General features: G+C 62.2%; 92 protein-coding genes and 6 pseudogenes (2 of these 98 cut by a window edge). 26 read left to right on the top strand and 72 right to left on the bottom strand.

Features of this window, described 5'->3' with window-relative positions:
• The 3 genes from D3874_RS31080 to D3874_RS05070 all read left to right on the top strand — a co-directional run.
• A protein-coding gene (locus tag D3874_RS31080; protein WP_408899980.1) for a cadherin domain-containing protein crosses the window boundary here: on the top strand, positions 1-8,104 show its 3' portion. Its footprint begins 2,615 nt before the window's first position; the window shows 8,104 of its 10,719 coding nt (coding positions 2,616-10,719); the start codon falls outside the window, past its left edge; it ends in the stop codon at positions 8,102-8,104.
• 20 nt (positions 8,105-8,124) lie between these two features.
• On the top strand, positions 8,125-8,424 hold the full coding sequence (locus D3874_RS27855; RefSeq protein ID WP_147385533.1) for a hypothetical protein: 300 nt from the start codon (positions 8,125-8,127) through the stop codon (positions 8,422-8,424).
• Between the two features lie 88 nt (positions 8,425-8,512).
• Positions 8,513-9,628, top strand: coding sequence for a calcium-binding protein (locus tag D3874_RS05070; protein ID WP_119777110.1), 1,116 nt, complete (start codon positions 8,513-8,515; stop codon positions 9,626-9,628).
• A gap of 437 nt (positions 9,629-10,065) precedes the next feature.
• On the opposite strand, the gene D3874_RS05065 is transcribed toward D3874_RS05070, so the two are convergent.
• The 5 genes from D3874_RS05065 to D3874_RS05045 all read right to left on the bottom strand — a co-directional run bounded on the left by D3874_RS05065 (position 10,066) and on the right by D3874_RS05045 (position 14,089).
• The gene (locus tag D3874_RS05065) at positions 10,066-10,314 is read right to left on the bottom strand and encodes a hypothetical protein (protein ID WP_119782131.1); all 249 of its coding nucleotides are present in this window, start codon (positions 10,312-10,314) and stop codon (positions 10,066-10,068) included.
• Between the two features lie 2 nt (positions 10,315-10,316).
• Positions 10,317-11,975 carry an IS66 family transposase gene (tnpC, locus tag D3874_RS05060; RefSeq protein ID WP_119777097.1) on the bottom strand — a complete coding sequence of 553 codons (1,659 nt, stop codon included), beginning with the start codon at positions 11,973-11,975 and terminating at the stop codon, positions 10,317-10,319.
• Positions 11,976-12,037: 62 nt separating this feature from the next.
• Positions 12,038-12,364 (bottom strand): IS66 family insertion sequence element accessory protein TnpB, encoded by a 327-nt coding sequence (gene tnpB / locus D3874_RS05055; protein WP_408899960.1) that lies wholly within the window; start codon positions 12,362-12,364, stop codon positions 12,038-12,040.
• A 17-nt stretch (positions 12,365-12,381) separates the two neighbouring features.
• Positions 12,382-12,759, bottom strand: a complete 378-nt coding sequence (gene tnpA / locus D3874_RS05050; RefSeq protein WP_119777096.1) for an IS66-like element accessory protein TnpA — start codon at positions 12,757-12,759, stop codon at positions 12,382-12,384.
• Between the two features lie 241 nt (positions 12,760-13,000).
• Positions 13,001-14,089 carry a helix-turn-helix transcriptional regulator gene (locus D3874_RS05045; RefSeq protein WP_119777109.1) on the bottom strand — a complete coding sequence of 363 codons (1,089 nt, stop codon included), beginning with the start codon at positions 14,087-14,089 and terminating at the stop codon, positions 13,001-13,003.
• Between the two features lie 172 nt (positions 14,090-14,261).
• Here D3874_RS05045 and D3874_RS05040 point away from each other — a divergent pair, with 172 nt between their 5' ends.
• Positions 14,262-15,014, top strand: a complete 753-nt coding sequence (locus D3874_RS05040; protein ID WP_119777108.1) for a Crp/Fnr family transcriptional regulator — start codon at positions 14,262-14,264, stop codon at positions 15,012-15,014.
• 8 nt (positions 15,015-15,022) lie between these two features.
• Here the strand turns inward: D3874_RS05040 and D3874_RS05035 are convergent, their stop codons facing one another.
• The 9 genes and pseudogenes from D3874_RS05035 to D3874_RS29965 all read right to left on the bottom strand — a co-directional run.
• The gene (locus D3874_RS05035) at positions 15,023-16,003 is read right to left on the bottom strand and encodes an acetoacetate decarboxylase family protein (RefSeq protein ID WP_147385532.1); all 981 of its coding nucleotides are present in this window, start codon (positions 16,001-16,003) and stop codon (positions 15,023-15,025) included.
• Complete coding sequence (locus D3874_RS05030) at positions 15,996-19,562, bottom strand: AAA family ATPase (protein WP_119777106.1); 3,567 nt, start codon at positions 19,560-19,562, stop codon at positions 15,996-15,998. Before D3874_RS05030 ends, D3874_RS05035 begins: the two co-directional genes overlap by 8 nt.
• A gap of 33 nt (positions 19,563-19,595) precedes the next feature.
• Positions 19,596-21,638, bottom strand: a complete 2,043-nt coding sequence (locus tag D3874_RS05025) for an NAD(P)-binding protein (RefSeq protein WP_158595840.1) — start codon at positions 21,636-21,638, stop codon at positions 19,596-19,598.
• Between the two features lie 183 nt (positions 21,639-21,821).
• Positions 21,822-22,921 (bottom strand): annotated as a pseudogene (gene rfbB / locus D3874_RS05020) (dTDP-glucose 4,6-dehydratase).
• A gap of 29 nt (positions 22,922-22,950) precedes the next feature.
• Positions 22,951-23,388 carry a hypothetical protein gene (locus tag D3874_RS05015; protein WP_119782133.1) on the bottom strand — a complete coding sequence of 146 codons (438 nt, stop codon included), beginning with the start codon at positions 23,386-23,388 and terminating at the stop codon, positions 22,951-22,953.
• Between the two features lie 63 nt (positions 23,389-23,451).
• The gene (tnpC, locus tag D3874_RS05010; RefSeq protein WP_119777104.1) at positions 23,452-25,128 is read right to left on the bottom strand and encodes an IS66 family transposase; all 1,677 of its coding nucleotides are present in this window, start codon (positions 25,126-25,128) and stop codon (positions 23,452-23,454) included.
• Positions 25,129-25,197: 69 nt separating this feature from the next.
• Positions 25,198-25,545 carry an IS66 family insertion sequence element accessory protein TnpB gene (gene tnpB, locus D3874_RS05005; protein ID WP_119777103.1) on the bottom strand — a complete coding sequence of 116 codons (348 nt, stop codon included), beginning with the start codon at positions 25,543-25,545 and terminating at the stop codon, positions 25,198-25,200.
• Positions 25,542-25,892, bottom strand: a complete 351-nt coding sequence (gene tnpA / locus D3874_RS05000) for an IS66-like element accessory protein TnpA (protein ID WP_119777102.1) — start codon at positions 25,890-25,892, stop codon at positions 25,542-25,544. Before tnpA (D3874_RS05000) ends, tnpB (D3874_RS05005) begins: the two co-directional genes overlap by 4 nt.
• 96 nt (positions 25,893-25,988) lie before the next feature.
• Positions 25,989-26,203 (bottom strand): annotated as a pseudogene (locus D3874_RS29965) (transposase); the annotation flags it as partial.
• 508 nt (positions 26,204-26,711) lie between these two features.
• Here D3874_RS29965 and D3874_RS04990 point away from each other — a divergent pair.
• On the top strand, positions 26,712-27,125 hold the full coding sequence (locus tag D3874_RS04990; RefSeq protein ID WP_119777101.1) for a phosphomannose isomerase type II C-terminal cupin domain: 414 nt from the start codon (positions 26,712-26,714) through the stop codon (positions 27,123-27,125).
• On the opposite strand, the gene D3874_RS04985 is transcribed toward D3874_RS04990, so the two are convergent.
• The 11 genes from D3874_RS04985 to D3874_RS04940 all read right to left on the bottom strand — a co-directional run bounded on the left by D3874_RS04985 (position 27,122) and on the right by D3874_RS04940 (position 34,663).
• Positions 27,122-28,240, bottom strand: a complete 1,119-nt coding sequence (locus D3874_RS04985; RefSeq protein ID WP_119777100.1) for a glycosyltransferase — start codon at positions 28,238-28,240, stop codon at positions 27,122-27,124. The genes D3874_RS04990 and D3874_RS04985 overlap by 4 nt on opposite strands.
• 81 nt (positions 28,241-28,321) lie before the next feature.
• Positions 28,322-28,624, bottom strand: coding sequence for a hypothetical protein (locus D3874_RS27850; protein ID WP_147385531.1), 303 nt, complete (start codon positions 28,622-28,624; stop codon positions 28,322-28,324).
• 447 nt (positions 28,625-29,071) lie between these two features.
• Entirely contained in the window at positions 29,072-29,974 is a 903-nt protein-coding gene (locus D3874_RS04980; protein WP_119777099.1) for an IS3 family transposase, read from the bottom strand.
• On the bottom strand, positions 29,971-30,381 hold the full coding sequence (locus tag D3874_RS04975) for a helix-turn-helix domain-containing protein (protein ID WP_119775657.1): 411 nt from the start codon (positions 30,379-30,381) through the stop codon (positions 29,971-29,973). Before D3874_RS04975 ends, D3874_RS04980 begins: the two co-directional genes overlap by 4 nt.
• Before the next feature lie 147 nt (positions 30,382-30,528).
• Positions 30,529-31,167 carry an IS3 family transposase gene (locus tag D3874_RS04970; protein ID WP_119777098.1) on the bottom strand — a complete coding sequence of 213 codons (639 nt, stop codon included), beginning with the start codon at positions 31,165-31,167 and terminating at the stop codon, positions 30,529-30,531.
• A gap of 60 nt (positions 31,168-31,227) precedes the next feature.
• Positions 31,228-31,476 (bottom strand): hypothetical protein, encoded by a 249-nt coding sequence (locus D3874_RS04965; RefSeq protein WP_119782131.1) that lies wholly within the window; start codon positions 31,474-31,476, stop codon positions 31,228-31,230.
• A gap of 2 nt (positions 31,477-31,478) precedes the next feature.
• Positions 31,479-33,137 carry an IS66 family transposase gene (tnpC, locus tag D3874_RS04960; protein ID WP_119777097.1) on the bottom strand — a complete coding sequence of 553 codons (1,659 nt, stop codon included), beginning with the start codon at positions 33,135-33,137 and terminating at the stop codon, positions 31,479-31,481.
• Positions 33,138-33,199: 62 nt separating this feature from the next.
• Positions 33,200-33,526 (bottom strand): IS66 family insertion sequence element accessory protein TnpB, encoded by a 327-nt coding sequence (gene tnpB, locus D3874_RS04955; RefSeq protein WP_408899960.1) that lies wholly within the window; start codon positions 33,524-33,526, stop codon positions 33,200-33,202.
• Between the two features lie 17 nt (positions 33,527-33,543).
• Positions 33,544-33,921, bottom strand: coding sequence for an IS66-like element accessory protein TnpA (gene tnpA, locus D3874_RS04950; protein WP_119777096.1), 378 nt, complete (start codon positions 33,919-33,921; stop codon positions 33,544-33,546).
• A gap of 80 nt (positions 33,922-34,001) precedes the next feature.
• Positions 34,002-34,256 carry an IS3 family transposase gene (locus D3874_RS04945; protein WP_119777095.1) on the bottom strand — a complete coding sequence of 85 codons (255 nt, stop codon included), beginning with the start codon at positions 34,254-34,256 and terminating at the stop codon, positions 34,002-34,004.
• Entirely contained in the window at positions 34,253-34,663 is a 411-nt protein-coding gene (locus tag D3874_RS04940; protein WP_119777094.1) for a transposase, read from the bottom strand. The genes D3874_RS04945 and D3874_RS04940 overlap by 4 nt, the downstream gene beginning before the upstream one ends.
• 273 nt (positions 34,664-34,936) lie before the next feature.
• Here D3874_RS04940 and D3874_RS04935 point away from each other — a divergent pair, with 273 nt between their 5' ends.
• Together D3874_RS04935 and D3874_RS27845 are read left to right on the top strand one after the other, a co-directional pair.
• The gene (locus D3874_RS04935; RefSeq protein WP_119777093.1) at positions 34,937-35,545 is read left to right on the top strand and encodes a class I SAM-dependent methyltransferase; all 609 of its coding nucleotides are present in this window, start codon (positions 34,937-34,939) and stop codon (positions 35,543-35,545) included.
• 29 nt (positions 35,546-35,574) lie between these two features.
• Positions 35,575-36,444 carry a WcbI family polysaccharide biosynthesis putative acetyltransferase gene (locus D3874_RS27845; RefSeq protein WP_147385530.1) on the top strand — a complete coding sequence of 290 codons (870 nt, stop codon included), beginning with the start codon at positions 35,575-35,577 and terminating at the stop codon, positions 36,442-36,444.
• Positions 36,445-36,490: 46 nt separating this feature from the next.
• On the opposite strand, the gene D3874_RS04925 is transcribed toward D3874_RS27845, so the two are convergent.
• From D3874_RS04925 to D3874_RS04860, 13 genes are all read right to left on the bottom strand, one after another.
• The gene (locus D3874_RS04925; protein WP_119777091.1) at positions 36,491-37,669 is read right to left on the bottom strand and encodes a hypothetical protein; all 1,179 of its coding nucleotides are present in this window, start codon (positions 37,667-37,669) and stop codon (positions 36,491-36,493) included.
• Positions 37,670-38,021: 352 nt separating this feature from the next.
• Positions 38,022-38,792 (bottom strand): glycosyltransferase, encoded by a 771-nt coding sequence (locus D3874_RS04920; protein ID WP_147385529.1) that lies wholly within the window; start codon positions 38,790-38,792, stop codon positions 38,022-38,024.
• Positions 38,747-39,094 carry a hypothetical protein gene (locus tag D3874_RS04915; RefSeq protein WP_119777089.1) on the bottom strand — a complete coding sequence of 116 codons (348 nt, stop codon included), beginning with the start codon at positions 39,092-39,094 and terminating at the stop codon, positions 38,747-38,749. The genes D3874_RS04920 and D3874_RS04915 overlap by 46 nt, the downstream gene beginning before the upstream one ends.
• Before the next feature lie 71 nt (positions 39,095-39,165).
• Positions 39,166-40,065 carry a hypothetical protein gene (locus D3874_RS27840; RefSeq protein ID WP_147385528.1) on the bottom strand — a complete coding sequence of 300 codons (900 nt, stop codon included), beginning with the start codon at positions 40,063-40,065 and terminating at the stop codon, positions 39,166-39,168.
• The gene (locus D3874_RS04905) at positions 40,058-41,212 is read right to left on the bottom strand and encodes a glycosyltransferase (RefSeq protein ID WP_119777087.1); all 1,155 of its coding nucleotides are present in this window, start codon (positions 41,210-41,212) and stop codon (positions 40,058-40,060) included. The genes D3874_RS27840 and D3874_RS04905 overlap by 8 nt, the downstream gene beginning before the upstream one ends.
• A 5-nt stretch (positions 41,213-41,217) precedes the next feature.
• Positions 41,218-42,510, bottom strand: a complete 1,293-nt coding sequence (locus tag D3874_RS04900) for a hypothetical protein (RefSeq protein ID WP_147385527.1) — start codon at positions 42,508-42,510, stop codon at positions 41,218-41,220.
• Between the two features lie 283 nt (positions 42,511-42,793).
• Positions 42,794-44,077 carry a glycosyltransferase gene (locus D3874_RS04890; RefSeq protein ID WP_119777084.1) on the bottom strand — a complete coding sequence of 428 codons (1,284 nt, stop codon included), beginning with the start codon at positions 44,075-44,077 and terminating at the stop codon, positions 42,794-42,796.
• A 23-nt stretch (positions 44,078-44,100) separates the two neighbouring features.
• Positions 44,101-44,376, bottom strand: a complete 276-nt coding sequence (locus D3874_RS04885) for a hypothetical protein (RefSeq protein ID WP_119777083.1) — start codon at positions 44,374-44,376, stop codon at positions 44,101-44,103.
• On the bottom strand, positions 44,377-45,708 hold the full coding sequence (locus tag D3874_RS04880; protein ID WP_119777082.1) for an HlyD family type I secretion periplasmic adaptor subunit: 1,332 nt from the start codon (positions 45,706-45,708) through the stop codon (positions 44,377-44,379).
• Positions 45,708-46,028 (bottom strand): hypothetical protein, encoded by a 321-nt coding sequence (locus D3874_RS31075; RefSeq protein WP_158595839.1) that lies wholly within the window; start codon positions 46,026-46,028, stop codon positions 45,708-45,710. Before D3874_RS31075 ends, D3874_RS04880 begins: the two co-directional genes overlap by 1 nt.
• The gene (locus tag D3874_RS04870; protein ID WP_119777080.1) at positions 46,025-47,467 is read right to left on the bottom strand and encodes a type I secretion system permease/ATPase; all 1,443 of its coding nucleotides are present in this window, start codon (positions 47,465-47,467) and stop codon (positions 46,025-46,027) included. The genes D3874_RS31075 and D3874_RS04870 overlap by 4 nt, the downstream gene beginning before the upstream one ends.
• On the bottom strand, positions 47,464-49,518 hold the full coding sequence (locus D3874_RS27835; protein WP_147385526.1) for a hypothetical protein: 2,055 nt from the start codon (positions 49,516-49,518) through the stop codon (positions 47,464-47,466). Before D3874_RS27835 ends, D3874_RS04870 begins: the two co-directional genes overlap by 4 nt.
• Positions 49,519-49,590: 72 nt before the next feature.
• A complete protein-coding gene (locus tag D3874_RS04860; RefSeq protein WP_119777078.1) occupies positions 49,591-50,727 on the bottom strand; it encodes a calcium-binding protein in 1,137 nt (378 codons plus the stop codon).
• Between the two features lie 692 nt (positions 50,728-51,419).
• Here D3874_RS04860 and D3874_RS04855 point away from each other — a divergent pair.
• A complete protein-coding gene (locus tag D3874_RS04855) occupies positions 51,420-52,547 on the top strand; it encodes a helix-turn-helix transcriptional regulator (protein ID WP_147385525.1) in 1,128 nt (375 codons plus the stop codon).
• 18 nt (positions 52,548-52,565) lie between these two features.
• Positions 52,566-52,826 carry a hypothetical protein gene (locus tag D3874_RS27830; protein WP_147385524.1) on the top strand — a complete coding sequence of 87 codons (261 nt, stop codon included), beginning with the start codon at positions 52,566-52,568 and terminating at the stop codon, positions 52,824-52,826.
• 359 nt (positions 52,827-53,185) lie between these two features.
• On the opposite strand, the gene D3874_RS04850 is transcribed toward D3874_RS27830, so the two are convergent.
• Entirely contained in the window at positions 53,186-54,730 is a 1,545-nt protein-coding gene (locus tag D3874_RS04850) for a TolC family outer membrane protein (RefSeq protein WP_119777076.1), read from the bottom strand.
• An 816-nt stretch (positions 54,731-55,546) separates the two neighbouring features.
• Between D3874_RS04850 and D3874_RS04845 the strand changes: the two genes are divergently transcribed.
• On the top strand, positions 55,547-56,638 hold the full coding sequence (locus tag D3874_RS04845) for a helix-turn-helix transcriptional regulator (RefSeq protein ID WP_119777075.1): 1,092 nt from the start codon (positions 55,547-55,549) through the stop codon (positions 56,636-56,638).
• On the opposite strand, the pseudogene D3874_RS29960 reads toward D3874_RS04845, so the two are convergent.
• From D3874_RS29960 to D3874_RS04820, 5 genes and pseudogenes are all read right to left on the bottom strand, one after another.
• Positions 56,635-57,423 (bottom strand): annotated as a pseudogene (locus D3874_RS29960) (IS5 family transposase); the annotation flags it as partial. The gene D3874_RS04845 and the pseudogene D3874_RS29960 overlap by 4 nt on opposite strands.
• Before the next feature lie 18 nt (positions 57,424-57,441).
• The gene (gene tnpC / locus D3874_RS04835; protein ID WP_119777074.1) at positions 57,442-58,968 is read right to left on the bottom strand and encodes an IS66 family transposase; all 1,527 of its coding nucleotides are present in this window, start codon (positions 58,966-58,968) and stop codon (positions 57,442-57,444) included.
• A 56-nt stretch (positions 58,969-59,024) separates the two neighbouring features.
• Positions 59,025-59,381, bottom strand: a complete 357-nt coding sequence (gene tnpB / locus D3874_RS04830; RefSeq protein WP_233559839.1) for an IS66 family insertion sequence element accessory protein TnpB — start codon at positions 59,379-59,381, stop codon at positions 59,025-59,027.
• Positions 59,378-59,845 carry an IS66-like element accessory protein TnpA gene (tnpA, locus tag D3874_RS04825; RefSeq protein WP_119777073.1) on the bottom strand — a complete coding sequence of 156 codons (468 nt, stop codon included), beginning with the start codon at positions 59,843-59,845 and terminating at the stop codon, positions 59,378-59,380. The genes tnpB (D3874_RS04830) and tnpA (D3874_RS04825) overlap by 4 nt, the downstream gene beginning before the upstream one ends.
• A gap of 248 nt (positions 59,846-60,093) precedes the next feature.
• On the bottom strand, positions 60,094-61,266 hold the full coding sequence (locus tag D3874_RS04820) for a recombinase family protein (RefSeq protein ID WP_119777072.1): 1,173 nt from the start codon (positions 61,264-61,266) through the stop codon (positions 60,094-60,096).
• 764 nt (positions 61,267-62,030) lie between these two features.
• On the opposite strand from D3874_RS04820, the gene D3874_RS04815 reads away from it, so the two are divergent.
• The 8 genes and pseudogenes from D3874_RS04815 to D3874_RS04785 all read left to right on the top strand — a co-directional run bounded on the left by D3874_RS04815 (position 62,031) and on the right by D3874_RS04785 (position 70,152).
• Positions 62,031-62,372 (top strand): hypothetical protein, encoded by a 342-nt coding sequence (locus D3874_RS04815; protein ID WP_119777071.1) that lies wholly within the window; start codon positions 62,031-62,033, stop codon positions 62,370-62,372.
• Positions 62,373-62,535: 163 nt separating this feature from the next.
• Positions 62,536-62,943 carry a hypothetical protein gene (locus tag D3874_RS04810; RefSeq protein WP_119777070.1) on the top strand — a complete coding sequence of 136 codons (408 nt, stop codon included), beginning with the start codon at positions 62,536-62,538 and terminating at the stop codon, positions 62,941-62,943.
• A gap of 4 nt (positions 62,944-62,947) precedes the next feature.
• Positions 62,948-63,708, top strand: a pseudogene (gene mobF, locus D3874_RS04805) (MobF family relaxase); the annotation flags it as partial.
• A 111-nt stretch (positions 63,709-63,819) separates the two neighbouring features.
• Complete coding sequence (locus D3874_RS04800; RefSeq protein WP_408899979.1) at positions 63,820-65,703, top strand: ATP-dependent DNA helicase; 1,884 nt, start codon at positions 63,820-63,822, stop codon at positions 65,701-65,703.
• Between the two features lie 141 nt (positions 65,704-65,844).
• The gene (locus D3874_RS04795; protein ID WP_119777067.1) at positions 65,845-66,654 is read left to right on the top strand and encodes a metallophosphoesterase; all 810 of its coding nucleotides are present in this window, start codon (positions 65,845-65,847) and stop codon (positions 66,652-66,654) included.
• Between the two features lie 13 nt (positions 66,655-66,667).
• Positions 66,668-67,162: a hypothetical protein gene (locus D3874_RS04790; RefSeq protein WP_119777066.1), complete on the top strand. Its 495-nt coding sequence runs from the start codon at positions 66,668-66,670 to the stop codon at positions 67,160-67,162.
• Between the two features lie 539 nt (positions 67,163-67,701).
• A complete protein-coding gene (locus D3874_RS27825) occupies positions 67,702-68,238 on the top strand; it encodes a hypothetical protein (RefSeq protein WP_147385523.1) in 537 nt (178 codons plus the stop codon).
• Between the two features lie 198 nt (positions 68,239-68,436).
• Positions 68,437-70,152, top strand: a complete 1,716-nt coding sequence (locus tag D3874_RS04785; protein ID WP_119777065.1) for a recombinase family protein — start codon at positions 68,437-68,439, stop codon at positions 70,150-70,152.
• Between the two features lie 594 nt (positions 70,153-70,746).
• Here the strand turns inward: D3874_RS04785 and D3874_RS04780 are convergent.
• From D3874_RS04780 to D3874_RS04750, 7 genes are all read right to left on the bottom strand, one after another.
• A complete protein-coding gene (locus tag D3874_RS04780; protein WP_119777064.1) occupies positions 70,747-72,123 on the bottom strand; it encodes a DUF1329 domain-containing protein in 1,377 nt (458 codons plus the stop codon).
• An 18-nt stretch (positions 72,124-72,141) separates the two neighbouring features.
• A complete protein-coding gene (locus D3874_RS04775) occupies positions 72,142-73,509 on the bottom strand; it encodes a hypothetical protein (RefSeq protein ID WP_119777063.1) in 1,368 nt (455 codons plus the stop codon).
• A 236-nt stretch (positions 73,510-73,745) separates the two neighbouring features.
• Entirely contained in the window at positions 73,746-76,385 is a 2,640-nt protein-coding gene (locus D3874_RS04770) for a LuxR C-terminal-related transcriptional regulator (protein WP_119777062.1), read from the bottom strand.
• 159 nt (positions 76,386-76,544) lie between these two features.
• Positions 76,545-78,515 (bottom strand): DUF1302 family protein, encoded by a 1,971-nt coding sequence (locus D3874_RS04765; protein WP_119777061.1) that lies wholly within the window; start codon positions 78,513-78,515, stop codon positions 76,545-76,547.
• On the bottom strand, positions 78,464-79,438 hold the full coding sequence (locus D3874_RS04760; RefSeq protein WP_119777060.1) for a WD40/YVTN/BNR-like repeat-containing protein: 975 nt from the start codon (positions 79,436-79,438) through the stop codon (positions 78,464-78,466). Before D3874_RS04760 ends, D3874_RS04765 begins: the two co-directional genes overlap by 52 nt.
• 81 nt (positions 79,439-79,519) lie before the next feature.
• On the bottom strand, positions 79,520-80,899 hold the full coding sequence (locus tag D3874_RS04755) for a DUF1329 domain-containing protein (RefSeq protein ID WP_119777059.1): 1,380 nt from the start codon (positions 80,897-80,899) through the stop codon (positions 79,520-79,522).
• A gap of 50 nt (positions 80,900-80,949) precedes the next feature.
• The gene (locus tag D3874_RS04750) at positions 80,950-83,349 is read right to left on the bottom strand and encodes an efflux RND transporter permease subunit (protein ID WP_199698942.1); all 2,400 of its coding nucleotides are present in this window, start codon (positions 83,347-83,349) and stop codon (positions 80,950-80,952) included.
• Between the two features lie 488 nt (positions 83,350-83,837).
• Here D3874_RS04750 and D3874_RS04745 point away from each other — a divergent pair, with 488 nt between their 5' ends.
• Both D3874_RS04745 and D3874_RS04740 read left to right on the top strand, forming a co-directional pair.
• Positions 83,838-85,097, top strand: a complete 1,260-nt coding sequence (locus tag D3874_RS04745; RefSeq protein WP_119777057.1) for a cytochrome P450 — start codon at positions 83,838-83,840, stop codon at positions 85,095-85,097.
• A 13-nt stretch (positions 85,098-85,110) separates the two neighbouring features.
• A complete protein-coding gene (locus tag D3874_RS04740; protein WP_119777056.1) occupies positions 85,111-85,431 on the top strand; it encodes a 2Fe-2S iron-sulfur cluster-binding protein in 321 nt (106 codons plus the stop codon).
• A gap of 66 nt (positions 85,432-85,497) precedes the next feature.
• On the opposite strand, the gene D3874_RS04735 is transcribed toward D3874_RS04740, so the two are convergent.
• Complete coding sequence (locus tag D3874_RS04735; RefSeq protein ID WP_119777055.1) at positions 85,498-87,129, bottom strand: GMC family oxidoreductase; 1,632 nt, start codon at positions 87,127-87,129, stop codon at positions 85,498-85,500.
• 127 nt (positions 87,130-87,256) lie between these two features.
• Between D3874_RS04735 and D3874_RS04730 the strand changes: the two genes are divergently transcribed.
• Together D3874_RS04730 and D3874_RS04725 are read left to right on the top strand one after the other, a co-directional pair.
• Positions 87,257-89,098, top strand: a complete 1,842-nt coding sequence (locus D3874_RS04730) for a fatty acid desaturase (RefSeq protein ID WP_119777054.1) — start codon at positions 87,257-87,259, stop codon at positions 89,096-89,098.
• Between the two features lie 31 nt (positions 89,099-89,129).
• Positions 89,130-90,557: an aldehyde dehydrogenase family protein gene (locus tag D3874_RS04725; protein ID WP_119777053.1), complete on the top strand. Its 1,428-nt coding sequence runs from the start codon at positions 89,130-89,132 to the stop codon at positions 90,555-90,557.
• A 293-nt stretch (positions 90,558-90,850) separates the two neighbouring features.
• On the opposite strand, the gene D3874_RS04720 is transcribed toward D3874_RS04725, so the two are convergent.
• Complete coding sequence (locus D3874_RS04720; RefSeq protein WP_147385522.1) at positions 90,851-92,410, bottom strand: methyl-accepting chemotaxis protein; 1,560 nt, start codon at positions 92,408-92,410, stop codon at positions 90,851-90,853.
• Positions 92,411-92,417: 7 nt separating this feature from the next.
• Positions 92,418-92,753: a hypothetical protein gene (locus D3874_RS04715; RefSeq protein ID WP_119777051.1), complete on the bottom strand. Its 336-nt coding sequence runs from the start codon at positions 92,751-92,753 to the stop codon at positions 92,418-92,420.
• Positions 92,754-93,288: 535 nt separating this feature from the next.
• Here D3874_RS04715 and D3874_RS04705 point away from each other — a divergent pair.
• A pseudogene (locus tag D3874_RS04705) lies at positions 93,289-93,731 on the top strand (DDE-type integrase/transposase/recombinase); the annotation flags it as partial.
• Positions 93,732-93,797: 66 nt separating this feature from the next.
• On the opposite strand, the gene pyc reads toward D3874_RS04705, so the two are convergent.
• Complete coding sequence (gene pyc, locus D3874_RS04700; RefSeq protein ID WP_119777050.1) at positions 93,798-97,244, bottom strand: pyruvate carboxylase; 3,447 nt, start codon at positions 97,242-97,244, stop codon at positions 93,798-93,800.
• A gap of 513 nt (positions 97,245-97,757) precedes the next feature.
• On the opposite strand from pyc, the gene D3874_RS04695 reads away from it, so the two are divergent.
• Entirely contained in the window at positions 97,758-97,988 is a 231-nt protein-coding gene (locus tag D3874_RS04695; RefSeq protein WP_233559838.1) for a hypothetical protein, read from the top strand.
• 2,006 nt (positions 97,989-99,994) lie between these two features.
• The gene (locus tag D3874_RS04690; protein ID WP_119777048.1) at positions 99,995-100,408 is read left to right on the top strand and encodes a helix-turn-helix transcriptional regulator; all 414 of its coding nucleotides are present in this window, start codon (positions 99,995-99,997) and stop codon (positions 100,406-100,408) included.
• Here the strand turns inward: D3874_RS04690 and D3874_RS04685 are convergent.
• The 3 genes from D3874_RS04685 to gap form a co-directional block, all read right to left on the bottom strand.
• The gene (locus D3874_RS04685; protein WP_119777047.1) at positions 100,405-100,596 is read right to left on the bottom strand and encodes a hypothetical protein; all 192 of its coding nucleotides are present in this window, start codon (positions 100,594-100,596) and stop codon (positions 100,405-100,407) included. The genes D3874_RS04690 and D3874_RS04685 overlap by 4 nt on opposite strands.
• Positions 100,597-101,099: 503 nt before the next feature.
• A complete protein-coding gene (locus tag D3874_RS04680; protein WP_119777046.1) occupies positions 101,100-101,723 on the bottom strand; it encodes an OmpW/AlkL family protein in 624 nt (207 codons plus the stop codon).
• A 110-nt stretch (positions 101,724-101,833) separates the two neighbouring features.
• The gene (gene gap, locus D3874_RS04675; RefSeq protein WP_119777045.1) at positions 101,834-102,841 is read right to left on the bottom strand and encodes a type I glyceraldehyde-3-phosphate dehydrogenase; all 1,008 of its coding nucleotides are present in this window, start codon (positions 102,839-102,841) and stop codon (positions 101,834-101,836) included.
• A gap of 874 nt (positions 102,842-103,715) precedes the next feature.
• On the opposite strand from gap, the gene D3874_RS04670 reads away from it, so the two are divergent.
• Positions 103,716-104,678, top strand: coding sequence for a LysR family transcriptional regulator (locus D3874_RS04670; RefSeq protein WP_119777044.1), 963 nt, complete (start codon positions 103,716-103,718; stop codon positions 104,676-104,678).
• 22 nt (positions 104,679-104,700) lie between these two features.
• Here the strand turns inward: D3874_RS04670 and D3874_RS04665 are convergent, their stop codons facing one another.
• From D3874_RS04665 to D3874_RS04605, 14 genes and pseudogenes are all read right to left on the bottom strand, one after another.
• Entirely contained in the window at positions 104,701-105,300 is a 600-nt protein-coding gene (locus tag D3874_RS04665) for a HupE/UreJ family protein (protein WP_119777043.1), read from the bottom strand.
• Positions 105,297-106,193, bottom strand: coding sequence for a hydrogenase nickel incorporation protein HypB (gene hypB / locus D3874_RS04660; protein ID WP_119777042.1), 897 nt, complete (start codon positions 106,191-106,193; stop codon positions 105,297-105,299). The genes D3874_RS04665 and hypB overlap by 4 nt, the downstream gene beginning before the upstream one ends.
• A complete protein-coding gene (hypA, locus tag D3874_RS04655; protein ID WP_119777041.1) occupies positions 106,193-106,531 on the bottom strand; it encodes a hydrogenase maturation nickel metallochaperone HypA in 339 nt (112 codons plus the stop codon). Before hypA ends, hypB begins: the two co-directional genes overlap by 1 nt.
• A 94-nt stretch (positions 106,532-106,625) precedes the next feature.
• Positions 106,626-107,057: pseudogene (locus D3874_RS31495) on the bottom strand (AIR synthase-related protein); the annotation flags it as partial.
• 32 nt (positions 107,058-107,089) lie between these two features.
• A complete protein-coding gene (locus D3874_RS31490; RefSeq protein WP_338016683.1) occupies positions 107,090-107,608 on the bottom strand; it encodes an AIR synthase related protein in 519 nt (172 codons plus the stop codon).
• On the bottom strand, positions 107,605-108,735 hold the full coding sequence (gene hypD / locus D3874_RS04645; RefSeq protein ID WP_119777040.1) for a hydrogenase formation protein HypD: 1,131 nt from the start codon (positions 108,733-108,735) through the stop codon (positions 107,605-107,607). Before hypD ends, D3874_RS31490 begins: the two co-directional genes overlap by 4 nt.
• Entirely contained in the window at positions 108,732-109,421 is a 690-nt protein-coding gene (locus D3874_RS04640) for a D-sedoheptulose-7-phosphate isomerase (protein WP_119777039.1), read from the bottom strand. Before D3874_RS04640 ends, hypD begins: the two co-directional genes overlap by 4 nt.
• 12 nt (positions 109,422-109,433) lie before the next feature.
• Complete coding sequence (locus D3874_RS04635) at positions 109,434-109,715, bottom strand: HypC/HybG/HupF family hydrogenase formation chaperone (RefSeq protein ID WP_119777038.1); 282 nt, start codon at positions 109,713-109,715, stop codon at positions 109,434-109,436.
• Positions 109,706-112,108 carry a carbamoyltransferase HypF gene (gene hypF, locus D3874_RS04630; protein WP_119777037.1) on the bottom strand — a complete coding sequence of 801 codons (2,403 nt, stop codon included), beginning with the start codon at positions 112,106-112,108 and terminating at the stop codon, positions 109,706-109,708. The genes D3874_RS04635 and hypF overlap by 10 nt, the downstream gene beginning before the upstream one ends.
• A complete protein-coding gene (locus D3874_RS04625; protein WP_233559837.1) occupies positions 112,105-113,208 on the bottom strand; it encodes an NHL repeat-containing protein in 1,104 nt (367 codons plus the stop codon). The genes hypF and D3874_RS04625 overlap by 4 nt, the downstream gene beginning before the upstream one ends.
• Positions 113,209-113,297: 89 nt before the next feature.
• Positions 113,298-114,173 (bottom strand): NifU family protein, encoded by an 876-nt coding sequence (locus D3874_RS04620; protein WP_119777035.1) that lies wholly within the window; start codon positions 114,171-114,173, stop codon positions 113,298-113,300.
• A 7-nt stretch (positions 114,174-114,180) separates the two neighbouring features.
• Entirely contained in the window at positions 114,181-114,405 is a 225-nt protein-coding gene (locus D3874_RS04615; protein ID WP_119777034.1) for a hypothetical protein, read from the bottom strand.
• An 11-nt stretch (positions 114,406-114,416) separates the two neighbouring features.
• Positions 114,417-114,623, bottom strand: coding sequence for a hypothetical protein (locus D3874_RS04610; RefSeq protein WP_119777033.1), 207 nt, complete (start codon positions 114,621-114,623; stop codon positions 114,417-114,419).
• Positions 114,624-114,647: 24 nt separating this feature from the next.
• Positions 114,648-115,343, bottom strand: the 3' portion of a protein-coding gene (locus tag D3874_RS04605) for a tetratricopeptide repeat protein (RefSeq protein ID WP_199698941.1). It continues 321 nt past the right edge of the window; 696 of the gene's 1,017 nt are visible here — the last part of the coding sequence; its start codon lies beyond the right edge, outside the window; its stop codon occupies positions 114,648-114,650.

Here is a 115,343-nt window from a genome sequence, read left to right as displayed (position 1 = left end):
CGACTTCGTCGATGGCAACTTCCGTGTGCTGTTTGGGACGCCTGGCGCGGATACGGTGATCGGCCTGCCGCCGACGGAATACAACGACACGATCTATGGTGTCGGTGGTGACGATGTGTTGTCGGGCCTTGGCGGCGACGACACGCTGCACGGCGGTGATGGCAACGACAATCTCGATGGCGGCGAAGGCAACGACACGGCTCGCGGCGATTCTGGTGACGATGTTCTGTCTGGCGGGGATGGTGGGGACCAGCTCTATGGCGGCTCTGGCGATGACACGCTGAGCGGCGGGAACGATGGGGACACGCTCTATGCTGGCACGGCGGAGTACTGGGGCGGCGACGACGCTGGCTCGCAGAACACGCTGAACGGCGAGGCGGGGAATGACAGCCTCAATGGTGGCGGGGGCCGGGACACGCTGAACGGCGGAGCGGATGACGACTACCTCACGGGCCGCGACAACGACGACACGCTGCGGGGCGAATCCGGCAATGACACGCTTTACGGCGACAATGGCGAAGACCGGCTTGACGGCGGCGTGGGCGACGACGGCCTGGATGGCGGGGATCAGAACGACATCCTGGTCGGTGGCAGCGGCAATGACGGGCTGACGGGTGACGATGGCGACGACGTGATCTCCGGCGGTGATGGTGACGATTACATCATCGGCGATATCTCGTATGGCGGTAGTGGCCAGGATCAATTGACCGGCGGGGCGGGCGGCGATGTCTTCCGGTTCGTGGGATCGGCCTCGGTAGCGGCGGCGCCGGATGTGATCACGGACTTCCGGCGGGGTGACGGCGACAAGCTTTTCCTGTGGGGCGACTATTATTGGAGCGATACCGACGGCCGCCTGGACAACAAGCCGCTGGTGTTCCGGGGCGAGATCACAGGGGTTTCGTCGCTGGCGCTGGGCGACGCGCTGCCGGGCGAAGATATTGGTGCCGGCTTCTCGCAGGTCTGGTGGTGGCGCGACCCGTCGGAGGCTGGCCGCATTCTGGTGGTGATCGACCGCAACGACGACTTCGTGCTGTCGGGCGACGACTTCATGCTGGAGCTGCGGACCGATCCCGCGGACCTGCCGTCACTGGAGCTCACCGACTTCGTCGATGGCAACTTCCGTGTGCTGTTTGGGACGCCTGGCGCGGATACGGTGATCGGCCTGCCGCCGACGGAATACAACGACACGATCTATGGTGTCGGTGGTGACGATGTGTTGTCGGGCCTTGGCGGCGACGACACGCTGCACGGCGGTGATGGCAACGACAATCTCGATGGCGGCGAAGGCAACGACACGGCTCGCGGCGATTCTGGTGACGATGTTCTGTCTGGCGGGGATGGTGGGGACCAGCTCTATGGCGGCTCTGGCGATGACACGCTGAGCGGCGGGAACGATGGGGACACGCTCTATGCTGGCACGGCGGAGTACTGGGGCGGCGACGACGCTGGCTCGCAGAACACGCTGAACGGCGAGGCGGGGAATGACAGCCTCAATGGTGGCGGGGGCCGGGACACGCTGAACGGCGGAGCGGATGACGACTACCTCACGGGCCGCGACAACGACGACACGCTGCGGGGCGAATCCGGCAATGACACGCTTTACGGCGACAATGGCGAAGACCGGCTTGACGGCGGCGTGGGCGACGACGGCCTGGATGGCGGGGATCAGAACGACATCCTGGTCGGTGGCAGCGGCAATGACGGGCTGACGGGTGACGATGGCGACGACGTGATCTCCGGCGGTGATGGTGACGATTACATCATCGGCGATATCTCGTATGGCGGTAGTGGCCAGGATCAATTGACCGGCGGGGCGGGCGGCGATGTCTTCCGGTTCGTGGGATCGGCCTCGGTAGCGGCGGCGCCGGATGTGATCACGGACTTCCGGCGGGGTGACGGCGACAAGCTTTTCCTGTGGGGCGACTATTATTGGAGCGATACCGACGGCCGCCTGGACAACAAGCCGCTGGTGTTCCGGGGCGAGATCACAGGGGTTTCGTCGCTGGCGCTGGGCGACGCGCTGCCGGGCGAAGATATTGGTGCCGGCTTCTCGCAGGTCTGGTGGTGGCGCGACCCGTCGGAGGCTGGCCGCATTCTGGTGGTGATCGACCGCAACGACGACTTCGTGCTGTCGGGCGACGACTTCATGCTGGAGCTGCGGACCGATCCCGCGGACCTGCCGTCACTGGAGCTCACCGACTTCGTCGATGGCAACTTCCGTGCGATCGTCGATGTGGCGGGGGCGAACTCTCTTGAGGGCAGCCCCTATGACGATTTGCTTTATGGCGTCGGCGGCAATGACATCCTGGCCGGCCATGCCGGGAACGACACACAGTTCGGCGGGATTGGCAATGATCAACTGCTGGGCGGTGATGGGTACGATTCGCTATATGGCGAGAGCGGCGATGATGTGCTCAACGGTGGTTCTGATGGGGACACGCTCCGTGGCGGCTCTGGCGATGACACGCTGAGCGGTGGGAACGACGGCGATGCGCTCTACGCCGGCACGGACTACTGGGGCGGTGGCGACGCTGGTTCGCAGAACACGCTGAACGGCGACGCCGGGAATGACACGCTCGTCGGTGCCGAGGGCCGCGACACGCTGAACGGCGGGGCGGATGACGACTACCTCACGGGCCGCGACAACGACGACACGCTGCGGGGCGAGTCCGGCAACGACACGCTTTACGGCGAGGCTGGCAACGACACGTTGATGGGTGGCAAGGGTGACGACGGGATCGACGGCGGCAGCGGTGTCGACGTCGCGGTGTTCTCAGGCGATCTGGGGGACTACGCCATCGCGGCGAATGGCGACGGCAGCTTCACGGTAACCGACCAGCGCGCGGGCGGCGACGGCAGCGATCGGCTGCTGAGCGTGGAGCGCCTGCAGTTCGCCGACCAAGTGTACCAGCTTGACGAGGCTCCGGTGGATCTGGCGCTGTCGGGCACGACAATCGTGGACGATGCGGACGCCTGGACCGAGGTCGGCGTGCTGTCGGCGCAGGATCCCGAAGGCGAGGCAGTGACCTTCGAGATCGTGTCGGCGAGCGTGGACGCGTTCTGGATCAACGGCGACCGGCTGCTATTGCAGGACGGCGTGACACTGGACCATGCGACGACGCCGGCGATCACGGTGTCGATCCGGGCGGTTGACCCGGCGGGCCTGGAGACGGTCGAGGACTTCATGATCAGCGTGCTGGACGGCAACGAGGCGCCGGAAGCGCCGGTGCTGTTCGGCGACCAGATCGACGAGAACGCGGACACCGGCACGGTGGTGGGCTGGGTGAACGCCAGCGATCCGGATGATGACCCGCTGACCTATGTGCTGCTGGACGATGCGGACGGGCGCTTCGCGATCGACGGCGACAGCCTGGTGGTGGCCGGGGCGATCGACTACGAGGCGACGCCGACCCTGTCGGTGACGGTGGCGGCGGTCGATCCCGACGGCGTGCAGACACAGTCCACCGTCACCATCCAGGTCGGCGATGTCCAGGAAGACTTCGTGGGGACGGCGGGCGACGACACCCTGGTCGGCGGTCTCGGCAGCGATCGCCTGTATGGCGAGGCTGGCAACGACACGTTGACGGGTGGCAAGGGGGACGACGAGGTCGACGGCGGCAGCGGTGTCGATGTCGCGGTGTTCTCCGGTAACCTGGCCGACTACGCCATCACGGCGAATGGCGACGGCAGCTTCGCGATTACGGACCAGCGCCAGGGCGGAGACGGCAGTGACTGGCTCGGGAGCGTGGAGCGCTTGCAGTTCGCTGACCAAGTGTACCAGCTTGACGAGGCGCCGGTGGATCTGGCGCTGTCGGGCACGACGATCGTGGACGATGCGGCAGGCTGGACCGAGGTCGGTGTGCTGTCGGCGCAGGATCCAGAAGGCGAGGCAGTGACCTTCGAGATCGTGTCGTCGAGCGTGGACGCGTTCTGGATCAACGGCGACCGCCTACTATTGCGGGACGGCGTGACGCTGGACCATGCGACGACGCCGGCGATCACGGTGTCGATCCGGGCAGTCGACCCGGCGGGCCTGGAGACGGTCGAGGACTTCACGATCAGCGTGCTGGACGGCAACGAGGCGCCGGAAGCGCCGGTGCTGTTCGGCGACCAGGTCGACGAGAATGCAGACGCCGGCACGGTGGTGGGCTGGGTGAATGCCAGCGATCCCGACGACGACCTGCTGACCTACGTGCTGCTCGACGATGCGGACGGCCGCTTCGCGATCGACGGCGACAGCCTGGTGGTGGCCGGGGCGATCGACTACGAGGCGACGCCGACACTGTCGGTGACGGTGGCCGCGGTCGATCCCGACGGCGTGCAGACACAGTCCACCTTCACCATCCAGGTCGGTGACGTCAACGAGGCGCCGGAAGCGCCGGTGCTGTTCGGCGACCAGGTCGACGAGAATGCAGAGGTCGGTGCTGTTGTCGGCTCGCTGAATGCCAGCGACCCCGACGACGACCCGCTGACCTATGTGCTGCTCGACGATGCGGACGGCCGCTTCGCGATCGACGGCGACAGCCTGGTGGTGGCCGGGGCGATCGACTACGAGGCCACGCCGGCCCTGTCGGTGACGGTGGCCGCCGTCGATCCCGACGGCGTGCAGACGCAGTCGACCTTCACTATCCAGGTCGGTGACGTCAACGAGGCGCCGGAAGCGCCGGTGCTGCTCGGCGACCAGGTCGACGAGAATGCGGGCGCCGGCACGGTGGTGGGCTGGGTGAATGCCAGCGATCCCGACGACGACCCGTTGACCTATGTGCTGCTCGACGATGCGGACGGGCGCTTCGCGATCGACGGCGACAGCCTGGTGGTGGCCGGGGCGATCGACTACGAGGCGACGCCGACACTGTCGGTGACGGTGGCCGCGGTCGATCCCGACGGCGTGCAGACACAGTCGACCTTCACCATCCAGGTCGGTGACGTCAACGAGGCGCCGGAAGCGCCGGTGCTGTTCGGCGACCAGGTCGACGAGAATGCAGAGGTCGGTGCTGTTGTCGGCTCGCTGAATGCCAGCGACCCCGACGACGACCCGCTGACCTATGTGCTGCTCGACGATGCGGACGGCCGCTTCGCGATCGACGGCGACAGCCTGGTGGTGGCCGGGGCGATCGACTACGAGGCCACGCCGGCCCTGTCGGTGACGGTGGCCGCCGTCGATCCCGACGGCGTGCAGACGCAGTCGACCTTCACTATCCAGGTCGGTGACGTCAACGAGGCGCCGGAAGCGCCGGTGCTGTTCGGCGACCAGGTCGACGAGAATGCGGACGCCGGCACGGTGGTGGGTTGGGTGAATGCCAGCGATCCCGACGACGACCCGCTGACCTATGTGCTGCTCGACGATGCGGACGGCCGCTTCGCGATCGACGGCGACAGCCTGGTGGTGGCCGGGGCGATCGACTACGAGGCCACGCCGGCCCTGTCGGTGACGGTGGCCGCCGTCGATCCCGACGGCGTGCAGACGCAGTCGACCTTCACTATCCAGGTCGGTGACGTCAACGAGGCGCCGGAAGCGCCGGTGCTGTTCGGCGACCAGGTCGACGAGAATGCGGACGCCGGCACGGTGGTGGGTTGGGTGAATGCCAGCGATCCCGACGACGACCCGCTGACCTATGTGCTGCTCGACGATGCGGACGGCCGCTTCGCGATCGACGGCGACAGCCTGGTGGTGGCCGGGGCGATCGACTACGAGGCGACGCCGACGCTGTCGGTGACGGTGGCCGCGGTCGATCCCGACGGCGTGCAGACACAGTCCACCTTCACCATCCAGGTCGGGGATCTCGGTGACGAGATCGTGGGTACGGATGGTGACGACATTCTGATCGGTACCGAGCAAGGTGACACCATCCGAGGTTTGGCCGGCGATGATGTGCTCGACGGCCGCGAGGGCAACGACACATTGATCGGTGGCACGGGCGATGATGATTACATCGTCGGCGGCGCCTTCGATGTGGTGGTCGAGGCTGCTGGTGAGGGGACGGATACGGTCGAGAGCCGCGTGACTCATGTGTTGGCGGCCAATGTGGAAAACCTGACTTTGACAGGGTCAGCGGCGATTGGCGGCACGGGCAATGCTCTTGCTAATACCCTCACCGGCAATGCCGCGGCGAACCGTCTGGATGGCGGTGCTGGTGAGGACGTGCTGCGGGGCGGTGCAGGCAATGACACCTATGTCGTCGACAACGCCGGGGACTCTGTAGTCGAAGCCGTGGGCAAGGGTCGTGACAGGGTTGAAAGCAGCGTGAGCTATGTGCTCGCCGACAATGTGGAGACCCTGGCCTTGACCGGTGTGCTCGCGATCGACGGAACGGGCAATGCACTGGCGAATACGATCTCAGGCAATGCTGCGGCGAATCGGTTGGACGGCGGCGGAGGGGCCGACACGCTATCGGGTGGCCTTGGCGACGATACTTATGTTGTCGATGCGACCGATACAGTTGCCGAGGCGGCGGAGGCCGGTATCGACACGGTGCAGGCAGGCTTCAGCTACAGTCTGGGCGCCAATCTCGAGAACCTGATACTCGCAGGTTCGGCGGCCATCAACGGCCAGGGCAACGACCTCGCCAACGCGATCACGGGCAATGATGCTGCCAATATCCTGAATGGCGGCGGTGGCGGCGATCTACTCTCGGGTGGTGGTGGAGCCGATACGCTGTCGGGTGACCTTGGCGACGATACCTATGTCGTCGATGCGAGCGATACGATCGTCGAGGCGGCGGACGCCGGAACTGACACGGTAAAATCAGGCATCAGCCACATCCTAGGCGCTAATTTTGAGGATTTGGTCCTGACCGGAACGGAGGCCATCGACGGGACTGGCAACGAATTGAACAACCAGCTCACGGGTAATGCCGCAGCCAACGTACTGAATGGTGGCGATGGGAATGACACGCTGGCAGGTGGGGACGGTACCGATACCCTCGTGGGCGGCCTGGGTGACGACAGCTATATCGCCGACGGGACTGACACGCTTGTCGAGCGCAAGGGCGAGGGTGCGGACACGGTGCTGACGGCGTTGGCGAGATTTACCCTAGCCAACAACTTCGAGAATCTGACCTATATCGGGATCGAAGATTTCACCGGCAGCGGCAACAGCGCGGTGAATGTTATTCGAGGTGATGCCGGCAACGACCAGCTGTCGGGCGGGCGTGGAGCGGACACGCTGGTTGGCGGTTTAGGCAATGATACATATGTCATCGATAATCTTGGCGACACGGTGGACGAGACAGGCGGTGACGGTATCGACTTGGTCGAAACTGCGGCGACCCACACCCTCTCGGCCGGGGTGGAGAATCTCGTACAGCTGGGCGGTGCAACGACTACCGGCACCGGCAATGATCTGGCCAACACCATGACCGGCAACAATGCCGACAATCGCCTTTACGGGATGGGCGGTGACGACACGATCGCGGGTGGAAATGGAAATGATACGTTGAAGGGTGGCGACGGCAACGACGATCTGCGGGGTGGCGCGGGCGACGACACACTGCAGGGCGAGTTGGGCAATGATATCCTCGACGGTGGCGCTGGTAGCGACAGTCTGCGTGGCGGCGGCGGCGACGATGTCTACATCCTTGACAGCACGCTCGACACTGTCAGCGAGGCCGGCGGCGGCGGCATTGATACGGTGCGCACTGCCTTTTCCTATACCCTCGCCAATGGGTTTGAGAACCTTGTGATTACCACAAGCCAGGCAGTGTCTGGTACGGGTAATGCGGCGGACAACGGCCTGACAGGCGGCAACGGGGCCAACGTCCTGCTGGGTCTGGGTGGGTCGGATCTGATCAGTGGTGGCGGTGGCGCGGATACGATCGACGGCGGTATCGGCTCGGATATCCTTGCGGGCGGAACGAGCAACGACCTGTTTGTCTTCAGCGCTTCTCAGGCCAATGGCGATATGGTGTTGGATTTCCTCGGCAACGGGGCCTCGGTGGGTGACACCATTCGCTTTACGGGGTATGGCGCGGCAGCGGATGGTGCAACCTTCGTACAGGTCGATGCCAGCCACTGGCAGGTGAACTCAGCTGATGGCTTAGTTCACGACACAATTACCTTCGCCAATGCAGCTGCCATCCACTCAACCGACTATGTCTTCGTGTAACCTTTCTTGGGCCACAACCCATGTTCACCGTAAAAAAGGTGAGCATGGGTTGGCGTCATGAGAATTGGAGCGATCAACTCGATGTGCGTTCATTGCGCCCGCACTTGACCTTGGCAACCACGGCGTTCATCGGTGACGGTCCCATTGTTCACTGGGCCTTTCATAATAACCCGACATACGCTGATCCTGTTGAAGATCAACGGGAAACCACCATCACCTGCCTCACGTCCCAGGGCACGATCAACCCCAAGCCGAAGAAAAAGCTCCGGCCGGTCACCCGATCGGATGAGGATCGACCTTCGAAAGGCTCCCTAAAATAGTGCCGCATACCAAATTGGTTTGCGGCATCGCTGCGCTGCTGACAGTTACGTCGAAGGCGTGCCAGGCAGCTATTTGGAGGGGGATCCTATGGCGACTTTCACCGGAACATCAGGTGCCGACAATTTCATCGGCACCAACACCGCTGCGGATACTTTCAGGTTCGCGGCGAGTTTTCTAACCAATACCGACACCGTAACCGGCGGGCTGGGCACCGTCAGCGACATCTTGGAGCTAACATCTGCCGGCGATGTCTCAGCAGCAGATCTTGCCCATGTCTCGGGGATTGAGACAGTGCGGATGTTCGCTGGTGCCGCCATCGATTTGACAGCCCTGATGGCGACGACCTCGCGCACCGGCACGATCACCGTCGCTGGAAGCTCCGGCGATGACACCGTATATGGTTACAACATATCCGATCCATCCAACCGCCTCAGCTTCACCGCAAACTCCGGCGACGACATCTTCGTTGGAGGCAGTGGCGGCGATGTCGTGAACATCTCCGCCAATCAGCTCAATGCTCGCGACATCTTCTCAGGCGGCGCCGGCACCGATACGCTGAAGCTGTCGAGCGCCAGCATCCTGGACGCGACTGATCTGTTGAATGTCTTTAGCTTCGAGCGCATCCAGCTTGCGGACGGCAGCAACTCAATTGCCCTTAGCCAGGCGATGGTGGGCTCTACCACCACTGGCTCCCTGACCGTGATTGGCGGCACGGGCAACGATACCGTTGACGCATCCGCCGTGACGGCTACGGGTTCGCGCGTGTCCTTCGACGGCGGCGCCGGCGACGATACTTTCGTCGGTGGTTCTGGCAACGATGTAATCGATGCGGGCACGGGAGACAACGAGATCATTGGCGGCGCGGGCACCGACTCGATCACCCTCTCTACCGACGGCGTCGACACGATCCACTACAACTTTCTGTCCGAAAGCGGGTCGCGCGCTGGCGACACGATCCGAGGGGCCACGGGCCTCCTTGATGAGACAGACTTCTTCCTGGCCTTCAACGAAACCGAGTTCTCTGTGAACGGCGCCTTGGACACAATCGTAACCGATGATGGCTCCTCGCCGATCGGGCCGGGGGGCCGATCGATGGTGCCGACTTCGTTCTCTATGATGCGACCGCCACCGGCGACTACCTACGCACCTCGGCGCAGGTCGACGACTACTTCTTTGATCGTTACTATGAAGCATCGGGCGTAGGCGCCTTCCTTGCCACGCTCAACGCCGATAGCTCGATCACAGTCTACTACGATGCCGACGCTTTCGATTCTGGCGGTGTCGTGATGTTGGCCAAGATCGAGAACTACGCCGGCGCGTTCGCGGATTTCGTCTCGGACAACGTCTTGCTGGTCTGAACTGCCAAGGCATCTCTCCGCTTCGGCGGGGAGATGCCCTCATCGCCAGACCCAAAGGCGGTTCGATGCCGTCGCCCGGGTCGGAGGTTCTCGACGTCAACAATTGGATCAAGATTATTGGGGCCTGCCAGCAAAGCGTGTTGGGCGGAATCGGCCCACGCAATAGCCGTGGATGGGCAGGTTTCCGCCATTTCCTCCGGATTCTTTTACTCGATTTTTGGCAGTAGCTTGTCCGGCTGCCGCAGGGCATAGCTAAAGCTCAGGTTCATCGTAACCGGCCGCTCAAGGCCCCTGAGGGGTTTCGTTTGAGCGAGCGCTTTGTTCGTTCTCCCGGTGGATTTCTATGATTTGCCGGAGGTTTTCGATGCCGAAATCGGTGAAGGCTGGCGTGCAGTCGTCGCCCAGGCCGTAGACGGAGATGATCCCGTCCTCGGGTTCCATCTCAAGGCAGATATCATGCAGCCAGTCCTCGTCCTCACCCAGCATTTCAGCGACCCGGGCAAGCGTGTGGAGATGGGTGATCGCCGCCATGGTCAGGCGGCCTGGCGCTGCGCGGTCAAGGGCGTCCAATTCCATGGCAGGAGTTCGGAGAGGCGAGTGACGATGTGGTCGTTGATGCGCGCCAGAACATCGGCGAGATAGGCCTCGGGATTGAGCCCCGCGAGCTTGGCGGTCTCGATGATCGTCATGGCGTCGGCGATGGTCTCTCCTCCGGCATCGGATCCGGCGAACAAAAAATTCTTCCGTCCGATTGCGATCGGCCTGATCGCCCGTTCGGCGGCGTTATTGTCAATGGCGACGCGGCCATCCTCCAGGAAGAGAGTGAAGGCGGACCAACGCTTGAGGGCGTAGCGCATGGCCATTGCCAGGTCGCCCTTGATCGAACCGCCCTTGCCCGGTATCTGCGCCAACTGGGCTTCACACCATGTCCGGAAGTGCTCGGCCCGAGGCCGGCTGTGGTCCCGGCGAACTTGATGACGGACCTCGGCGGCGCGACCGGCAATGTCACGTTCGATATCATAGAGGGCACCGATACGGTCGAGCGCCTCCTTGGCAATCGAGGAGCCCGTCATCTTCCACACGTCATGGAAGTCACGGCGTAAGTGCGCCCAGCATGCGGCCTCCCGGATCCGCGATGCCCCGTCTTCTCCAGGGGCGTAGAGCTTCTTGAATCCGCCATAGGCGTCGGCCTGCAGGATCCCATTGAAGCTGCCGAGGTGGCGCTGGGGGTGTTCGCCCTTGCGGTCGGGCGAGAAAAAGTAGGCGGCACCAGGTGGATCCCCGCCGCCCCATGGCCGGTCGTCACGCACATAGACCCAGATACGGCCCTCCTTGACACCACGAACCATTGGATCGGCGGTACGACGCGACGGGTCCAGCACTTTGATCGGCGTGTCGTCCACGTGCAGCCGATCGGCGCCCAGGACCTCGGTCTTGATCAGGTTGATTACTGGCCGGAGTGTCGCCACCCCTGCACCACAGCCGTCGATAAGGGTCGATCGCGGAATCTCCGCCCCAAGGCGGGCAAAGATCTCAGCCTGCCGATACAACGGCAGCTGATCGTCGAACTTCGAGACGATGATATGAGCAAGAAGGTTCGCCCCCATCATGCCACGCCGGAGCGGCCGCGTCGGGGCAGCCGGCTGAACGATCTTCTCACAGCACCGGCAGGACTTCTTGAGGCGGGCGGTCTCGACCACCTTCAGCTTGGCGGCAATGTAGTCGAGGATCTCCGATACATCCTCACCGACCAGGCGCAGGGCGCCGCCGCAATCGGGGCAGTGTTCACCGGGGTCGAGCACGATGCGCTCACGTGGTGTATCGGCGACGACCCGGGGCTTGCCGCGCCGGCGTGGCGCAGGCCGGCCATCTGATAGCTGATCACCATCAGGCACCAACGCGCTGTCATCTGGGGCATTGTCATCGGGCATGGCAAGCGTGCCGGCCGCGGCCATGGCAACTTCGAGATCCTCAAGGGCGAGTTGGAGTTGCTCGATCTCCCGTTCGATCTTCTCCGAGCTGACCCCGAACTTCTGTCGTTTTAGCCGCGCAATGCGGATCTTGAGTGCCTGCACCAAGGCTTCGTAGGCGCGCGCCGAGGCGGTTAACCGCGCCACTTCTTCGCGCTGCGCGGCAATGATTGCCTTCAGCGCGGCGGGATCGTCGGGGAGAATGTCGGGGACTAGCGACATGGCTGATGGTACCGCGAAGTGGCGCCCCACAAAAGCCTTATGTCATTGAATCATATCAATAATCAACCAACCCTGTCGGGTGGCGAGGTCCAAGTCGGACGGCGCCAGTCGATGCCTTCCCACAACATCGCCAACTGCGCCGAAGTCAGGTTCGCCGCCCCTTCGGCCGGCGACGGCCAGGGGAAGCGACCCTTCTCCAGGATCTTGTAGTAGAGGCAGAAGCCTTGCCCATCCCAGTGCAGAAGCTTGATCCGGTCTCCCCTGCCGCCACGGAACGCGAAGACCGCTCCCGATCGGGTGTCCTGCTTCAGCACGTCCTGCGCCTTGGCCACCAAGCCGCCTATGCCTTTGCGCATGTCGGTCACGCCGCAGGCCAGGTAGACCCGCACGCCAGTGCCCGGCCCGATCACGGCGCCTCGGCAAGGCGGATCATGCGCTGTACGATAACATCTGGAACGTCAGAGGCGACACGCACGCTGCGGCCATTCCGCACCACGATCTCGACTTGGTATCCATGCACCAAGTCGGCATCGCCGCCACGCTCGGTACGACCATCGTCGCTGGATATCTCGACCGGGAGAAACACCGTTGCCACGGTCGGCAGGTCACCCTTGGCCTGAAGCTCTCTTCGCCATTGATAGATGTGCTGGCGGGTGAGGTCGTGCCGACGCGCCACTTCCGCCACGGACACTCCTTCGGCTCCTGCCTCGTCGACAATCCGCCGCTTCTCCGCGATCGCCCATCGCCGGCGCCGCTCTGGCCCGGTCAGGATATCCTGCCGCATCGTTCACCCCGCTGACGACGTCACTAACGACGTCGTTAACGACGTAATCTAAACCGCTACAGTCAGCCACTGAAGGCGGCCTAAATCGGCCGATTACGGTTCATCGGCGACTTCTTCGTTATCGCCGAGCGCCAAGGCCGTGGCTTGGAGCGAACAGGGCGGGGAACCGGTAACAAACTTCGGCACCATGCCCCTGATTAATTAGCAACCCATGATTCGTGAAAAAATTTCAAATATTTGGTTACACCGTTAAATTTATTTGCGCACGCGCGAGCAACCCCACAAGCTCGGCCTGTCTTGTTGTTCCAGTCTTCGAGAATATTGAACGTAACTGCGATCGGATCGTTTCCCGGGATTTCCCATGAGTCCTGGCGATGGTCTCGATCGTACCGCCGGAGGCGATGCCTCCGGCAACCTTTGCCTCCATCGGGGAGAGATCGAACAGTCCTTGGAGGATCGGTGCGGGCGGCGGCGCACCACATTCGAGTGGCGTTACCACTAGGATAGCCACGGCCCGAGCAAAAATATCGCCGGCTTCACGCCTCACCGGGACGAGTCTCAAAACCAGAGCTGGGCCTTCCTCGCTCACGGGCACAGGAATGGCTACCGGCACGGCAACCGCGGTCGACACAAGTCGTGATACCTCTTGGTCCAGCAGCTTCGCCGCGGGGCGATATGATACGCCAACGCGACCGAATGCGCGTGCGACAAGGCGGCCGCGCAGGTCTTCGAACAAGGAATTGACCGCCATAACACGCCCGTCATCCCCGATAACTGCCGCTGGCAAGCCCAACACCTTGAGGATCCGCGAAGCTGTTTGTGCCTGCTCGGTGCCGAGCCGCTCAGAAATCTGTACCGCCTGAGCAAAATGGAACCGATAGGGATCCAGCACCCTAACCAGTGATGGATCGACAGGGCCCGCTTCAAGTAGCCGCTCTACGCTGAGGATCATCGCCCCCTGATCGCGTGAAGGGATGGCCGAAACCAGTGACCAGCCCAGCCCGAACTTACGCAGAAAATCGACGTAAAAGGTGTCATGCTCAAGCTCTTCTGGACTATAGAGCTCATTGTCGGCGACAAAGCCAGGATAAAGCAGCGCCGCCGCGCGTGCCGCCCTGGTATCACAGGTCCACCAACCGCCATCCATATACGCCTTTATCACCGGTTCGACGCTCGGCGTCCCGATCCAGCGCGTCGAATTCTTGCGAGAAACCAAGGCGGCACCGAAGCTTCCAGACAGCCGTGCCAGCCCCTTCAAAGCCTCTGGCCAGAGGCTTGGTAGCCACGCTGCGGCGTAAATTTCGTCAGCCAAGCGCTCTCGCTCGCTCATGGGGGACCGCCATCAGAAACGCTGCCAACTCGTTCAGATAGTTGGTCGAGGGGGCAGCAGCGTTATTGTCGGTACGAACATGGTCTGCTTACGCGGAACACAATGTGGTAAAACCCACAAAGAGCCATTTGTCGGCGGATGATCGATAACATCGGATGCAGGGGAGCGAGTCATGCATGCCGGTCGCGTACTGGAAACGACCACGCATCTTTCAGATGGCGATAGCAAAAAAATAATGAAGATAAAACTCTTCGACGCGATAGACGTCGAGGCGAACCGCATTGTTGGAAACACCACCGTCTGGACCAAATACGACCCCGGCAATTACATCGTCATGCAGGGCGATTCATCGACTCACGTCTACTTCATCGCAGAAGGCCGCGTCAGGGCTAATTTTCTCTCAAGCGACGGCAAGGAGGTCAGCTTCTCCGACTTTGGCCCCGGCGACATTATCGGGGAGTTCGCTGCCATCGACCACGCGCCTCGCGCCTCCAATGTTGTCGCTTTAACACACGTTGAAGCTGGACGAATGGATGCGGCCAACTTTCAGAAGCTGATACGGGACCATCCGGGCATCGCCTGGAGACTGATGGAACTCCTCGTGGCCAAGGCGCGAGCCCTCTCTGAACGAGTGGCGGAATTCAGCGTCCTGGCTGCCCGCCACCGGCTTCAGCATGAGATCATCAGGATGGCGGGAAAGGGCAAGCCCCAGTCAGGACGGATCGTGATCAGCGATTTCCCTACCCACCAGGAACTTGCCAACCGAATTAGTTCGCATCGGGAGGCCGTCACCAGGGAACTTGGCCTCCTCGCAGCCGACAACATCATCGTCATTAAACGTGGCGCAATCGAGATCCTAGACATCGAGCGGCTTCAGCAAATTGCCCGGCATTTCGACACCGGCCGCGGCGGCGATCAGCAGTAGGTGCTGCCTCAACAGCCATCAGATGTGAACTGGCAAAGTGTCGAACCGAACCCAACCGTGAAATCCAAAGACATCTGCATGGCCAAGGTGGCCTCGCGGCCATCAGGGATACCCAAATCCGCAGATATTGGGTGGCTAGCCGATCCGGCGACGACGAGGCGTGTCTTGGTTCGGGGAAGTCTCACCGAACCGACCGAATCCGTACTGACCGTCACCGCGGTAACCGCCTGATAGCAGGCACGGTTTGCGCTTTCGTGATCGCGGAACTGCTTGAGGAAGATCATGGGCATGCCGATGTAGGGCAGAAAGGCGTCCCCCGACAGCGGCAAAACAAAAATATCGTCGGGCAGGAAGGCATCAAAGATTTGCCACATCGCGGCCGCAACTTCAGCTGTCGTTGTGGTCTCGATCGCTGGCTCCTCTGAGGTGGCACGATTGCTACTTACTGCGAAGAGCCGTTGCACCCTCCCCTCCGCATCCGGGGCGAATTTCGTGAAGTGCTCCGTGTCGACTGTGAAATCCATTGGCTGCGGGCCGCCGCTGCCGCGATGTACCACGCCCATCGTCTTTGGATAGCCAAAGACCTCGCGACCACCGCTCAGCGCAGAGCCTGAATCAACGAACATATAAGTCGGGAGCCAGTAGACTTTCCAACGGCCCGGCGCATCCGCCAATCCGCCGACCACCGGAATCCAAAAGCCGATATCCGTTTCGCGCACGAACCCCTTGCTCTTGTCTATCGGGTCGGCAGAGGACATCCGATCGACATAGAGGGCGGTAAGCAGCACATAGGGCGCCACCACTCTGAAACGCAGGCGACCCGTGGAGGGATCATTCAGGCACCTGTCGCAGGTGCGCTGCAAAGCTCGCCTGTCCGCTTCAAACAAAAAGCCGTTCATGTGCGCACCCCTGGCACGGTAGGGAATTCTGCCAACGGAATTGCCGGGCAGTTCCACAAATGCCGGCAAGCGATCTTCTTTGTTACTCATCCTTCCCCTCCCATCTTGCAAGATCAGGAAAATCGCGCTCCACCATTGCCCTCTCCTGAGGCATGCCGTAGGTGTCGGCGAGCAGGATTGCCTTGCGGGCGAAGCGCAAACTGCGCCGTTGGTTGCCCTTCGCTCTCTCGAACAACGCCCTGACGAAATGGGCGCGCGGTCTGCCCATCGGCAGGATCACCCCAAACCGCTCCAATAATTTGACGGCCGGTGCGGCGGCCGACCGCCTGCGTGCATCGACATCGTCGGGCAACTCATAAGAATTCGATGCTTTCGACAGGATCTCCGCCGGACGAGCATAGCCTTCGAGCGAGCTGAGGTTCGTCGGCGGTATCGTACGGGCCAGCGCATAGCCCTCCAACGCCAGATTCACGGCATCGACCTTCCGCCCCAACAGGTCGGCAACAGCGGCGCGCAGGCCGATTACGATCAAACGCGATTGAGCATCGCCCGACGAAGCCAGGAGCGCACTTGCGCTTGTGAGGAGGCTTTCTGCCTCTTCAGGCCGCCCCAGAGCGATCAATGACTGCGCGCGACCATAGTCTCCCCAGGCCGTATGAAGGACGTTGCCTCGGTCCCGCGCACGGAGACCGAGTTGCCCGAAGCGTTGCACCCCACCCTCAGGCATGCCGTTGTAATGGTCGGTCAGCGCTTCGAGTGTCAGGATCATCTCTCCCAAATGCGGCTCCTCTGGGCCGCGGTTGAGCGCTGTGGCAAGCGCCAAACTCTCGCGGGCCTCGGGCCACCTGCCGAAAGCCATGGCATGAACGGCTGTCGCAGCCGCGACGTAACCGGCCGGTGAGGATTTCGGGCTTTTCGCCAAGCGTCGGTTGGCATGGGCCAGCAGCGCCCTGCGCAAAGGGGCCAAGCGGGCGAGTCCCAGGATATAAGTAAACACTGCATAGGCTCTCGCTTCCGCCAGGTAGCCACTCGTATTGCCGGGAGCCAAGATCACGGAGACCAGCGACGAGTAGATCAACGGGCCCGTCTCACCCTTGAACTGCGAGAGTTCGGCTCGCAGAGAATGCGCAAGCAAGAACGCACTACGGGCACGATTCCCCGCATGGGCCAGCGGTGATGACGAAGCCCCCATCAGTTTGCCTAACGCTTTGATCCAAGCTCTCTTTTTATGCAGTGCGATGTGGCGGCCAAACAGATGCAATGCTTCGTCTATTAGGTTGCCGGCCAGCGTCAGATCGCCAAGGCCCCAGTAGGCCTGAGCTCTCTTTACCTTCCACTCGATTTGCCGGCGAACTCGACAAGGTGCAGACACCGTCGCCGCAGCAAGATTGGCTTCCGCCCGGTCGAAAAGATGAATCGATGCTCGATAACTGCCGGCAGAGAGGAGCGCGTTGGCCGCGGAGCCCAATTTGATTGCCGCACGCGCCGGATACTCGCATCGGCGCCAATAGGCAGCGTGCAGTGCCGGTGGCAGCCGCCGCCGCAAGGAACCTCGCTGGGCATACCGAGCCAGATGCTCATTGATACGCCTGAATGCACCTTTCGGCATGCTTTTCAGCACCGCTAAGGCGATTAATTGGTGAGCCACCTGAAAACTTGGGATGCTATGCGCATCGAGCCGCACGACAAGTCCTTCCGTAATCAACAAGTCGAGCACGGCAGGAAAGTCACTGCCGACAGCCCACCTTGAGGCTAGGCCTTCCAACTCTTGTGCTGGCAAAGCGATGCCGGCGGCCGACAATAACCTGAGAGCGACAAGGGCTGGCCTTGTCAGCCACGACAGGCGCTGCTCGACAATACTGGTAAGGGCTGGCCGCCGCCTATGCACACCATGCCGCTTCGCCTTCATGCGCCGCCGGCGCCGTGTCGCCGAATTGGCCATCTGAATCAAGAATAGGGGGTTGCCGTTTCCCAACCTGATCAATTCCGACTCGATCGTCCCGTGGCCTGGAGGCAGAAATGCGCGATAGAGGACCATAGCCTCCGACTCTGACAATGGTTTTAGTTTGATCGTGGCGTAGTCCTGGAACACCTCGTGGGCAACCGAGGACCGCTCGATCGGACGCGCGGCTGTCAGTACGAGAAGGCGGTCGCCCGCTTGTAGTGTCCTGCGCAGAAGCGCATCGGTCTCGTCGTCACACCATTGGTAGTCATCCACCACAAAGGCGACCTGCCCCCGTTGCAGTGCCGCAAGGAGCAGGCAATCCAAAATCTGCCGCTTGGCACTGGACTGCCAAGGTCCCGGCTCCACCGGTTCATTGAGGCCGGCATCAATGTCCAACAATTGAGCGGCCAAAGGCCAGAGCACCCTGGCGAGGCCAGCGTCCGCGCAGGCCTCCAAGAAGGCTGCCACTGGATTGCTTCCTTGCCACAACGTGAACAGGAGGCTGCCCACAAGACGCGCTGCCGCTTCGAACGGTCTGTGCGCGTCCTCAGCAAGGCATCGGACCGAGGCGCACGCGAATGTTGCAGAAAAGCCTTCACATGCAACATCCAGAAGCCGCGATTTTCCAACTCCCGCCACCCCTTCGACTCTGATCAAGCGGCAGGCACCGTTTGACACCTCATGAGCCGCTCGGCGTATCGTCTCGATCTCCTTCATCCGCCCAACGAAAGGGGTCTCACGTATGACGGGAAGCCGCGCACTCATGCGGGCCCGGGCCGCGGTCTCACGATCGAGTCGTATCCCAGACGGTGCATAGGCGAGCCGCTTGGCAGCCCGGTTGACGGCCATGCCATGCACTGTCAAGCGTGACACGCCATCAATCTCGATAGGGCCGGAATAGACAGAACCAGAAGAAATGCTGACGACCAATTTACTGCCGACTTCAGACATCTGAGGGATTACAGGCCTGAATGCAAGTATCAGATTGGCCTCCACCCCCAATCGCTGCGGAAACGTCATGCAAGCAATGATGCCCTTTGCTTCCTGCGTTACCTTGAACAGGATTCCTCCGTGTCGGCTGCAAATGTCGGCAAGCAGGAGGATCGCCTGTATCAATCTTGGGTCATCTTGCGAGAAGACCTCGGCACCGCCGATCCGACAGAAGGCAACTATCGAGCGCGCCAGCGACGCTTCGCCGAGCTTGCGGTCGAGGATTGCCTCGTCCGACCCAATCCATCGTGTTGCATTGACTGCATTGCGTGGAACCGCCCCAGCGACTAGCCGCCTGTGAAGTTCGGCAACCGCTGGGCCTGTCAGGAAGCTCTGCCCCCCTGGCAAGGGGAGCGGCAGTTCCACGTTCCAGAAAAGCCCGGAGCAGCTTGCCGAGCGCACCGGAAAGCCGCCCGACTCTTTGGTAAACAACGCGGCCAGCTTCGCCGCAGTCGCCTCTGCGTCGTCGATTTCAGGAACAGATGTCTCGGTGGCCCGCCTGGTCAGAAGAAGGCAATCTCCCAGAACGTCGCCAAAGCCGTAACCGCGCGCCCTGCCGGCGTGGACAACCGCGCGAAACCCGTTGCCAAGCCTGTCGGTTGCTTCCTCAAAGCCATGAACGCCCTTAGCGGCCGACAGATCCGCAACAATGCGCGTGAAGCCGCTCACGTCGAACCCGAGCAGGGTGCCCCGGTCACCCGCCCCGGCGATCATCGATGCAAGCCCGCCGGAAGCGGCGGCCCGCAGTCAGGGGAAGTCCGTCTCACCATAAATATATTGAGGCAGGCCTGAAATTGCTCGGCAAGCCTGCAGACCGGATGTGACTGCAGATTCGACGGCGCCGACATTGGTTCCGGTACGAGTCCAGTCGCCAACGACAAAGAAATTGTCGAAGCCGAAGCCATCTACCTTGGGGCGTGAGGCAATGCTCCCCTTGGTCGACAATGCATAGCGCTCAGAAGGACTTATGTTTGCCCGAACATGGACATGGGCGCCCAAGTCGTCCTGGAAGTCCCCGCTGCCATCGTCCGGGAGGTCGGGCAGCAGGCGGTTCCGCAGGTATCGATTCCAGATTTTCTCTGCCGCGCGAGCACGCGCGGCTTCGAGTTTGTCAAAATTGCTGTCTGGCCGCGCCGGTTCGTGCGGATTGCGCGGGAAGGGCCCGCAGGCATAGCTCAAGTGATGGACCTCTTTTCCGGGCTGATACGATTCTTGCGGCAGGAGGAAGCTCATGTCGCACCAAGTACTCGCCGGCAGCACATAGCCCGTTATCAATGGCAATTCTGTCTCGTTGCCCAGATGCGAGGTTGATTCGCGAAACCAATATTGCATTGCAATAGTCGGTGAGGTCCGTTGTTTCGCCACGAAATCGGACCACCCAGGAACATTGGCGCTGAACTGCGGGCAAAGATGCTGAAGGGCAGCTATCGGGATGCCTGAAAGGACAATGTCAAAATGCTCGTGCGCCCGATACTCGAAATCAGTTTCGATTTCCCTATCCTCGTACCACCAGGATTCGAAATCGGGCGAATTCATTGGCCAGTCCGGCTTGGCCTGAAGCTGTTCGAAACGCGGAGTCGACGGCCAGTACCGCCGCCCATCGGAAGCCATGGTGGCGATGGGATCATAGGCATCGAGACCCTGCATCAGCGGCGCCTGAACCTTACCTGCGACAAGACCAATCGAACGTCTATCGCCGTCCATCTCGATCCGGGTTACTTTGTGGAAGAAGTGGAACCGAACACCACGTCGACGCAGCACCTCGAACAATGGCAAGATGACAATCTCGCCCATCCCGCCTTTCATGTGGAAGAACACCGCGTCGTGGTAGGTTACAATGAGACGCAACATGCCGCGAATGGCAACCCCTGCCGCGAAATTTTTCCCGTTCTCGTGTCCATCTTCATAGGCAAAGGCGTAGTCGTAGCCCGAGTTCACAAAGGTTGATTTCAGCAGGCCCTTCGAAGCGCCGTGTCCGTCGAGCCATTCGAGCGCATCACGATCATCGAGCCGGTCGAAGCCGTGTAGGAACACCTTGTCGGCGATGAACCCGGCACCAAGGATAGCCACCAATTCCAGAAGAATGAGCAGGTCGCCGACGGCAATGCCACTTGGGTTAGTGCCTGAAGGCCGATGCTCTTCCGCCAGCAACCGTGCATATCCCGCGAGCTTCTTGAAGTTCTGGATCAAGGTAGCATCGTCTGCCGTATCGGCGGGGCCTAACTTGTAGGCGCGCAACTGCTGTTGGACTTGCCTCAAGGTGACGAGGAGCCAAACGCCTTCTTCCGGCGCGCTATCCCCCGCCGTTTCGGCGAGAGGAACCACGACATCATTGGGGTATGCCGCCTGCAACAAGCCCACGATCATGTCGAGGGCGGCCTCGAGCAAGGCCTTCGGCGTGGCTTCAGTCGGATCCACCCCGGGCTTGCCACGCCTTTTGGGGAACTTGAATGGCTTCTCTTTCCAGTCTGCGCCGGTTCGCTGCATCAGGGAGAATTTGTTATGCGAGAAAACCGACTGACTGAGTGGCCTTCCACCCCATGCCTCGTAGCAGGCGATCAGCATCCGAAAGGTGTTGTGATAAAACCCGCCGAGGATATGCAGGCCGTGTTCAAAGTTCCTAAAGTTATTTTCAGGATCGCGGCTACTGGCGCACTTGCCACCCGCGCGCCAACCTTGCTGCAGAACTGTGATCTCGAAACGGTCCTGCCAAGCCGGCTGCGAAGTTATCTCAAACAGCGCCGACAGAACCGCCATGCCGCTGCCCAGCACCAGGATCCTTGTTTTCACGAGCCCCGATCCCCCAAGTGCGCAGTAAGCGGTGCGCCAATATACCATCCGGTAAATCAGCCTCTGCGTGCAGATATAACCCCGCGACCGGGAACCGGTCTACTATTAGGATAAAGTGCCGGTGACAATTCACCGCGCGATTGAGGCAGACAACTCGGTGCCCGGCGGTGCCCGGTTGAGGACCTATCCCGCCAGCCCTAAGCGCTCGCCGCCATAGCGCGAGGCCTCGATGGCGCGCCACCAGGGTTCGTTCTCCAGGTACCAGGCGACGGTCGCGGCCATGCCGGTCTCGAAGCTCTCGCGCGGTTCCCAGCCCAGTTCGCGGCGGATCTTGGCGGCGTCGATGGCATAGCGCTGGTCGTGGCCCGGCCGGTCGGTGACGAAGCCGATCTGCGCGGCATGAGGCTTGCCGTCGGCGCGCGGGCGCAGCCCGTCCAGGGCGGCGCAGATCGTCTCCACCACGGTCAGGTTGGTGCGCTCGGCATTGCCGCCGACATTGTAGGTCTCGCCCACCCGGCCCTTGTCGAACACGGTGCATAGGGCGCGGACATGGTCATCGACGTAGAGCCAGTCGCGGACATTGTCGCCCTTGCCGTAAACGGGCAGCTTCTCGCCCGCCAGGCCCTTGATGATCATCAGCGGGATCAGCTTTTCGGGGAATTGGTGGGGGCCGTAATTGTTCGAGCAGTTGGTGAGCACCACCGGCAGGCCGTAGGTGTGGTGCCAGGCCATCACCAGATGGTCCGAGGCCGCCTTGGAGGCCGAATAGGGCGAGCGCGGCGAATAGGGGGTTTCCTCGGTGAAGAAGCCGGTCTCGCCCAGGGAGCCGAAGACCTCGTCGGTCGAGACGTGGTGGAAGCGGAAGGCGGCCTTGCGCTCGGCATCCAGCGTCCGCCAATAGGCCAGGGTCGCCTCGAGCAGGCTGTAGGTGCCGACCACATTGGTCTCGACGAAGGCGCCGGGGCCTTCGATCGAGCGGTCGACATGGCTTTCCGCCGCCAGGTGGATGACCACGTCGGGGGCATACTCAGCCAGCAGGCCGGCGAGCAGCGCACGGTCGCCGATGTCGCCCTGGACGAAGCGATAGCGCGGATTGCCCTCGACGCCGTGCAGCGAGGTCAAGGTGCCGGCATAGGTCAGCTTGTCGAGGTTCAGCACCTGATCGTGAGGGCGCTCGGCGATGATGTGACATCTAGGCCTGAGCCGATGAAGCCGGCGCCGCCTGTTGCCAAGATCAGAAAGCGCCGCGCCAACTCGTGGAACCAGCGGTAGACCGTAAGCATCCGGTGAGGACCGCGGTATAGTTTTTGCGTCATCGGGCCGGCAGTGCGGGCGGGGTTTCGGCTGCTTCGCTGACATCGCGGTGGACGCTGTCTTTAATAACGCGGATCGTCACATCGTTGAGATACTGCATGAGGGCGGCGTTGAGTTCCTGGAACTCGGGCCACAGGACCTGGTCCAGAAAGCGTTTCGGTACGCGCAGCATGACGGTCGTGAGACGCTGCCTGCGGAGCCGATACGGTTTCAATCCATAGCGCCGGCACAGCGCCAGGAAGAGGCGGCGTGCCCACTGGTCGGGCAGGGAGAATTGCATCTCGATGAGTTCGTCGCTGCGCTCAAGTTCAGCCAGCCGCGCCTGGATGCGTTGAAGCGCCGCTTCAGCCGCGATCTTCTCGCCGGCTGTTCCCGCGCCGGCGAATAGCGCCTCGATCTTGCGCAGCTTGTCGCGCAGTTGCACCTCTTCCGCCATCACCCCGCCCGCCCTCATCTTACGCGAATCAAGACCAGCATCGCCGGCCCGATGCGTCAATGATCAGGCGGCAAAGCTGTGCCTTGCCGGCGCGGCGGGGCCGCACCAGTTCCAGGGCAGGAGATCGTCGAGCCTGTGGGCGAGATGCCCGGCGATGCGGGCCAGGACATCGGCCAGCCAGGCCTGCGGATCGATATCGTTCATCTTGGCGGTGACGATCAGGCTGTACATGACCGCGGCGCGCTCGCCGCCACGATCGGATCCGGCGAAGAGCCAGGATCGTCTGCCCAGGGCAATGCCGCGCAGGGCTCGTTCGGCGGCATTGTTCGTGAGACAGACGCGGCCGTCGTCGAGGAAGCGGGTGAACGAGGCCCAGCGCTTGAGCATGTAGTCCATGGCCTTGGCGACGTCGTTGCTGCCGGACAGCCGCGCGCGCTCTTCTCGCATCCAAGCTTCAAGATCAGCGAGCAGCGACACGCTGAGGTCCTGACGGGCGACCTTGCGCTCGTCGGCGGTGCGGCCGTTGATCTCGCGCTCGATCGCGAACACCGCGTCCATGCGCCGGATGGCCTCCAATGCCAGCGGCGAGATCACCGCGGTCTTGCCTTGCGCCCGTTTCCTGGCACTGTTGGCGATATCGGCCAGGACGAAGAACTTTCTGCGTGAATGGGCCCAGCAAGCCGCTTCGGTGACAGCCCCCGGCTGACGATCCGCTTCATAGAGCTTGTTATAGCCGTCGTAGGCGTCAGCCTGCAGAATGCCGGCATAGGTCGACAGATGTCGCTGGGGATGCTTGCCGGTACGGTCCCGCGAGTAATAGAACACCGCGGCCGGCGGCGCCGGCCCGCCGAAGGGGCGGTCATCGCGGACATAGGTCCAGAGCCGCCCGATGCCGGTCTTGCCCCGGGCCAGCACCGGCACCGTGGTGTCGTCGCCATGCAGCCGATCGGCGGCCAGGGTGTGGGCCTCGATACGAGCAAAGAGCGGTGCCAGGGCGATGGCGCAGGCACCGACCTGGTCGGCCAGGGTCGAGAGGCTGAGCGGCACGCCTTCGCGGGCGTAGCGTTCGGCCTGGCGGTTCAGCGGCTGGTGCTGGCCGAACTTCTCGAACAGGGTGAGCCACGAGCCGCCATCGGTTCGAGGCCCGTGGCGAACGGCCAGCAGATTGGGCCCGGCCCAGCCGCGGGGTGTTGGATGGAACGGCGCCGGCGCTTGGGCGATGGCCTCGCAGTCCCGGCACGAGACCTTCTCCCGCACGGTCTGGATCACCTTCCACTGCCGGGGGATGACCTCCAGGGTCTCGGTGATATCTTCCCCGAGCTTGGAGAGCTTTGTTCCGCCACAGCAGGGGCATGAAGCCGGCGCCGGCAGGACCACCCGCTCGCGCGGCAGGTGTTCGGGGAACGGCTGGCGCGACGGGCGCTGGCGGACATGGCCGGCAACCACGCTTGCCTTGGCGGCGGCCATCTCGGCCGCGAGGTCGTCTTCGCTGGCCGAAGCCTCCAGTTCCTCGAGCACCAACTCCATCTGGTCGAGCAGGCGCGCCGAGCGTTCCGAACGCTGGCCGTAGATCTGCCGGCGCAGCTTCTCGATCTCGAGCTTCAGGTGGGTGATCAGGGCCTGGTCGCCAGAGACCTTGGCCTGGGTTGCCGCCGCGACTGCCTCGGCCGCCAACGCCCGAGCCTCGGCCGCCGCCAGGGCGATCCGGAGGGCCTTGATCTCGTTCTGCGTGGCATCCATGGGATCAATAAGATCACATGGACCGGCACTTTCAAGCCCGGATCACGCCCGTGAGTCACCCCGTCGCAGTCAACCGGCGCTCTGCGGGCGCCAGCTGTGCTGGGGATTGCGCCAGTCGATTCCTTCGAGCATGTAGCCCAACTGCGCCGGCGTGATCGCGACCACGCCCCCGGTCGGCGATGGCCAGATGAACCGGCCCTTCTCGAGCCGCTTGGCGTAAAGCGACAGCCCCAGGCCGTCATGCCAGAGGACCTTTACCAGGTCGCCCCTGGCGCCCCGGAAGACATAGAGATCGCCGGCATGAGGATCACGCCCGAGCGCCTCCTGGACCTGAAGCGCCAGGCCGTTCATGCCCCGGCGCATGTCAGTCCGACCGACCGACAGCCAGACCCGCACGCCCGATGGCACCGGGATCATCGCAACGCCCGAAGGGTCGCCGTCACCAGTTCGGCCGGTGCGCAAGCCTCGATGCGGATGCAGATACCCGCCATCTCGACCACGATCGCCGGCGCCGGGCGAGCCGGATCCACCGCTGCTTCGGCAACCGGCTGCATGAGCACCGCCGGCACAAAGCCGATCGCGGGCTCAGGAGCCGCCGTCTCACGCCGCCACTTGTAGATCAGGCCGGTCGAAATCTCGAAGCGCCGCGCCACCGCCGAGACCACGGCACCAGGCGCAAACGCCGCCGCCAGGATCTGCTCCCGTTCATCGACGCTCCACCGGCGCCGACGCTCCGGTCCCGTCATCACGGTCATCTGGCTCATGCTGTGCACCTAAGCGCGCTCTTAAGGACGTCCTTAAGCGCACAGCTTCAAGGCTCGATTCCAGCTCAGCAAGGCGGCCCTCGCCGGAGGGATACGGTAGACCGTCTGCCAGGGTCCGATGTGGATCGACAGCATCTGCCTGCCGCAACCAGAGCACACCAGGTAACGCACGGCGTTGATCACCCCCGGAAATCGACTTCGCGCGGACACCCCCGGCGCCCAGGCTTGGGCATCAGCGGTGCGATCTGCTCCCATTCATCGTCCGCTAGATCAGACGGGTAGCGCTTGGTCTTCTTGGCGATTTTGGCCATCCGGCCTCAACTCTGCTCCGTCCACATCCAGAGCCTGAATCGCAACTCGCCACCAACCAGAAGCGATTTTCCAAATAATCTCTGAGGGAAGAAAAATTAACGTGAAAATCGTGGCATGGGTGCATTTCCGGCCGATATTGGGCCCTTTAAAAGACTAGGCTCACCCACTTGGGTGATTGCAACTCTTGCTCCCCCCTCTCACAATTGGATCATCAGCTGACCATCAGTGGATAATATGAAAATGCTCAATTTCATACATTGGATCGGCAGCTACATGTCAAATACATCGGAAAGCCGCCATATTTATAGAACTAATGGTGGGCTGATAGATACATATCATGCCCATTGTGGAAAATACCATCCGTGCGAGATTTTTGACGGCGATCCACATACTTTTCTGGTGTCAACAGCCAAATATATGATAATTCCAGGAAATGGATATTCATATGCATCGACAATATACGATCTTTGAGTTTTTTGAATTCGGGATACTCTAAGGAATATACAAATGAAAAATTTTGAAGAGTTCGGTTCGCGCGAGGAAATGTCTCCGAATTATTGCAGCTACTCGATCGGCGACGGCGAAAATCGGCCATGGGGCAACTGGGTGGTTCTTGATGCCGGCCCTGGCTATATTGTAAAGAAAATTTCTGTAAATACCGGCCACCGTCTATCACTTCAACTCCACCGCAATCGTGCGGAAGATTGGCTCGTGGCACACGGCACAGGCACAGCACAAATAGGCGACAATATTCTGGAAATCGTCGCAGGATCATCAATTCACATACCAATATTTACTCCCCATCGCCTATGTAACAATGGGCACGAGACCCTCACCTTGATTGAAATTCAGCGCGGGAAAATACTTGAAGAAAGGGACATAGTGCGCCTATCTGACGATTATGATCGCGACAGGCGTTAAGGTATAGTAATGCTAAGGCTTTTCCAGAAATTTAATACGTCATTCCCGTGAAAGTATTTTTTAACATAACCTTGCGCGTCGGCGGCAATATGAGTCGGGTTTAACCGCAATACCTCGGCCAAGGCGTGGTTATATTGTTCTGCTGTTACAGCGGATAGCATCGATAGAGGTTTTGGTTCGGGGAACCCCTCGAAAGCGATCGGGCTGCCGATGCAAGGCAAGCCATAGGCAAGCGCCGATACTACCTTGCCCTTAATCCCCGAGCCGAATCTCAAGGGTGCAACTGCCGCGACCGCCCTACCCATCACGCGTGACAGGTCCTTTAAATGACCCAAGACACGAATGCCGGAGCCGGAGGAAAATTCGCTCGAATTCCAACCGCTGCCGACCACGGAAAATGAAAATTGGGGAAAGCGAGTCTTTATGTTCGGCCAGATTTCCCGAGCGAACCATCGAACGGCATCTACGTTCGGCTCGTGCGACATCCCTCCAACGAACAGGAGGCTGTCAGCCGTTTCGGCTGCGGCGGCTTTCCGTAGCGGCTCATGCCAAAGAAGCCGCTCCACCAATGGATATCCATTGAGACTTGCCAGCCTTTTGAGCCAATCCTCCTCGACCCTGCTATGGGATATTACTACGTCGCTGGCCAGAATCGCCGCAATCTCCTTTAGTTTCATAATTTCCAGCGCTTGCGCAGAATCCCCTTCTTGAAGGACGTTTTTTCGCATCAGGCGTACATGGTGCAAATCAGCGACATTATAGATTATCGGTACGTGGCGAATTTCTCGCAATCGATGCACGACATGTATTGCACTGTGGTACTTGTGCACATAAACGGCGGCGCATTCTGGCGATCGGACAAAACCAAAGAACGCCTCGAGGCCCGCGTTCCCCACGACACGAATGCCCAAAGCTGACAACCACTTACACTGGCGTCGCCCAAGCACGCTGTAACTGGTAAAGAATACAGGATTATAACCGGCACGCTTGGCCATTTCGATATGCTCGATAATAACCCTTGATCCGGCATCTTCGGACGGTGTTGGGCAGCTATCGTCGACAAATGCGATAGATAATGGCGACACCATGTTCATCCCTTCGTCCGCCAGGCTCATCAGGCGGAGTTTGCGGTAGCGACGGCTGGGTGATCGATGGGGTGGCACTCGAGGCCCTGCTCGGTCTTGCCCGTCGATGCTCTAGAAGTTGCGCAGATCGCCCGCCACCAAGCGTGCCGGAGCCGCTCTTACGCCGGCAAGGTCGAGAGCACGGAATTCGTTCCATTCAGCGACGGCGCGGAAACCCGGTGCCATCGAGGCATTGTCGGCCCCATCGAGGCTCGACACCACGGTCCCGGCATTGCTGATGTGCTCGCGACTGGAAGCACTACCCGAGTGCCAGCCATGATCAGGCCCGGCAGCATCGAACGCGCCGGGGCACCGCGCCTTTCGTCGGCATTGAGCTTCAATGTGACACTGCACGGCAGCGGATTTGACCTCCAAGATCGCCGCCCACGGCCCGGATCACACGGTCGACTATGGACAGTCTTAGTAAGAACTCGCGCCCAATACTACCGTTGAGGCAGATGTCGCGGTGCAACGCCTTACACGTCGCCCCCCACCCTTCAGACATAAGGCCGGCATCTCATTGATGAATGGATCTTTCACCAATCCTGCCGTGGCATCGCCCAAACTGCTCAATCGCGCACAAGTCAACACACTAAGCATCGTGACCGGATCATAGCCCAGCGTTCGCTATTTTGGCCATGCCCATAGGCCGCGAGCTTTAGGCCAGCACTGCCCAGAAGATTTGGAATCCCTCCGACAACACAACGAGCATTCAGCGAGCCTCCCGTTTCCGTGGGCAGTTTTTGGTGCTGCGGCATACCAAGTCGATATCGTGTGTGGACTGCACCCCCTTGGACTGCACCCCTCGGTGAGTCAGTCAAATCAGGGACAGTTGGTTGTGACCAAGCCCTCAGGCTGCTGCGCAGCAGCCTGAGGGCTTGACCGGGTTTCGAACTCCACCGGCGAGGTATAGGCCAGCGCCGAGTGGAGCCGTTGCCGATTGTAGACCGCTTCGATGAATTCGCCGATAGCGGCCGTGGCGTGCCCGAGGTCACGGTAGTCGCCGCCGTCGACCTCTTCCTGCTTCAGCGTCTTCATGAAACTCTCGGCCATGGCATTGTCGTAAGGGCAGCCGGCCCGGCTCATGCTGGGCTGGATGCCGTGGGCTTGCAGGCGCTCGATGTAATCACCGCAGGCATATTGGACGCCCCGGTCGGAATGGTGCACCAGCCCGCCGGGAAGCACCTCTCGGCCGTCGAGCGCCATCTGCAAGGCTGCCAGGGCCAGTTCGGCCCGCAGGTGGTCGGCCATCGCCCAGCCCACGACCTTGCGGCTGAAGGCATCGAGCACCACCGCCAGGTAGACGAAGGCCTCGGCCAGCCGGACATAGGTGATGTCGGCCACCCAAAGCTGGTTGACCGCCAGCGGGACCAGCCGGCGCGCCAGGTTCGGCCAGAGCCGCCAGTCGTGTCGGGAGTCCGTCGTCGCCGGCTTGAACGCTGCCTTGCGCAGGCACAGCAGATTGTCCTCGCGCATCAGGCGCACCACGCGCTTGTGGTTGACCGCCCAGCCCTCACGTCGGAGCAGGGCCGTGAGCCGCCGGTAGCCGTAGTGACGGTGGGTCAGCGCCAGGTGCTGAAGCACGTCGCGCAGCGCCGTTTCTTCACGGCCGGGACAGTTCTCGGCCCAGCCCCGGTAGTAGGCGCCACGGCTGACATCGGCCAGGGCACACATCCGCTCGACCGTGGCCGTCAGCCCCGGCCCCTCGCCTTGCCGGCGCGTCATCGCTTGGATATAGGCGAAGACGCCGTCGCGCCAGGCGCGTCGCTCGCCTGCCGTGACGCCTCGAGATGCCGCAAGGCGTGCTTGAAAAAATCCAGGTCCAGCTGCTGCTGGCCGACCTTGCGCTCGAGCGCGGCGATCTGCCGGCGCGCCTGCTCCAGGTCGCTGGCGCTCGACGCCGGCCCCCGCGCCGCCGCCAGGATCCGCGCCTCCGCCTGCTTCGGCCGTCCCGGTCCCGGGCGCAGCGCCAGTTCACCGCCCGCGCGGAAATGATCCCGCCAGCGGTACAGCAGTCCTCGCTTGATCGACAACTCCCGGGCCAGTGCCGAACCGCTCTCGCCCGCCGCCAATCGTTCAACCACCGCCAGCTTGAAGGCCCGGCTGAACCGCCGCCTCGTCTCTCGGGTCATGCGTTCTCCTCAGCGAGAACTGTCCCCAATTTAACTGACTCAATCTAGGGGTTCACTCCAATCTACGGCGGTCCATATTTAGGGGACACGGTAACATGTCAAATCTCGCCAGAACTCTGAAGTGCCCCCGTCGCTGAGACACGGTTATTAGGGACAGTGTTGATTGGTTGGCTGCATGGGCTGCTGCGCAGCAGCCCATGATTTGGGTTTGGCTTCGAACTCCGCGGGCGAGAGGTAGTCGAGGGCTGAGTGCAGTCGCTCGAGGTTATAGACCGCCTCGATGAAATCTCCGACGGCGGCCGTGGCATGGTCAAGGTCGCGATAGGCGGCGGCGTCGACCTCCTCCTGCTTGAGGGCCTTCATGAAGCTTTCGGCCATGGCGTTGTCATAGGGGCAGCCGGGCCTGCTCATGGAGGGCTGGATGCCATGGACTTGCAGGCGCTCGATATAGTCGCCGCAGGCATATTGGATGCCCCGGTCGGAGTGGTGGACCAGGCCACCAGGCGCGGACCTGCGCGTGACAAGCGCCATCTCCAGGGCCGCCAAGGCCAGTTCGGCGCGCAGGTGGCCGGCCATGGCCCAGCCCACGACCTTGCGGCTGAAGGCGTCGAGCACCACTGCCAGGTAGACGAAGGCCTCGCCCAGCCGCACATAGGTGATGTCGGCGACCCACAGCTGGTCGATGGCCAGCGGCTTCATATGCCGCGCCAGGTTGGGCCAGACCCGCCAGCTATGGCGGCTGTCGGTGGTTGGCGGCCTGAACTGAACAGCGGCTTCCTCAGGCAGAGCAGGTTGTCTTCCTTCAGAATCCTGGCCACCCGCTTGCGGTTGACCGTAACCGGCCGCTCAAGGCCCCTGAGGGGTTTCGTTTGAGCGAGCGCTTTGTTCGTTCTCCCGGTGGATTTCTATGATTTGCCGGAGGTTTTCGATGCCGAAATCGGTGAAGGCTGGCGTGCAGTCGTCGCCCAGGCCGTAGACGGAGATGATCCCGTCCTCGGGTTCCATCTCAAGGCAGATATCATGCAGCCAGTCCTCGTCCTCACCCAGCATTTCAGCGACCCGGGCAAGCGTGTGGAGATGGGTGATCGCCGCCATGGTCAGGCGGCCTGGCGCTGCGCGGTCAAGGGCGTCCAATTCCATGGCAGGAGTTCGGAGAGGCGAGTGACGATGTGGTCGTTGATGCGCGCCAGAACATCGGCGAGATAGGCCTCGGGATTGAGCCCCGCGAGCTTGGCGGTCTCGATGATCGTCATGGCGTCGGCGATGGTCTCTCCTCCGGCATCGGATCCGGCGAACAAAAAATTCTTCCGTCCGATTGCGATCGGCCTGATCGCCCGTTCGGCGGCGTTATTGTCAATGGCGACGCGGCCATCCTCCAGGAAGAGAGTGAAGGCGGACCAACGCTTGAGGGCGTAGCGCATGGCCATTGCCAGGTCGCCCTTGATCGAACCGCCCTTGCCCGGTATCTGCGCCAACTGGGCTTCACACCATGTCCGGAAGTGCTCGGCCCGAGGCCGGCTGTGGTCCCGGCGAACTTGATGACGGACCTCGGCGGCGCGACCGGCAATGTCACGTTCGATATCATAGAGGGCACCGATACGGTCGAGCGCCTCCTTGGCAATCGAGGAGCCCGTCATCTTCCACACGTCATGGAAGTCACGGCGTAAGTGCGCCCAGCATGCGGCCTCCCGGATCCGCGATGCCCCGTCTTCTCCAGGGGCGTAGAGCTTCTTGAATCCGCCATAGGCGTCGGCCTGCAGGATCCCATTGAAGCTGCCGAGGTGGCGCTGGGGGTGTTCGCCCTTGCGGTCGGGCGAGAAAAAGTAGGCGGCACCAGGTGGATCCCCGCCGCCCCATGGCCGGTCGTCACGCACATAGACCCAGATACGGCCCTCCTTGACACCACGAACCATTGGATCGGCGGTACGACGCGACGGGTCCAGCACTTTGATCGGCGTGTCGTCCACGTGCAGCCGATCGGCGCCCAGGACCTCGGTCTTGATCAGGTTGATTACTGGCCGGAGTGTCGCCACCCCTGCACCACAGCCGTCGATAAGGGTCGATCGCGGAATCTCCGCCCCAAGGCGGGCAAAGATCTCAGCCTGCCGATACAACGGCAGCTGATCGTCGAACTTCGAGACGATGATATGAGCAAGAAGGTTCGCCCCCATCATGCCACGCCGGAGCGGCCGCGTCGGGGCAGCCGGCTGAACGATCTTCTCACAGCACCGGCAGGACTTCTTGAGGCGGGCGGTCTCGACCACCTTCAGCTTGGCGGCAATGTAGTCGAGGATCTCCGATACATCCTCACCGACCAGGCGCAGGGCGCCGCCGCAATCGGGGCAGTGTTCACCGGGGTCGAGCACGATGCGCTCACGTGGTGTATCGGCGACGACCCGGGGCTTGCCGCGCCGGCGTGGCGCAGGCCGGCCATCTGATAGCTGATCACCATCAGGCACCAACGCGCTGTCATCTGGGGCATTGTCATCGGGCATGGCAAGCGTGCCGGCCGCGGCCATGGCAACTTCGAGATCCTCAAGGGCGAGTTGGAGTTGCTCGATCTCCCGTTCGATCTTCTCCGAGCTGACCCCGAACTTCTGTCGTTTTAGCCGCGCAATGCGGATCTTGAGTGCCTGCACCAAGGCTTCGTAGGCGCGCGCCGAGGCGGTTAACCGCGCCACTTCTTCGCGCTGCGCGGCAATGATTGCCTTCAGCGCGGCGGGATCGTCGGGGAGAATGTCGGGGACTAGCGACATGGCTGATGGTACCGCGAAGTGGCGCCCCACAAAAGCCTTATGTCATTGAATCATATCAATAATCAACCAACCCTGTCGGGTGGCGAGGTCCAAGTCGGACGGCGCCAGTCGATGCCTTCCCACAACATCGCCAACTGCGCCGAAGTCAGGTTCGCCGCCCCTTCGGCCGGCGACGGCCAGGGGAAGCGACCCTTCTCCAGGATCTTGTAGTAGAGGCAGAAGCCTTGCCCATCCCAGTGCAGAAGCTTGATCCGGTCTCCCCTGCCGCCACGGAACGCGAAGACCGCTCCCGATCGGGTGTCCTGCTTCAGCACGTCCTGCGCCTTGGCCACCAAGCCGCCTATGCCTTTGCGCATGTCGGTCACGCCGCAGGCCAGGTAGACCCGCACGCCAGTGCCCGGCCCGATCACGGCGCCTCGGCAAGGCGGATCATGCGCTGTACGATAACATCTGGAACGTCAGAGGCGACACGCACGCTGCGGCCATTCCGCACCACGATCTCGACTTGGTATCCATGCACCAAGTCGGCATCGCCGCCACGCTCGGTACGACCATCGTCGCTGGATATCTCGACCGGGAGAAACACCGTTGCCACGGTCGGCAGGTCACCCTTGGCCTGAAGCTCTCTTCGCCATTGATAGATGTGCTGGCGGGTGAGGTCGTGCCGACGCGCCACTTCCGCCACGGACACTCCTTCGGCTCCTGCCTCGTCGACAATCCGCCGCTTCTCCGCGATCGCCCATCGCCGGCGCCGCTCTGGCCCGGTCAGGATATCCTGCCGCATCGTTCACCCCGCTGACGACGTCACTAACGACGTCGTTAACGACGTAATCTAAACCGCTACAGTCAGCCACTGAAGGCGGCCTAAATCGGCCGATTACGGTTGACCTGCCAGCCATCCCGCTTCAGCAGGACGGTGATGCGCCGATAGCCATAGTGGCGATGGGTGATCGCCAGGCGCTGGACGGCGTCACGCAGCACCGTCTCCTGCACCAGCGGCGCGTGCTCTTGCCAGTGCCGGTAGTAAGCCGCCCGGCTGACTCCAGCGAGGGCGCACAGCTGTTCGATGCCGGCGACCGTTCCTTGACCTTGTAATCCTGGACCTTGCGGATGTGTCATCGCCTGGATCTCGGCGAAGACACTGGCGCGCCAGGAGCCGGAGCCGGCCGGCGCGACGTCTCGATACGCCGCAAGGCGCCTTTGAAAAAATCCAGATGCACCTGCTGCTGGCCCACCTTGCGTTCCAGCTCGGCGATCTGGCGGCGAGCCTCGGCCAAGTCATTGGCCTTCGCCAGCGGACCGCGCGCCGCCTCCATCGCCAGCGCATCGGCCTTGTTGGGCCGGCCCTGCCCCGCACGCAGGGCCAACTCGCCTCCCGCCCGCCAAGCGTCACGCCACCGGTAGAGGATCGTCCGCTTGACCCCAAGCTGCAGCGATAGCGCGCTACTGCTCTCGCCCGCCTCCAGCCGGCTTACCGCCGAGAGCTTGAACTCGCGACTGAACTTTCGTCGTTCCTGCTTGGACATCTGTTCTCCTGATGAGAACTGTCCCTTATTCTCGTGTCTCGATGAAGGGGGTCACTCCAACTATTCCGACTGCGTCAAACTATCCGCCATGTGTGGCGATGCATATGTTTAGAGGCTCGATGCCGCTCGCCACTCTGTGGAGTCCTTCCTGAAGCGATTTGGTATACTGCACGCGGGGGTCACGAATCTTAACCTGTTAAGTCCTAAAGTTTGCGATATATTCCTTAATCTGACGGAATCACGCAGAATCATCGAACGAGAGAGGATCGTAGAATGCTGCCTTCTGTCCAAAATGTTTTTGGCATTGTTAATGAGGATGCGCCTCCCGAGCTGCTTCTTCGAATGCGCTGTGACAGCCAATCCATGTCGTTTTATGGTGATATGTCCCGGTTTATATCGCAGCGTATTGCCGGCTTCGAGACGCTGAGTTTACTCGACGTCGGTCCACGCACGGGCGCGGGACTTGCCCTGCTTCGCCTCCTCCACCACCCCCGGGCCTTCACGCGACTGAAGCTACACCCGGTCGCCGGCATCGACCTAGATCCCAATTTCAATTTGATCGCAGATAAAGAGTTCAAGGATATCCAAGCCTTAACTGGCAACATCTTTGGCCTCCCCGAAAAAAAATTCGATATTGTCACTTGCAGTCATACGATCGAACATCTCAAAGATGTTCCCGATTTTGTCGGTCAACTAGAGAAACTGGCACGACGTTACGTGGTTATTGGTTGTCCTTTTGAGGAGCGAGAACCCATGTCACTTGGCCATGTCCAGCGCATCGATCAAAACTTCATGAACAAGCTAGGTTTTTTTGACCTAGAAATCTACGAATCCAATCAATTTCACTCAGGCCTTTGCTGCTTTGGGCTGAAAACCCTCTAGTTTGCACTTTCTCATGGGAGAATACTTTGATGGCGCGCCCTAAAATTTGTTTTATTGGAAATTGTCAAGCTCAGACGCTTTCGCTGTTGGCAGACCATGTGGGAGCAGCAGTAGATATCATTTACCTGCCGCCAGTCTTCGACCTTAAACGGTTTGCTACACTTGACATCGAGAAACTTATCAACGGCGCCGATATCATTTTCAATCAGCGGGTATCGGAAGATTATGCGGTTAGTTTTGTTCGGCCTTCGGTGATCCGCGCTAAATTCGGCAGTCGCTCGGCTTCTTGGCCAAATATCTATTTCGATGGCTATTTCCCTGGTATAGGCTACGTCTACACAAAAGCTGGAAAATTGACCGGGCCGGTCGGCGACTATCACTTTGAACAGATTCGCGAAGCTTGGACCTGCAAGCTTTCGATCAAAGACACAGCGAGGAAAATCCTTGAGGATTCCTCCATCGATTTTCCTGTGGAAAAATCTCTTCAAAAACTTCGGCTTCGGGAAACCGAAACCGATATCAAGATCTCAGATTACATTAGCACATATTTTCGCGTACGGAAGATTTTCTATTCAATGAACCATCCCGACGACCATGTCATTTTTGAGATACTGCGGCGGCTACTGGGGCGATTTGGCATATATGCTGGCGTCCCAGAATCGATCAGGGGCTTTAAATATACATTGAATTCACTTATCGTCCCGGAACTTACCTTTGTACGCCAACGCTACCGCCTGCTATTCCCGGAACAGAACAATATTCGGGGCACCGGTATCCGCATCGATTCCGACTTTGGCGGTAGCGATGGCATCCCCTTAGTCTACAACTGGTCGATGCTGGTCGGGGCGTATTTCCGCCTCTACGACCATGTCTTTAAAGAAGACGGAGCGAGCATCTAGAATGATATAGAGTGCGACAGGCAGGCGCGCCGGGCTACCAAGTTTGTCAGACCTGAGTCAGGGAAACGCCAAGGATTGTCTTACAACCTTTGATCCTGGTCTTTATGGAAACTTCGTCGAGCCCGTAGCGTATTAGCGAAGCGACCGGAATATAACCGATGGCATTGCGTGAATCACCTAACTGAAAGCCGAATTGGTCAATTCCCTCACGTTTCCACCAAGCCTCCAAATCTTTCATCTGGCCGCGAATATCAGGCCCAAGGAAGAGAAAAATTTCCGACGACGATATTCGTTGCGGCCGGATCTCGTCGCGACGGAAAAGATCCATATCGTTGTTCCAAAATGCGGCCAAAATGTCTTTCCCCAAAGTATGATAACCCATGAACATCGTGCCAAAATCCCAATCTAGGGTGAATTCTGAATAAATATCATTGCTTAATGTCCTATAAAAATCCGGCAGAAACGAACAGTGAAGTGCCCACCAAGCCGATGCGATCGCCCGGTCCTTGTTAGCTAGCGCACCTTCGGTTGCATGGATCTGATCGTTGAGGAGACAGAAGGGGCCGTAGGCGTCAGCGACCCGTTTCTGCAATTCGGCACCACCGTGCTTGAAGCGTTCACCAAAATTCTCGAATTCAAAATGGAGTTGATTCAGCAGCGCGGAAGAAATGTTCGCCATAGTCGGCCGCCTCAGCTTACCATCATCGGAACTAGGCAGATCGCTCGTATAGATCTCATTTATCTTGCCGACAGTCTCCGCCAACGCTTGGATACAAGTCAGAAGATCGTCTATGCCGTTATAAAAGACCGTATTGAAATTGCGGATAAAGGGGGTCGCCTCCGGTGCGATCATCCGCATCGCCGCCTGAGTGTCGATAAAGTGGCGAAGCCAACGACGACCACCACTAGTCGGCTTTGGTTCGAAAAATAGCGTGATCGCCTGCGTCCCCTCGCCGACCGGGACTTCAAGGTCGATGCGAACGAAGGCGGCTCCCGACGAAACCGATGCGACAAAATATGGGATGACGGCACCATTCCGTTGCACCATGACATCGCCGTTCTGACGAGTGATCAATTCTTCACCGTCTAACGCCTGGCTCACCGCGACGCGCTCCGGCACACCAAATAGCGACATCAAGCGGCTGTGCTGAGCTTTCCAGATGCCTATCTCCGCAAAATTTACTTCCTTGAGCTCCTCGTCGCTACTCAGGGCCGGACGCTGCACGAATTTATTCTCGCTAGGAAGAAAAACAAAATAATCTGATCCGTCACGCACAAATGATGTCGCATCAGTTCGAACATACATCCGCCCGCGATAGTTAAGAAGCCCTATATTTGGATCATAGTACGGATTTGAGATCCCATCTACCAGTTCATAAAATTCATCGTTTTGTGTCCTAAATACTATATTCCCCCCGGTGAGAGAGACGTCATATTCGACGGAATATTTACGGTTTTTTTGTCTATTCCGAAGCGCATGGCATCCTCCGCTATCTAAGCGCATCTCGATCCTAATAGGATATCTTCATTCTAGCTGTATTGGTCCAGTTGCGGCCATAAAGCACTATCTTTATTCACTATGCCACTTGATTCTTTACGATACCAAAGCCGAGCTTATCAAGCATCGTGTCGATTCTTTGTTCTGTACGATTATGAAATATCATGTAGCGTTGGAACATCTCGCTGCCTTGCTCAAGCGCTGCCTCACGGGAGGCTACAGCCTCAAGTCGCGAAATTAGTGCCCCAAGCCCATCAAGACAAATATCGGGGTGGATGTCTTCGAGACCGGTTCCTCCAGAGGCCGTAGACAATACAAGGCGACCGAATGCCAATGCTTCAACGGTCTTAATCTTCAAGCCCGTACCCCCTACCATTGGGTTCACGACGATATCCACATCCTCATAGAAATGCTCAACCTTGTCGACGGGGCCCATTCGCTGCAATACTTTGTACTCGTCATTGGCCAAGCAAACCCCGCCGAATACTAGGAAACTAAAGCGCGCCGATAGTTCGTCTTTCCTTGGATGCGATGCGAGTAAACTGTCGAATATCTGCAAGGATTTAGTGTTCCAGGGATTCAGCGATCCTAGATAGCCGACCTTGATGGGCCCGCTTAAAGCCTTCGAAACCAGGGCGGGTGGCGTCGAGTATTCTATCGTAACCACCTCGGCGGATGTCTGCTGGCGGAACATCTGCCCTTCGGCGTCTTGAATGGCAATAATCATATCCGCCCGGTCGAAACCTCGGCCCTCCTCTTCGCGGCTTGTGTAGAACCAATGGGGTGTGAGGCCAGCACTACGCGCTAAGTGGTGCCGATCCCCGAAAGCATCATGGGCATCGATGACCAATTTTGCTGCCCCCCGACGAAGGGCTCAAACAGGCCCGAGCACCATACGTAGTTGACCAACACGAGGTCGTAAGAGCGTGTTTCCGAAAGGCGCCGAGCCAGGGTCAGCGCCGACGGGGCAATCCAGTCATCTATGCCCCAGAATTCTGGAAAGCGACGTCGAAACACATATCCCTGTAATCCGGTGGCATGAACAGAGTCCCATTCTTCGCGCATCCCCTCGATGCTTAGGGCGTCAACACCATCCATCACGTAGTAAAACAGGTCCACTACGAAGCCTCGGCTCTTCAAGGCACCAGCCATTTGAACTATTCTGGCCCTGTTACCTTGATTAACGGGATGTGTGGGCGTGGGTGTGATCACGAGAGCACGCATTACAGTGCCTCCACTCGGACCCGATGAAGCGCGACACCCAACTCGCGAGAGCCATCAGAGGTCGAGCTTAGTAGAGCGTGCCTGATCGAAACGAGGTGGACGATGGCTTCCCGTTTTGGCTGAAACTCTGCCTCCAATTTCTGATATTCGGGAAGAAACCTGCATTTAGCGGACTCACCGTCGATCTCGATCGAGATCGCTTCCTCTGCGAGCGGAATCTGATGTCCGAACAAAAAAAATGTGATCCTCACCGAACCACCACGCATCGCCGGAACGAAGAAACGCGACTGCCGCGCAGCACCGGTCCAGATCCAGTCGTATCGACCATTAGTTTCAATCGAATAAAATCCATCGAAGACAACTAGATCTCTCACCTCAAGTAACCGCGAACTCGAGTCCCGCCAGTTTTGCAAATCGGCAGAGAAAGTCACGAACGCTTCGTCGAAGGCGTCTTCAGCCTGTTCGGATGTGAAGACCACACAAATCTCGGCCTCACCCAATCGCACATTTCTTGTGACTATTCCGGGCGCAAGATTCGGTGCGCACCCGTAGAGGGTGATATCTGGATTGAAGGCCTCCAGGAGGGCACCTGCAGCGGGGACACCGGCCACCGATAGAACGCGCGTCGATTTCAGCCCGATGAATTCTCTGTTGTAGAGCGCCTTTACGTTCGCGGCGTCCAGATCGCCGGTGAACTCTAATCGCTTCGTCGGCCAACTGATTCCCCCAACGTTTGGCAGGGAGAATGCGATGCGTTGGTAACGCCCGAGACGGAAAATCCTGTATCTTGCTGCTGAGCCTGTAGAAAATTGGAGAAAATAGCTTACGGGACATGGCTCAGGATCAATCTCGACCAAGTTAGTGAATCGCTGAATTCGGGAAAATTTCGCCTTAGCCATAAATGATCTCCTCGTAAGCCGCACTGCATCGCTTCGGGGAAAGCACACCATTGGCATGAGCCCAGGCTCTGTCGCGAACCTGCGCTACAACGTTGGGATCGTCAAAGGTACGATCGATCAAGGCGGCAACAGCGTGCGAAACATCTGGACGTGCGGGAAGGTGGAAGCAGGTGTCTGCCGGGATTTCGCTGAAGCCGCCGATATCAGAAACAGCAATGGCGGCCCCCGCGCCCTGCGCACGTGCGACAGCGCCAGAGCTTTCACCATAGGTCGGATAGCGAAGGTTCATCACCAAGTCGGCTGCATCCATAAGGTCATCTGCGACGCTTAGCGGTACATAGCCTCTCAGTTCGACGACGCTTGTATCCAGCCCTCCCAGCGAAGACATCAAATCGAACTGGCCGGTATTAATTTCCCCAGCAATGACGTAGGAGATCTTGTTTCTCTTGCCGATTTCTAGGCGGGAAATGGCGCGCACGATACTGTCGTATTGCTTGTTGCGGGTCACAAAACCAAAGGTGACAATAAGAAACTGGTTGGACGAATAACCAAGGCGCGTCCGCGCATCCGTTCGCCGGCTGCGCCAGTCCCCTATCCCTCGCCGCAAATAGGCAAAATGGGGCACGACATTGACCGGGACGCCAGGTAAGAGCGGGGTCACGGAGCGCCGTGCAAATTCAGAATGGACGATGATACTGGTTGCACTCTTAAGCCAAGCCAAACAGCGCAGTTCATTGTAATCCATCGGTGCCTTCAGTCCGCCGCGCCAACATCGTCGAAGCGACGCGATGTCTACGGAGGAATCGGCTGTAAGCATAGCGTCGAAAAAGCCGGGAATCTGCCGGTCCACACATTCTGCCAGATAGTGCAGCGACGGATCATGCAGGACAACATGGCCCGGATGCCGCAAGAACAGCGGCACAAGATGGGTATGATCTGAATTGTTACCGAAATGATATAACCGGCGCCGACCGGGATCGTTGAGAAACGTCCGTTCGTCGATCGCGACAACCCGATCAGCAATCTTTGCGGGTCGGATCGCTTCAGAGATGAGACGAACGGAAGTCGTTCCCTCTGCGACGAGTTCACGCGCGTAGTCTGCTATCCCATTTCGCTGCGGTGGCCAGGGCGTGAGAAGTGTATACATCGAGTTCAGACCGATACGGTGCCGTCAGAAAATGCCGCGGAAAGGACCCGTCTGTCGTTATCCGACTGCATGAAGGAGTATTCAAATTTCAAGTTCACTATTAGTGTAGATCGCTTATCGATTTTTGTGCGATTTTCCGGGTCTAAAATCACAATTATATTACCCTCCTTCTCTTCCCTTTCTAATATAATGTCGACTTCCTTAGCGTTGACAGTCGCCGACACTCCAGTTTCTTGAATGCCGTTCGGAAGATTCGAAAAAGCTAGCCTTACCGAACGGGCCCCCACAGGAACCTCCCTAAGCACAAGCGTCGTACGCGGACCGAACCAACGCCAATAACTGTCTATTTCGCCTTCCAAATCATAAAATCCGATGCCCTCTATCGATTCTGCGGTGAAGTGCAAATCGTTGTGCCATTCTTCGTCAGAATCGTGCTCAGCGATATTTCCGTCACCATCGGGATTCGCATCGATATGGCCCACATCAGCAACGACAGCACACAATTCTCGATTCAGACGGTCCTGAATCAGCGAATAAAACAAATCTATTCGCTCCATGAGCAGACGCTCACGGGCCTGAATGGAATTCACATTGGCCTGCTCGATAAGACGTCGTTGCTCCCTTTCGAGGTCGTCAATTCGATTGAGGAGATTGCGCTGTGACCGAGCGATAGCGCCGACCATTTTGACTGACCCGACAGGCTCCTCGAACACAATTTGCCCGGTGGCATGGTCTTCGAGCGCCAGCACACCGCCATTGTAAAGCTGTGTCGGCAGTTCAATCCAAATCCTCTGAGGCTGGGACGGCGCACCGATCTTCTCCGAGGGCTGGGACTTGGCTTCCCCTACGATCTCGTTGTCAATCTTCAGTACGAGATCCCTCGCATAAGCGGGTGCCTGGGGAACAACGAGAGAGAACTCCACCGCGTCACCAAAGAAGCCAGTCAATTCGGCGTTCATTCCCACACCGCCCAATTTCCTTATGAGCGTATCGGCGTCGCGCACGCGAAAGACACCGCCGACGGCTATGCCGTTCGTTGCGAATCGTACCTCGCAGGGGAAAGACACGAGGGGAAACTCCTTGACCGGAACCGCAACTTTCCCCTCTGGGGCCGCATGCACCTCAGCCATTCCAACAATATAATCATGCACACATGCAGATATAGTATGGCTACTATTATGGTCTATTCCATCAAACCACACTGCCGGCAAATAAAATATGCCGTCCGAGAAACCCACTTGACGCGGCAAATACTTTTTATCGCGAGGCTTGACAACAACGTTGGACGCTTTTTTCACTGCAATTCCCCGTCATTCGTAACAATCTAACAAAGTATTGAACCGTTTTATCCAAGATACGCTGGCCCGGGACCAGATACGCCCAATATCGGCCACGAAATTGTCCCTACCTCGTGCTGGGCGTCGATGATGGCGACCATATCCGGGAAGACACTGTGACCGAAGAAGCGGTCCTTCGAGCCGGACCAAACACGGCCAATGCCGATGGGTTTGGCGCTGTAGAACAGCATATCGTCCGGGGGCGATATTGTCCGGCCGACATAGGCTTCGTGTTGATCCCCCTCTAGCCATTGGCCGCCCTCCGACCACGAGCCGCTGGCTGATTAGCGCCGGTGTCGGGTGCCGCGCCAAGAGCGCGCTCAATAAGAGACTCGTAACCTAGCAACGCCACGCGGCGGAAATCGAATTTCTCCACGGCGTCCAGTCTCGCGCGTGCTCCCAGCTGCAGGCGGAGTTCCCTATCGCCCACGAGGGTGGAGACCATCTCCGCAAGTCTCTCCCGGTGGAAGAAATCGCAAAGGACACCGTTTTCGCCATCGGTAATCACTTCAGCTACGGGTGCGGTGTTGGAACCGACAATGGCACAGCCAGCCGCCATCGCCTCCACCAACGACCAAGACAACACAAAGGGATAAGTCAGATAAACGTGAACCGACGACACCCGGAGTACATTCAGATACTCGCCGTAACCCAGGCGACCGGCGAACCAGATGCGTTCCATATCCAATTGTGCCCCGACCTCAGCGAGCATCACCTCACGCCAACCGCGCTTACCCTGCGGGCGACGGCCATAATGCACTTCGTCTGAGCCCACAATGATGGTGACGACATCGGGCCGTTGGCGCTGGATTTCCGGCAGGGCGCGCATGAAGGAATGGAAACCGCGCATGGGTTCAAGGCCCCGCGCGACATAAGTTACCACCTCGTCATGGCGGGTGAGGACTCTGCCGCTTGGCATGGTCACGCAGGCTGCCGGATCGGGGCATACCGCGTTGGTATCGACGCCTTCATGATGCACAGTGATGCCGCATCGCAGGGCTCGTGGAAAGAGGCTGGCCTGCCAGGCGGTCGGACTTACCGCTGCGGCAGCAACCTCATAGGCCATCACCGACGGCAGATTGCGCAGACGCAGGAACTCAGTCTCGTTGGGGCTGGGCGGAAATTCCGGATCGAAATCGAGGTCGGTACCAGAGTGCTGATAGTAGAACTCCAGAAAGGCGATCAATCGTGCACGAGGAAAAACATCGTGCAGAAACATCGCATCGCCCCACCCGGGATGGGCAATGACAACGTCAGGCGAAAATCCGTCCTGGGCAAGATCCCGCAAAACCGCGGCCACCGCATGTCCGCGTCGCACCTGTTGGGCGAATTGATCTACAGGCATATAGGGTGGCGCCTCAAATGCCGGAAGGGGGCCGTAATGATACGTCTTTACCCCCGGGACGCTCCGCCACTCTGATGATCGATGACCGACGCCAACAACCTGATACCCTGCCTTAGCTGCAAAAGCTGCAGCTAGGTTCTTGAATTGCCCTGGGAAATTCGGGTGCAAGAACAAGAGTTTCATTCGCGCCGATCTCGATTGAGATGCTATTTCGCCTTGACCCCACGGCCGCTCATCCGCGGAACCGCGGCGGGCTCAACGCTTAATTTCCGCTGCCCCTTCGCCGCCTCGAGGCATTCGGCATAGGCATCAAGCATCCACTTCCGGTCGAACGTCTTTGTCATCCCAGCCTGGCGGGACTCCTGTTGCTCAAGCTGCGCGAGGTAGCGCAGGAGTCCAAAGGCGATCAACTCCGGACTGTCGCCAGACAGGTCAAGCGGCCGGTTACCTGCGCCCGCGGCGCCTTCATCAATCCGTGCCATTCAATCCTCCTTCAGAGCGTAATCGTAGAAGTGGTACATCGGGTCGAGCAGATATTCGCCGATCGTCCGTTCCCCGGTCTTGATCAAGGCCTGCACCGGCATGCCTGGAACCAGCGCCGCGCCGCTGCGCTTCAAGTCATCGGGATCGACCGTGAGAGTTGCTTCAAACCAGAATTTCTCCTTGTTGGTGTCCGAGAAAGTGTCCGCGGAAACCTTGAGCACCCTGCCACCAATGATCCCCATGTAGCGCTGGCGATAGGGCAGAAGGTGAATTTCGACCTCTTGCCCCTCACTCACCCGATCGACGTCATTGGGGTCGACCCGCGCCATCACCACAAGGGGTTCGCTGGCGGGAACGATCTCCAGTACCGTATCGCCCGGGACGATCACCGCCCCGGCAGAGTGGATTTTGAGATCGAAGACATAGCCTTCCTCTGGCGACACGAGATCTGCGCGCTTAAGCCGTTCTCGTGCGGAAAACAGCCGCGGCTCGACCTGAGAAATGATCGCTTCCCCGTCATTGAGATCTTTGGCCACCGACTCCCGCCACTGCTTTTCAATCTGCACGATTTGCAGTTCCGACTTGCTGATCTCGTTTTCGGTTTTGGCAATTTCGGCGGCAAGCGCCTCGATATCGCCCCGCAAACCCGCGGCAGCACGCTGTTGAGCCATGACACGCGTGCGGGCCACATAGCCTTCCTTGAGAAGCACAAGCATGCTGCGGAGTTCCTGCTCGATCAGGGAAAGCTGCGTACTCGCCGCCTTTGATTTTCCCTTGAGCCCGGTAATTTGGCGCCGATATCCCTCGATCTGTTGGTGCAGCAGGTCGACGTTGCCGGCGTAAGCGTTCCGCCTGGCCTGAAACAGAGACTCTTCCTGAGCAACCAGGTCAGCAAATGCGGGGTCCCCGCGCAACGCCTCTACCTCTGCCGGAAAAGTGAGGGTCATAAGTCCCGCAGCTTCCGCACGCAACCTCGACAGTCGCACAAGCGTTTGAGCTCGCTGGCTGTTGAGGACTTGAACTTCCGCGGCGGTATCCGACAGATCCAGTCGAATGAGCACCTGCCCCCGTTGAACGAGATCTCCCTCACGAACCAGAACGGCCGCGACGGGACCCCCATCGCGGTGCTGCACCGCCTTGCGATTGCCCTCCGCCACAACATACCCTGCCGCTGACGCGGCGCTGGCTACCTTGCCGAGTTTTGCCCAGGTACCAAATCCTCCAACCAGCAGTATCACGCAAAGGCAACCCGTCAGAATGATCCACCGCGGCGTGTCGAGGCCACTCGACACGCCGGCAATCGCCGGCTTTGCAGCTGCTGCCATCGACATCAGCCAGCCTCCCCGGACTGCGCCACAATCTGAGCCCTCGCAACCACGGCAACCGAGCCGGCGGGGCGCAGCATCCGCTGCATGATCTCGTCTGCTTCGCCGGACGCCACTACGGTGCCGTCCCGAAGATGTGTAAGCCCGTCGAATTCCCGCAACAGATTGGGGCGATGGGATACCATGATCACAGTTGTTCCGGCCTGGCGGAGCGCCGCAACACAGGCCATCAATCTGTTTTCACCAGGACCATCGAGATTGGAATTCGGCTCATCGAGCACAACCAAGGCAGGGTTGCCGACAACCGCGCGCGCAAGCCCGATCAATTGGCGCTGCCCGCCTGAGATGGCAATCCCCCCTCGCCCACAAGGGTGTCGTAGCCGTTTGGTAGGCGTACAATTACATCATGGGCGCCTGACAGCTTCGCTGCAGCGACCACATCCGTCTCACCGAACAACCCGAATCGCCCGATATTGTCCGCGACGCTTCCCGATACAAGGCAAACTTCCTGAGGAAGATAACCGAGGTATCTTCCAAACTCGGCCCTGTCCCAACTCATAACGTCGGCCCCGTCCACGCGCACATTGCCGTAGGTCGGCGCAAGATTCCCAACCAGAAGCTTCAAGAGTGTCGACTTGCCCGAGCCCGACGGCCCAACGATCCCGTGCGCCGTTCCGGAAGCAATTCTCAGGTTGATGCTTCTTAAGATCGGCTTGGCGTTACCGGGGATGCTATAGGTTGCACCAACAAACGTCACCACTCCGGCCGGGCGGGGCAACAACATTGCCCGCGGCCGGTGAGGAACCTCCCGCAGCAGGTTATTGAGGCGCAACAGTGATTCTTCAGTACGCTGTCGCGCCTCCCAATCTTGCACCAGCGCCTGGACAGGCCTCATGGCGTAGCTAAACAAAATTGTTGCCATAAAGGCGAAACCAACGGGCACATTTGCTTCAATAACCCGAAGCACACCGGTTCCAAGAAGAATGCCTTGTGCGGCAACTTGACCGATACTCAGCAGCGAACTAAGTACTCCCCCTCGGTTCGTCGCTTTCAGCTGTGACACGAGAGCACGGTCACGGGACGCACGCCAACGCGAGAGTAACCCCGGCAGCATGCCCATAGGCAACGCTGCCTCAGCACTCCTAAGATTGGCTTCAATGAATCGCTGCGCATCATTTCCAGCTTGATTTGCTTCGGCCAGTGCTCCCTTGGTGACCAAGGAATTGGCGACGGCCAGAGCGCCTACACCAACCATGCAGATCGCAGCGACAATACCGAGCACCATATCAACGGAAACGAGGGCGCCGACAAATAGCCCAGCCCACGGCAGTTCCATCCTTGCCAAGGCGCCCTGACCGCACAGATACAGCCGGACAGTGTCCAGGTCTCTAAGTGCCAGCGCGCCAGACTCAGTACGCCGGAAGGATCGCTCCATCAACGCGGCGCAGACTCGTTCACCCATCATTCGATCAACGCGAGCGGATGCGCGCGCCAGAAGTGCATTCTGGAGCCAATAGAAGATCGCCTGGAAGCTTAGCGCCAATGCCAAGCCAGTCCCCAGCACCACCAGCGTTTCAACGCTACGGCTTGAGATCACCCGGTCCATAACCTGCAGCATGTAGATCGGGTAAGCGAAAACGAGCAAATGGGCGAAAACTGAAAACAACACTGCGAAGGTGAAATGCGATCTGCAACTGCGCAACGCTGCAGATAGTTCTGGCGCAAAATCCCATGGTGACTGGGGCTTACGACCGCGGCCAATCAAAGCCGCTCTCCGCGCTCCCGCTCTCTGGTCTCGGACACCAGATGAAGCGGCACTTTGATGTGAGGCTGAGCGGACCTTGCTCGTCGGGGTCGAGCCTGAGTACGCCCACCTTGCACAGACTCCTGCTGAGGATCCGAGAAACCGGAGTCAGCAAGCATGAGGAAATCTATGCGGGGGACAATGTGGTCCCAAACCTTCGGTTCTGACACGACCCTCAGCCGATCATCGACATGCCAGGATAGCCCCGCCTTGGTAAGGCGCAGCTTCAAGGCCTCGGCCGCGGCTTCGATCGCGCCAAAGGCCAGATCCAACTTCAACAAGTGCACCAGCCCGGGAGGCGAAAGCACCCAGCAGGTTCCAGTTGGTAGCAAATTGTCTTCGCCGGCCGATGGAGCGATCAGAAGGTCATGGGATTTACTTTCGCGGTCCGCTCCGGGCGTCAAGGCCAGCGCGAAATCGACCGATTTCGGGATCGTACCGGCAGGCAGGATGACGACGTAGCCATCGACCTCTGCTTCGGTCAGCGCTGACCTAAGTGCTACGAAGGGCGGAAGTGACTGATACGGTATCGCCAAGCGTATGCGCAGATCATACCGGCTCGACCAAACCTCAAGACAATCCAACAGCTCCCGAGCCTCGATAGGCTTTGTCAGGGTCAACAACACTTCCGGGCACCGGCGACCGGCAAGGAGTGAAATTGAAATCAATGTACGATGAATCGGCTCAATATCACCGTCGGTGACCACCATGATGGTCGCGAGCTGACTTACCGCCAATCCCGATAGGCTCTTCGTCGGGATGATCGGCGCAACTGCCACCGGCGCCCCATGCCACCTTCTCGACCAGAACGGCAGCACCGCCGCTCGAAGATAGGCATCGTCGGAGGAATCAAAGGCGCGCCAGCGTACAATGGATTGCCAGGCAGCATCACTTCCCGACGATCGCGCCGCAATCCAAGCACGATCGATGCGGTCGGCGCAACTAAGCTCAAGGCAAACCGATCCTCCGACCGAATCCAGATCGGCAATGGCGCTCCCGCTTCCAGCAAAGACAAACGTCCAGGCGCTACCGGGATTACCACCGCTCTCCGGGGTAGATATGGGATAACAGAAGCACGTAAGCTCGATCTCATCCGATCGGCGCGCCATCGGAATAAGTAGCCGCAATTTGGCGTCGGCTGGAACGGATCCTTCAGACGAACCATATATGGCGACATTGCCACCGGCGCAAATCACCGAATCCACATCCAACTTGCAGCGTGGCGTTACAAGGCGACAGACGGTTGGCAACGCCAATGCTTCAAAGGCTCCGGGCGGCGCTTCCAATGGCGCAAACCCCCAGAAATCGGCAACCTGGCCTTTAATCCGGTCCGGTTGCTGTCCGAGCCAGCTGTCGAATTGCGACCATGGGCGCAGCCCTAGAACGGGCAGATCCAATTGTACTATCTGACCATCCCATTGGATGAAGCACGACCGCCAAGCGCCAGACGGAAGTGACAGCAGAAGATGACCACCATCGGTTGCCATCAACGAGCCGTCGACATTGACCAAATCACCATCATTGACAGCGAAAACGCTTACTGGCTGCGGGGCCAAACCGCGCATTTCCTGTTCCACGACAGCCAGTCGAAGGTTCGGCGCCGCATACACTGTGTGCGCTCGAACCCCCCATACGGCGTTGACAGAAAGATACCGTACGAGTGCGTCACACCGCGTCTTACGCTTGTTCGACTGAATAAACCGCACAACTCGGCGAACGACCGCTGTGGTTTCGGCACCCCAGGGTGCGTCGAGAAAATTCACCTGCAGAAATGTCGCCGCACCATCTGCATCGACCAGACTCAACTCACCAGAAAGGGCGGATCGGAAACGCTGGGTAATGAGCGTCCAGCCGATATGGTCCTGGCCGATTACACGAAGCTTCGCGGCGATTTGCAGCCCCGTTCCGTCGACAGCCAAGCCGCGCACGGTCCAGGACTTAGGCAGTCGAACTGTTACCGCACAAGCCTCGGCAGAGATCGGAATAACAGGCGCCAGAACTGGTTCAACCATCCCCAAGCCTCTAACGGGTGAGGCCTCAATAGAGGCCCCACCACAATGTCGATAGACGTCAACCGGCGAGGATCAGAAATGGAACCAGTTGCTATCCACTTCGCTCAGGGAAACGCCGACGATCTTGAAGGCCGTGCCATCCGGTCCGGTCACAAGCACACCGCCCGCGACCTTGGAGATCGTCAGATCGCCGATGCCATTGGCGCCGGTCTGGTGGACATCAATGACATCCTCCGACGGGTTGAAGTCGCGGATGACATCCACCACACCATCGGCACCATGCATCGAGAAGGTGTCAGCACCCGCGCCGCCCTTGAGCAGGTCGATGGCAAAGTCCTGGAAGCCGCCGAAGAGAGTGTCGGCCCCCGCGCCACCGTCGAGCTGATCCGCGCCCGCATCGCCAAAGAGCGAGTCGTCGTCATCGCCGCCGAACAGTTTGTCGTCGCCGGCACCGCCATAAAGCGTGTCGGAGCCAGTGTCACCGTAGACCCTGTCCGCGCCCGCATCGCCGCGGGCGTAGTCGTCGCCAGCCCCGCCGCTCACATAATCGTCGTCATTGCCGCCAAACAACTTATCGGCGTCATCGCCACCATAGAGCTTGTCGGCGTCATCGCCACCGTAAAGCGAATCCTCGCCAGCATGGCCATACAGCGTGTCGGTACCGGCACCACCCGACAGGTAATCGTCCCCATCCCGGCCCAATAGCGTGTCGCTGCCGTTGGCCCCCAGCAACGTATCGTTGCCGAAGCCGCCGTCCAGACGATCGTCGCCCGAGCCACCGTTGACCGAGTCGTTCCCCGAACCGCCGAGCACCGAGTCGTTGCCGCTAGCCGTTGAAATGATGTCGTTGCCGTCGCCGCCGTTGACGTTGTCGTCACCGGCACCGGAGATCAGCGTATTGTTCGCACTGTTGCCGGTCAAAGTGACGTCGTCCCGCGTATCCGCGACAACCGCCTCGACTCCGGTGGGCAGCCGGAAGCTCTCCTTGACGATCACGACGTCGTAGCCGGCGCTGCCCTTCACGGTATCGCCAACACCGACAAAGATGACGTCGTCGCCCCCGGTACCCAGCAGGGTTTCAAAGGTTGGGGACAACCCGCCATCGGCCGCGACAGTCGAAACATTGAAGCCGGGAGGAAGCCCGCTCTGCAGAACAGCCAGTTCGGACGCTGTCAAGGCATCGTGAACAGCACTCGGTACGGTCGCCATCTCTAATCCCCCACCACGTTGGCCTAACCTCAAGGAAAGATTGCCACATCGGCAAAGTCGCTGCAACGCACAAAACAAATGATGTACCAACTAAACAATATTTATCTTTGCATTTACAAAAATTTACTTGAGTCCAAACCACACGATGCCAAAACTGTATCCGTTTTGGCGCAATACTGCGGCATTTTATCTTTATTGTTTAATTACGACTTGTTTAGCAGCAAACATTAAAACAAAAATCCCATCCGGCAGGATCCACCGTGTTGTGAGGTCCAGCGACGAGGAGAGCGATGCATGAGCGAATATCCAAAGGTGAAAATTCACCCCCCGCACCACAGCTCCACGTGGCTCTACTATCCGGCGTGCCCGCCCTGGCGGCGTCCCCCGTTCGGGTGATCGCAGGCCGTTTTTTTGCAGTGCGCCCTACTTCGATTGAGATAGGCGAAAATCTGGCTCGATTTTAATACTGCTTCGCGCGGCAGTTGAGGTGAATCAAGACGTGGAGGCTCGAAATCGACGATGCCTAGACCGCAGGCGACACCTTCCTTGGCGGGTGCACTTGAGTGCCTCCAGCGGAAAGCAATTGGGCGATGCGCGCCCGGAGCGCGCGCGGGGCCTGACCGGATCGCGCCCTTGATGCTGGACAATTTTGCCCGAAAGGACGAGGCCTCGGAAGGCCTCTCAACTTGCCAATGAAAGTGCAGAACCTCTACGAGCTGGTAGACCAAATCTATGCCGCAGCTTGGCTGCCGCAGCGCTGGACCCAGGTGTTGAATCGGTTGGTTGCGGCCTGTGGTGTGCAGGGTTGCGTGCTATACATCATCTCAGGGGGATCGGTGCGTTGGATCGCGTCGGAGGCTGTTACGCCCTTGGTTGCTGAATTTGTCGGGGACGGATGGTGCCGTAACAACCGCTGGGTAACCCGTGCAATCGCGAAGCAATTCCCCGGCTTTTTGGGTGACGGCGACCTCTTCACCGGTGCTGAACTGGAGAGCGACCCGATCTATCGAGATTTTCTCGTCCCACGCGGTATTCACTGGACGGTCGGAACCACGATCCAACTTCCGGACGGCGAAATCGCGATCTTCCAGCTCGTTGGAGACCGCACACGGCCGCCATTGACATCCGCAGAGCTGGAAATACTCGATACCCTGCGCCCTCACTTGGCACGCAGCGCCATGGTCTCGGCGCGCCTCCCTCTGATCAAGGCTGAATCCGCAACACGGACGCTCGAGGCAATGGGATTGCCAGCAGCGGCCATCACGTCGGATGGTCGGATCAAGTTTGCCAACTCGCGGTTTGAAAGCCTGGGCAAGCGGATAACCACTTACCGAACGACCGGACGCATCAGTATCGCCAACGAAGCAGCCGCGAAGCTGTTTGAAACCGCGATGGCTGGCCTAGGCAGCGGGGGGACCACAGAAACACGTTCCATTCCAATTCGTGGTGATGGAGAGCCCCCCATGGTCCTTCACATTTTGCCTACACGCCGCGAATCTAACGAAATCTTTGGCGATACAGGTGCCCTTATTGTGGTTACAGCGGTTGGCACACCGGGTGCTCCTCCCGCATTGCTGCTGCAAGGCCTTTTCGACCTGACTCCCGCCGAGGCGCGAGTGGCACAGTCGGTCGCAGAAGGGGCGACGTTGGAGGAACTTTCCGACACGCTGAAAGTATCGCGTGAAACCCTGCGAACACAACTGAGGATGGTCTTCGCCAAAACAGGTACGAAGCGGCAAGCTGAGCTTGCCTCGCTCATCCTGGGCTCAGTCAGATTCCATGCCCCGGATGTTTCGCGAAAGGCCAAAAAGCAACCCTGATGAGCGATAGCCATTCCATTGTTCGGCAAGCCAGGCCCAGGGCGCGGTCAGGGGCTTCCTTTCTGTTTCAGGCTCAAAGCATTGTCCGTTCTTGATTTCATGCCGATGGGCGAAATTTTTCCGACACTATTGCTGGCATCAGCAATTTTGAGTTTTATTGACGCCGCCATATATTTTGGCCTTTCAAGAAAAGCCAACCCTATCGGGGCTATAGTTAAACTACTCAGCAGCAAGGATGGCGCTTTTACATTTATTTTACTTATGGGGGATGGTTTGTGATCTCAGCTTTGGTAGTCCTATTTTTTGAAATAATCATGTTTATCAACGACTAACAACGCCACCGAGGAGAGGGGTAGGCGCTCAGAATTAGAGACGCACAGGATTGAAGCCAGAGCCCCCACAAGAAGAGCCACCAGCTCCGCCTGGCGCATCGTGCCGGTTTTTTGCAAATACTGAGCGGAGGTGAGACCGGATCGCCCCAAGGATGCATTGCCGAAGCTTCTATCGCGCCGCCCGCAACGCCGCGGCGGGCGGTCCTATGGCCTCGAGTGTCCCGGCTGCTGTTTGCACACGCTCAAGGTTTAGTCGGCTCGACATCAGCGCGGCGCGCTAAACGCGGCCTGAGCGGATTGCGACAATCAAGGCGGCTGAATTTCGTCCGCTGGTATGCCGAGGAGTGTGGTCCAGAAGCCCTCCCCCTCCGACGCTCCGGCGGGCGTCGAGACCGCGGCCTGTACCGGCTCCATGGCTGGGGACCCGGGACGGGTGGCCTCTGGCGGGATCAAGGGAGCCGGCGCGGTCGAAGTCGGGACGGGAACGAGTCCCGGCGCCAGCGGATCCGTCGCAAACCAGGCGTCCCCCACCTCTTCGGCGTGGGCCTTGGCATCGTACAACTCAGTGACCAAGCCGGTCTCCTGGGCGGAGAACGCGCCGACGGCCGAAAGCAGTTGCCAACCCGCGAAAACTTCGTCCCGCTCCGCGATCGCCAAGCGGCTTTGGGCGTTCAGCAGATCCTGTTCGCTGTCCAACACGTCCGTCGTCGTCCGGAAGCCGAGCCCGGCCTCCTCACGGACACCCTTGAGGGCCGCTTCCGCTCCCTTTACCCCTTCGCGCGCATAACCGATGACATCGCCGCTGGTCACCAAGCCATCGAACGCATCCGCGACGAGACGCACGACCTCTCGCTCGACGGCAACGGTCCCGGCACGCTGTTGATTCCAGAATTCCTTTGCCCGGCGGATTTGCGACTGGGTGGCTCCACCTTCGTAGAGCGGAACTCTCAACTGCAGCTGAAGCGAATACTGCTCCTCCTGCTGGTTATCGAACGACTGATTTTCGCTATAGGCCCCGGCAGCAACAAGATTGAGCGATGGGTAAAGCGCCGCTTCCGCGCGGCCGATATCGGCCCGCGCGACATCCTCGGCCCGACGAGCTTCGAGAAGCGTCGGATTGCCTTTGATGGCGATTGCCGTCGCTTCTTCCTTCGTCCCAGGCAGCCCGGGCGGCAAGCCAGGTGGCGAAACCTCCAAAGGCGGATGCCCGACAACCTCCTCGTAAGCACTACGCGCCCTGCGCAAATTCAACTGCGCGGCGACGTGGTCCGCCTGCACCTGAGACAACCGTGTCTGGGTCAAGGCGATATCGGTCTGCGACACATCGCCCTCATTGAAGCGGCTTCTGTTCGCCTCCAACTCGCGCTCGAGATTGCCCTCGATTTCCGCGGTGATGTTGACCAGAGCCTGATCCCGGATGACGTTCAGGTAAGCACTGACAACGGACAGGAAGACCTGCTGTTCGACGGCGGCGAGATTCGCCCGGCCCTGCTCGATCTGCGCGTCGGCACTTCGCAAGGCGGCGAACCCGCTCAGCGGAAACAGCGGCTGCACCAATTGAGCTTGACCGTCAAATGGGGCCAAAGTCTCCCGCCGCTCCTGCTGCAAGCGGATGGTCGATCGACCACCGGATCCTTGAAGCGTGATGCTGGGGCGAAATGCCGATAGCGCAAGCGCCAATTGCTCGTCGGTCACCCTCAAGCCGGCGCGGGCGGCGGCTAGCTGCGGATTGGTCTGGTAGGCCGATATCAATGCTTCCGTGAGGGTCTCGGCGTCGGCCGGCACAAGCGCCGACAGCCCCATGAAACAAGCCGCCAAAAGGGCGCGAATACCAATGATGGGGATCGTCATGGGGCAAAGTGCTCCGCGCACAAACTCGTTGAAAGCAGCGCCATGAACCGTGTCGCCGGTGAGGACACTTCGCCGGGCTCGGCGAAGTGCATCTTGCCGCCTTTCGGCCTGTCTGCATGAGCATGCCCGCCCAACACTACCTCATTTTTCAGGCCACCCGAAATCCCGTCCACCAGCCGATGTACCGCAAGGCAGGATGCGCCACTCCATTTTGGCGCTGGTAACCGCCACACGGCATCACCCGTTCGGGTGAAGAAAGGCGCATTCGCTTTCTAGAGGTTGGGCACGTCTTCCGGGTTCAAAGGGGCTGCCATTTGCCGATGGCGTGCGCCCTCAGAATGCTACATAGAACGTGGAACGTGGCGGCTGTAATCTTGAGAGTCTTAGCGTGTCGGCAAATTCAGTCCAATGCCTTGGGCAAAGAGGAGTAACACCGATCGGTTCCCGTCCATGAAAGAGGGGGGAAATTCGTCCGGCTGAGTTGATCAATCGAGCGGCCAGACCCTTTGGTCTCGATCCAGGCCAGCTTGCTTGAAATTGCCCAGCTCAGGATCATCAACAGCGTCAACCCAGCGCCGCTGGTGGCTATCGCTCCCGTGCAAGCCCAGCGAACTACTTCGCCGACCGTAGCATGCCAGGAGCCTACCAGCCCCCCACTGCCTGGATGGGTTACCGGGGATGCGGTTTTTTTCAATGCTCGCACAGGATCACCAGGAATGGAGAACTCCGAACCAGTCACTCGCTTCCCTAGTTTGTTCGCTGATGCTGCAAAAAATTTACCCGTGACAGGCACCTAACTCATAGGCACCGGAAGCAATGCGCACGCCTGAAGAGCTGATCGATGATATTTACGCTGCTGCGTTCCTACCCTCGCTCTGGCCCCGAGTCCTGGATCGGCTTACCGAATTCGCGGGGGGCTTTGGCACGGTCATGCTTACCGCGCAGGGGGAGGATCTGCGCTGGATCGCGACGGCGGCAGCGACGCCGATCATGGAAGAGTTCGTTTCCGGTGGATGGATGCGTCACAATCAACGTGCTGTGCGCGACGCCGCAATGCAGCACCCCGGCTTCCTTACCAACCAGGACATGTTCACGCCCGAGGAACTCGACACCGATCCGCTACATGTGGAATTTCTGCGGCCGCGGGGCCTGGGCTGGAATTTCGGCACAACGGTGGCGGTACCGAGCGGCGACCTGATTGCCCTCAACACTGAATTTCGGTACGAGCATGGGCCTGTACCGGCCAGCGTTATCGCGGCCGTCGACCCGCTCAGGCCTCACTTTGCCCGTGCCGCCCTGATATCATCGCGACTGCGGCTTGAAGAGGCGGCTACGGCGACGCACACCCTCGAGGCTTTGGGCCTTCCCGCCGCCGTACTGAATCATGACGGACGGGCCATCGCGGTCAATTCGCTGTTCGACACCCTGGCCCCTCGGATAGCCACCCGAGCGGACGAACGCATCGTGCTCAACACCCCCGGCCCTGCGGCCACTATGCTGGCGCAGGCTGTGGCCACACTCCGCCAGCAGGACGGTACACCGCGCTCATTTCCGGTGCGCGGCGACGAAACCGGCCCGCCCCTCATCTTTCACCTGGTTCCCATCCGTCGCGAGGCGCACGACCTGTTCGCTGCCGCCGCAGGGGTTCTGGTGGCGACCCCCGTTCAGCAATCAGGGACTCCGGCTGCATCAATGCTGCAGGGGTTGTTCGACCTTTCGCCGACGGAGGCTCGCGTCGCCAGAAAGATCGCGGGCGGCCAGAACATAGAGGCCGTGGCTGCGGCGCTTGGAACGTCCCGAGAAACAGTGCGCCATCATCTGAAAGTCGTATTTCAAAAAACCGGAACAAACCGCCAGGCTGAGTTGGTCTTGTTGCTGTCGGGGGCTAAGGGATTCACGGCGGCCTAGGAGTCGTGGACAAAAGGTATCCAGAGTTTGATTGCCGCGATGGTGACGAAGCCAAGGAATGACTCGGCGGATTTGTCGTAACGGGTGGCAACACGCCGCCAGTTCTTGAGCTTGTTGAACAGGCGCTCGATCAGGTTGCGCTGCCGGTAGAGATCTCGGTCGTAGTCGATCACCTGGCGCCGATTGCTCTTGGGCGGGATGACCGGCTCGATCTTGGCCGCGAGCAGCACCTGGCGAATGGCGTCGGCGTCATAACCTTTGTCGGCCAGCATGGCCTTGATCTTCCCCTCGACCATGCGCAGCAGCGGGAAGAAGCCCTGATTGTCGTGGGTCTGCCCTGGCGTCAGCGTGAACCCGAGCGGCCGGCCTTGGGCGTCGCAACGGGCATGGATTTTGGTCGAGAAGCCACCGCGCGAGCGGCCGAGTGCCTCAACATTTTGAGTCCCCCTTTTGTGCCGGCCGCACAGTGGTGCGCCCGGATGACAGTGCTGTCCACCATGTCTGCCCGTCGGTCCCGGGTGGCCAGTTCGGCCAGGGTTTGCAGCATCGCATCGAACACCCCAGTCTCGATCCAGCGCCGATAGCGCCGGAAGATGCTGTTCCACTTGCCATACTCGTCCGGCAGATGGCGCCATTGCGAACCGGTCCGCGCGATCCACAGCATGCCCTCGAAGTAGGGGCGGTTATCCTGCGCAGGGCGCCCCCACCGCCCTCGTTCCGCCGGCAGCAACGGCCCGATGAGCGCCCACTCTTCGTCTGTAACCCCGATCCGTTCGCCCAACGATCCATCGTAAGCGTCGTTCTCAGGCCACGGTGATCGAAGCGGCGTTGTGAGCCCAGGGCATGAGTTCGTCGAGGCGGCTGTTGGGATGAGCGTTGACGATCCTGGTGATCGTGCTGGTCAGATAAGCCATGGGATCGACGCCGCCGAGCTTGCAGGTTTCGACGAGGGAGGCGATGACAGCCCAGTGCTCGGCGCCACCGTCCGAGCCGGCGAACAAGACATTCTTGCGGGTCAGCGCCAAGGGTCGGATGGAACGCTCGACGACATTGGAGTCGATCTCGACACGGCCGTCGGCGAGGAAGTGGCAGAGGCCGTTCCAGCGCCCCAGCGCGTAGCGGATCGCCTCGGCGAGTTTGCTCTTCTGGCTGATCAGGCCGAGCTTCTCGCGCAGCCAGGCCTCGAGTGCCTCGACGATGGGACGGCTTTGCGCCTGCCTGGCGGCCCGCCGCTCGTCGGCGCCCTTGCCGCGGATCCCGGCCTCGATGCGGTAGAGCCCGGCGATGCGTACCAGCGCCTCGCTGGCGATCGGCGCGTTGCCGGCGGCGGCGAGTTCATAGAAGCGCCGGCGCACATGGGCCCAGCAGAAGGCGAGCGTGACGGCATTCTTCTCGGCCAGGGGCCGGTAGCCGCTATAGCCGTCGACCTGGAGCACGCCGGCGAAGCCGGCGAGATGGGCGAGCGGGCGCTCGGCCTTGCGGTCCGGGGCATAGACATAGGCGACCGCCGGCGGGTCCGTGCCGCCCCAGGGCCGATCGTCCCGGGCATAGGCCCAAAGCTGGCCGGTCTTGGTCCGGCCCCGGCCAGGATCGAGCACCGGCGCCGTGGTCTCGTCGGCGAACAGCTTCAGCGAGGTCTTCAGGATCGCCAGCAGCCGTTCATGCACTGGCCGCAACAGGAAGGCGGCACGGCCGGCCCAGTCGGCCAGGGTCGAGCGGTCGATATTGATTCCCTGGCGGCCCCAGATCTGCGCCTGGCGATAGAGGGGCGCGTGGTCGGCATATTTGGTGACTAGGACATGGGCGACAGTCGCCTCTGTGGGCAGGCCGCCTTCGATCAGCCGCGCCGGGGCTGGCGCCTGCAGGACGACATCCTCGCAGGCCCGGCAGGCATATTTGGGGCGGCGCACCACCAGGACCCGGAACTGTGCCGGCATGATGTCGAGGCGCTCCGCCCGGTCCTCGCCGATCGCATGGAGCTCCCCGCCACAGCAGGGGCAGGCCTTGCTCTCGATATCCACCACCGTCTCGATGCGCGGCAGATGGGCCGGCAGGGCGCCGCGGTTCGCCCGGCGCGTCGCGGCCCGGTCCTTGCGCAGCAAAGGCGTCACCGCCTCTTGTCCCGCTTCGTCACCGGCGAGACCTTGCTCGACCTCCTCGAGGCCCAGCAGCAGTTGATCCTCCGGCAGGCTTTCGGCCCGCCGCCCGAAGCGGTGGCGCTGTAACTCCTTGATGATCTGCTCGAGGCGTTCAGCGCGGGCACGCTCGGCGATCAGCATCGCCTTGAGCGTGCCGGGATCGTCGGGAAGCGTCTCCGCCAGGATGGCCATGGCAGAGATTGAATCACGGCCGGCAAGGGCTTGCGAGTGGTTTGAAGAGCTTTCGGTCAGCTTGGCGCGACGGGCACATGGCTCTCGCGGAACTCATGGACACGCCGCCAATCGAGACCTTCGAGCAGGGCCGACAATTGCGCCGCCGTCAGCCGCATCACGCTGTCCCGCGCACCCGGCCACTGGAACTTGCCATCCTCCAGGCGCTTGGCGAACAGGCACAGGCCCGTGCCATCCCAGAAGATCAGCTTCACCCTGTCGACCCGCCGGGCGCGGAACACGTAGACCGTGCCCGAGAAGGGGTCGGCCTTCATTTCCTCGCGCACCAGGGCGGCCAGCCCTTCTGCTCCCTTGCGGAAGTCGACCGGCCGGGTCGCCACCATCACCCGGACCGCGCCCGCAGGGCCGATCACGAGGAGGCCTTCAAGGCCCGCAGCACGACGGTGAGCGTCTCGATCTCGGCACCGGCGCCAACAGTCACCGTAACGCCATCGATGGCGATCTCGATGGCACCGGCGTGCTTCGCGCTTGCTCTCCGCAGCCGCGGCTGACGGCGGACAGGTCGACCTTGCGCCTCTTCCGCCGGCGGGGCTGGCGGCTCGACGATCGCCGGCACGAACAGCCTCTCCGCCGGCGCCTCCCTCGCCAGCGCCGGCTTGCGCAGGTCGCGGCGCCAGGTGAACAGTTGCTGCGGCGTCAGCCCGTGGCGGCGGGCGACGCTGCAAACCGACTCCACCCCGCTCAGGCTCTCCGCCACGATCGCCGCCTTCTCGTCGGCGCTCCATGCCCGCCGACGTCCCTGGCCCGTGAAAACCTCGATCCGCCGCACCGGTTCGTCCGCGCCCTTAGGCTCAGGCATAAGCTCTGAAATCGACATGTGTCGAAGCCCTCCATCGGGCACGAGCATCACGCCTCAGCGACTTTCCCGAAAGGTGGGCCGGGGACGACGCTTACGATCCATCTCCCCTCAAGATGAATCCTTGAATCAAAACCGACGGCAGACGTCAAGCTTTTGTCCACGACCCCTAGCAGGATATGACTACGCAGCATGAGCGAAGCCGACGGTGCCCTTTAGCTCGAAGCTGGCGTAAAATCATTGATCGCGCCTTGAACCAATGGGCCTGCTCAACGAGCGAGCAACAAGTTGATGGGGCCAAGGAGCTGGAGTGTATAGGCCCCGCGCCCCGGCCGAGGAAAAATGGAAATCGTATCAACCAGCCTCGACAGCACCAACTGGGCCGGCTCAGTGGATCCGGCGGCGGTCAGGCATTCGTCAAAATCGGCAAGCACGGTGGCATAGAACGGCAACACCTCTTCAACATTCGCCGAGCAGGGAGCTTTCAATTTTTGAAACTCCAACCAAGCGGTTTTCAGTTCGGCGACCAGATTCTCTGCCGCCTGCAGAAGCGAATGAAGGTCCTCGCTAACGCTTGGTGGCTTACCGGTGCTAATGAGCTGTCGCCTCAATTCAGCATTCCGAGTGTTGCCAGTTTCAGGTGTGGCACCCTCGATAGAGAACCTGTGATCCATTCGGTGAATTTCGGTGACCCTTTCGATAATTAGCTCCAGCTCGCGAATTGTCCGCCCCTGTAGGTGGTCCTGCGAAACCGTTCGATTGTTTGAGCAGGTGCCTCGTTCACGGAAATTTAGGCACACGAGCCTGTCACCGGTTGCCCCGATCGACATTGCGCCGTCACATAGCCCGCAACGCACGCGCCCCTCAATGAGGGATGCCTTCCTCATAGCCCTGCTTGGCCCAGTGACTGCGCTCCCCGAAGAGTCGGGCCGGCGCTGCGACGTGATGGCCAATCGCGCCTGCACAGCGTTCCATAAGTCTTGGTCGATTATACGAAGGTCCGGCGCCTCTTCGACAATCCAGGCATCTGCGGGATTCGGGCGAGTACGGCGCCTGCCGGTCGTGGGATCTCGATAGTACCTTTGCTTGTTGGTGACGATCTGGCCGATATAGAGTTTGTTGCGCAGCAGTCCAGTCCCACGGCTGCCGCTTCCCAGCAACATTGCAGCGCTCCATAGCCCTCCCCGGGGCGCTGGGAGTCCCTCCAAATTGAAGCGGTGAACAATCTGCCGCAACGATCGACCGGAAGCATATTCTTGGAAGATGCGCCGAACGACATCAGCCTCTCCGGTCAGAACAACTTTGCGTGGCTTAGAAAAACGTCGACCATCCGCTGCAGGACCCGACAGCCAATAGCCGTAGGCGCACCCGTCGCCGCGACGCACGCTACCGACCAGCCCCAACACCTTATCTTGAGCGTAGCGTGTCGAATCCGTGGTCACCGCAAGCGCTCACCGCTCCAAAGGCATGCCTTCCACCAGGAGCAACGCCCCGGGCCTTTGCGAAACCACCCGATCCAACATCGATGCGGACCTGTTCACGGCGCGTGAACTCGCATCCGGTCAACGCACTGGGGGCAGACCTCGCACCAGTTATGTAGTGTCGCTGTAATTTTGAGGCATCACCCGCATGGGTGATTGTTGCTTCAACGAAACGATAGTATCGCCGCCTCCGGTGATGGTCATAGACCCTTTGGTCCAGCAGACCCCGCCCCTGCCTCATTCGCGGCACTTCATCGATGTTTGATTTTTTTGTTATGGCACCTCTGCACCGAGGTGCTACAGGCATAGACCTGAGACGCGCCATCCCGCCTGTGGGATGGCAGTGAGATTCCGCTGAGGCATCAGGCTCTCACCTGATTACATGGCCCGCCGTCTTCTATTGCATCGGACATCGAGAATCCGACCGGACTCCTGCTGGATGCAATCTCGACATCACGTTGGGCTCCCAGCCACGATACCCCTGCAATCAGCGACACCCTACTCGCGACACGCCGGAGCAGCATATCGGCGGGCGATTGAGCGGCCGCGATCCTGCATCCCCTCGACCCCATATACGACAGGGGCAGGCAATTCCGCCGCCCTCGCCCGCGGGGCAGCGGAACGCTCGCCCCCGCACAGCCACCCAATCCCGCGCAGGCGAGAGGAAGGACCCCCATGAGGCTCGACGACACCCCTTCGAGGTCTGGCCGGGCACGACCCTGGTCATGTACAGCCGCGCCCATCTGCTCTGGGAGAACCACGCCGCGGACCAGCCGACGGATGCCCTGGCTGGCGGCCTGATGGCGGCCGGCGGACCCGGTAGCGACGACACATCGATCTATCATCGCCTCGCCCGGCGGCTCCGCCATACCGGCAGCGTCGACAGCCAGGCGGATTTCGCGGGGCTGGTGCGTGCGATCCTGCTTGGCAACGGTATCGGGCTGGCCAGCGCCTACGGCTCGGCTCAACCAGCGCTTCTGCTGTGGGCGGCGGCCGGCCGCTTGATGGAGATCCTGGGGATCGAACACCCCAACGAACTGATCGGGCCGGAACCTGCGACTGAGTAGGTCTCTCCACTCTGCGCAATAGACGGTTCCGCACAGTTTGGTGATTCACAGCTCGCACATTTTCGGATTTCAGGTGACATGCTTGGAATCCGCTTGGGACGGCCAGCATATTGATCAGGAGACAGCCGACGCCCGTCGTTGACACTTGATCAGGGATTGCCCCATGGCCGATTCATCTATCCCTATCCGCATCTGGCCCGCGACGCTCGAGGCCGCGCGGGGGCTCTTTCCCGACGACCCGACACCGCTGGCGATCGCCAAGAGCGTCGAAGTCGCGGTGCTCCTGTCACGGCTCGACCACATGAAGCAGCAGCTGTTCGACAAGATCGTCGCGGCGTTTGTGGAGCGGATTGACCGGCGCCTGGAACCCGTGGCGGCGCTTTTTGAGACGGTCCTGCGGCACCAGGGAGAGAACGATCGCCGCGTGGCGAACCTCCTGAACGAGATCCTTGACAAGCTGGTGTCGGCGCCGGCGCCGGACGGCAGCTCGTTGCAGGCCATGTTCGCCAACCTCATCCGCGAGATCCAGCAGTTGAGCGTCTACCTCCAGCACCTCCAGCCACGCCGGTGATGTCATGGTGATCTCGATCATGCACGCGCCCGGCACGGCGTATTACCTGGATGCACCACAGAGCTATTACCTGGAAGGGCACAAGTCGGCCGGCTACTGGATCGGCTTCGGCCAAACCGCGGAGGCCTTGGGACTGCGTACGGGCGACCCGGTAAAGGCTGAGGCCTTCGAGCGGGTCTTTCGCGGCCATCACCCTGAGACTGATGAGGCGCTGATCCGCCCCTACGAGGGCCGCCGCGAGGCCGAGGATGCGACCCACGCGGCGCCTAAATCGGTTTCGATTCTGCGCGGCCTGGGCTCGCCTGAGATCGTCGCGGAGATCGATGCCGCCCAGGCGGCCGCGGTCCAGGCCTCCCTCGATCAGGTCTTCAACCGGCACGCGGTGTCGCGGCGCGGCAAGCAAGGTCAGGGCGCACCCGACCCAGCCTCGCTCATCGTCGCGGTATTCCCGCATGCCGATGCCAGGCCCACGGATGAGGCGATCGGCGATCCGCATCTGCACTCTCATGCGGTCATCATGAATTTGTCGCGGGCAGCGACGGTGCATGGCGCTCGATCGACGGCGGAGTGCTCTACGATTTTCAGCGGGAAGCCGGCAGCGTCTACCGCCTGACCCTGGCGAGAGAGCTCCGGACACGGCTGGGTGTCGAGATCCTGCCCGGCAAAGACGGTTTGTTCGAGATCGCCGGGGTTCCCGAGCGCGTGATCTCCGCCCTGTCGAAGCGCCGCGGCGAGATCGACGAGCATGCCTCGGCGGCACGGCGGGGGGTTCAGCAACGCCGAAACCGGCGGCCCAAGGGGTCGATCGATGAGACGACCCAGCGTCTGGTCTGGCGCGACGAGGTCATCGCGCAGGGTTACAGCCCGGATGGCATCGTGCGGGACGCGGTTGGGCGCCAGTCCACGCCGCGACCGCTGCCCGACTGGACGGCGCTCGCCGATGCGGCGACGGCCACGGATTCTTGCCCGGCCAAAAGGGAGGTTCGCCAGCGCATCAATGAGGCGCTCGTGGGATTTGATCTGGGCGGGGCTGAGCCCCAGGCCTTGCAGCGCCAGGTACTCGCAAGGCATTTCATCGACCTGGAGATCGAGGGCGACCGGCGAAGCGCCAGTTACTCGACCCAGGCCGTGATCGAGGCGGAGCGCTCCATCACCCGGATCGGCCCGCGTATCGCCGCGAGACCGGACCGCCGTCTTGCGCTGGGCCAGGTAGAGCAGGCATTGCAGGGCACCACCTGTGATGTCGAGCAAAGCCGAGCGGTACGCGCAGCGACCGCCGGGCAGGACCTGGCGGTGATCGAGGGGCCGGCCGGTGCGGGAAAGTCGACATTGCTGCGGCCGATCATCCAGGCGTACAGGGACGCGGGCTACGCCCCCATCGTCACAGCGCCGGCCTGGAAGGTCGCCGAGGCGCTCGGAGAGGCTGTAGAGACGCCCTATGAGGTCCTGGCGACCCTGGTCGGCAAGAACGCTCGTCCCAGCCATCGGATCGGCCCGGCCTCGGTGGTGATCGTCGACGAGGCAGGCATGGTCGGTGCCCGGACGATGGGATCCCTGCTGGGGGAGGTCGAACGGGCCGGTGCCAAGATCATCCTGGTGGGCGACAGGCAGCAGCTAAAGCCGGTCGAGGCCGGGCCCGCCCTGTCCTTGCTGATGGATCACATCCCGGCCGCTTGCCACACCGAACTGCGTGAGGTCCGGCGACAGCATTCGGTCGGCGAGCGGGTCCAGGCCCTGCGCTGGCGCGCCCAGTCCCCGGACGCCGCCATGGACGCGATCGAACACGCACGCGCGAACAAGACCTGGCACGGTGTTGAGACAGCGCAGGCCACCATCGACACCGCCGTCACCCTCTGGGCGGGGCTGGAGCGTGACGACGAGCATGCCGTCGTGCTGGCACGATCGAATGCCGAGGCGCGGGCGATCAACGAGCGCATCCGCAAGCTTCGCCGGGAGGCCGGCGAGATCGCCGACACCGACCACCTGGCCGTGGCTGCGGACCAGTCGGGCACCTTGTTTGAGCTGGCCCTGGCCCGGGGCGACCGCGTTCGGATCACCCGAAAGATCGCCGGCAAGAGCTTGATCAACGGCACAGAAGGGACGATCAGAGAGGTGAAGTCCGACACGGACGGCATGCTCACCATCACCCTGATGGTCGACGATGAGATTATAAGCGTAACACACAAGGATTTGCGCGACCCGGTCAGCGGTGGGATCAAGCTGGCCCACGCCTATGCCGCCACCGTGCATTCTGCTCAAGGCGCGACGGTCGATCACACGATCATCGTCGCGGCCAGCGGCACCCGCCGCTGGGATGCCAACTTGGCCTACGTCGCGGCATCACGACATCGGGCCCAGTGCCACTGGGTGGTCAACGAAGCACCGTGCCGGACATCCAAGAATGGGCAGGACCCGACTGAGCAGGAGGTCATGATGCGCATGGCCACGGACCTTGCCCGGCCCGCCGAGAAGGCCAGCGCCCTGGCGCGGATCGAACTCCTGATGCGGCAACGCGATGACGAGGCGGCGGCGATTGCCGCCGAGCGGCCTGATTCACTGAACTTCCTGGGCAAAGTGCTCGAGGATCGCTACCAGGACAAGGTCGCGCGCGCCTTGCAGATCGTCGTGGCCAATCTGCAAAACCTGGTGTCGTCCCTGCGTGAGGCGATCGAGAAGCTGCGCCCCACACCAGCACGGAGTCCCGGCCTTCAGCAGGGCATCCAGCCTCGGGCACGCGCCCGGGACGACGACGAGCGCTGAACGCGCTTCTCCCACAGATGTCCTGCTCCCCGGCCCCGGTCACGGGCGCCACCGCTGGTCGCGGCGCCCGCAACCGGGTCCAGGGATCAATGGTGAATCACTGACTCGCCGGCGCCCGCGATCACCATCACGGGAGCAATCATGAGTATCGAGATAATACGCCGCGGCTGGCAGCCGATGCCGGTCATCAGCGATGTTCGAGCCTTTGCCATCGGTGACGTCCATGGCCAGTCGGCCGCCCTGCGCATGGCCTTCCTGGAAGTCGCCGAGCGCTCGGCGGCCGGTAGCCCGGACCACCTGGTCATGCTGGGCGACTATATTGACCGCGGGTCATACAGCCGGGGTGTAATCGCACAGATTATCTCAGGTATCCCCGGCGTCAAAGTGACAGCGCTCGCCGGCAACCACGAAGGCGCCCTGGCGGCGGCCTACGACAGTGGCCGCCGGGACCATCTCGGCACCTGGCTTGGCAACGGCGGCTTCGCGGTGCTCGAAGAATTGGGCCTGCCGCCCACGGCTACCGCCGGGGATGCCTGGGGGGCCTTCAGCGGGGCGGAACGGGGATTCATCGACGGCCTCGGTCACCACTACCTGGAAGACAACCTGCTGTTCATCCACGCCGGCCTGCACCCCCAGCAACCGCTCGAGCGCTCGCTCGCCTGGCCGTGGCGCCAGATCCCCGGCAACCACGCCGAAGAGCGGGCATCACCCTTCTGGGTGCGCGAACCGTTTCTCATGGCGGACGCCAATCCCGACGAACTCTTCGTGATTCATGGCCACACGCCAGAACGTGATGGCGAGCCGGTCCTGACGCGCCACCGTCTGGGCCTCGACCTCGGCTCATACCAGACCGGGCGGATCGGCCTCGCCGAGATCGATGGCGACCGGGTGCGGCTCACGGTCGTCCAAGACACCGAGCAAACCCGCCGCCACCGCACCCCCAATTACTAAGGAGTGATCCACCATGTCGATGGTCAACCAAGCCCCGCTGACCCGCCCGGTCACGCTCGAGCGCCTGCAGTGGCAACCCAATTCCATGCGCGTGACGCCGGCGAGCGTCTACCGCGACCCCGAGTTCCTGATCAATCTCAAGGGTTACATCGAGGCCCTGCTTCCCTTCGACGGCCCGCCCCTGCGCCTCAGGCGCGAGGCCCATGAGGCAACAGCCCGGCGCTGGCGCCCCCGCGGCACCGAGATCATCACCCCCCGCCGCTACGCCCTGCTCTACCACGTTGGCGCTGCGCTGGGCCATGAGGCAGGGCCGAAGGCACGCGAGTGTTTCCGGCTGCTGGTGACTCAATGCCCCGAGGTAGGCCTGTTCGGCGACGCCATTGATCGCATCATCGACGGCGGCAAGGCCGACCGCCTGACCGGCGACCTGATTCACCAGACCAGCCGCGAGCTTCGGCTCGACCCCGAGTACCTGCCGACGATCGCGCCTTTCATCAGGATTATGTAGAGAGAACTCTTGCCGCCCAGTGATCCCAGGCGGGATCACTGGGCGAGCGATCTCGTCTGGGCCCTGGCTCGCTCGCGCGCGATGTGCAAATGGTGACGAGACCCCCGGAAGGGTCTCGTCACCATCGACGTGGTCGCACGACATCCTTCCAGCACCCCCGATGGGTCGCAGCAAAACCAGGCCGCCAAATGCTCGCCGGCCCAAAGATACCCGGATCGTTGGGATCCACTTGGTGTCTTCTCCCGCCCTCGATTTCGCTCCGTGTCCCCTAGATGCGCGCCCCGAGCGCGCGGACTATCGCGGGGACCGCGCCCCCATGGATGCTGGTGATTCAACAAATCGTGCCCATCGCCTTGGCTCGGATCGAACGGATCACGATGCAGAACCCAGGGTTTCTGCGGGTTTTCGGGGCGCAAGGGTGCAGCCAGGTGAATCACCAGATTTAAATTTCAGCCTGGGCCGCGCAAACGCTGGCGGGCCGGGGATCCGCCCCAACCTGAACTTCAGGGCTGAATGAGTCGGCCCCGGAGGACATGCAAATGAACAGTATCGACTACCACCCCGCGCCGACTGCCGACGCCCTGTTTGAGGCGCTATGTCGGCAGCGTTGCGCCGCTCCACCGCCTCTGGCGGTTCGCTCTGCAAAACAGCGGGTCACGGCCCAGGAGCGGCAGATCCGCAAGGTGCTGGGGCACGGTCACTCCTATGAGGTGGTGGCCGCAGACCTTGCCCAAGCCTACGAGATCCACCTCTCTGGTCCGACGCTTCGGAGATACCTAAATGAGCTCGCGGGCGTCCGAGCCAAAAGCAAGGCGAAGCCAGAAGAGAAGGCGCATTGCAGGAAGGCGGGAGTATCTGCCAGGCCGGCGATGGCACCAATGGCACCGGCTTCGATGCTCACACCAATGGCCACTATGACGCCCGCCTCCGCACCGATCATACCGACGTCACCGATGCATACCAGCGCTCCTGCGTCGCCGGCGCCCGCTCCGCGTGATGTGGAGGCGGCCCCAATTGCCAAGGCCCCCAAGAACGGCGACCTGGACCACCTTTTCGACAAATCGGTGGTCTTTTGATGACCAATCAACGCCCTGATATCGGTGGGGTCCTCACGGACCCCACCCTCCCCGGGGAGGCGATCGCCCTGACGGACGACCGCCCTCCCCCCACCCCGGCTGCCGTCGTCGCGGCCTACCTCTATTCACGACGCTTGGTCGAGGAGTTGGCGCGACTCTCGGTGGAGGAGTGACCGCGCTAGCGCCTTGCAAATTTCGATGGCCCCTGCCCATGCTTGTCTACCCTCTGGAGTCCCCGCCATGGTCAGAGTTGCGATTTACGCTAGGTATTCTTCAGACCGTCAAACCGAGCGGTCGATTGAGGACCAAATTCGCATCTGCCGACAACGCGCTGACCGCGAGGGCTGGAGCGTCTCCGGGACATTTGCGGACCACGCCCTGTCGGGCGCCTCGCGACAGCGACCGGAACTGCTTCAGATGATCGCTCGTGCAGGGCACGGGGAGTTTGATATCATCCTGGCGGAGGCCCTGGATCGCCTCTCCCGTGACCAGGAGGATACTGCCTGGATCCACAAGGGCCTGAACTTCCGCAACATTAAGATCGTCACTCTCTCGGAGGGCGAGATCACCGAGCTTCACGTCGGGATTTCGTCGACGATGAACGCGGTTTTCTTAAAGCAGTTGGCAGCGAAGACGCATCGCGGCCAGCTGGGTGTCGTCATTGACGGGCGCGTCGCCGGCGGGAATGCATACGGTTACGATGTTGTTCAGCGTGACGGCAAAATCGGGAGGGCAGGACTGCCTCAGCGCGGCCACCGGGCGATCAACGTCGCCGAGGCGGCCGTGATCCGGCAGATCTTCAAAGATTACATCGACGGCCAATCACCACGGCAGATCGCCCATCGCCTTAACGCCGCGGGCCTGCCCGGCCCCCGCGGCGGCGCCTGGACCGCCAGCCTGCTCCTCGGCAATGCCGAAAGGGGCATCGGCCTGCTGCGCAACGCTCTATATGTCGGCCGCTTGATCTGGAACCGCCAGAGATTCATCAAGAATCCGAGCACCGGCAAACGCCAGGCCCGCCTCAATCCGGCGTGCGAGTGGATCGTCCACGAGGTGCCACAGCTGCGGATCATTGAGGATGATATGTGGGACAGGGCGCAAGCGCGCCTCCTGGCCCAGCGCAAGGTATTCAAGCAGCCCGAGGGCGCCACCAACCGCCTCAACCCGCTTCACCGCCCCAGGCACCTGCTCTCCGGCCTCGTCCGCTGCGGCCTGTGCAATGGCACGATGGCGATCGGCGCCAGCGGGCGGCGTCTCGTGTGCACCAGCCACCGGGAGCGCGGCACCTGCACCAACGGCCGCACGGTGAAGCAGGATGTCCTGCAGTCTCGCGTCCTCGACGGCATCAAGACCCACCTCGCTCAGCCCGCACTCATCGAGCACTTTGTCGGTGAGTATGTCCGGCTCCAGAACGAGCGCCGGCGTTCGGCCGTGGCGAATCGTGCCGGCATCGAGAACCGCCTGCGCCGCCTCGAGGCCAAGGAGCAACAACTTACCCGCGCCCTCCTCGAGCAGGACGATATCGCACCACTCTTAGCTGCCAGCAAAGCGCTCGCGGTCGAGCTGAGTGCCGTGCGCCAGGAACTGGCCGCCGAGCCCGAGCCGCCGCCGGCCATCCACCCCAACATCGCCGGCCTCTATGCCAGGAAGGTCGCCGAGCTCGAATCCTGTCTCAGCGATCCCGCCACCCTGGACGCGGCGCGTGGCCTGCTGACCACGATGATTTCCCACATCGTGATCCACCCGGGCCAGGCCCGCGGCGCCTACGATCTCGAACTGGTCGGCGACCTTGCAGCCCTACTGGAGCTGGGCAGCCCGCGGCCGCAAAAAAGCCGCAGCACCGGCGGCATGCCTGATGTTGCGGTTTCGTTGGTTGCGGGGGCCAGATTTGAACTGACGACCTTCAGGTTATAGGGCGGATCATCAAATCTATATCTACTTGATATTGAATGACAAAAATCCTCTGAAAGATGTGATGTGCTAAAATTTGTGCTGAATTTGAATCGCACTTAGATTGAAAGCGATAACCTGCTGCCGGTTTTGTGGACACCGAGATTGGGGGTTTCATGGTGCCGAAAGCGCCTGACGGGAAAACGCTGGATTGAACCGCTTCGGGATTCTCACAGACCTCTCGTCCTGCGGAGCAATGAAGTGGCTATCCCTGCTTTTGTCAGCCAACCGAACGAGAATAGGAATGTCCGCTCCCTCTTCTCAGTATTTGAGATCTCCAGCAGTCCCGGGGTGGTTCACAGGGCCTTGCAGCGAATCTTCACTGTCCTGCAGGAACCCCTGTCGGCGAACTTAGGGAGATGGTTCCGGTCACTCGCCGAGAAAACGATCACCCCCAAAGCTCGTCCCGAGAACCGAAAGGACAGTTTGCTCCCTGGACCCGGCGTTACTTTGCACGCGGGGTGGCGATGATAAGCCGTTCAGGCGAACCGTGCGTCAACGGCCTCGGCCAGGATCGACAGAGACACCGATCCTCTTCCGGAAATGGCCACCAAGATCTCACGCGCCGCGCCGCTGCAAGGCCCCTTGCGTGAGATAGAGGTCGTAGATGGCGGGATCGTTCACCCGCATCACATCGCCGCTGGTGAGGCTCCGGACTTGTTCGATCCGCGTCATGTGCCCCGTCTGGGTATTGAAGGCATGGACATGGGTCCATGACCAATAGGGGTGGCCCCCGTCCATCACTTTTCCCTTGCCGTCGTCATAGAGCGAATAGGCCCCGTCGAAGGAGCGGTACAACTGGCCCCGGCGGTCGAAGCTGACCATGGTGATCGGCAGCATAGTACGCAGGTCGAATCGCACCTGCTTTTTCGAAATCGGCGCCCGGGGATAGCGGACCGGCTCCGCCTCGACTGTGATCGCCTGGGGCACGAGTTCGACGACCGTATCGTAGAAGGTCCCACCCTTCGGTCCGCCGTGGGTGCCTCGTCCCCAGTTCTCCCAGGTCGACGACCAGTTGCCGGAAAGGCCGGCGAGCGCAGGACCAGTGCCGACGACCCGGTAGTTACCCCAGGTGAGATAGGGATCGCCCGCCGCCCAGGCATCCGACAGATAAAGGTCGGAGCCGGGCAGCATCGGCTCGAACCGCTGGTTGGTCGGGAAACGGCGGATCCGCTTGAACTGCGGCACGTAACCGAACAGGTCCGGGAATTCCCGCTGGTCGTAGGGCCAGATATTGAGGAAGGAAGAGCCGCGGATATCGTCGGGCGAGGTGAAGATGATGGACTGGAAGCGCATCTTGTCTTCATGACCGGGCAGATAGGGCTTCGGGCCCATGACCACCCGGGCGACCGGAGTCATCTCGGCCCAGCAGCCCTCGTAGCGGTAGTCGACCCTGCCGCCGACCCCGACATCGCATTCCTTGATCGCGTAAACGCAGGCATCGTGCCGGCCCCAAGACAGGGTCTGCCCAGCGAAGGCCTCAAGCCCGTCGGTCGATGCCGGGAAGGGATGGCCGCCAATCCAGGGCCTGCCGTCATCGGTCCTGATGTTGCCGTCGCGGTCCAGTCGGGCGCGGCCCTTGTTGCGCAAGGTCGCCTCGACATATTCCCAAGGCGACAGGTGCATGATGTCAGCCGTCTCCCGCGCGATGGTGAGGCGCCGCCCCATGTCCCTCACCTGCAGCACCTGGATCGGGTCGAGCAGATCCCGCACCAGATCGACATTGCCGGCATCGATCGTATCACCCGGCTGCAGCCGCCCCTTGGTGTAGACCTCGATCGACAGCAGTTCGTCGGGATAGGCAGCGCTGGCATTCCCTGTCTCGGCGACCGCCTGCCACAGGGGCATCAGCACCCCTGCGGCGACGGCCCCGCGGCCGAGTTGGTCAAGGAAATGGCGGCGGGTGTAGCCCCAGCCGTAGTGCCCGATGTGCATACCGCCCCGCTTGCAGCGTCAAGGCATGAAGGGAAGCAGCGGCAGGTTGCCGAGCCCCGCACTGCTGCCGGTCGGCAAGCCGGTCAGCGTATCGCCCAGGCGCCCCGCCAAGTTCTGCATCGTGACCGGATCAGCCAGCCCCTGCAGTACCGAGGGCACCAGTTGGCCAAGCAACAGCTCCGGCTTCGCGGCGCCAACCAGATAGAGTACGGGCTCGGCGGGCAGCAGGCTGACGATGTCGCCGACGAGAGGCAGCGAGGCAAGGGAATTAGGCCCGGTCGGCATGTCGCCGATCCTCACCGTCTGAGGCGAGAAAACCTCCGTCAGGCCGCCCAGCAGGTCGCCAACCGCCGGAATCCCGTCGAGCGGCGTACCCGTCGAGCCGGCGGGCAGAATGCCGGCCAGTAGGTTGCCGAGCGGCGCCTGTTCCCCCTCGGTCGAGAGCAGATTGCCGACAAGATCAGCCAGTGCCGACACCGGGCCGTCCGACGCTACACCATTGTCCTGGAAGTCGGCCAGCGGGCCGCCACCCGAAGATGCCGCTGGCACCGCCTGGAGGTCGCCGAAGGCCTTGCCGTCCGCGATCGCGCCGGCCGAGGCCGTGATGAAGCGAATGCCGCTGGCATGGGGCGCAGCGATGAAGGAATTGGGCCGGCCCATGTGGCGATGGCGGTAGATCAGGCTAGGGCCGCTCGACTCTTCCCCCTCTGCCGCTGGCGGCGGATTCTCCGGCGCGCCCGTATAGAGGCGCAGGCCCACCACGCCGACGGACCCCCCGTTATCAAAGCCGCCCGTCGCGTAGAGGGAAAGGCCGCTGCCCGGTGCCACGAGATATTCGACCCCGATGTCACCACCGAAGTCGCTGGCGTCGGTAAAGGTGACGCCGCCGCCAACCTTGAAGTTGGGCGAAGCGTAGTAGGCAAGGCCGAGACGCCCGACGAAACCGCCGTCCACGATGTCACCGGTTTGCACGCCAGCCAAGGTTTCGATGGTGATCTGGTCGATGTAGTATTCGCCGATCGCCGAGACGCTGAACTGTGCCTCCTCATCGATCTTGAGGGCGCTGACGGCGAGGCCGAGCATGTAACTTTGTGGATCGCGGAAATAGAGCTGGGCGGCGCCGCCGTAGTAGCTCGTTTCCGATGCCGCCTTGCCGACGATGCCATCGACCTGGAGCCCAATGCTATCGCCGAGAGGGAGGGTGAGCGAGGCGCCACCCCCATAGAGGCCGCCCGATTCGTCGCCGCCACCGAAGGCATCGAATTGAAAACTGGAGGCCGCCACGGCGACGCTGTCCACAGCCGACTGATCCTGCGCGGCCGCAATCGACACGGCACAGATCGCAGCACCGAACGAGGCTGCCGACAGCCAACCCTTCCTTGTCATGTCTCCCCCTCGCGTTCCCGCCCACCCCGAAACCTTGACGTCGGTTTCGGGTGTTTTTGCTTACTTCAGAGCCCTGGAGCCCCGATCTCCGGCCGACAGGCGAAGAACCTCTACGGCGGTACGCATCCTACGGGGCAAGCGCAAGGGCAACCGCCCACCCATAAGTAGGGAAGTCCCCCAATCCCCCCGAGTGCCTCGACCCAATCCAACCGGATCGAAGAGACCCGGATGGAGCTTCAGTGGAGTAGTCCCGACTGGCGCGCGATCTGGACGGCGTGGGTGCGGTTGCGGGCATTCAGCTTCTTGGTGATATTGCGCATGTGCCACTTCACGGTCTCTTCCGACAGCACCAGCGCTTCGGCGATGTCGCGGTTGCTCATGCCGAGTGAGATCAAGGAGAGAACATGGCCTTCGCGGTGAGACAGGCCCAGCCCAGCCGTCGCGCCCTCGGACAGCACGAATTCAGCGACCGGCGCCGGCTGGCGCTCGGCCATGAGGTTGAGCAGATAGTCCTCGTCAACCACTGAACGGCGAAGTCCGGACTGGGCGGCGGTCAATTTGGCTTGTGTGGCAAGACGCCGGCTTCCGGCCGCATCATCCAGCAGGAGCTGGATCGCCGACGCGATGGACAGCGCGGAGATCTCAAGCCTGACCTGTCCGGTGGAACGGACCCTGTTCAGCAGCGTGCCAACGAGACGCGAGGCTCGGCTGGCATCACCCCGCGCCAGCGCCAGACGCGCTTGCGTGAGCTGGCGCATATCCATCGACGGCGTGAAATCCTCTGTTGTCGGCTGCGAAAGCCCCATTTCCTGATCGACGGTGAATGCCTCTTCCAGCCGACCGAGACGAAGAAACGTCGTCGCTAGTTCGCCGCCGAGCAGATCAACGAGTCGGGGCAAGCCGGCCTGTTGGGCGAGACCGATTGATCGCCGGAGGATGCTGGCCGCCTCGTCGCCCCGGCCCGCAGCCAGCGTCAGGCGGGCAAGCACCCGGCTGGCGCTTTCTCCCAGTTCCACGGTCACATAGCCCAGGGCGTTCTCGCCGGCTTCGGCAATCGCCTGCCGCGCCTCCTCCAGCCGATTCGCTTCATAATGTGCCTCGGCGAGGCAGACCGACAACAGTTCCCGCACGAAGCCCGCTGGCCGCAATTCGAGGTCGCTGTCGTCCGTCGCGGCCCGGCATAGGTCGACGACCTCATTCACTTTGCCCTCGAATAAGGCGAGACGGGCCTTGACGACGTGATTCCAGCCGAAGGCGTAGGAGTGCCTACTGCGGACGACGATATCATCCGCCTGTTCGGTCAGGCGCGCCGCTTCCCGGTGGCGGCCGAGGCTGAGTGCCGTGTAGGCGCTGGCGACGATGATCGAGCCTTGTTGGAGCAGGCCAGAGTTCGCCCACTTGCGATCGAATGCGCGCAACAACTTGCCCGAAACCACGTGGCGGTCCGCCGCCACGGCGGCTATGGCACGGATCATATCACAGGTGGCAAGGGTATCCGCCGCCTGCGCCTCGGCAATCTTGTCGAGGTCGAGGGCGGCCTGCACATCGGCCTCCACGCTCGACAGCAATCGCCCGGCCTCGTCATGGCGCTGGCGGAAGGTAAAGGCCCAGGCAAGTCCAATTTTCAGCGACGGGTAGCGATCGATGATCTCGCCAGGCAGGTTGCTGATCCATCGCTGTACCGTCGCAAGTTCCCCACGCGACAGCGCGATCTCGGTCACCCGATCGGAAGCGTAGGCGGCGGCGCGCTCATGAAACCCCGCGCGCAAAGCATGTTCGACTGCCAGTTCCACCTCGCCCGCATCCTGGAACCAAGCGCAAGCAGCGGAAAGCAGGCGTGTCTTCTCGCCCGGCAGGTCGATGTCGAGCCGGGATTCGAGGAATTCGCGGAAAAGTGCATGATATTTGAACCAGCGCCGCTGCCGGTCGAGGGGAATCAGCAGCAGGTGACGGTCCTCGATCTCAGCCAGGAGTGCTCGCGTATTCTCGAGGCCGGTAAGGGCAGTACAGAGTTCCGGCGAGAACATGTCGAGTGGCGAGGTGGAGAGTAGAAGCCGCCGCACCTCAGGGCGCTGCAAGTCCAGGGTAACCTCACACAGGTAGCGCGAGACTTCGACATCGGTGCCCGAAAATTCTTCGACGAAGCGCGACGGGCTCTCGCTCGCCTCAAGGGCAAGTCCGGCCAACTGTAGCATGGCGGCCCAGCCCCCGGCCCGCTGGCGAAGCCGTTCCGACTGCTGGGGGTCGACACTCTTCTTGCAGATGTTCATCAGCAGGCGGTGGCTCTCAGCGGCGTCGAGAGCGAGGTCCGCCTCTCGCAGGATCATGACCGCGCCGGCCAGGCGCGCGTTGGCGAGCGCTATAGGCAGGGCCACCCGGCTGCTCATGACGAGTTGGAAACCCTCCGGCGCCTGGGCTGCGAGAAAGGCAATGGCACGGTGTATCGGGGTGCTGGAGATGACGTGAAAATCATCAATGAAAAGCACAGCAGGCCGGTCCGTGAAATCGTGGGCAAGTATGCGGTCGATCACCGCTTCGATTTCCAGCAACTCGCCCGATCCGAGCACCACCGATTGGCGACACAGGGTTGAAAACACCCCTATTAGCAGCGACGCGAAACGGCCGGGTTCGTCGTCTAGCGCGTCGAGCGACAGCCAAGCGGTGCGCCAGCCCTGCTCCGCCCGCAATTCCAGCCATTGGCGCATCAGCGTCGACTTGCCGTAGCCCGGCGGGGCCTCGATCACGATCGATTGTACGTCCGATGCCTCTGCCGAAAGCCTTGCCAGCAGGCCGTCTCGTCGCACGGTCCACTGCCGCAGCGGCGTGGGCTTGGCCTTGGCACTCCTGATCAGTGATGGTGGCGGTTCCGTTCCCATCTGCTTCCCCCGAACTTTTTGCCCGGCTGTTGGCGCCGATGCTGTCTTGTTTCTGCAGTATTTTGTGCGCTATTTCCCCCGAATTCAAAAAAAATGGGGAGGAGACTGTGGAGGCAGCTCCTCCTCCCCAAGTGCCGGCGGGGGGCCGGATACTCTGACCTAGAACTGATAGGTGACGCGCAAACCCACCTCGTCCGCGTAGTCGACGACCGCAAGAGCGGAGCGGCCGTCCTCCTCCCCAAGGATGATAGTGGAATAGAGGTTGACCTCCCACTTGTCGTTGGGCTTCCAACGGATACCCGGCTGGATCAGCATGCCGCCGTCGATCTCGTAGAGCACCGCCCATTCGAACTTCCATTCAAGGGAAGGCGAAGGCTGGAAGCCCGCGAAGGCGATGGCACTCGAATAATCAGTGCCGTGAGGTGGCGACGTCGAGGTCGATCCGTAACCCGACAGATGGCGGGTACCAACGTCGAAGATGTCGCTGCCGTTCTTGTAAATGAACTGCAGCACGAGATAGGCGGCGGGGAAATCCTCGCTCCAGCGATGCCACTTCTCCGCCACGGCGGCGAAGGACCACTGATCTTCCTTGATGAACTTCTGGCCAAGGGTCGGGTTGGTGAACGTGCGGTTCGGTGTGTAGGTGAGTTCGATACGGCCGATGAGTTGCTCGAGGAAGGAACCGGGCTCGCCGTCGAAGACGTAGTTGACGCTGGCGCCGAACACATTCTCGTAGGGAAAGACGCGCTCGATGTGCCCCCGCAGACCACCTGACAGCCAGAAGAAAGTGTCGAGTTCACCCCGCGCGAGGGCATCGCTCTGCCCGACGTTGTAGGCGGTCAGCGACCCCGTCGCCGGCTGGAAATCATCGACCGCGGCGTTGAGGCCCTGCGTGCCGTTGAGCCTGATCGAATTGGCGTACCAGTACCATTCCTCCTGGCTCTTCACACCGTTCTGTTGATCAACCTCGAACGGGGTCTCGGCCATAGCCGCGCCCGAGCCCGGCAGCACCGGCAGATCGCGGTCCACGCCCGACTTGGTCCAGCGGATTACCCCATCGGGATTGTGGCGCGAGACGGCGATGAATTGCAGGCCGAGATTCCCGAGCTGGGCCCGGATGCGGCCACCGACGTTCCACAGGTTGTCGGCATAGCCGTCATAGCGATCATGCAGCGTGAACTGGTCGGGTACCACATTATAGGGCGTATGGGGATTGGGATAAATCGTCGGCTCGAACTTCTGGATGAAGCCCTCGACCTCCCATTCCGAGTTGATCTGATAGGACGCGCGAATGCCAAGACCGGGGACGCGCTTGTCGCCATACTCCTCGATCGCCGGTTCGAATATCAAGTGTCGGCGATAGTCGAGTCCTGCAGGCACGTCCATCACGCGGAAGAAGATCGCCTCACCCCAGGCGATCTGCTGGTTGCCAATGCGCACGAACAGGGGGCCGTTGGTGTAATCGACCGTCGCCACCGGCAAATCGATCATGAAATCCTTTTCGGCATATTCGAGCGGGGTACCACCGCCACCGTCACGGAACTGCGTCTCGAAATAGTTGGTGTCGCTGTTGTCGTCGTAGACGTTCCAGTCGTAATAGCCGCGGACGGTCAGGCGGGCACTCCAGTTGGCGTCGATCATCGCCGCCATGTTCACCTCGACGCGGGTGGCGAAGAGATTGTAGTCGTTCTTGGCCGTGCGGACGTCGCGCCGCCCGGTCGGCGGCAGGGTCAGGGCCGAGCCGAACAGCGGTTGAGTGATGTCGGTAAGGGCAGGCAAGGCGAGGCTGCCCAGAAGATTGTTGACGCCGCCGAGCGTCGACAGGTCAAGGCCTAGAGGCTCGAGCGGAACATCCCTGCCGTTGAACGGATTGCCCTGGTTGTTAGCCTGGTTCTCCTTATCGCTGAGCTTGATCGCCATTTCCTGACGGATGAAGCCGGAGATCGAGAAATCGAAACCCAGCGCGGGAATCACGAGCCCGACTAGCGCCCCACTGATAACGCTGCCGGCGATGATCCCGGCCACTCCTCTCTGCTGCTTCCCGGACATGTTTCCCCCTGATCCCTTTGTCACCGGTTCTAGTTCTGGCTGACACGAACGATGCGGCCGGTATGTCCGCCGACGATCCATCCGCTGCCCTTGGCCGCAATCGCTGGTTGATACCAGGTCGTGGCAATGTCTCCCGCCATCAGGGGCGTCACAGTCGAGGATGTATCGGTCGTGACCAGCATGGTGCGAAGCCCAGTTATCAGGGTCTTGCCGTCTTCGCCTCGGGCGATGCCCAGCAGGTTGGCTTTGGTGCCGGTCTCCACCACTTCCCAGGCATTGCCGTGATCGCGCGTACGCAGGACCTTGCCGTTCTGGCCTGCTGCATAGCCGATGCCACTCTCCTCGATCTTCAGGTCGAAGAGGGAGGCGGTGCCACGATGGACAATATCCCAGGAGTCACCGCCGTCCGACGAGCGCATGATCAACTCGAATTCGCCGACGATGGTCATGCTACCGTCAGCATCGAGGCTGACGCTGTAGAGATGGGGCTCGAAGCCCTGGTCGTTCGTCCGGTTCCAATCGAAATCGATCTTCTTCCAGGTCCGCCCCTTATCCGCCGAGACGAGGATAGTGCCGAAGGCGCCAACGGCCACGGCCCGGCCGGCCTGATTGGCGTCGACCGCGAACAGCCGCGCCTCGGTACCGGATTCGACCTTGGTCCAACCCTTGAGGTCCCGCCGCAGCATCACGCCCTGCTGGCCGACGACGAGCGCGACATCACTGTTCATGGTGCAGCCCAGATAGGCGCTCGCACTGTTGACCTCAGTCACCCGCTGCCAGGTTCGGCCGGCGTCCCCGCTGGTGAAGAGAAGATTGGGCACGCCCACGGCAAGCCGTTCGCCGCTGCCGCTCTGGCTCAGGCAATAGATGGCCTCATGCGCCGTGCCCTGCCTGACCGTGTCGAGCGTAGGCCCCGTCTGCGCAAATGCCGCCCCCGCCGCTAGCAATAGCCCGCCGGCCATCGCCCCGAAGCGCCTGCCGATACAGCCGATCCTGCTTCCCATGTCCCTTTACCCCTGTTTCCGCCCTGTCGGGCCGGCGCGCCTCGGCGCCGGCCCTTGTCTTTCCACCAGCTTGCCGGACGATCAGGCGCCAAGGCGTCGGATCGCCTGAATGGTCAGGTACTGGTCGTGGATGCCGTCGCCCTGGTTGAATCCCGACTGATAGCCGCCGGTGATCTCCTTGGCCTTCAGCGCGCGACTCATGCGGTTCGCCTGGAGATCGTGGCAGGTGAAGTGGGCCCAGGACCAATGGACGTGGTCGCCGTCCATCACCTTGTTCTTGCCCGTGTCGTAGAGGCCGAACGCGGGCTCGAAGGATTTCCACATCTCGCCGCGGCGATCGTAGGTCAGGTAGGCAATGAACATCATGTTGCGGGCATCGATGTAGACGCGCTTCTTGCCGACCGGCGCCCTCGGGTAACCGGTTGGTTCGCATTCGACCACCAGCACCTCGGGGCAGAGTTCCATGTTGGACAGCCAGAAGGTCTGATCCTTCGGGCCGCCGTGGGCCGGCTTTTCCCAGTTCGGGTCGTCGCCCGCCCAGTTCTCGGACACTGCGCCGAGGTGCGGCTTGGTCTCGATCACCTTGTAGTTGCCCCAGGTCAGCATGGGATCGCCTGCCGCCCAGGCGTCGGACAGGAAGATGGTGATGCCGGGTACCAGCGGCTCGAACCGCTGGTTGGTTGGGAAACGGCGCTCACGCTTGAAGGCCGGCAGGTAACCAAATAAGTCCGGGAACTGGGTCTGGTCGTAGTACCATTCGTTGAGGAATGAGGTGCCGCGCACGTCGTTCGGCGAGACAAACCATACAGACTGGTAACGGGCTCGGTCCTTCTTGCCCTGCCAATAAGGGCCTTCCGGGTTATAAATGAGACCTGTCGCATTCTGCTCGCACCAGCAGAAATCATACTGATATGACACCGTGCCACTCGGCGAAATGTCCCAGTCCTTGATGGCATAGAGCGTCTGGTCGTGGCGGCCCCACGACAGGGTGATGTTGGCGAATGCCTCCACGCCATCCTTCGCATCGGGAAAGGGATTTCCGCCGATCCAGGGATCGCCGTTCTCGATCACGACGTTGCCCTTGGCGTCCAGCTTTGCCTTGCCCTTGTTTTTGAGCGTTGCCTCGAGATACCGGTGCGGGAACAGCTTGGTGACGTCCGTCGTCGTCTTCACGAGGCGGATCTTCCGCCCCATCTCCTTCACCTGCTTGTAGGCGGAGGGATCGAGCAGGTCCTTGACGATATCGACATTGTTGGCGTCGACGATGTCGCCGGTCTTGAGCTTGCCCTTGGTGTAGGCCTCGATCGAGAGCAGTTCTTCCGGGTAGACCTTGGTGATGTCGCCCGAACGGGCGATCTCGGGCCACATCGCCGTCAGCATGCCGAGCGAGAGGCCGGCCTGTGCCGACTTTGTCAGGAACTGGCGGCGGCTGTAACCCTTGTCGAACTTCATGATATGCATTGCTTAGTCTCCAGGATTGGATTTTCTATTTGGTCTTCTCTCGTGGGCGGTTACTTGGCAAAGGCTGGCTGGTCGAGATTGCGCCCCTCGGTGTACTGGCTGAGGTCTATTGATTCGCCGACCAGCAGGTCGTTCCGAGTTACGAAACGCGGCTTGAACAGCCAAACCAGCAGGGGCAGTGCCACGATGGCGAGCACCATGTTGATGGTCATGACCATCAGGAGCAGCCGGCCCATGTCGGCGAGGAACTTCAAGTCGGACATGAAGGTCCAGGGGATCAGACCGGCGGCGACGATGGTTGCCGTGAACATGATCGCCTTGCCGGTGGTCATCACGGCCGCACGGATCGCCGTGTCGTAACGCTTGGTGGCCTGGTATTCCTCGCAGATGCGGGACAGCAGATAGATGCCGTAGTCGATGCCGACGCCGATGCCGATCGCTGCGATCGGCAGGGTATTGACGTCGAGACCGATGCCCATCTCCGTCATGGCCGCGCCGAGGTAGATATTGGCGAGGTTGACGGGGATCAGCAGGAAGAATCCGGCCACCACCGAACGGTAGGCGTAGGCACAGCCGATCAGGATGACGAGATTGAGGCAGGCCAGAATGATCATCTCATAGTGGGCGACCGTGTCGTTGATCGACTGCTGCAGGGGGATCGTGCCGGTAGCGAGGCGTATCTTGAAATCCGGGTGATCCGCACCGACGAGTTCCACCGCTTGGCGGGCCTGGGCGAGCGCCCGGTCGACCGTTTCCTGCTTGTTGTCCGGGTACCAGAGCGAGACCGTGGCGTTCTGTTGCTCGAAGTCGGCGACATGCAGGAAGGCCTTGGGGCTTGTCCCGAACATCACGGCGCCGACCGCGGCCCCCATGGACGCATCGTTCGGGTCGAGCGGCGCCCACTTCGGATTGCCGCCGGCGAACAGGCGGTTGGCCTCGGGCAGATAGTCCGCGAAGGATAAGGTCGCGCGGGGCGGATTCTCCATGTGCTCCAGCGCGTACTGGATCTGAGCCATGGTCAGGATGGTTTCGGCCTGGCGTGCCACCCGGTTCGGATTGATCGGGTTCTTCGCCTCCAGCACGATCTCCAGGGTATTCACGCCGGGGAAGTTGCGGTTGATGGCCGCCACCGCCTTGTTGAACTCCCCATCCTCCCAGAGGATGTTGCTGCCCTCCACCGGGTTGCCGACCTCCATCTGCGAGAACCGGTGGAACGAATAGGCCGAGACGATGACGAAGAAGACGGTAGTGACGCGGGCGGCGCGGCCATAGCTCAGCTTCGAGATGTGGCCGAGGAAACGCTTGATAGCCGCATGGAAGCCGACGTCACCATCGGCGCCGGTGATCTGGCGCACGTTCTTGGGCGGCGGCAGAAGCGAAAGCACCAGTGGCGAGAAGAACACGTTGGCCGGCACGATCATCGCCGCCCACCAGGCACAGAAGATCGCGAAGCGCTCCATGGCGGGAATGGGCGCGACGGCGATGAGTGCCAGGCCCGCGACATCGGTGAAAATGCCGAGGACGGAGGGCGCCATCATGACCGAAAGCGCGATCTCAGCGGCCTTACGCCGATCGCCGACATGAAGGTAGATTTCATAGTAGCGCTCGGTGAACTGCACGCAGTGGCTGAATGAGCGTGCGACCAGCAGCAGCGGCACCACCATGATCAGCGGCTCGACCGCGAGGCCGAGCCAGCCGACGAAGCCGAAGCCCCATACCGCCGTAACCGCCGAGGTGATAATGGGCGCAAGCACGCCCGCGAGATTGCGCATGTAGAGAATGAGGCAGAGCAGCAGGGCGGCGCCAGTGATGCCGAAGATGCCCAGCATCTGCTGCTGATAGCGGTATACCCAGCCGGTCAGGGCCGGCATGCCCGCCATATGTACCTCGTGATGCTCGTCGCGCGCTTCCTCGACGATCTTCTGCATGTATTCAAAGGTCTCGCCGTAATCGAGCAGGCGCTCGATGAACGTCGCCGTGATCAGGGTCGCGGTGCCGTCTTGCGAGATATAGAAACGGCGCGCCAGCGGCGCCATGTCGACACGACGCCTGAATTCGTCGATATCCGCCTGGGTCGAGGGGATGGTGTCGCCCATCACCGGCTGGGTGTCGATACCCGTCGGCGTTGCCTCGGCATAGCGGACCTTCTCGGTCGAGATCGAGATCACCTGGTCATGATCGACGGCGGGTGCGAGGTCGATCTCGCGGGTCAGGTTCCAGATCTTCTGCAGGGTTTCGATATTATAGATATCGCCGTCGGTCCGTTTGACCATGATGGTTACGGTCAGCGGGTTGCCGAAGTTGGGATGATCCTTGAACGTCTGCACGTACGGATGGTCCGCCGGCAGCAGATCGGAAAAGATCGTTCGCAGTTCGACCTGGCGGCAGCCCCAGCCGAAGAAAACGGTGATGAGCGCGATGATCAGAATCGAGAAGCCCCGATTTTTCATGATCGCATGCGACAGGCGATAGCTGAAATTCTGCACTGGCCTACGAGTCCCCTGTCTGGCGGTGGAACGCTGGCCTGACGGCCATCTGCATGGTTTGATGGGGCGCGTCTTGAATAGGCCCCAACGCGATTTTTCGCGTCATTCGCTTCCTCCCTTGCGACCGGTTGGCCCGGCGCCTTGTCTTCTGGCCGCGCTATTGGTGTGCGCTTTCCCGAAGTCGGCAAAGACTGCGCCCAAGGCAGGGACGCTGCCCCCCACCCGGAAGGGTTGGCCTAAGCCGGAATTCTCCCAAAACGGAGGGAAGCGTCGCCAGCGCGCGCCGCACTCAGCGTTCCCACTCGATCGAGGGGGGCCCCGTCGATCACATGATGGCTGAAGGTGAAAAGTGATCAGATCTTCACATTGGTGCAGATCGGATTCGGCCGCGGGCCTACCCGCCAAGACCATCAATGATCAATGCCTCGAAAGGGGCGACAGGGAGTTAGGAAATGAGCGAAACAGCCGCTTTGAGACAAGGTCCCGCCACCGACGCCTGGTCGATGCCGCTCGCCGAAATCGACGTGAGCGACCCTGCGCGGTTCCGTGACGACACGATGTGGCCCTTTTTCGAGCGCCTCCGCCGGGAAGACCCGGTCCACTGGTGCGCCAACGGCATGTATGGGCCTTATTGGTCGGTGACCAAGTACAAGGACATCATGCAGGTGGAGACCAGCCACCACATCTTCTCGTCCGACACGACCATGGGCGGCATCACCATCGAGGACGGCAACGCGTCGACCGGCCTGCCCATGTTCATCGCCATGGACCCGCCCAAGCACGACGAACAGCGCAAGACGGTGAGCCCTGTCGTCTCACCCGAAAACCTGGCGAAACTCGAAACGACCATCCGGTCCCGCGTCGGTGAAATCCTCGACGGCCTGCCGAGAAACGAGACCTTCAACTGGGTCGAGCGCGTCTCGATCGAGCTGACCACCCAGATGCTGGCGACGCTGTTCGACTTCCCCTGGGAAGATCGCCGCAAACTGACCCGCTGGTCCGATGTCGCGACCGCCACCCCGGGCTCGGGCATTATCGAAAGCCACGAGCAGAAGATGGCCGAGATCATGGAGTGCGGTGCCTATTTCACCCGTCTGTGGAACGAACGGGTGAATGCGGCGCCAGGCAACGACTTGATCTCGATGATGGCCCACTCGGATGCCATGCGCCATATGTCACCCGAAGAGTTCCTGGGCAATCTGATGCTGCTGATCGTCGGCGGCAACGACACCACGCGCAATTCGATTACCGGCGGCCTCCTCGCCCTCAGCCAGAATCCCGAGCAGTATCGCAAGCTGCGCGAGAACCCCGCACTGATCTCCAGCATGGTGCCGGAAATCATTCGCTGGCAGACCCCGCTCGCCCACATGCGCCGCACCGCGAAGATGGACACCGTCCTAGGCGGCAAGACCATTCGTGCTGGCGAGAAGGTGGTCATGTGGTACGTCTCGGGCAACCGGGACGAAGAGGCAGTCGAGCGCCCGAACAACTTCATCATCGATCGCGCCCGGCCACGACAGCATCTGTCTTTCGGCTTCGGCATCCATCGCTGCGTCGGCAACCGTCTGGGCGAAATGCAGCTTCGTATCGTCTGGGAGGAGATCCTGAAGCGGTGGCCCGACCAACCGATCGAGGTCGTCGGCGAGCCGACGCGCGTCTACTCGTCTTTCGTCAAGGGCTACTCGTCATTGCCCGCCCGCATCCGCGGCTGAGGAATACAGCGTCATGAGCACCATCATCTTCATTGAACACAACGGCACCCGTCACGAAATCGATGTCGCGGACGGCAACAGCATCATGGCGGGCGCCGTCGCCAACATGGTTCCCGGCATCGACGCGGATTGCGGCGGCGCCTGCGCCTGTGCCACCTGCCATATCCACATCGACCCGGAATGGCTGGCCCGGCTGCCGGAAAAGAGCGAGATGGAAGCCTCGCTGCTCGAATTTACGCCTAATCCGACCGAAGGCTCGCGTCTCGCCTGCCAGATCAAGGTTTCGCCCTGCGTCGCAGGCATGACCGTGCATCTGCCCGCCGCCCAGCACTGAGGGGATACCTTTCCTCCCCACCTCAGGGCGGGCCGCTGTCGCGGCCCGCCCTTTTTTTCAGAACCATCAAGCGACGTTGCGGGTTTCCTCCCGCGGCAGCGCGACACGCTCCCTGATGATGTCCGCCGCTTTCTCAGCGATCATGATCGTCGGGGCGTTGGTATTTCCGGAGACCAGCGTCGGCATGATTGATGCATCGGCCACGCGCAGGCCCGCGATGCCGTGAACCTTCAGATCGTCGCCGACCACCGCCATCGAGTCTCGCCCCATCTTGCAGGTGCCGACCGGATGATAGACGTGCTCACAGTGTTGGCGGACCGCCGCTTCCAACTCCGCGTCGCTGCGTACCTCGTCGCCCGGGATTAGTTCCCTGTCGAGATGGTCGGCCAGGGCGGGCTGCTGCAGAATGCGGCGGCACAGCTTCACCCCTTTGACCAGCCGCTCGATATCGCGCGGATCGGACAGCAGACCGATGTCGATCGCCGGATCGTCGAACGGACTGGGCGAGGCCAGGGTTACGCTGCCGCGGCTGTAGGGACGCAGGAAACATGCGTGCAGTGACAGACCGTGGCGGCCCATCGCTTTGGTGTCGCGGCCGTGATCGACGAAGATCAGTGGCACGAAGTGGAATTGCAGATCGGGAACGTCGACCGAGGGATCAGACTTGACGAAGCCGCCCGCCTGGGTGACCGAGCGGCCCAGCATATTGTCGCGCCGCCCGACGAGATAGGAGAGGCCCGCCCCCGCCATCTTCGCAAGGCCGGCGCCATTCATCACGAAGCCATCGCGCTTCCTTGACGTGTAGACTGCTGCGACGTCGGGATGTTCCTGTAAATTGCGGCCGACGCCGGGCAGATCGTGGGCGACGCCGATGCCCTTGCCCCTCAGCTCATCGGCGGGCCCTATCCCTGAGAGCAGCAATACCTGCGGGGTCCCAAAGCTGCCACCGGCCAATATCACCTCGCGCCGGGCCTTGATCGTCTGGCGCTTGCCCTGCTGGTCGATCACGACGCCCATCGCCCGCCGGCCGTCCATCGCCAGCTTGAGCACGCGCGCGTCGGTCAGCACGGCCAAGTTGGAACGCGATAATGCCGGTTCCAGATAGGCCTGGCGCACACCCCAGCGCCGCCCATCCTTGATTGTGAACTGATAGAGGCCGACCCCCTCGAACTGCGCGCCGTTGAAGTCCGCATTGTGGGGAAAGCCCGCCTGGACCGCTGCCTCTATGAATTTCAGGTTCGGCACATAGCCATAGTGGGTGTCGGAGACATGGAGCGGCCCGCCGGCACCGTGATGGTCGTCGGCGCCGCGGGCGTTGTCCTCTGCCTTGCGGAAATAGGGTAGGACGTCCTGATAGGCCCAACCGCGATTCCCTGCCTGCGCCCAGGTGTCGTAGTCCGACGCGTCGCCCCGGATATAGACCATGGCGTTGATCGCGGAGGAGCCGCCAAGGCCCTTGCCGCGCGGCAGGAAATGGCGGCGTCCGCCGGTTGCCGGGTTGGGCACGGAATTGAATGCCCAGTTGTGACGGTGGATTAGCATGTTCATGCCGAACATGCCGGGCCAGCGCACAAGGGGTGACGATTTCCTGGTGCCTGCTTCGATGAGGCAGACCTTGCTGCGGCCGTCCTCCGTCAGTCGATTGGCCAGCACGCAGCCGGCCGAGCCCGCACCGACAATGACGTAGTCGAATTCCATGGCGCCTCGCCTCCCCTGTTTCATTCGTCGCAGGACAGCCCGAGCCGGGATTACCGTCCAGCACCTCTAATAGGGGGGTGGAAGGCGGTTCTCCGGCGCCGCACCTTCGGCGAAATGCGGAGGAGAGATGATGCAAACCCAGGCGACGGCCGACTGGGGCCTCGCGGCAAAGGCCCGCGCGACCCGAACCCTGCAGGACCTGCATGTCCTGCCCCTGTTCCCCGTGCCGACCTTGCTGCTGTTGGCCGCCTGCCTGGGTGGCTTCGCATTGTCAGCCTGGGGCATGCTGGCGGGCGGGCTGTCGCCCTGGCTTGGGGTTCCCATCGGGGCCGTGCTCGTCTATGCCTCATTCACCGTGCTGCACGACGGCACCCATCGGGCGATTTCGCGCAATCCTCTGCTCAACGAGATCATTGGCACCATGGGCGGCCAGATCTTGCTTCCCGGGATCGAGGTCGCGGTCTACCGCCACCTGCACCTCGAACATCACAAGCACACCGGCCACCACACGGAAGACCCTGACGATATCCTGGTGCGCCCGCTGCCTGGTTCCCTGCCGTCGATGGTTTTCATCGATGTCGTCTGGTTCTTCTGGTACATGAAGCGTTTCAATCGCTGGCCGGCGCTGCAAAATGCGCGCTTCGTGTTCGGCTTCACGCTCTATGTGGCATGGCATGCCGCCTGGATCGCCTCGCCCTATGCGACGGACTGGCTGATCGCCTGGATGCTACCCCAGCGCCTTGGCCTGGGCATCCTCACCTATCTCTTTGCCCATATCCAGCATCCGCCGGGCATCATGCAGAACGACCATCCGCTGCACGCGACGGTGATGATCGAGCGCAATCCCCTCGCTCTCGCCTTCATGCTGGGGCAGAGCGCCCATCTGATGCACCATCTCTACCCGCAGTTGCCCTTCTACCGGCTGGAAGCGGGCTGGCAGGCAGCATCGGCCCTGCTTTCGCCGCGGCGGCTCAATTTCCGCGGCCTGTTCGATCCAGGCAACCCTTCCGCACCGGCGGCGGAAATGCCCTGGCTGGAAGCCCGGATCGCCGTCGTCGAGGATATCGCGGCCGGCATCCGCCTGTTCACGCTCGAAGGGGTACAAGGCCCCTTGCCGGTCTTCGAAGCCGGCGCCCATGTCGACCTGCGGCTGGGCCCGTCAGTCGTCCGGCAGTATTCGTTGATCGGCATGCCCGGCGTAGCGGGGCGCTGGCAGATCGCCGTCAAGCGTGAGGCGGAGGGGCGCGGTGGTTCCATCGCCGTGCACGAGAGGCTGCTTGCGGGCGCCGCGATCAATGTCGGCAGGCCGCGCAACCACTTCCCGCTGACGATCGGCAGCGGTCGCCATATCCTGGTCGCCGGCGGCATCGGCATCACGCCGCTGCTCTCCATGGCCTATGCCCTGAGCGGGCGTGGCTTCGAGCTTCACGTCTTTGCCCGAGACGAGAGCCATGCCCCCTTCGGCACCAGCCTCTCGCGCTTCCCGTTCCGCGATCGGATCGGCACCCATTACGACCAGGGCAAGGGCTTCCCGGAAACGGCGGTCGCTGCGGTCCTCGGCCCATGGCGGGAGGGCGACAGGATCTATCTGTGCGGCCCCGCTGGATTCATGGCCTTCGTGACCCGCAGCGCCACCGCCATGGGCTGGCCGGAAGACACAATCTCGACGGAAAGCTTCTCCCCGCAGGACGACACCCCGCAGAAGGCTTTCACACTGGAACTGGCCCGAGCCAGGCAGCAGTTGGAAGTGCCGGCCGGCGTTGCCATCACCGACGTCCTCGACAAGGCACGGCTGTCGGTCGACACGCTATGCCGGCGCGGCATCTGCGGCACCTGCCGCTGCCGCTTGGTCTCGGGTGCAGTCGTGCATCGAGACTCGGTGCTGACGCCGGCCGAACGGGCCGCGGGTCAGTTCATCCCCTGTGTCTCTCGCGGCACGGGCGAAAATGTCGTCGTCCTCGACCTGTGACGTGCGGCGAAAAACTAAAGGGAGAGAGCCGATGAATTTCGATGCCGACTACACCATGACGATCGATGGCCTGGGCGTTGCCGGGGCCAGCACCTTCCCCGTCATCAACCCCGCCAACGAGCAGGTCATCGCCCAGGCGCCGGACTGCTCGCGCGAACAGCTCGACCTGGCCGTCGCCGCTGCCCGCAAGGCCTTCCCGAAGTGGCGCGCCACCCCGTTCGAGGAGCGCCGCGCCCTGCTCCAGGCCATGGCGGGCGCCATCTTCGCCAATCTCGACGGGCTGAAGCGCCTGCTCACCCTGGAGCAGGGCAAGCCCTTCGCCGACGCAGAATTCGAGGTTGGCGGCGCCGGCTTCTTCCTGCAGGGCACCGCCACCATGGACCTGCCGGTCACCGTGAACGAGGACAGCGCCGAGCGGCGCAGCGAAACCCGTCATGTTCCCATCGGCGTGGTCGGCGCGATCTCGCCCTGGAACTTCCCCGTCATCCTGGCGATCTTCAAGCTGGGCCCGGCCCTGTTCGCCGGCAACACGGTGGTGCTGAAGCCCTCGCCCTTCACGCCCCTGACCACGCTGAAACTGGGCGAGATCCTGCGCGACGTCCTCCCCCCCGGCGTGCTCAACGTCGTCACCGGCGGCGATGCCCTGGGGCCCTGGATGACCGAGCACAAGGGGATCGACAAAGTCTCCTTCACCGGCTCGACCCAGACCGGCCGCCGGGTGATGCAAAGCGCCTCGGCCTCGCTCAAGCGGGTGACCCTGGAGCTGGGCGGCAACGACGCCGCCATCGTGCTGCCGGACGTCGACGTGAACAAGGTGGCGCCGGAGCTGTTCTGGGCCGCCTTCCGCAACAACGGCCAGATCTGCATCGCCTCCAAGCGCACCTATGTCCACAAGGATGTCTACGAGCCCCTGTCCAAGGCGATCGTCGACTATGCCCGGACGATCAAGGTGGGCGACGGCTCCGAGCAGGGCACCCTGATCGGCCCGATCCAGAACAAGCAGCAGTACCAGCGGGTGAAGGACCTGATCGCCGACAGCAAGGCCCAGGGCCACAAGTTCCTGCTGGGCGGCGAGGATCATGACGGCCCGGGCTACTTCGTGCCCTTGACCATCCTGGACAATCCGCCTGAGGATGCGCGCATCGTCAACGAGGAGCAGTTCGGCCCGATCATGCCGCTCCTGAAAGTCGACTCGATCGAGGAAGCGATCGCCAAGGCCAATGCCAGCGAATACGGCCTGGGCGGCTCGGTCTGGTCGGCCGACACGCAAAAGGCGCTGGCGGTGGGCGAACAGCTTGAGACCGGCACGGTGTGGATCAACGAGACCCAGCACCTCAGCCCGACAGCGGCCTTTGCCGGTCACAAGCAGTCAGGCGTCGGCGTCGAGAACGGCGTGGAGGGGCTGCTCGAATACACCAACGCCCAGACGATCGTGGTCAAGAGATCGACGGCAGCGTGAGATGTGATGCCTCCACCTTCGCCCCTCAGCCTTGGCTTTGCGCGCCTTGGCCCGCTGCGGCGTCCAGCGGGCCGGGCATCGTGGTCTTTCTGCATCAGCTTGGCCGGCTTTGGCCCGCTAGTCCTCCGGGATCTGCCCGTCCTTCCAGATGGCCTTTTCTTCGTCGGTATTCTGGCTCGGTTCCGTTCATTTCAGTATGATGGACCAAGTCTCATCTTCATCCTCCCTGGCACGCCGAGAGAAATCAAAAGGTTAGAAACAAGCCTTGGATAATTCCAAGATACTACAGTAGGTCACGCCGCCTTGACGGCTCTCAGGAGACGGTCGACCCCACTGCGCAGGCGGCCTGCCTGCTCGTCGAGATTGGCAGCGGCCCTGAAGACCTCGGTAGAGGACAGCGATGTCCGGGAGGCGGCATTGCGCACGCCGTCAATCGCCGTCGACACGGCGGAAGAGCCGCGTGCCGCCTCGTCGACATTGCGGGCGATCTCATTGGTGGCGACCACCTGCTGCTCGACGGCGCTGGCGATGGTGGTCGTTACCTCGCTCATCTTGCGGATGGCGACGTCGATCGCGCCGATGGCATCGACCGTCTCGCGGGTCGAATCTTGGATGCTGGCGACCTGGCTGGTGATCTGTTCGGTGGCGGTGGCGGTCTGTTTGGCCAGGTTCTTGACCTCGGCCGCGACCACGGCGAAGCCCTTGCCCGCCTCGCCCGCCCGCGCCGCCTCGATGGTCGCATTGAGGGCCAGCAGATTAGTCTGGCCGGCGATCGCTTCGATCAGACGGATCACCTCGCCGATGCGGTCGGCCGCCCTTGCCAGGCCCATCACATTGGCATTGGTGCGCGCAGCCAGATCGACGGCGCGGCCCGACATCCCGGCCGAAGCCTGGGCCTGACGGCCCACCTCGCGCGAGGTGGAGGCCAGTTCCTCGGTCGCGGCGGCCACTGTCTGGACATTGCCGGAGGTGCGCTCCGCCGCCTCGGCGACCGAGGTCGACTGCTGGTTGGTGCCGTCCGACAGCCGCTCCAGGTCTTCCGCATTGGCCCGGAGCTGGGTGATGGCAAGGGTCACACTCTGCAGGACGTCAGAGATCTCGCCCTCGAAGGCGCCGATGGCGGCGGCGACGGCCGCGGCCCGGCGAGCTTCTGCTTCGGCCCGCTTGAGGTCTTCAGCGATGCGGGCTTCCGAAGTGCGATGGGTCTCCCGTTCGGCAGCGGCCTGTTCCTCGGCCAGGGCCGTGGCCTTGGCGATCGCTATTTCGCGCTCGACCCGCGCCTGCTCCAGGGCGGTTTCGGTTTCCGCCTGCTGGCTGGCCACCCGGTGGAACGCCCGCTCGAGCGTCAGGCACAGCCAGACCAAGCCACCGCACTCGAAAACGACGACCACGGCATGCAGTACCACCCGCCCCAGGTCGGGACCGGCAGCAAAGAGGTAGAACGGCAGGGTGAAGTTCAGCACCAGATGATGCAGCGCCGTGGCGGTCGCACCGATCACCACCACCCGCCAGTCGCAGAAGACGGCCAGGATGGCGAAACAGGCGAAATAATACATATGCAGGTCGATCCGCAGTTCCGGATCAATCACCGCGACTAGAACCGAGACCATGGTGACCAGGGCGACCGCGACCAGGTAGCGGAAGGCCGGCGACGGCCCCTCGCGCCACCACACGAAAGTGGAGAAGCCGGCCGCGGCTAGAACCAGGGCGTTAAAGGCCAGGGCACCTTCAACGCCGTCCGCAAGCGTGAGCGCCGCGACCAGCGGCACATGAACCCACAGGAGCGCGATCAGCCCCTTTGCCGCCACCGCCCGCAGACTGTCAAGTCCCTGGAGACGCACGCTATCGCCCATCTTGTCCTCAAATCCCAGGCGTTGGGGCGCCGCACAGGAAGGCGGCTTCATCGGCATTGAGAATCAGCAAGGCGCCGGCAGCCCGCAGGCGAGCCGCAAGCCCATTCCCCCTGGCGGCGACGATCCAGGACCCGGGCAATCCGCCTCGTCCGACGATGGCCGCATCGGGCACCTGATCGGCAAGCGCCGCGGCCGCTTCCGGCTGCGGCATCAGAACCATGACTTCACGAGTATCGTCAGCCGGGGCGACGCGCAGCCAGGCGAGCGCAGTCAAGCCCGACAGCAGCATGATCGCCGCCGGCAACAACGCCCTTCCCCGCCCGCCTTTGGCATTCTCCCGCATGCGCACCAGCCCTTTCGGCCCGATGCGACAAGGAATAGCGCCTGGTCGTTAGCAACCCGTAAATGGCGTGGGGGCGCCACCGGGTTACCGTCTCAAGGCGGCAGCTTCCTCACCCTCCTCTATTTTCTAGATCCTGTACGCGAGTTGTGCACAGCTCAGCCCCAGGGAACGGACAGCCTCGGCGAAGTTGCCGCCGGCTCAACCAACCGCGGCGCGCAGGAGCCGTTCTTCCAAGGTATCAAGTAGTGTTCCCCATGACAGCACAGCCTCCATCGAATCACCGGCCGCGCGAGCGTTCCCTTCGGCAACCATCGAATTCAATTCACCTTCGGCATTCATGCCCAGGATATTGGGATCGAGCTTCTCGCCCGAGGTGAAGAAATGGCTGCCTTTCTCAGCTCTGATGCACTTTTGACGATTCCGCAGTCAAGTGACGCCGATGACCCGAGCCTGTAGCAAATCAAGGCTGCGCCTGCCGTACATATGGCGCTGCACGAGTTTGAGTTTGGCAATCAGCCCCTCGGTCTGGCCGTCCGACCAGGCTCTGCGTGCGAGGCTCCGGCGTCGCGGGGTGCCGAAGGATGAAGGGCGGCGGTCGGCAATCGCTCCCAACACGCTCGATCGTGAATTCGCCGAGTGACCAAACCAGCGCTGAATCGCCGACTTTACTATGTCTGGACGGCCGAAGTCTGGCTCTACCGTCGCGGCCGTTATCGACCTCTTCCCCCGCCGCGTGTGGGCTGGTCGATGAAGGCCGAGATGACCGCGCAGCTCGTCGCCGATGCGCTGATGATGGCGATCTGGCAGCGGGGCAAGCCGGTGGCCTTGCTGGACCACTCGGGTCAGGGCAGCCAACATGCCAGCGAACAGTTCCAGAAGCTGACGGCCGACAACGGCGTGGCCTGCTCGATGAGCCGATCCGGCAATGTCTGGGACAATACCGCCATGGAGAGCTTCTTCTCCTCGCTCAAGACCGACCTAGCCGGTATCAGTAGCGGGACATTGCATCTTCTTCCGGGACCTGTCGGCGGTCGACGGCGCCGCCTAGCCCAGCCGGATCAGCAGGTCCTTGGCCTCCACCCGGTCCCGGGGGGCCACCAGGATGTCGACCACGGTGCCGTCCTTGGGGGCATGGAGCGCGGTTTCCATCTTCATCGCCTCGAGGGTCAGCAGGACGTCGCCGGCCTTGACCTTGCGCCCCATCTGGACCGCGATGGACGAAATCGCCCCGGCCATGGGCGCCGCCACCTGTTTGTCATCGCCGTCGTCGGCCTTGGGCCGGCCCAGCGCCTGGGGCGCCGCCGCCCGGTTGGGCACCTTGATGATGCGCGGCTGGCCGTTCAGCTCGAAGAACACCTTGACCTGGCCGTCCGGCTCGGTCTCGCCCAGGGTCTGGAGCAGGATGACCAGGGTCTTGCCAGCCTCCAGCTCGACCGCGATCTCGTCGCCCGGTTTCATGCCGTAGAAATAGATCGGCGTCGGCAGCACGGAGACCGGCCCGTATTTGCGCTGCATGGCGGCGAAGTCGCCGAACACCCTGGGATACATCAGGTAGGAGGCGAGATCCTGGTCGTCCAACCCGTGGCCGACGCGCTTTTCGGCTTCGGCGCGCGCTGCCGCCAAATCCGCCGCGCCAAGCAGGGAGCCCGGGCGCACGGTGATCGGCGTCTCGCCCTTCAGGGCTTTTTTCTGCAGGGCTTCGGGCCACCCGCCCGGGGGCTGGCCCAGTTCGCCGCGCAGCATCTCGACCACCGAAGCGGGAAAGGCGATGTCCCGCTGGGGATCGGCTACATCCTGGGCCGTCAGGTTCTGGGCCACCATCATCAGCGCCATGTCGCCCACCACCTTGGACGAGGGGGTGACCTTGACGATATCGCCGAACAGGTCGTTGGCCGCCCGATAGGCATTGGCGACCGCATGCCAGCGGCTGTCCAGGCCGAGCGCCCGGGCCTGTTCCTTGAGGTTGGTGAACTGGCCGCCGGGCATTTCGTGCAGATAGACTTCCGAGGCACCCGACTTGAGATCGCTTTCGAAGGCGGCGTACTGGGTCCGCACCGCCTCCCAATAGAAGCTCAGGCGGCGGATCGCATCGGGGTCGAGGCCGGTCTCCCGCTCGGTGTGGCGCAGGGCCTCGACGATCGAGCCGAGACAGGGCTGGGAGGTGGTCCCCGACATGGCGTCGATCGCCGCATCCACCGCGTCGACCCCCGCGTCGACAGCTGCCAGCACGCTCGCCGCCGCAATGCCCGAAGTATCATGGGTGTGCAGGTGGATGGGCAGCCCGACTTCCTGCTTCAGGGCCTTGATCAGCACCCGGGCGGCGGCCGGGCGGAGCAGCCCCGCCATGTCCTTGACGCCCAGGATGTGGCAGCCCGCCGCTTCAAGTTCCTTGGCCAGGCCGACATAATAGGCCAGGGAATATTTCGCGCGGTCCGGGTCGCAGATATCGCCCGTATAACAGATGGCGCCTTCGGCCAGCTTGCCCGCCTCGCCCACTGCGTCGATCGCGACGCGCATGTTCTCGACCCAGTTGAGGCAGTCGAAGATACGGAACAGGTCGATGCCGCCGGCAGCCGCCTGGGCGACGAAGTAGCGGACGACATTGTCTGGATAATTGGTGTAGCCGACCCCGTTGGCGCCACGCAGCAGCATCTGCAGCAGCAGGTTGGGCACCCGTTCGCGTAGCTTGGCCAGGCGCTCCCAGGGGTCTTCGGAGAGGAAGCGCATGGCCACGTCGAAAGTGGCGCCGCCCCAGCATTCCAGGGAGAGCAGTTGGGGCAGGCCCAGGGAATAGGCCTCCGCCACCGAGACTATATCGAAGCTGCGCATGCGGGTCGCCAGCAGGGATTGGTGGGCATCGCGCATGGTGGTGTCGGTGACCAGCACCCGCTTCTCGTCGCGCAGCCAGCCCGCGAAGCCCTGAGGCCCCAGGCTCTCCAGCCGCTGCCGAGTGCCGACGGGGAGGCCCGGCAGGAAGCGCGGCACCGCCGGCGCCCGCGCTTCCGCCGGCGGCCGGGCGCGGCCGCGCACTTCGGGATGGCCGTTGACCGTGACATCGGCGATATAGGTCAAGAGCTTGGTTGCGCGGTCGCGCCGCTTGGGGAAATGAAACAGGTCCGGGGTTTCGTCGATGAAGCGGGTGGTGTAACCATTGGCATTAAAGGTACGGTGGCCCAGTACCGCTTCCAGGAAGGCAAGGTTGGTGGCGACGCCGCGGATACGGTATTCGCGCAGGGCCCGGGTCATGCGGGCGATCACCTCCTGGGGGGTGGCGGCCCAGGCGGTGACCTTTTCCAGCAGTGGATCGTAATAGGGTGTCACCACGGCGCCGGAATAGGCTGTGCCGCCATCGACCCTGATGCCGAAGCCAAAGGCGCCGCGATAGGCCGAGATCCGGCCGTAATCGGGAATGAAGTTGTTCTGCGGGTCTTCGGTGGTGATGCGGCATTGCAGGGCATGGCCGTTCAGCCGGATGCCAGCCTGGTCGGGAATCCCGGTCTCCTCCGTCCGGCCGATATGGCCGCCCGCGGCAATGCGGATCTGCGCCTTGACGATGTCCAGTCCGGTAACAACCTCCGTTACGGTATGCTCAACCTGGAGGCGCGGATTGACCTCGATGAAGTAGAACTGGCCGGTCTCGGCATCCATCAGGAACTCGACCGTGCCGGCACCGACATAATGGGTCGCCCGGCCGATCTTCAGCGCCGCCTCGGCCAGTGCGGCGCGCTGGCCGTCGTCGAGATAGGGCGCCGGGGCGCGCTCGATGACCTTCTGGTGGCGGCGCTGGATGCTACAGTCGCGCTCGAAGAGGTGGACCAGACCGCCATGGGTGTCGCCCAGGATCTGGACTTCCACGTGGCGCGCCCGGCGCACCAGCTTTTCGAGATAGACCTCGTCCTTGCCGAAGGCGGCCTTGGCCTCACGCCGGGCGGCGGCGACGGCCTCGAGTAGCTGGCTGTCCTGGTCGAGCGGGCGCATGCCCCGGCCGCCGCCGCCCCAGGAGGCCTTGAGCATGACCGGATAGCCGATCTCGGCGGCGAGGCGGCGGACCGTTTCCGGATCGTCCGGCAGGGGCGCGGTCGCCGGCATCACCAGCACCCCGGCGGCGATTGCCAGATTGCGCGCCGCCACCTTGTTGCCGAGCTGGCTCATGGTGGCGGGTTTGGGCCCGATGAAGACGATGCCCGCGGCGGCGCAAGCCTCGGCAAATTCCGGGCTTTCCGAGAGGAAGCCATAGCCTGGATGGATGGCGTCGACATCGGCGAGCCGGGCGACCCGGAGGATTTCCTCGATCGAGAGATAGGCTTCGAGCGGCCCCTTGCCCTCGCCGATACGGTAGACCTCGTCCGCCTTGAAGCGATGCAGGGAGAGGCGGTCCTCCTCGGCATAGACCCCCACGGTGCGGATCCCGAGTTCCGAGGCGGCGCGGAAAACGCGGATGGCGATTTCCGACCGGTTGGCGACGAGGAGGCGTCGGATCGTTCTTTTCATCGGGGACGGATCTCTCGACTGGACGGAGGGGCCACGCGACGGGCGCGACATCTTACCGCCCGTCGCCTCGCCGTCACCATCCGGCCCGGTGGGCGGCGACCAAAATCGATGCGGCATTGGCGCGCAGCCGATGCACAAAGGAGGATTGCATCAAGGCGTCCCTTGGCTAACTGGGCCCTTTGTCGCGTGGCCGGTGAGGGCCGACCTCGCGGGCCAGGACCTGACGATCGATGTCACGCCGATCGACGCTGCGCCCCTTTCCCCGCTCGCAAAGTCCGGCGTCACTGCCGAAGACACTCGAACCGCATCATCTGGCATTTCATTGCGGAATCTGTAATCAATATTGTTCTATCCGCTAGCCGAGATGCGCGCAAGTGACGCAGGCGCCGCCGCACCGTTTCACCACGGCGGATTTCCTATGAATTAAGCAAATCTGAAGCCAAGCGTAAGGAATATGGAATTCCTCAGGCGTTTCTAATGATGGAGATTGCGGTATACGGAGGAGGAAAGCCATTGGCGACCAGGGCGACAGTCGACGACATGGGCTTTGTGGAGACCGCGGCCCATCTGTTTCGGTTTGTCCCAATTCACGGCCGTTTTCCGGGCGTCGCTACGGCTGGCGTGGCACCCCGTATCATGGGTTACGGCCCGGCCCCCCCCGCCTCGCAGAAACGGCTGAAGCGGCTCAAGCTTGGCATCGTCGAGAGTGATGCAGTCGAGTTGGACGAAGCCTTCGTGGCTTAAGGCTTGACCGCGCTGCGAGAACTTGGCCTGCCGGACGATGCCGCCCACGGTCGAGTTGAGCTTGCGTAATGCGAAGCGGCGCTGTGTACCACATGCGCATCATCGTCGGCCAGGCTATCGCCATGATACTGGAACACCCGTAGTCCACTATTCACCCTGGCCTAGCGCCAAGCCAGCAAGGATAATCCAGGCTTATACCCGCGCATCTGCACCGGTCACCCTACTCTCCCCGACCGGTGTCTAACTGCCTGGGACTGCGAAGCTCGCCTTCGCGTCCCGGGCATTTTTTGCGTTTCTCCTGGCCAAGCCTCCGGCAGTCTTTTCGAGCATCTGTCAGCCGGCCCCCAACAAATCATCGGCCGGTCGCCTTGTAACCAATATGTGGCATTTATCCATATCCACGGCAATTGTTGCTGGATATTATTCAAATTAGGCCTAATTAAAATTTAGTGCTTTCCAACGCGCTACTATGTCTCTTGCGAAGTTGGCGCTGCCGTCCGGGCGAACTAAAAAATTACAGGCGGTTGGTTGCCTTCGTGTCTGCTGCATGGAACGCTATAGTTCCTATTTGGACTAACCGGGTGGTGTTGATTGATCCAGGCTTGATTCCATTGGCGCACTGCAAAGTCTGAAGCTGATATTGCTATATTCCCAGGTCAACTGAACGCTCTAGCAGGCTGTTGAAGAAGTCTGGCGGATTGCCTTGAGTCCGCATGAGCATGCCCGCCCAACACTACCTCATCGTTCACACCGCCCGAGATCCTGCCCGCCTTTCGATTTACCGAAGGCGGGACGCGCCATGCCATTGTGGCGTTAGAAAACACCACACAGCATCACCCGTTCGGGTGAAGAAGGACGCATTCACTTTCTGAAGGTGGGACGTGCCCTCTAGGGCCAAAGGGGTTGCCATTTGCCAATGGCACACGTCCTTAGAATGCTGCATAGAACGCGGTGATTGTAATCTTGAGAGTCTTGGCGTATCGCCAAATTCAATCCAAGGCCTTGAGCAACGAGGAGGAGTCAGGCCGATCGATCGCCGTCCAGGAGACAGGTGAAAACGGCACCTGGCCGAGTTGGTGAATCGGGCGCTGAAACCCTCCGGCTTCGATCCACGCAGGCCCAGACGAACCACTTCGCCAACCGTAGCGTGCCAGGGGCCTGGCAGCCCCCCACTGCGTGGATGGGTTACTGGGGATGCAGCTTTTTTAATACTCGCACAGGATCACCAGGAATGGAGAACTCCGAACCAGTCGCTCGCTTCCCTAGTTTGTTCGCTGATGCTGCAAAAATTTACCCGTGACAGGCACCTTACTCATAGGCACCGGAAGCAATGCGCACGCCTGAAGAGCTGATCGACGACATTTACGCTGCTGCGTTCCTGCCCTCGCTCTGGCCGCGTGTCCTGGATCGGCTTACCGAATTCGCGGGGGCTTTGGCACGGTCATGCTTGCCGCACAAGGGGAAGATCTTCGTTGGATCGCGACGGCGGCAGCGACCCCGATCATGGAAGAGTTCGTTTCCGGCGGATGGATGCGTCACAATCAACGTGCTGTGCGTGACGCCGCGATGCAGCACCCCGGCTTCCTCACCAACCAGGACATGTTCACGCCCGACGAACTCGACACCGATCCGCTGCATGTGGAATTTCTGCGGCCGCGGGGCCTGGGCTGGAATTTCGGCACAACGGTGGCGGTACCGAGCGGCGACCTGATTGCCCTCAACACTGAATTTCGGTACGAGCATGGGCCTGTACCGGCCAGCGTTATCGCGGCCGTCGACCCGCTCAGGCCTCACTTTGCCCGTGCCGCCCTGATATCATCGCGACTGCGGCTTGAAGAGGCGGCTACGGCGACGCACACCCTCGAGGCTTTGGGCCTTCCCGCCGCCGTACTGAATCATGACGGACGGGCCATCGCGGTCAATTCGCTGTTCGACACCCTGGCCCCTCGGATAGCCACCCGAGCGGACGAACGCATCGTGCTCAACACCCCCGCCCTGCGGCCACTATGCTGGCGCAGGCTGTGGCCACACTCCGCCAGCAGGACGGTACACCGCGCTCATTTCCGGTGCGCGGCGACGAAACCGGCCCGCCCCTCATCTTTCACCTGGTTCCCATCCGTCGCGAGGCGCACGACCTGTTCGCTGCCGCCGCAGGGGTTCTGGTGGCGACCCCCGTTCAGCAATCAGGGACTCCGGCTGCATCAATGCTGCAGGGGTTGTTCGACCTTTCGCCGACGGAGGCTCGCGTCGCCAGAAAGATCGCGGGCGGCCAGAACATAGAGGCCGTGGCTGCGGCGCTTGGAACGTCCCGAGAAACAGTGCGCCATCATCTGAAAGTCGTATTTCAAAAAACCGGAACAAACCGCCAGGCCGAGTTGGTCCTGTTGCTGTCGGGGGCCAAGGGATTCACTGCGGCCTAGCCAGCCACAATTTCAACGACGGCAAACTGGCTGCCGAATTGCTCGCGGTCTACGACCTCCAGAACAACGGTTTCACGATTCGCTAGCGGCCGGATTTCAACTATTTCGGTGATCACTGGCGAGCCCGGATCGAGATCACTCATTTCGAGGCAAACCCGGAACAGGGTGTTCTCGGCATCGCCCAGCAAGCGGACAACATGGAATTCTCGCTGACGATGCAGTTTTAGCAACCCGCCCCGATCATCGAACGGACCGGGAGCAAATTCCTAGGACGGCGAGGCGCCAAGAAGGACTGAACGTGCAACGGACATCCGCGGGGAGTGTCTCGCGATGCCGCGGCACGCTCAATTCCGTCGCACCACGCATTCGCCGTCGCCCGTTAACTAGAATATGCGGCTCAACGCGCGAACTTGTATCGTTCTCTTTAACTTGCTGGATTACAGCAATGCATTTGATGAAAGATGCACTGATATGCTAGGTGGCGCACAGCGGCGAAATTCAGCACCTAGGGCGTCTAGTGAATTTTAAGCTATGCGGCGCATCACCGCAGCAACAGCCGCGCCGGGCGACCTGTTCATGCTAACAACTGGTGTGCCCTTCGGCACCTCGGGCGCCATCAATATCCTGGGTGTCGTAAGAGGCGGGGTGACTTAACCTATCATGGCCGGCGGCATGCCGCCGGCCATGTCTTTTAGAACCGATAGCCGACGCCGACACCAACTAGCACCGGATCTATGTCGACATCGGCCTTGATCGCGCCGTTTACCGTGGCATCGGTCGACAGCCAGATTTTCTTGACGTCGATATTGGCAGACCAATGATCAGCCAATGGAATATCGACACCCACCTGCAGCACAAATCCAACGGCGTTGTCGTACTCGACTTTGGTAATCGGCCCGGCCGGCTGATCGGCGCTATAGAAGACGACGTAGTTCGCACCGGCGCCAAGATAGGGTCTGATCACCTCATGAGGTGCGAAATGATACTGCACGGTCAGTGACGGTGGCAGAACCCAGACATGGCCAAGGCTGAGGTCGGGATTCTTCAGATCGACGCCGACCTGAGCAGTGGCCGCGACCAGTTCGAGCGCGATATTGTCAGTAATGAAGTAGGTTATGTCGATTTCGGGCGTTACCGTAGCGTCGATATCGACTGTGGCGCCTGGAATGGCATCGACGGTTGCGCTAGCATCCGGAAAGATTCCAAGCCCCCGCACCCGCACCTGCCAGGGCCCCTCGTCGGCAGCCCAAGGGCTGCTGGTGATGCCGACTGCCGCCAAAACGACGCTGGAAATCAACAGTGCTCTTCTGATCATGATGTCCTCCCGACTTCTGTTTCGTGATTGGGTTACGCCGTACCCTCCGCATAGCGAAGTTCTTGAATGCCTTGGTGGGATGCGACACGCCGCGCCGCCGGTCCGACGGCTCAGATCAGCTTGGCCATGGCGGCGCCGGTATCGTTCATCCGATTGGAAAAGGCCCATTCGTTGTCGTACCAGCTCATGATGCGCACGAGCGTCCCGCCCAGGACCTTGGTCTGATCCAGGGCGACGGTGGACGAGGCGGGATCCTGGTTGAAGTCGACCGACACGTTGGGCGCGGTGGTATAGGCGAGAATGCCCCGCAGACTGCCGGCGGCGGCAGTCTTGATGACCTCGTTCACCTCCTCGACCGAGGTCGCCCGCTTGGTGACGACCTTTAGATCGATGACCGAGACATTGGGGGTGGGCACGCGAATGGCGACGCCGTCGAGCTTGCCCTTGAGCTCGGGCAGGACCAGGCCGACGGCCCGCGCGGCCCCTGTCGCCGTGGGAATCATGGACAGGGCGGCGGCCCGGGCGCGATAGAGGTCGCGGTGCATCTGATCGAGCGACGGCTGATCGTTGGTATAGGAGTGCACCGTGGTCATGAAGCCCTTGTCGATGCCGATCGCGTCGTTGAGCACCTTGGCCACCGGTGCCAGGCAGTTGGTGGTGCAGGAAGCGTTTGAGACGATCCGATGTTCCGACCTCAGGGCCTGGTGATTGACGCCGTAGACAATGGTGATGTCGGCATCATCGACCGGTGCCGACACCAGCACCCGCTTGGCGCCGGCGGCCAGATGCACGGCCGATTTTTCCCGGCTGGCGAAATAGCCCGTGCATTCGAAGACGATGTCGATCGCCATCGCCCCGTGCGGCAACTCTTCAGGTTTCAGATACTGGGTAACCGCGATCGGCGCGCCGTTGACGATCAACCGGTTCCGGTCGACCAGGACTTCACCGGGAAAGCGGCCATGGATCGAATCATAGCGCAGCAAATGCGCGGTGGTTTCCACGAAACCCAGATCGTTGATCGCCACGATCTCGATATCGCTGCGCCCGGAATCGATGATCGCCCGAAGGATATTGCGTCCGATCCGGCCAAAGCCGTTGATCGCCACCCTGGTCGCCATTGGTTTGCCCCCTATTTATCCTGCCGGGCCCCGTCGCGTTGCGCGAAGAGCACGTTATCGCCGGCGTGGCATCGATCCCGCACACGGCGCACCCCTCCCGCGGCTTCCGCGGCCGGCGAAACCCGCATTGTTTATCTTCCCTGCCGCCGTGTAACGGCGATCAACGGCAATTTTGTTTAATAAGACACCTTCGGGAAGCGCATATTTATGAATAGCCAATTTAGATTTTCTGAACATCTTGAAAAGGTAACGTAATGAGTTTCCAAAATCCCCTCCTGCGACAACTACGTGCTTCAGACGTTGAGCCAAACCAGCCCGATCACACGCGTCACAACGGGACTCCATGCGACACTACTCCCGACGTAGTTGAAGCAGGCTCAGGATCTCATCAGGCGGCCCCATTCCTGGCCGGGAGAAGCGCAAAAAAAAGCCCGGGACGCGAAGACGAGCTTTGCGGTCCCGGGCAGTTAAACACCGGTCGAGGAGAGTAGGGTAACCGGTGTCGGTGAACACGTAGATGCTTGGGCTATCCTTGCTGCCTTGGCGGGAGAGTTGCGTCGTACTTTTGCATGGGGGTCTGCCACAGTTGCCCCGAGAGTTGGGATGGCTGCAGCTACCAATACCGTCAATGGCGTTCTTTCCGTTGCTGGCGCAAAAGACATCGATCGCGTGCCATCGACTGATCGGTTTGCACCTCAAGCACAACGCTTTTCCTTATGCGATTCCGGGTTGAGCGGAACACGCATCCGTCACTTTTTCCTTGGCCGCTGTATGCGGTGACCAAAAGCATTTTTGGTTGTTGAGATACTTTATGGAACCGCATAATTATTATTCAGCTATTCAGATTTTCTGAATACCTTAGAAAAATGCCGCGATGAATCTTCATAATGTCACCCTGCGACAATTACGCGCGCTTCAGGCGGTGATCAGAACTGGATCGGTCACACGTGCTGCGGTGGAACTGCACGTTACCCCATCGGCTGTAACGATGCAGTTGCAGCAGCTACAGCACCTGGCCGGCCAGCCGCTGCTGGAGCGTCACGGCAATGAGACTGTCGCCACCGACGCCGGCCGCGAGATCCTGACCGCGGCGGAGCGGATCGAAGCGGCCATCGCCGATTGCTCGGCCATGCTGTCCAGTCTTGCGGGGGCGGAAAAGGGCACGGTCTCGATCGGCGTGGTCTCGACGGCCAAATACTTCGCGCCCCAGGCCCTGGCCGCCTTTCGCCGGCTTCACCCCGGCATCTCGCTGCGCCTCACCGTCGGCAACCGGGCCGAGATCCTGAAGGGCTTGCAGCATTTCGCCATCGATGTGGCGATCATGGGGCGGCCGCCGCTCGAACTCGATGTCGAGGCCGAGGTGATCGGGGATCATCCGCATCTCATCGTCGCCCCGCCCGACCACCCCCTGGCCGGCCAGCGCGACATTCCGGCCAGGCTGCTGGCCGAGGAAACCTTCCTGGTGCGCGAACCGGGCAGCGGCACCCGTGGCCTGATGGAGCGCTTCTTCGCCAAGATGCGCATTGATCCGCCGATCGCGATGCAGATCGACAGCAACGAGACGATCAAGCAGGCGGTCATCGCCTGCCTGGGCATCTCGTTCATTTCAGGTCACACGGTGGGGGCGGAATTGGCCGACGGGCGCATGGTGGCCCTGGATGTCAAGGGCCTGCCGATCGTGCGGCAATGGTATGTCGTCCATCTCGCCCAGCGCCGGCCAGTACCGGCCGTGCGCGCCATCATCGACTTCCTGCTCGAGCGCGGCGGCAGCTTCCTGCCCAGCATTGCCGCTACCGATGCGGTCGATCGGCCGGGCCATGCCCGTCCGCGCCAGTGACGCGGACGAGATCGGTCATCCGTTACAGCGTACCGGCCAGCAGGCCGACGCCAACGAGCGAGGCAATGCCCCCGGCTGTACGCACCAGCGGGCTTTCGAGCCGCCGGCCGAGCCGGCCGATGGAAGCGCCGATGCCGATACCTGCCAGATGCAGCGACGCGGTGGCCAGCATGAAGCCGCTGGCATAGGCGTAACCCGACGCATCCAGCGTCATTTCGGCGCCGTGGGCAAAGCCGTGGCAGACTGCGAAGGCGCCGATGACGGTGGTCGCGATCATCGCGGGCAACTTGACGTCCAAGGCCAAGGCTGCGCCCAACGCCACGACCGACAGGCCGATGCCGATTTCCACCAGCGGCAGGCCGGCCCCGGCGATACCCAAGGCACCGCCCACCGCCATGAGTGCCACGAAGGTCACGGGCAACAGCCACAGCGCCTGGGTGCCGCGCTGCTGATAGGCGTAGATGCCCACCATGGTCATGGCCAGGATATGGTCCAGCCCGCTCAGCGGGTGCGCCATGCCATGGGCGAGGCCGCCCATATCGTGGCCGGGATGGGCATAGGCCGAACTCGCGACCAGGCAGACCAGCAGGGCGCCGCCCGCCACCTTGATCGTGTGCTTCATGATACTGTTTCCTCCATCTGTTTTGTGACACCGGCCGGCCCGCTGCAGATTGCAGCAAAGGCATCCTCTGGGGCTCGTAACGCCTCTCTACGCAGCCAGCCGTACCAGGCGTCGAGCCCTTCCCCGGTACGGGCGGAAACACGGAACACGATGATGTCGGGATTGACCTGCAGGGCATTGGCAATCGCCCGTGCCACGTCGAAATCGAGATGGGGCAGCAGGTCGATCTTGTTCAGCAGCATGATCGTCGCCGCCTTGAACATATGCGGATACTTGAGCGGCTTGTCCTCGCCCTCGGTCACCGACAGGATGGCCACCTTGGCCCGCTCGCCCAGGTCGAATAGGGCGGGACATACCAGGTTGCCGACATTCTCGATCAACACCACCGCCCCCGCCGCGGGCTTCAGCACGGCGAGGCCGCGGGCGATCATCTCGGCTTCGAGATGGCAGCCGGTACCGGTATTGACCTGCACCACCGGCGCGCCGGCGGCACGGATGCGCTGGGCATCGTTCGAGGTCGCCTGATCGCCTTCGATCACCAAGAGGTCGAGAGCGCCGCCCAGGTCGCGGATGGTGCGTTCCAGCAGGCTGGTCTTACCGGCGCCAGGCGAACTGACCAGGTTCAGCGCCAGGATCTCACGCCCGGCCAGCCAGGCCCGGTTCTGCGCCGCCAAGGCATCGTTCTTGGCCAGTACCTTGGTTTCGAGAGCGACCAGCGTGCCCGTACCGTGGCCGTGGCCGTGGTCATGATCGTGGTGGTGATCATGGCCGTGCCCATGATCGTGATCGTGGCTATGCCTGGTGCCGTCGGCATGGACATGGTCGTGCCCGTCGTGCCGCAGGTCGGTAATGGTGGCTGTTGCTCCGTCGGAGCAGCCGCAGACAGCGCACATCAGGCGACCTCCCTCAATTCCATGGTTTTTATCTTCAGTTCCTCGCCCCGCAGCCGGGTGAAGCGGTGCGAACCGCAGGGACAGGACGTGTAGAGATCCGGCGTGTCGAACTCGTCGCCGCAATCGTGGCAACGGGCACGGCCGTCGATCTCCTTGATCTGCAGTTGCGCCGCTTCCAGCGCCGTGCCCTTGGCCACCACGTCGAAGCAGAAGGCGATGGCTGTGCTCATCACACCGCTGAGCCGGCCGACCTCCAACGTCACCCGGTCGACCGGGCGGCCCTTCGCGGCCTCGGCCACGATCGCGACGATATTGCGGGTGATGCTGAGCTCGTGCACGGCCGCCTCCGTCAGCAGATGCGCGGCAATTGCTCGCCGACCAGCATGTCGACGATGCGCTGGCCCCGAACACGGTCTTCATCGCGACCCGTCCCGCATGGCCCTTGGTAATGCGCCCGATCGCACAGGCATCGCGGCCGAGGGGATGGCCCCGCATCGCGTCCAAGGCGGTGTCGGCCTCCTGGGGCGGGACCACGATCACCATCTTGCCCTCGTTGGCGAGGTAGAGCGGGTCGAGCCCCAGGATTTCGCAAAAGCCGCGCACCTCGTCGCAGATCGGCGTCGCCGCCTCCTCGATCTCGATCGCCACGGCCGAGGCCTGGGCCAGTTCGTTCAGGACGGTCGCCACCCCACCCCGCGTCGCATCGCGCAGGAAGCGGGTCTGCGGTGCCGCCGCCAGCAGGCCGGCGATCAACCCGTGCAGGGGCGCGCAATCGCTTTCCACCGCACTGGTCAGGGCCATGTCGCCCCGCGCGCACAGAATCGCCGCGCCATGATCGCCCAGCCGCCCGTTCACCAGCACCACGTCGCCTTCCTGCGCCCGGTCGGCGCCGAGGTTCAGGCCCGGCGGATGACGCCGATGCCGGTGGTGGTGATGAACAGTTTGTCGCAGCAGCCGCGCGGCACCACCTTGGTATCGCCGGTGACGATCTGCACGCCGGCTGCCTGCGCCGTCGTCCCCATCGATTGGGCGATCCGGCGCAAGGTGTCGACCGGCATGCCTTCCTCGATGATCACGGCACAGGCGAGGTGCAGGGGCACGGCGCCGCCCACGGCGAGGTCGTTCACCGTGCCGCAGACGGCCAGCTTGCCGATGTCGCCGCCGGGGAAGAACAGGGGATCGACCACATAGGAATCGGTGGTGAAGGCCAGCCGGTCGCCCTGCGCCGCCAGGGCGACCAGATCGATACGCGCCTGGTCCTCCAGGCCCGCCAGCAGGGCATTGTCGAAGGCCGACACGAAGACATCGTCGATCAGGTCCTTCATCGCCTTGCCGCCGCCGCCGTGGGCCAGGGTCACCGTCGGCACCTGAAGCCGGCCCAGCGGCCGCGGCCGGGGCATCGCCATGACGTTCATGCCGCCCCCCGCTGTACGTGCTCGCCGCCGTACTGGTAGTGCGCGGCGCAGGCGCCTTCCGAGGACACCATCAAGGCGCCCAGCGGCGTCTCGGGCGTGCAGGCGGTGCCGAAAACCTTGCACTGCCACGGCTTGATCACGCCTTTCAGCACCTCGCCGCATTGGCACGACTTGGGATCGGCAATGGTCACATTGGGCAGGGCGAAGCGCCGTTCGGCATCGAAGGCGGCATAGGCCGGCCGCAGGCGCACGCCCGAATGATCGATCGAGCCCAGGCCCCGCCATTCGAAGAATTCACGCAGCTCGTAGACGCGCGAAACCGCATGCAGGGCTGGGGCATTGCCGCCGTCGGGCACGATGCGGGCATACTGGTTCTCGATCTGCGCCCGGCCCTCCTTGATCTGCTTCAGGACCATCCAGATCGACTGCAATATGTCCAGGGGCTCGAAGCCGGCGACCACCAGCGGCCGGCGATAGTGCCGGGCGATGAATTCATAGGGCGCGTTGCCAATCACCATCGAGACATGGCCCGGCCCCAGGAAACCGTCGAGCTGCAGGTCCGGGCTGTCCAGGATCGCCTTGATCGTGGGCACGATGGTGATGTGGTTGCAGAAGACCGAGAAATTGGCGATGCCCTCCGCCTCGGCCTCCAGAATGGTCAGGGCGGTGGAGGGCATGGTGGTCTCGAAGCCCAGGGCGAAGAACACCACCTCGTGCTCGGGGTTCTGCCGGGCCAGGGCCAGGGCATCCAGGGGCGAATAGACCATGCGCACGTCGGCGCCCTCGGCCTTGGCCTGGAGCAGGCTCTTGCGCGAGCCGGGCACGCGCATGGCATCGCCGAAGGTGGCAAAGATCACCCCCGGCGTCTCGGCGATGGCGACGCAATCGTCGACCCGGCCCATGGGTAGCACGCAGACCGGGCAGCCCGGCCCGTGGATGAGTTCGATTTGCCTGGGCAACATGCCTTCCAGGCCGTAGCGGAAGATCGAATGGGTGTGGCCGCCGCACACTTCCATGATGTTGATCGGCCGGTGCCTGGCCACCTCGATGGTGGCGACCACGGCCTCGATCTCACGGATCAGGCTGCGCGCCTTGTCGCGGTCGCGGAATTCGTCGACATATTTCATGGGCTCACTCCCATCGCCGCCGAGCCGCGGTCGTCGGCCAGCAAGGTATGCACCAGGTCCCAGACGATATGATAAGCGGTGACGTGGCATTCCTGGGTGCGGTGGATCGAACTGGTGGGCACCACCACGCAATGGTCGAGCACGCCGGCGGCCGCCATCCGCCCGCCGCTGCCGCCGCAAAAACCGACGGTGGCAATGTCCATCTCCCGCGCCTTGGCGAAGGTCGCGAGGAGGTTGGCCGAATTGCCGCTGGTGGAAAAGCCGACCAGGGCATCGCCGGCCCGCCCCAGGGCGCCCAACTGGCGCAGGAAAACATGCTCGAAACCCACATCATTACCAACCGCCGTCATCTGGGCGACATCGGCCACCAAGTTGATCGCGGCCAGGGCCGGCCGGCCGGCGGTCACCGGGTGGACGAATTCGACCGTGACATGGGCAGCGTCGCAACTGGAGCCGCCATTGCCCATGGCAAACAGCCGGCCGTTGCGGCGATAGGTCAGGGCGATGGTGCGGGCAATGGCCAGCAGCGTATCCGCCTGGGTCTCGAAGAAGCGCGCATTGGCCTCGCGCGAGTCCCGCGCCTTCTCGGCGATCGAGGACAAGAGCGCGGCGTCGAGCCGGCGGGCGTCCTGCGGCTTGCCGTGCAGGAAGGGGTAGAGTGCCTGGAGTTCGGTCTGCGTCGACATGATCCGCCTCCCTCAGCCCGCGGCCGACCGGCGCATGGCCTCGATCTCGGCCTGCGCCTCGCCCAGTTCCACCAGGATCTTCAGGGTCTCGGCCGCCTGGGCCTCGTTGATCCGACTCATGGCAAAGCCGACATGAACCAGGACCCAGTCGCCGACGCAGGACGCGACCGAATGGTTCTCGTCGACGATGCAGGCGATGTTGACCTGCCGCCGCACCCCGCTGACATCGACCGTGGCCAGCTTGCGCACGGGATCGTCGATAGCCACGATGCGGCCGGGAATTCCTAGGCACATGGCCGGTCTCCAATCGAAAGGGCGGCGGCGACCGCCGCCTGGCCCAGGGCCAGGCCGCCGTCGTTGGCCGGCACGCGGGCATGGGAAAGCACCTGGAAGCCCTGCGCGACCAGGCGCCGGGCGACTTCCTCGAACAGCACCCGGTTCTGGAAGCAGCCGCCCGACAGGGCGACGGTATCGAAGCGCCGCACCTCGCCCTCACCGCCGGCGAGCTTGTCCGCCATGGCCGCAACGCCCTTGGCCAAGCCGCGGTGGAAGCGCGCGGCGATCACGCCCGGCGGCGTCTTCAGGATCAGGTCGCCCAACAGGGCGTTCCACATCGCCAGCGGTTCCAGATAGGGCATCCTGGTCTCGGGCAGCAGCGGGATGGTGAAGGGATAGGCCAGCGCCTCGTCCTCGTCCGCCAGCGCCTGCGCGTCGACGCTCGCCTCCAGCATCATCGCCGCCTGCCCCTCATAGGCCTGGCGGTCGCGGCACAGGCCCAGGGCGGCGGCGACGGCATCGAACAGGCGGCCGCAGGACGAGGCCCTGGGGGCGAAGCGGCCATCACGGATCATGGCATCAAAGCTGGCGCGCGGGCGCTGCGACAGGGCCTGGTACACCTCGAGTTCGGCAAAGTTCATGGCGAAGGCGGGCCAGCCCATCTCGGCCATCAGGTGGGCATAGAGGTTGCGCCAGGGCTCGCGCGCCGCCTGGGCCCCGCCCGGCATGGCGACCGGCTTGAGGGTGCCCAATCGCTGGTACCCGCGATAGTCGGCCAGCAGGAATTCGCCGCCCCAGATCGCCCCATCGTCGCCATAGCCCAGGCCGTCGAGCACGATGCCCAGCACGGGGGCGGCCTCCAGCGGCCGGCCGTTCTCGGCCAGGCAGGCGGCGACATGGGCGTGATGGTGCTGCACCTGTGCCAGGGGCAGCGCTTCCGCCGCGGCCCGCGCCAGCGCCTGCTTGGTCGAGAGGTATTCGGGGTGGCGATCCGCCGCCAGCACCGCCGGCGCATGATCGAACAGATGGGCATAGAGCTCCAGGTTGCGGCCATAGTCGTCGAAAGCCGCCCCCTCCTCCAGATCGCCGATATGCTGGGAGACGATCGCCTCGCCGTCCTTCAGCAGGCAGAAGGTCGCCTTCAACTCCCCGCCATAGGCAAGCACCGGCGGCGCCGACTCGAAGCCGGGCGGCAGGGCGATCGGCGCCGGCGCAAAGCCGCGCGCCCGCCGCAGCACGCGGATCGCCCCGCCCGACAGGCGCACCACGGAATCATCGACCCGGTTGGCAATGGCACGGTCGTGCATCAGGGCGAAGGCGGCGATGCCGCCCAGCCGCTCGCGCGCCGCCACGTCGTCGGTTACCTGCGGCTCGTCGGAGAGGTTGCCGCTGGTCATCACCACCGGCCGTTCCATGCGCCTGAGGATCAGCCGGTGCAGGGGCGTGGTCGGCAGCATGAAGCCCAGCAGGCCCAAGCCGGGCGCGACGGCCTCGGGCAACCTGGCCGGGCCGTCGGCCCGCAGCAGCACGATCGGCGCCTCGGGGCTTGCCAGCGCCGCCGCCTCGGCCGCATCGACCGAGCAGTAACGCCGAACGATATCCAGGTCGCGGGCCATCAGGGCGAACGGCTTGGCATGGCGCCGTTTGCGCTCGCGCAACCGGGCGACGACATCGGCCCGTGTCGCATCGCAGGCCAGGTGGTAACCGCCCAGGCCCTTGATGGCGACGATCTCGCCCTTCTGCAACAGGCTGCACACCGCGTCGACATCGTCGAGCATCGAGTGCTGTTCGAAGCTCACCGCCCGGCCGTCGAGGCGCACCAGCCTGGCCCGGGGGCCGCAGGCGTGGCAGGCGATGGCCTGGGCCTGGAAACGGCGATCGGCGGGGTCGCGGTATTCGGCCAGGCAATCCGTGCACAGGCCGAAGGGCGCCATGGTGGTGGTCACCCGGTCGTAGGGAATGCCCCGCACGATGCTGAACCGCGGGCCGCAATGAGTGCAGTTGGTAAAGGGGTAGCGATAACGCCGGCTGAACGGATCGGCGATCTCGGCGGCGCAGGCAGCGCAGACCAGGGCATCGGGCGCGACCTGGGTATGGGCGGCACCCGGGGCACTCTCGACAACGCTGAAACCGTCGGCGGCCACCTCGGCGATCGGCCAGGTCTCGACACTGTCGATGCGGGCCAGCGGCGGCGGCTCGCGGTGCAGGCGGCCGATCAGGGCATCGACCGCCGCCCGCGCCCCGTTGACACGGATCAGCACGCCTTCGGCGTCGTTCAGCACCTCGCCCGAGAGGGCCAGGTCGCGGGCGAACCGCCACACGGTCGGACGGAATCCCACGCCCTGGACTCGGCCGCGCACGCGGATCGCAAAGCTCTCCTGCGGTTCCACAAGGTGGGGCTGAAGGCTCATGGCGCCGCCTCCCACAACAGGATGCGGTTGTTGCCGGAATCGGCGACCACTAGGGTGTTCTCGCAGGCGGCGACGTTATAGGGCCAGCACAGGCTGTCGCGGGCGGGAAAGCCCCAGCGGTTGTCGCCCTTGTCGCCGAAGCTTGCCTGCCCGGCCAGGCGGCTCGCCTCGGCACCCATGGCGAGACCACCCGCCTCGAACCCCAGCAGGCGCGAACTGGCGGTATCGGCGACCACCAGGCGATCTTGCAGAACAGCCAGGCCATAGGGCATGTTCATGGCCCCGGCGGTGGGGTAATAGGCGGCGCGATTGTGGTCGACGCCGGCCATGTCGGCCTGGCCCAGCATGAAATCGCAGGGGACACCATCGGCCCGGGGCAGGTGGTTCCACACCATCACCCGGTTGTCGCCGGCATCGGCGACCAGGATCCGGCCGTCCAGCATCGCGATACCGTGGGGCCAGCGCATGCCCAGGGCATTGGCGCCGGCGCCGGCATTCTCGTCGCGGATGGTCGGGCCGCGCTGGCCCAGCACCAGGTCGGCCGGCGTGCCGTTGCGGGTCGGGATCGTGTCCCACACCAGCACCCGGCGGTTGCCGGTGTCGGCCACCAGCAGGCGGCCGTCGATGATGGCCACGCCATAGCACCAGTTCAGCGTATCGGCCGCGGCCTGGTCGCTGCCGCGATTGATCAGCCCGCCGCTGAAATCGGCCTGGCCCAGCACCACGTCGGCCGGACGGCCGCCGCGTTCGGGCAGCCCGAACCAGAGGAGAACGCGGTGGTTCCAGGCATCGGCCACGGCCAGGATGCCGTCGGCGGCCGCGATGCCGGTGGGCACATTCAGGCTGGTGGCTGTCACCTCGCCCTTGGCATTGCGGCCTTCGCGTGAAAAATCCGGCTGGCCCAGGACGAAGTCGGCGGGCTGGCCGTCCGTCGCCGGTGCCCGGTGCCAGCCCAGCACGCGGTGATGGCCGGTGTCGCAGACGAAGAGCGGCCCGCCCGGGCCTGCCAGACAGGCACCGCGCGGGCCAAACAGGCTGGCCGGACCGGGTACGATCGGCGCCGCCAGGCCGTCCAGCCCCGGATCGCCGCCCAGGATCACGCGAGCGCCTTCCGATGCCAGCAACGGGGCAGGCAGGGGCAACACGGGGGCGTTGCGGGATCGGGCGGGGCGAAGCGAGATCTGCATGGCTAGCGCGCGAGCCTCACTTCGACCCGCTCGCCGATGACGCGCACCGCATGGGGTTGCAGTTGCACTTCCGGCGCGGTCAGGCATTCGCCGCTGGTCAGGTCGTATTGGAAACCGTGGAACGGACAGGCGATGATGCCGTCCCTGATCGTGCCACCGTCGAGCGAAAAACCCAGGTGGGCACAGGCATTCTGGAAGCAGGTGACGACCGCGCCCTGGCGCGAGAGAATGATGGGCGCGCCGTCGAGTTCGAGCCCGCGCACCCCGCCTTCGGGGATATCCGACAGCACGCCGACAGGGCGCCAGTGGCCGACCGCGTCGATGGCGAAGGGGCTGACGAAACGCAAGGCATCATCCTTGCACGCCCCGCCGCCCAGGCCCTTGACCTGCAGCACCTCGGTGATTTCCGGGCAGGCATCCTGCACGGCTTTCTTCACGCCCGAATGGAAGGTCAGGGCCGAGGCCGGGCAACTGTCGCAGGCGCCGACGAAGCGCACTTCGATGGCCGGCGGCCGGATGGCGACCAGTTCGACATCGCCGCCGTGGGAGGCCAGCATCGGCCGCACATTGTCCAGCGCCGCCTCCACCCGCTCCGTCAGGCTGGCCTTGACCACGCCCAGGCGGCGCATGACGGCATAGACCACCTCGTCGCTCAGAGCGTCCTTCATGGCGGCCAGCGCCGCGGGATCGCTCTTGAGCGCGCGCACCAGCCGGCGCAGCGCCTCGCCGTGCAGGGCCTCGATGGCCTGGCGATAGGCACTGATCGCACCGCGCTGGGTCTCGCCCCAGGTCTCGAAGATCGCTTCGAGATGCTGGATGTCGCCGACCAGTCCCGTCAGGTCGTCGCGTTGGGTCGGCAGCGAGGCTGGCGCGTTCATGGCGACCTCAGCGATACCGCAGGTCTTTAAACAGATAAGGTTGCAGGGCGCCGCCCGCCAGCCCGGCGGCCAGCCCGCCCAGCCACAGGGGCAGGCCGATCTTGACGATGCCGACCAGCAGCAGCGCCGTCACGGCGATACCGATCGCGATCTGCGTATAGGCCTTGCCCGGCTCGGCGAACAGCTTGCCGGCGAAGAACAGGCTGACGGAATTTTTGGCGACATCCCACATATCCCGTCTCCTCAGCCGATCACGCTCAGCGCGGCAAGGCCGATGACGATGCCCGGGGCGCCGGCCAGGGGGCCATAGAAGCTGCCCATGAACGCGGCCAGCTCCTTGCCGAGCGCCTTGCCGCCGATGGCGATGCCGACGGCAGCGCCGGCCAGCATGGCGGCCAGGGATCCGACCACGAGCGCAATCAGCGCCCCAACAATGGAAATGCCAAACATCTGATGCCCTTGCTCCTTTTCAGATTACATCGTCCGGGCGACGGCGGTGATGCCGCCGCCGTTGGCGGCGGGCGCCGCCAACAGCTCCCGCTCGACCTGCTCGCAGGCTTCCGCCACGATCCGCGCCTTCTGCAACTCGCCCTGGGCCACGAAGATCTCGCGCGCCTCGGCATAGCAGGCCCTCGCCTGCAACAGATTGGCTCGGTTGCCATGTTCCGGGTTGGCCGGATCATCGGGCAGGTTCCACAGGCAGTTCGCCTTGTTGGCGATGGTGTTCGCATATTCGCCGGGCATGTCGGCGCGGCTGCGCACCTTCAAGGCCTCGTCATAGGCATCGAGCGCACGCAGGTTGTTTTCGACCGCATGGCTCGACGAGGCGTATTGCAGCGCGTTACCGAGATTGTTCTGCAACATGGCGTATTCGGTCGGATGGTCGATCAGGTTGACCACCTTCAAGCCTTCCTCGAAGGCCTGCACGGCCAGCGCCTCGCGCATCTTGGCGCGCTCGTCGGTCATCGGGATCGACAGGAAGGCCGTGGCCAGATTGTTCTGCAGGATGGCGAATTCCGTCGGGAAGCGCCGCCGCTCGAAGGTGCGCAAGGCACGCTGGTAGGCCGCGATCGCATCGGTGATCCGGGCCCGCCCCGCGCCGGCCAGATTCTGGATCACCACACCCAGGTTCATTTCCGCTTCGGCGATTTCCTCGGGCCTGCCCAGTTC

Source organism: Oleomonas cavernae, assembly GCF_003590945.1.
In the GTDB taxonomy this organism is placed as follows: domain Bacteria; phylum Pseudomonadota; class Alphaproteobacteria; order Zavarziniales; family Zavarziniaceae; genus Zavarzinia; species Zavarzinia cavernae.
The sequence above is the reverse complement of the archived record's forward strand: the minus strand, read 5'-3'. Positions and strand labels throughout refer to the sequence as shown.

What these genes read in the sequence shown, in the direction of transcription:
- D3874_RS27855 (WP_147385533.1), top strand. Translation starts at nt 8,125, where the DNA reads ATGTTCACCGTAAAAAAGGTGAGCATGGGTTGGCGTCATGAGAATTGG.
- D3874_RS05070 (WP_119777110.1), top strand. Translation starts at nt 8,513, where the DNA reads ATGGCGACTTTCACCGGAACATCAGGTGCCGACAATTTCATCGGCACC.
- D3874_RS05065 (WP_119782131.1), bottom strand. Translation starts at nt 10,314, where the DNA reads ATGGCGGCGATCACCCATCTCCACACGCTTGCCCGGGTCGCTGAAATG.
- tnpC (WP_119777097.1), bottom strand. Translation starts at nt 11,975, where the DNA reads ATGTCGCTAGTCCCCGACATTCTCCCCGACGATCCCGCCGCGCTGAAG.
- tnpA (WP_119777096.1), bottom strand. Translation starts at nt 12,759, where the DNA reads ATGCGGCAGGATATCCTGACCGGGCCAGAGCGGCGCCGGCGATGGGCG.
- D3874_RS05045 (WP_119777109.1), bottom strand. Translation starts at nt 14,089, where the DNA reads ATGAGCGAGCGAGAGCGCTTGGCTGACGAAATTTACGCCGCAGCGTGG.
- D3874_RS05040 (WP_119777108.1), top strand. Translation starts at nt 14,262, where the DNA reads ATGCATGCCGGTCGCGTACTGGAAACGACCACGCATCTTTCAGATGGC.
- D3874_RS05035 (WP_147385532.1), bottom strand. Translation starts at nt 16,003, where the DNA reads ATGAGTAACAAAGAAGATCGCTTGCCGGCATTTGTGGAACTGCCCGGC.
- D3874_RS05030 (WP_119777106.1), bottom strand. Translation starts at nt 19,562, where the DNA reads ATGATCGCCGGGGCGGGTGACCGGGGCACCCTGCTCGGGTTCGACGTG.
- D3874_RS05015 (WP_119782133.1), bottom strand. Translation starts at nt 23,388, where the DNA reads ATGGCGGAAGAGGTGCAACTGCGCGACAAGCTGCGCAAGATCGAGGCG.
- tnpC (WP_119777104.1), bottom strand. Translation starts at nt 25,128, where the DNA reads ATGGATGCCACGCAGAACGAGATCAAGGCCCTCCGGATCGCCCTGGCG.
- tnpB (WP_119777103.1), bottom strand. Translation starts at nt 25,545, where the DNA reads ATGATCCCGGTGCCATCGGGCGTGCGGGTCTGGCTGTCGGTCGGTCGG.
- tnpA (WP_119777102.1), bottom strand. Translation starts at nt 25,892, where the DNA reads ATGAGCCAGATGACCGTGATGACGGGACCGGAGCGTCGGCGCCGGTGG.
- D3874_RS04990 (WP_119777101.1), top strand. Translation starts at nt 26,712, where the DNA reads ATGAAAAATTTTGAAGAGTTCGGTTCGCGCGAGGAAATGTCTCCGAAT.
- D3874_RS04985 (WP_119777100.1), bottom strand. Translation starts at nt 28,240, where the DNA reads ATGAGCCTGGCGGACGAAGGGATGAACATGGTGTCGCCATTATCTATC.
- D3874_RS04980 (WP_119777099.1), bottom strand. Translation starts at nt 29,974, where the DNA reads ATGACGCGCCGGCAAGGCGAGGGGCCGGGGCTGACGGCCACGGTCGAG.
- D3874_RS04975 (WP_119775657.1), bottom strand. Translation starts at nt 30,381, where the DNA reads ATGACCCGAGAGACGAGGCGGCGGTTCAGCCGGGCCTTCAAGCTGGCG.
- D3874_RS04965 (WP_119782131.1), bottom strand. Translation starts at nt 31,476, where the DNA reads ATGGCGGCGATCACCCATCTCCACACGCTTGCCCGGGTCGCTGAAATG.
- tnpC (WP_119777097.1), bottom strand. Translation starts at nt 33,137, where the DNA reads ATGTCGCTAGTCCCCGACATTCTCCCCGACGATCCCGCCGCGCTGAAG.
- tnpA (WP_119777096.1), bottom strand. Translation starts at nt 33,921, where the DNA reads ATGCGGCAGGATATCCTGACCGGGCCAGAGCGGCGCCGGCGATGGGCG.
- D3874_RS04945 (WP_119777095.1), bottom strand. Translation starts at nt 34,256, where the DNA reads ATGACACATCCGCAAGGTCCAGGATTACAAGGTCAAGGAACGGTCGCC.
- D3874_RS04940 (WP_119777094.1), bottom strand. Translation starts at nt 34,663, where the DNA reads ATGTCCAAGCAGGAACGACGAAAGTTCAGTCGCGAGTTCAAGCTCTCG.
- D3874_RS04935 (WP_119777093.1), top strand. Translation starts at nt 34,937, where the DNA reads ATGCTGCCTTCTGTCCAAAATGTTTTTGGCATTGTTAATGAGGATGCG.
- D3874_RS27845 (WP_147385530.1), top strand. Translation starts at nt 35,575, where the DNA reads ATGGCGCGCCCTAAAATTTGTTTTATTGGAAATTGTCAAGCTCAGACG.
- D3874_RS04915 (WP_119777089.1), bottom strand. Translation starts at nt 39,094, where the DNA reads ATGGCTGGTGCCTTGAAGAGCCGAGGCTTCGTAGTGGACCTGTTTTAC.
- D3874_RS27840 (WP_147385528.1), bottom strand. Translation starts at nt 40,065, where the DNA reads ATGGCTAAGGCGAAATTTTCCCGAATTCAGCGATTCACTAACTTGGTC.
- D3874_RS04905 (WP_119777087.1), bottom strand. Translation starts at nt 41,212, where the DNA reads ATGTATACACTTCTCACGCCCTGGCCACCGCAGCGAAATGGGATAGCA.
- D3874_RS04890 (WP_119777084.1), bottom strand. Translation starts at nt 44,077, where the DNA reads ATGAAACTCTTGTTCTTGCACCCGAATTTCCCAGGGCAATTCAAGAAC.
- D3874_RS04885 (WP_119777083.1), bottom strand. Translation starts at nt 44,376, where the DNA reads ATGGCACGGATTGATGAAGGCGCCGCGGGCGCAGGTAACCGGCCGCTT.
- D3874_RS04880 (WP_119777082.1), bottom strand. Translation starts at nt 45,708, where the DNA reads ATGTCGATGGCAGCAGCTGCAAAGCCGGCGATTGCCGGCGTGTCGAGT.
- D3874_RS27835 (WP_147385526.1), bottom strand. Translation starts at nt 49,518, where the DNA reads ATGGTTGAACCAGTTCTGGCGCCTGTTATTCCGATCTCTGCCGAGGCT.
- D3874_RS04860 (WP_119777078.1), bottom strand. Translation starts at nt 50,727, where the DNA reads ATGGCGACCGTACCGAGTGCTGTTCACGATGCCTTGACAGCGTCCGAA.
- D3874_RS04855 (WP_147385525.1), top strand. Translation starts at nt 51,420, where the DNA reads ATGAAAGTGCAGAACCTCTACGAGCTGGTAGACCAAATCTATGCCGCA.
- D3874_RS04850 (WP_119777076.1), bottom strand. Translation starts at nt 54,730, where the DNA reads ATGACGATCCCCATCATTGGTATTCGCGCCCTTTTGGCGGCTTGTTTC.
- D3874_RS04845 (WP_119777075.1), top strand. Translation starts at nt 55,547, where the DNA reads ATGCGCACGCCTGAAGAGCTGATCGATGATATTTACGCTGCTGCGTTC.
- tnpC (WP_119777074.1), bottom strand. Translation starts at nt 58,968, where the DNA reads ATGGCCATCCTGGCGGAGACGCTTCCCGACGATCCCGGCACGCTCAAG.
- tnpA (WP_119777073.1), bottom strand. Translation starts at nt 59,845, where the DNA reads ATGTCGATTTCAGAGCTTATGCCTGAGCCTAAGGGCGCGGACGAACCG.
- D3874_RS04815 (WP_119777071.1), top strand. Translation starts at nt 62,031, where the DNA reads ATGTACAGCCGCGCCCATCTGCTCTGGGAGAACCACGCCGCGGACCAG.
- D3874_RS04810 (WP_119777070.1), top strand. Translation starts at nt 62,536, where the DNA reads ATGGCCGATTCATCTATCCCTATCCGCATCTGGCCCGCGACGCTCGAG.
- D3874_RS04795 (WP_119777067.1), top strand. Translation starts at nt 65,845, where the DNA reads ATGAGTATCGAGATAATACGCCGCGGCTGGCAGCCGATGCCGGTCATC.
- D3874_RS04790 (WP_119777066.1), top strand. Translation starts at nt 66,668, where the DNA reads ATGTCGATGGTCAACCAAGCCCCGCTGACCCGCCCGGTCACGCTCGAG.
- D3874_RS27825 (WP_147385523.1), top strand. Translation starts at nt 67,702, where the DNA reads ATGAACAGTATCGACTACCACCCCGCGCCGACTGCCGACGCCCTGTTT.
- D3874_RS04785 (WP_119777065.1), top strand. Translation starts at nt 68,437, where the DNA reads ATGGCCCCTGCCCATGCTTGTCTACCCTCTGGAGTCCCCGCCATGGTC.
- D3874_RS04780 (WP_119777064.1), bottom strand. Translation starts at nt 72,123, where the DNA reads ATGCACATCGGGCACTACGGCTGGGGCTACACCCGCCGCCATTTCCTT.
- D3874_RS04775 (WP_119777063.1), bottom strand. Translation starts at nt 73,509, where the DNA reads ATGACAAGGAAGGGTTGGCTGTCGGCAGCCTCGTTCGGTGCTGCGATC.
- D3874_RS04770 (WP_119777062.1), bottom strand. Translation starts at nt 76,385, where the DNA reads ATGGGAACGGAACCGCCACCATCACTGATCAGGAGTGCCAAGGCCAAG.
- D3874_RS04765 (WP_119777061.1), bottom strand. Translation starts at nt 78,515, where the DNA reads ATGGATCGTCGGCGGACATACCGGCCGCATCGTTCGTGTCAGCCAGAA.
- D3874_RS04760 (WP_119777060.1), bottom strand. Translation starts at nt 79,438, where the DNA reads ATGGGAAGCAGGATCGGCTGTATCGGCAGGCGCTTCGGGGCGATGGCC.
- D3874_RS04755 (WP_119777059.1), bottom strand. Translation starts at nt 80,899, where the DNA reads ATGCATATCATGAAGTTCGACAAGGGTTACAGCCGCCGCCAGTTCCTG.
- D3874_RS04750 (WP_199698942.1), bottom strand. Translation starts at nt 83,349, where the DNA reads ATGAAAAATCGGGGCTTCTCGATTCTGATCATCGCGCTCATCACCGTT.
- D3874_RS04745 (WP_119777057.1), top strand. Translation starts at nt 83,838, where the DNA reads ATGAGCGAAACAGCCGCTTTGAGACAAGGTCCCGCCACCGACGCCTGG.
- D3874_RS04740 (WP_119777056.1), top strand. Translation starts at nt 85,111, where the DNA reads ATGAGCACCATCATCTTCATTGAACACAACGGCACCCGTCACGAAATC.
- D3874_RS04735 (WP_119777055.1), bottom strand. Translation starts at nt 87,129, where the DNA reads ATGGAATTCGACTACGTCATTGTCGGTGCGGGCTCGGCCGGCTGCGTG.
- D3874_RS04730 (WP_119777054.1), top strand. Translation starts at nt 87,257, where the DNA reads ATGATGCAAACCCAGGCGACGGCCGACTGGGGCCTCGCGGCAAAGGCC.
- D3874_RS04725 (WP_119777053.1), top strand. Translation starts at nt 89,130, where the DNA reads ATGAATTTCGATGCCGACTACACCATGACGATCGATGGCCTGGGCGTT.
- D3874_RS04720 (WP_147385522.1), bottom strand. Translation starts at nt 92,410, where the DNA reads ATGGGCGATAGCGTGCGTCTCCAGGGACTTGACAGTCTGCGGGCGGTG.
- D3874_RS04715 (WP_119777051.1), bottom strand. Translation starts at nt 92,753, where the DNA reads ATGCGGGAGAATGCCAAAGGCGGGCGGGGAAGGGCGTTGTTGCCGGCG.
- pyc (WP_119777050.1), bottom strand. Translation starts at nt 97,244, where the DNA reads ATGAAAAGAACGATCCGACGCCTCCTCGTCGCCAACCGGTCGGAAATC.
- D3874_RS04690 (WP_119777048.1), top strand. Translation starts at nt 99,995, where the DNA reads ATGCTGGCGCAGGCTGTGGCCACACTCCGCCAGCAGGACGGTACACCG.
- D3874_RS04680 (WP_119777046.1), bottom strand. Translation starts at nt 101,723, where the DNA reads ATGATCAGAAGAGCACTGTTGATTTCCAGCGTCGTTTTGGCGGCAGTC.
- gap (WP_119777045.1), bottom strand. Translation starts at nt 102,841, where the DNA reads ATGGCGACCAGGGTGGCGATCAACGGCTTTGGCCGGATCGGACGCAAT.
- D3874_RS04670 (WP_119777044.1), top strand. Translation starts at nt 103,716, where the DNA reads ATGAATCTTCATAATGTCACCCTGCGACAATTACGCGCGCTTCAGGCG.
- D3874_RS04665 (WP_119777043.1), bottom strand. Translation starts at nt 105,300, where the DNA reads ATGAAGCACACGATCAAGGTGGCGGGCGGCGCCCTGCTGGTCTGCCTG.
- hypB (WP_119777042.1), bottom strand. Translation starts at nt 106,193, where the DNA reads ATGTGCGCTGTCTGCGGCTGCTCCGACGGAGCAACAGCCACCATTACC.
- D3874_RS31490 (WP_338016683.1), bottom strand. Translation starts at nt 107,608, where the DNA reads ATGAACGTCATGGCGATGCCCCGGCCGCGGCCGCTGGGCCGGCTTCAG.
- hypD (WP_119777040.1), bottom strand. Translation starts at nt 108,735, where the DNA reads ATGAAATATGTCGACGAATTCCGCGACCGCGACAAGGCGCGCAGCCTG.
- D3874_RS04640 (WP_119777039.1), bottom strand. Translation starts at nt 109,421, where the DNA reads ATGTCGACGCAGACCGAACTCCAGGCACTCTACCCCTTCCTGCACGGC.
- D3874_RS04635 (WP_119777038.1), bottom strand. Translation starts at nt 109,715, where the DNA reads ATGTGCCTAGGAATTCCCGGCCGCATCGTGGCTATCGACGATCCCGTG.
- hypF (WP_119777037.1), bottom strand. Translation starts at nt 112,108, where the DNA reads ATGAGCCTTCAGCCCCACCTTGTGGAACCGCAGGAGAGCTTTGCGATC.
- D3874_RS04620 (WP_119777035.1), bottom strand. Translation starts at nt 114,173, where the DNA reads ATGAACGCGCCAGCCTCGCTGCCGACCCAACGCGACGACCTGACGGGA.
- D3874_RS04615 (WP_119777034.1), bottom strand. Translation starts at nt 114,405, where the DNA reads ATGTGGGATGTCGCCAAAAATTCCGTCAGCCTGTTCTTCGCCGGCAAG.
- D3874_RS04610 (WP_119777033.1), bottom strand. Translation starts at nt 114,623, where the DNA reads ATGTTTGGCATTTCCATTGTTGGGGCGCTGATTGCGCTCGTGGTCGGA.